This is a genomic window from Xenorhabdus sp. KK7.4, from assembly GCF_963876465.1.
GTDB lineage: Bacteria > Pseudomonadota > Gammaproteobacteria > Enterobacterales > Enterobacteriaceae > Xenorhabdus > Xenorhabdus stockiae.
This window is the reverse complement of the sequence record NZ_CAWNQF010000069.1, coordinates 1-82,757: the sequence shown is the minus strand read 5'-3', so window position 1 is coordinate 82,757 and position 82,757 is coordinate 1. Positions and strand designations below refer to the sequence as shown.

The 82,757-nt window shown below is 44.8% G+C and carries 100 protein-coding genes; 62 read left to right on the top strand and 38 right to left on the bottom strand.

Annotated features, from left to right (window positions below; genetic code table 11):
* Positions 1–335: 335 nt before the first annotated feature.
* Positions 336–1,310: an HTH-type transcriptional regulator CysB gene (gene cysB, locus AACS90_RS10450; RefSeq protein ID WP_099122609.1), complete on the top strand. Its 975-nt coding sequence runs from the start codon at positions 336–338 to the stop codon at positions 1,308–1,310.
* A 255-nt stretch (positions 1,311–1,565) separates the two neighbouring features.
* Here the strand turns inward: cysB and AACS90_RS10445 are convergent, their stop codons facing one another.
* Together AACS90_RS10445 and AACS90_RS10440 are read right to left on the bottom strand one after the other, a co-directional pair.
* Complete coding sequence (locus tag AACS90_RS10445; RefSeq protein ID WP_099122608.1) at positions 1,566–2,183, bottom strand: FMN-binding negative transcriptional regulator; 618 nt, start codon at positions 2,181–2,183, stop codon at positions 1,566–1,568.
* Positions 2,184–2,296: 113 nt separating this feature from the next.
* Positions 2,297–2,692: a hypothetical protein gene (locus AACS90_RS10440; protein ID WP_228863122.1), complete on the bottom strand. Its 396-nt coding sequence runs from the start codon at positions 2,690–2,692 to the stop codon at positions 2,297–2,299.
* A 166-nt stretch (positions 2,693–2,858) separates the two neighbouring features.
* Between AACS90_RS10440 and AACS90_RS10435 the strand changes: the two genes are divergently transcribed.
* The gene (locus AACS90_RS10435; RefSeq protein ID WP_099122607.1) at positions 2,859–4,043 is read left to right on the top strand and encodes a tyrosine-type recombinase/integrase; all 1,185 of its coding nucleotides are present in this window, start codon (positions 2,859–2,861) and stop codon (positions 4,041–4,043) included.
* Here the strand turns inward: AACS90_RS10435 and AACS90_RS23320 are convergent.
* From AACS90_RS23320 to AACS90_RS10370, 14 genes are all read right to left on the bottom strand, one after another.
* Positions 4,033–4,212, bottom strand: coding sequence for a helix-turn-helix transcriptional regulator (locus AACS90_RS23320; protein WP_193757236.1), 180 nt, complete (start codon positions 4,210–4,212; stop codon positions 4,033–4,035). The genes AACS90_RS10435 and AACS90_RS23320 overlap by 11 nt on opposite strands.
* Before the next feature lie 143 nt (positions 4,213–4,355).
* Positions 4,356–4,535 carry a hypothetical protein gene (locus AACS90_RS10430; RefSeq protein ID WP_099122605.1) on the bottom strand — a complete coding sequence of 60 codons (180 nt, stop codon included), beginning with the start codon at positions 4,533–4,535 and terminating at the stop codon, positions 4,356–4,358.
* On the bottom strand, positions 4,517–5,065 hold the full coding sequence (locus AACS90_RS10425) for a phage N-6-adenine-methyltransferase (protein ID WP_099122604.1): 549 nt from the start codon (positions 5,063–5,065) through the stop codon (positions 4,517–4,519). The genes AACS90_RS10430 and AACS90_RS10425 overlap by 19 nt, the downstream gene beginning before the upstream one ends.
* Positions 5,066–5,076: 11 nt before the next feature.
* Positions 5,077–5,646: a hypothetical protein gene (locus AACS90_RS10420; protein ID WP_099122603.1), complete on the bottom strand. Its 570-nt coding sequence runs from the start codon at positions 5,644–5,646 to the stop codon at positions 5,077–5,079.
* A complete protein-coding gene (locus AACS90_RS10415; protein WP_099122602.1) occupies positions 5,636–5,818 on the bottom strand; it encodes a hypothetical protein in 183 nt (60 codons plus the stop codon). The genes AACS90_RS10420 and AACS90_RS10415 overlap by 11 nt, the downstream gene beginning before the upstream one ends.
* 94 nt (positions 5,819–5,912) lie before the next feature.
* A complete protein-coding gene (locus tag AACS90_RS10410; RefSeq protein WP_099122601.1) occupies positions 5,913–6,221 on the bottom strand; it encodes a hypothetical protein in 309 nt (102 codons plus the stop codon).
* Positions 6,222–6,263: 42 nt separating this feature from the next.
* Complete coding sequence (locus AACS90_RS10405) at positions 6,264–7,106, bottom strand: phosphoadenosine phosphosulfate reductase domain-containing protein (RefSeq protein ID WP_099122600.1); 843 nt, start codon at positions 7,104–7,106, stop codon at positions 6,264–6,266.
* Positions 7,107–7,141: 35 nt separating this feature from the next.
* Entirely contained in the window at positions 7,142–7,657 is a 516-nt protein-coding gene (locus AACS90_RS10400) for a single-stranded DNA-binding protein (RefSeq protein WP_099122599.1), read from the bottom strand.
* The gene (locus tag AACS90_RS10395) at positions 7,650–8,714 is read right to left on the bottom strand and encodes an AAA family ATPase (RefSeq protein ID WP_099122598.1); all 1,065 of its coding nucleotides are present in this window, start codon (positions 8,712–8,714) and stop codon (positions 7,650–7,652) included. Before AACS90_RS10395 ends, AACS90_RS10400 begins: the two co-directional genes overlap by 8 nt.
* A complete protein-coding gene (locus AACS90_RS10390) occupies positions 8,711–8,989 on the bottom strand; it encodes a hypothetical protein (protein ID WP_099122597.1) in 279 nt (92 codons plus the stop codon). Before AACS90_RS10390 ends, AACS90_RS10395 begins: the two co-directional genes overlap by 4 nt.
* Positions 8,986–9,165 carry a hypothetical protein gene (locus AACS90_RS10385; protein WP_099122596.1) on the bottom strand — a complete coding sequence of 60 codons (180 nt, stop codon included), beginning with the start codon at positions 9,163–9,165 and terminating at the stop codon, positions 8,986–8,988. The genes AACS90_RS10390 and AACS90_RS10385 overlap by 4 nt, the downstream gene beginning before the upstream one ends.
* A 610-nt stretch (positions 9,166–9,775) precedes the next feature.
* Positions 9,776–9,940: a hypothetical protein gene (locus tag AACS90_RS10380; protein WP_193757235.1), complete on the bottom strand. Its 165-nt coding sequence runs from the start codon at positions 9,938–9,940 to the stop codon at positions 9,776–9,778.
* 2 nt (positions 9,941–9,942) lie between these two features.
* Positions 9,943–10,197 carry a hypothetical protein gene (locus tag AACS90_RS10375; RefSeq protein WP_099122594.1) on the bottom strand — a complete coding sequence of 85 codons (255 nt, stop codon included), beginning with the start codon at positions 10,195–10,197 and terminating at the stop codon, positions 9,943–9,945.
* Positions 10,198–10,958: 761 nt separating this feature from the next.
* Positions 10,959–11,699, bottom strand: coding sequence for a S24 family peptidase (locus tag AACS90_RS10370; RefSeq protein WP_099122593.1), 741 nt, complete (start codon positions 11,697–11,699; stop codon positions 10,959–10,961).
* Positions 11,700–11,788: 89 nt separating this feature from the next.
* On the opposite strand from AACS90_RS10370, the gene AACS90_RS10365 reads away from it, so the two are divergent.
* From AACS90_RS10365 to AACS90_RS10305, 13 genes are all read left to right on the top strand, one after another.
* The gene (locus tag AACS90_RS10365; protein ID WP_099122592.1) at positions 11,789–12,019 is read left to right on the top strand and encodes a hypothetical protein; all 231 of its coding nucleotides are present in this window, start codon (positions 11,789–11,791) and stop codon (positions 12,017–12,019) included.
* Positions 12,020–12,251: 232 nt separating this feature from the next.
* Positions 12,252–12,623 (top strand): hypothetical protein, encoded by a 372-nt coding sequence (locus AACS90_RS10360; protein ID WP_099122591.1) that lies wholly within the window; start codon positions 12,252–12,254, stop codon positions 12,621–12,623.
* Positions 12,624–12,842: 219 nt separating this feature from the next.
* Positions 12,843–13,760: a DNA replication protein gene (locus AACS90_RS10355; protein WP_099122615.1), complete on the top strand. Its 918-nt coding sequence runs from the start codon at positions 12,843–12,845 to the stop codon at positions 13,758–13,760.
* Positions 13,741–15,147: a replicative DNA helicase gene (locus tag AACS90_RS10350; protein WP_241538275.1), complete on the top strand. Its 1,407-nt coding sequence runs from the start codon at positions 13,741–13,743 to the stop codon at positions 15,145–15,147. Before AACS90_RS10355 ends, AACS90_RS10350 begins: the two co-directional genes overlap by 20 nt.
* Before the next feature lie 31 nt (positions 15,148–15,178).
* Positions 15,179–15,376, top strand: a complete 198-nt coding sequence (locus AACS90_RS10345) for a hypothetical protein (RefSeq protein WP_099122590.1) — start codon at positions 15,179–15,181, stop codon at positions 15,374–15,376.
* Between the two features lie 207 nt (positions 15,377–15,583).
* Positions 15,584–16,030 (top strand): DUF1367 family protein, encoded by a 447-nt coding sequence (locus AACS90_RS10340; protein ID WP_099122589.1) that lies wholly within the window; start codon positions 15,584–15,586, stop codon positions 16,028–16,030.
* 20 nt (positions 16,031–16,050) lie between these two features.
* A complete protein-coding gene (locus AACS90_RS10335; RefSeq protein WP_099122588.1) occupies positions 16,051–16,338 on the top strand; it encodes a hypothetical protein in 288 nt (95 codons plus the stop codon).
* Complete coding sequence (locus AACS90_RS10330) at positions 16,325–16,681, top strand: RusA family crossover junction endodeoxyribonuclease (RefSeq protein ID WP_099122587.1); 357 nt, start codon at positions 16,325–16,327, stop codon at positions 16,679–16,681. Before AACS90_RS10335 ends, AACS90_RS10330 begins: the two co-directional genes overlap by 14 nt.
* The gene (locus AACS90_RS10325) at positions 16,681–16,875 is read left to right on the top strand and encodes a hypothetical protein (RefSeq protein ID WP_099122586.1); all 195 of its coding nucleotides are present in this window, start codon (positions 16,681–16,683) and stop codon (positions 16,873–16,875) included. The genes AACS90_RS10330 and AACS90_RS10325 overlap by 1 nt, the downstream gene beginning before the upstream one ends.
* A gap of 1 nt (position 16,876) precedes the next feature.
* Positions 16,877–17,368, top strand: coding sequence for an antiterminator Q family protein (locus tag AACS90_RS10320; protein WP_099122585.1), 492 nt, complete (start codon positions 16,877–16,879; stop codon positions 17,366–17,368).
* A gap of 200 nt (positions 17,369–17,568) precedes the next feature.
* Entirely contained in the window at positions 17,569–17,769 is a 201-nt protein-coding gene (locus AACS90_RS10315; RefSeq protein WP_099122584.1) for a hypothetical protein, read from the top strand.
* 107 nt (positions 17,770–17,876) lie between these two features.
* On the top strand, positions 17,877–18,926 hold the full coding sequence (locus tag AACS90_RS10310; protein WP_099122583.1) for a DNA-methyltransferase: 1,050 nt from the start codon (positions 17,877–17,879) through the stop codon (positions 18,924–18,926).
* Positions 18,927–19,112: 186 nt separating this feature from the next.
* Entirely contained in the window at positions 19,113–19,871 is a 759-nt protein-coding gene (locus tag AACS90_RS10305) for a Thoeris anti-defense Tad2 family protein (protein WP_099122582.1), read from the top strand.
* A 92-nt stretch (positions 19,872–19,963) separates the two neighbouring features.
* On the opposite strand, the gene AACS90_RS10300 is transcribed toward AACS90_RS10305, so the two are convergent.
* Positions 19,964–20,323 (bottom strand): helix-turn-helix domain-containing protein, encoded by a 360-nt coding sequence (locus AACS90_RS10300; RefSeq protein WP_099122581.1) that lies wholly within the window; start codon positions 20,321–20,323, stop codon positions 19,964–19,966.
* A 65-nt stretch (positions 20,324–20,388) separates the two neighbouring features.
* Positions 20,389–20,649: a type II toxin-antitoxin system RelE family toxin gene (locus AACS90_RS10295; RefSeq protein ID WP_099122580.1), complete on the bottom strand. Its 261-nt coding sequence runs from the start codon at positions 20,647–20,649 to the stop codon at positions 20,389–20,391.
* A gap of 218 nt (positions 20,650–20,867) precedes the next feature.
* On the opposite strand from AACS90_RS10295, the gene AACS90_RS10290 reads away from it, so the two are divergent.
* Positions 20,868–21,167 (top strand): hypothetical protein, encoded by a 300-nt coding sequence (locus AACS90_RS10290; RefSeq protein WP_099122579.1) that lies wholly within the window; start codon positions 20,868–20,870, stop codon positions 21,165–21,167.
* 13 nt (positions 21,168–21,180) lie between these two features.
* Here AACS90_RS10290 and AACS90_RS10285 read toward each other — a convergent pair whose 3' ends face one another.
* A complete protein-coding gene (locus AACS90_RS10285; protein WP_099122578.1) occupies positions 21,181–21,423 on the bottom strand; it encodes a hypothetical protein in 243 nt (80 codons plus the stop codon).
* 169 nt (positions 21,424–21,592) lie between these two features.
* On the opposite strand from AACS90_RS10285, the gene AACS90_RS10280 reads away from it, so the two are divergent.
* From AACS90_RS10280 to AACS90_RS10180, 21 genes are all read left to right on the top strand, one after another.
* Complete coding sequence (locus AACS90_RS10280; protein WP_193757239.1) at positions 21,593–21,925, top strand: phage holin, lambda family; 333 nt, start codon at positions 21,593–21,595, stop codon at positions 21,923–21,925.
* Positions 21,906–22,307, top strand: a complete 402-nt coding sequence (locus tag AACS90_RS10275; protein WP_099122576.1) for a structural protein — start codon at positions 21,906–21,908, stop codon at positions 22,305–22,307. Before AACS90_RS10280 ends, AACS90_RS10275 begins: the two co-directional genes overlap by 20 nt.
* Positions 22,304–22,777 (top strand): lysis protein, encoded by a 474-nt coding sequence (locus AACS90_RS10270; RefSeq protein WP_099122575.1) that lies wholly within the window; start codon positions 22,304–22,306, stop codon positions 22,775–22,777. Before AACS90_RS10275 ends, AACS90_RS10270 begins: the two co-directional genes overlap by 4 nt.
* Positions 22,758–22,985, top strand: a complete 228-nt coding sequence (locus tag AACS90_RS10265) for an Acb2/Tad1 domain-containing protein (protein ID WP_099112017.1) — start codon at positions 22,758–22,760, stop codon at positions 22,983–22,985. Before AACS90_RS10270 ends, AACS90_RS10265 begins: the two co-directional genes overlap by 20 nt.
* Positions 22,986–23,577: 592 nt before the next feature.
* The gene (locus tag AACS90_RS10260) at positions 23,578–24,123 is read left to right on the top strand and encodes a KilA-N domain-containing protein (protein WP_099122574.1); all 546 of its coding nucleotides are present in this window, start codon (positions 23,578–23,580) and stop codon (positions 24,121–24,123) included.
* 179 nt (positions 24,124–24,302) lie between these two features.
* Positions 24,303–24,821, top strand: a complete 519-nt coding sequence (locus AACS90_RS10255; protein ID WP_099122573.1) for a hypothetical protein — start codon at positions 24,303–24,305, stop codon at positions 24,819–24,821.
* A 48-nt stretch (positions 24,822–24,869) separates the two neighbouring features.
* On the top strand, positions 24,870–25,382 hold the full coding sequence (locus tag AACS90_RS10250; RefSeq protein WP_099122572.1) for a terminase small subunit: 513 nt from the start codon (positions 24,870–24,872) through the stop codon (positions 25,380–25,382).
* A gap of 1 nt (position 25,383) precedes the next feature.
* Positions 25,384–26,856 carry a terminase gene (locus AACS90_RS10245; RefSeq protein WP_099122571.1) on the top strand — a complete coding sequence of 491 codons (1,473 nt, stop codon included), beginning with the start codon at positions 25,384–25,386 and terminating at the stop codon, positions 26,854–26,856.
* A 12-nt stretch (positions 26,857–26,868) separates the two neighbouring features.
* Complete coding sequence (locus AACS90_RS10240; RefSeq protein ID WP_099122570.1) at positions 26,869–28,296, top strand: anti-CBASS protein Acb1 family protein; 1,428 nt, start codon at positions 26,869–26,871, stop codon at positions 28,294–28,296.
* Positions 28,253–29,221: a phage minor head protein gene (locus AACS90_RS10235; RefSeq protein WP_241538274.1), complete on the top strand. Its 969-nt coding sequence runs from the start codon at positions 28,253–28,255 to the stop codon at positions 29,219–29,221. The genes AACS90_RS10240 and AACS90_RS10235 overlap by 44 nt, the downstream gene beginning before the upstream one ends.
* Before the next feature lie 20 nt (positions 29,222–29,241).
* A complete protein-coding gene (locus tag AACS90_RS10230) occupies positions 29,242–30,615 on the top strand; it encodes a DUF2213 domain-containing protein (protein WP_099122569.1) in 1,374 nt (457 codons plus the stop codon).
* 5 nt (positions 30,616–30,620) lie between these two features.
* The gene (locus AACS90_RS10225; RefSeq protein ID WP_099122568.1) at positions 30,621–31,049 is read left to right on the top strand and encodes a hypothetical protein; all 429 of its coding nucleotides are present in this window, start codon (positions 30,621–30,623) and stop codon (positions 31,047–31,049) included.
* Positions 31,050–31,060: 11 nt separating this feature from the next.
* The gene (locus tag AACS90_RS10220; protein WP_099122567.1) at positions 31,061–32,152 is read left to right on the top strand and encodes a major capsid protein; all 1,092 of its coding nucleotides are present in this window, start codon (positions 31,061–31,063) and stop codon (positions 32,150–32,152) included.
* A gap of 9 nt (positions 32,153–32,161) precedes the next feature.
* Complete coding sequence (locus tag AACS90_RS10215) at positions 32,162–32,413, top strand: hypothetical protein (protein WP_099122566.1); 252 nt, start codon at positions 32,162–32,164, stop codon at positions 32,411–32,413.
* Positions 32,391–32,759, top strand: coding sequence for a DUF7370 family protein (locus AACS90_RS10210; RefSeq protein WP_099122565.1), 369 nt, complete (start codon positions 32,391–32,393; stop codon positions 32,757–32,759). The genes AACS90_RS10215 and AACS90_RS10210 overlap by 23 nt, the downstream gene beginning before the upstream one ends.
* 2 nt (positions 32,760–32,761) lie before the next feature.
* The gene (locus AACS90_RS10205) at positions 32,762–33,109 is read left to right on the top strand and encodes a hypothetical protein (protein WP_099122564.1); all 348 of its coding nucleotides are present in this window, start codon (positions 32,762–32,764) and stop codon (positions 33,107–33,109) included.
* Between the two features lies 1 nt (position 33,110).
* Positions 33,111–33,479 carry a hypothetical protein gene (locus AACS90_RS10200; protein WP_099122563.1) on the top strand — a complete coding sequence of 123 codons (369 nt, stop codon included), beginning with the start codon at positions 33,111–33,113 and terminating at the stop codon, positions 33,477–33,479.
* Positions 33,479–33,850, top strand: a complete 372-nt coding sequence (locus AACS90_RS10195; protein ID WP_193757234.1) for a phage tail termination protein — start codon at positions 33,479–33,481, stop codon at positions 33,848–33,850. The genes AACS90_RS10200 and AACS90_RS10195 overlap by 1 nt, the downstream gene beginning before the upstream one ends.
* A gap of 51 nt (positions 33,851–33,901) precedes the next feature.
* The gene (locus tag AACS90_RS10190) at positions 33,902–34,420 is read left to right on the top strand and encodes a hypothetical protein (protein ID WP_228863080.1); all 519 of its coding nucleotides are present in this window, start codon (positions 33,902–33,904) and stop codon (positions 34,418–34,420) included.
* Positions 34,421–34,484: 64 nt separating this feature from the next.
* A complete protein-coding gene (locus AACS90_RS10185; protein ID WP_099122561.1) occupies positions 34,485–35,171 on the top strand; it encodes a DUF6246 family protein in 687 nt (228 codons plus the stop codon).
* Between the two features lie 297 nt (positions 35,172–35,468).
* The gene (locus AACS90_RS10180; RefSeq protein WP_241538273.1) at positions 35,469–36,035 is read left to right on the top strand and encodes a phage antirepressor N-terminal domain-containing protein; all 567 of its coding nucleotides are present in this window, start codon (positions 35,469–35,471) and stop codon (positions 36,033–36,035) included.
* 52 nt (positions 36,036–36,087) lie between these two features.
* Here the strand turns inward: AACS90_RS10180 and AACS90_RS10175 are convergent, their stop codons facing one another.
* Complete coding sequence (locus tag AACS90_RS10175) at positions 36,088–36,270, bottom strand: helix-turn-helix domain-containing protein (RefSeq protein ID WP_099122611.1); 183 nt, start codon at positions 36,268–36,270, stop codon at positions 36,088–36,090.
* A gap of 161 nt (positions 36,271–36,431) precedes the next feature.
* Between AACS90_RS10175 and AACS90_RS10170 the strand changes: the two genes are divergently transcribed.
* Genes AACS90_RS10170 through AACS90_RS10160 form a run of 3 tightly spaced genes read left to right on the top strand, consistent with a single transcriptional unit; the run spans position 36,432 to position 37,547 of the window.
* The gene (locus AACS90_RS10170; RefSeq protein ID WP_099122560.1) at positions 36,432–37,064 is read left to right on the top strand and encodes a hypothetical protein; all 633 of its coding nucleotides are present in this window, start codon (positions 36,432–36,434) and stop codon (positions 37,062–37,064) included.
* Between the two features lie 43 nt (positions 37,065–37,107).
* The gene (locus AACS90_RS10165; protein WP_206601849.1) at positions 37,108–37,281 is read left to right on the top strand and encodes a hypothetical protein; all 174 of its coding nucleotides are present in this window, start codon (positions 37,108–37,110) and stop codon (positions 37,279–37,281) included.
* A gap of 47 nt (positions 37,282–37,328) precedes the next feature.
* Positions 37,329–37,547 carry a hypothetical protein gene (locus tag AACS90_RS10160; protein WP_099122559.1) on the top strand — a complete coding sequence of 73 codons (219 nt, stop codon included), beginning with the start codon at positions 37,329–37,331 and terminating at the stop codon, positions 37,545–37,547.
* 36 nt (positions 37,548–37,583) lie between these two features.
* Here the strand turns inward: AACS90_RS10160 and AACS90_RS10155 are convergent, their stop codons facing one another.
* Positions 37,584–38,054: a hypothetical protein gene (locus AACS90_RS10155; protein WP_099122558.1), complete on the bottom strand. Its 471-nt coding sequence runs from the start codon at positions 38,052–38,054 to the stop codon at positions 37,584–37,586.
* A gap of 148 nt (positions 38,055–38,202) precedes the next feature.
* Here AACS90_RS10155 and AACS90_RS10150 point away from each other — a divergent pair, with 148 nt between their 5' ends.
* From AACS90_RS10150 to AACS90_RS10095, 12 genes are all read left to right on the top strand, one after another.
* Positions 38,203–38,619, top strand: a complete 417-nt coding sequence (locus AACS90_RS10150) for a hypothetical protein (protein ID WP_193757233.1) — start codon at positions 38,203–38,205, stop codon at positions 38,617–38,619.
* 205 nt (positions 38,620–38,824) lie between these two features.
* Complete coding sequence (locus tag AACS90_RS10145; RefSeq protein WP_099122556.1) at positions 38,825–42,253, top strand: tape measure protein; 3,429 nt, start codon at positions 38,825–38,827, stop codon at positions 42,251–42,253.
* Positions 42,254–42,309: 56 nt separating this feature from the next.
* On the top strand, positions 42,310–42,684 hold the full coding sequence (locus AACS90_RS10140; protein ID WP_099122555.1) for a helix-turn-helix domain-containing protein: 375 nt from the start codon (positions 42,310–42,312) through the stop codon (positions 42,682–42,684).
* Between the two features lie 162 nt (positions 42,685–42,846).
* Positions 42,847–43,110: a type II toxin-antitoxin system RelB/DinJ family antitoxin gene (locus tag AACS90_RS10135; protein WP_099122554.1), complete on the top strand. Its 264-nt coding sequence runs from the start codon at positions 42,847–42,849 to the stop codon at positions 43,108–43,110.
* Positions 43,097–43,378 carry a type II toxin-antitoxin system YafQ family toxin gene (locus tag AACS90_RS10130; RefSeq protein ID WP_099122553.1) on the top strand — a complete coding sequence of 94 codons (282 nt, stop codon included), beginning with the start codon at positions 43,097–43,099 and terminating at the stop codon, positions 43,376–43,378. Before AACS90_RS10135 ends, AACS90_RS10130 begins: the two co-directional genes overlap by 14 nt.
* Positions 43,379–43,435: 57 nt before the next feature.
* Complete coding sequence (locus AACS90_RS10125) at positions 43,436–43,771, top strand: phage tail protein (RefSeq protein ID WP_099122552.1); 336 nt, start codon at positions 43,436–43,438, stop codon at positions 43,769–43,771.
* Positions 43,768–44,472, top strand: coding sequence for a phage minor tail protein L (locus AACS90_RS10120; protein ID WP_099122551.1), 705 nt, complete (start codon positions 43,768–43,770; stop codon positions 44,470–44,472). Before AACS90_RS10125 ends, AACS90_RS10120 begins: the two co-directional genes overlap by 4 nt.
* Before the next feature lie 2 nt (positions 44,473–44,474).
* The gene (locus AACS90_RS10115) at positions 44,475–45,188 is read left to right on the top strand and encodes a C40 family peptidase (RefSeq protein WP_099122550.1); all 714 of its coding nucleotides are present in this window, start codon (positions 44,475–44,477) and stop codon (positions 45,186–45,188) included.
* The gene (locus tag AACS90_RS10110; protein ID WP_099122549.1) at positions 45,131–45,709 is read left to right on the top strand and encodes a tail assembly protein; all 579 of its coding nucleotides are present in this window, start codon (positions 45,131–45,133) and stop codon (positions 45,707–45,709) included. The genes AACS90_RS10115 and AACS90_RS10110 overlap by 58 nt, the downstream gene beginning before the upstream one ends.
* Entirely contained in the window at positions 45,709–49,821 is a 4,113-nt protein-coding gene (gene gpJ / locus AACS90_RS10105; RefSeq protein ID WP_099122548.1) for a TipJ family phage tail tip protein, read from the top strand. The genes AACS90_RS10110 and gpJ overlap by 1 nt, the downstream gene beginning before the upstream one ends.
* Positions 49,821–50,855, top strand: a complete 1,035-nt coding sequence (locus AACS90_RS10100; RefSeq protein ID WP_099122547.1) for a DUF6453 family protein — start codon at positions 49,821–49,823, stop codon at positions 50,853–50,855. The genes gpJ and AACS90_RS10100 overlap by 1 nt, the downstream gene beginning before the upstream one ends.
* 23 nt (positions 50,856–50,878) lie before the next feature.
* A complete protein-coding gene (locus AACS90_RS10095; RefSeq protein ID WP_241538272.1) occupies positions 50,879–52,099 on the top strand; it encodes a phage tail fiber protein in 1,221 nt (406 codons plus the stop codon).
* A 52-nt stretch (positions 52,100–52,151) separates the two neighbouring features.
* Here AACS90_RS10095 and AACS90_RS10090 read toward each other — a convergent pair whose 3' ends face one another.
* Positions 52,152–52,517 (bottom strand): LecA/PA-IL family lectin, encoded by a 366-nt coding sequence (locus tag AACS90_RS10090; protein ID WP_099122546.1) that lies wholly within the window; start codon positions 52,515–52,517, stop codon positions 52,152–52,154.
* Between the two features lie 52 nt (positions 52,518–52,569).
* Complete coding sequence (locus AACS90_RS10085; RefSeq protein WP_193757232.1) at positions 52,570–53,577, bottom strand: phage tail fiber protein; 1,008 nt, start codon at positions 53,575–53,577, stop codon at positions 52,570–52,572.
* A gap of 435 nt (positions 53,578–54,012) precedes the next feature.
* Between AACS90_RS10085 and AACS90_RS10080 the strand changes: the two genes are divergently transcribed.
* A complete protein-coding gene (locus AACS90_RS10080; protein ID WP_099122544.1) occupies positions 54,013–56,142 on the top strand; it encodes a phage tailspike protein in 2,130 nt (709 codons plus the stop codon).
* A 284-nt stretch (positions 56,143–56,426) separates the two neighbouring features.
* Here AACS90_RS10080 and AACS90_RS10075 read toward each other — a convergent pair whose 3' ends face one another.
* Positions 56,427–56,987: a hypothetical protein gene (locus tag AACS90_RS10075; protein ID WP_193757231.1), complete on the bottom strand. Its 561-nt coding sequence runs from the start codon at positions 56,985–56,987 to the stop codon at positions 56,427–56,429.
* Between the two features lie 275 nt (positions 56,988–57,262).
* Here AACS90_RS10075 and acnA point away from each other — a divergent pair, with 275 nt between their 5' ends.
* Positions 57,263–59,953: an aconitate hydratase AcnA gene (gene acnA, locus AACS90_RS10070; protein WP_099122543.1), complete on the top strand. Its 2,691-nt coding sequence runs from the start codon at positions 57,263–57,265 to the stop codon at positions 59,951–59,953.
* Positions 59,954–60,026: 73 nt separating this feature from the next.
* On the opposite strand, the gene ribA is transcribed toward acnA, so the two are convergent.
* The gene (ribA, locus tag AACS90_RS10065; protein ID WP_193757237.1) at positions 60,027–60,623 is read right to left on the bottom strand and encodes a GTP cyclohydrolase II; all 597 of its coding nucleotides are present in this window, start codon (positions 60,621–60,623) and stop codon (positions 60,027–60,029) included.
* Positions 60,624–61,136: 513 nt separating this feature from the next.
* Between ribA and AACS90_RS10060 the strand changes: the two genes are divergently transcribed.
* The 4 genes from AACS90_RS10060 to yciH all read left to right on the top strand — a co-directional run bounded on the left by AACS90_RS10060 (position 61,137) and on the right by yciH (position 63,774).
* Positions 61,137–61,457, top strand: coding sequence for a LapA family protein (locus tag AACS90_RS10060; protein ID WP_099122541.1), 321 nt, complete (start codon positions 61,137–61,139; stop codon positions 61,455–61,457).
* Positions 61,458–61,463: 6 nt separating this feature from the next.
* Positions 61,464–62,633 carry a lipopolysaccharide assembly protein LapB gene (gene lapB / locus AACS90_RS10055; RefSeq protein WP_099122540.1) on the top strand — a complete coding sequence of 390 codons (1,170 nt, stop codon included), beginning with the start codon at positions 61,464–61,466 and terminating at the stop codon, positions 62,631–62,633.
* 84 nt (positions 62,634–62,717) lie between these two features.
* Positions 62,718–63,458, top strand: a complete 741-nt coding sequence (gene pyrF / locus AACS90_RS10050) for an orotidine-5'-phosphate decarboxylase (RefSeq protein ID WP_099122539.1) — start codon at positions 62,718–62,720, stop codon at positions 63,456–63,458.
* Positions 63,451–63,774 carry a stress response translation initiation inhibitor YciH gene (yciH, locus tag AACS90_RS10045; protein ID WP_099122538.1) on the top strand — a complete coding sequence of 108 codons (324 nt, stop codon included), beginning with the start codon at positions 63,451–63,453 and terminating at the stop codon, positions 63,772–63,774. Before pyrF ends, yciH begins: the two co-directional genes overlap by 8 nt.
* Before the next feature lie 102 nt (positions 63,775–63,876).
* Here the strand turns inward: yciH and bla are convergent, their stop codons facing one another.
* Entirely contained in the window at positions 63,877–64,779 is a 903-nt protein-coding gene (bla, locus tag AACS90_RS10040; protein WP_371635535.1) for a class A beta-lactamase, read from the bottom strand.
* Positions 64,780–64,918: 139 nt separating this feature from the next.
* Complete coding sequence (locus AACS90_RS10035; RefSeq protein WP_099122536.1) at positions 64,919–66,859, bottom strand: exoribonuclease II; 1,941 nt, start codon at positions 66,857–66,859, stop codon at positions 64,919–64,921.
* Between the two features lie 645 nt (positions 66,860–67,504).
* Between AACS90_RS10035 and AACS90_RS10030 the strand changes: the two genes are divergently transcribed.
* Positions 67,505–67,729 (top strand): type VI secretion system baseplate subunit TssF, encoded by a 225-nt coding sequence (locus AACS90_RS10030; RefSeq protein WP_099122535.1) that lies wholly within the window; start codon positions 67,505–67,507, stop codon positions 67,727–67,729.
* A gap of 33 nt (positions 67,730–67,762) precedes the next feature.
* Here AACS90_RS10030 and nth read toward each other — a convergent pair whose 3' ends face one another.
* The 8 genes from nth to AACS90_RS09990 form a co-directional block, all read right to left on the bottom strand.
* Positions 67,763–68,398, bottom strand: coding sequence for an endonuclease III (nth, locus tag AACS90_RS10025; RefSeq protein ID WP_099122534.1), 636 nt, complete (start codon positions 68,396–68,398; stop codon positions 67,763–67,765).
* 14 nt (positions 68,399–68,412) lie between these two features.
* Positions 68,413–69,117: an electron transport complex subunit E gene (locus tag AACS90_RS10020; protein ID WP_099122533.1), complete on the bottom strand. Its 705-nt coding sequence runs from the start codon at positions 69,115–69,117 to the stop codon at positions 68,413–68,415.
* Positions 69,118–69,744 carry an electron transport complex subunit RsxG gene (gene rsxG / locus AACS90_RS10015; protein WP_099111463.1) on the bottom strand — a complete coding sequence of 209 codons (627 nt, stop codon included), beginning with the start codon at positions 69,742–69,744 and terminating at the stop codon, positions 69,118–69,120. It abuts the gene before it with no gap.
* 10 nt (positions 69,745–69,754) lie between these two features.
* Positions 69,755–70,834: an electron transport complex subunit RsxD gene (rsxD, locus tag AACS90_RS10010; RefSeq protein ID WP_099122532.1), complete on the bottom strand. Its 1,080-nt coding sequence runs from the start codon at positions 70,832–70,834 to the stop codon at positions 69,755–69,757.
* A 12-nt stretch (positions 70,835–70,846) separates the two neighbouring features.
* The gene (rsxC, locus tag AACS90_RS10005; protein ID WP_099122531.1) at positions 70,847–72,976 is read right to left on the bottom strand and encodes an electron transport complex subunit RsxC; all 2,130 of its coding nucleotides are present in this window, start codon (positions 72,974–72,976) and stop codon (positions 70,847–70,849) included.
* Complete coding sequence (gene rsxB / locus AACS90_RS10000; RefSeq protein WP_099122530.1) at positions 72,969–73,592, bottom strand: electron transport complex subunit RsxB; 624 nt, start codon at positions 73,590–73,592, stop codon at positions 72,969–72,971. The genes rsxC and rsxB overlap by 8 nt, the downstream gene beginning before the upstream one ends.
* The gene (rsxA, locus tag AACS90_RS09995) at positions 73,592–74,173 is read right to left on the bottom strand and encodes an electron transport complex subunit RsxA (RefSeq protein WP_099111459.1); all 582 of its coding nucleotides are present in this window, start codon (positions 74,171–74,173) and stop codon (positions 73,592–73,594) included. Before rsxA ends, rsxB begins: the two co-directional genes overlap by 1 nt.
* Positions 74,174–74,291: 118 nt before the next feature.
* Positions 74,292–74,732, bottom strand: coding sequence for a DUF2569 domain-containing protein (locus AACS90_RS09990; protein ID WP_099122529.1), 441 nt, complete (start codon positions 74,730–74,732; stop codon positions 74,292–74,294).
* A 129-nt stretch (positions 74,733–74,861) separates the two neighbouring features.
* On the opposite strand from AACS90_RS09990, the gene AACS90_RS09985 reads away from it, so the two are divergent.
* Entirely contained in the window at positions 74,862–75,902 is a 1,041-nt protein-coding gene (locus AACS90_RS09985; protein ID WP_099122528.1) for an oxidoreductase, read from the top strand.
* A gap of 45 nt (positions 75,903–75,947) precedes the next feature.
* Positions 75,948–76,931, top strand: a complete 984-nt coding sequence (locus AACS90_RS09980) for a bile acid:sodium symporter family protein (RefSeq protein WP_099122527.1) — start codon at positions 75,948–75,950, stop codon at positions 76,929–76,931.
* A 53-nt stretch (positions 76,932–76,984) separates the two neighbouring features.
* On the opposite strand, the gene add is transcribed toward AACS90_RS09980, so the two are convergent.
* The 3 genes from add to manA form a co-directional block, all read right to left on the bottom strand.
* On the bottom strand, positions 76,985–77,986 hold the full coding sequence (gene add, locus AACS90_RS09975) for an adenosine deaminase (protein WP_099122526.1): 1,002 nt from the start codon (positions 77,984–77,986) through the stop codon (positions 76,985–76,987).
* A gap of 176 nt (positions 77,987–78,162) precedes the next feature.
* Positions 78,163–79,665, bottom strand: coding sequence for a YdgA family protein (locus AACS90_RS09970; protein WP_193757230.1), 1,503 nt, complete (start codon positions 79,663–79,665; stop codon positions 78,163–78,165).
* Positions 79,666–79,834: 169 nt separating this feature from the next.
* Positions 79,835–81,010 (bottom strand): mannose-6-phosphate isomerase, encoded by a 1,176-nt coding sequence (gene manA, locus AACS90_RS09965; RefSeq protein ID WP_099122524.1) that lies wholly within the window; start codon positions 81,008–81,010, stop codon positions 79,835–79,837.
* A gap of 202 nt (positions 81,011–81,212) precedes the next feature.
* Between manA and fumC the strand changes: the two genes are divergently transcribed.
* Positions 81,213–82,607 (top strand): class II fumarate hydratase, encoded by a 1,395-nt coding sequence (gene fumC, locus AACS90_RS09960; RefSeq protein ID WP_099122523.1) that lies wholly within the window; start codon positions 81,213–81,215, stop codon positions 82,605–82,607.
* The last annotated feature ends 150 nt before the right edge of the window (positions 82,608–82,757 follow it).

Sequence of the window (82,757 nt, the reverse complement as noted above, 5' to 3'; positions counted from 1 at the left end):
TCACTAGAATGCAAATGTCAGATTGCGATGCGCCTGTTAGGGCGCGGCAGGTAAGAGAGCCTTATAGGCGCATATGAAAAACCCCCGGCTATGCCGGGGGATACTTATTTGTTTTTATGAAGAATTTAAACATAATATTTTTATAATACGTAATTAATAATCGTTATTGACCCTAATTATTTGTTATATATATATACAGCAAGTGTTATAGTAGTTATATGTCTACATAAATATATTCTATATGGTTATAAGCGAATAACTATTAGCAATATAGAGCTGATATAAACTACAAAAAAACATTCGTATATAAATTACAATTTAGGGACAGTGCTGATATGAAACTACAGCAATTACGTTATATCGTTGAAGTGGTTAATCACAACCTGAATGTCTCTTCTACGGCGGAAGGATTGTATACCTCTCAACCAGGGATCAGCAAACAAGTAAGGATGCTTGAAGATGAGCTGGGTATTCAAATATTTGCGCGCAGTGGAAAACATCTGACACACGTTACACCGGCTGGTGAGGAAATCGTCCGTATTTCACGTGAAGTTCTGTCAAAAATTGATTCGATTCGCTCAGTTGCCAGTGAACACACTTACCCTGATCGTGGGTCTTTATATATTGCGACGACACACACACAGGCAAGGTATGCATTACCGCCTGTTATTAAAGGTTTTATTGAGCGTTATCCTAATGTTTCCCTTCATATGCATCAGGGCTCACCAACTCAAATTGCAGAAGAGGTCTGTAAGGGGAACAGTGATTTTGCAATCGCCACTGAAGCGCTTCACCTTTATAGTGATCTTATCATGTTGCCTTGCTACCACTGGAATCGTTCGGTTGTTGTCACCAAAGATCACCCATTGGCGACAAAGCAAAATGTAACCATTGAAGAGCTGGCAGAATACCCGATTGTGACCTACACCTTTGGTTTTACAGGGCGTTCTGAGCTGGATGTTGCTTTTGACCGTGCGGGGCTTAAACCTAAAATTGTGTTCACTGCGACGGATGCCGATGTGATTAAGACATATGTCCGTCTGGGACTGGGAATAGGAGTTATTGCCAGTATGGCGGTAGAGCCGGTTCAGGACAGTGATCTGGTTCGAATCGACATGCGTGATAAGTTCAGTTACAGCACAACTAAGATTGGTTTCCGTCGTAGCAGCTTCCTGCGTAGTTACATGTACGATTTCATCTGGCGTTTTGCTCCACATTTAACCCGTAATGTTGTGGATCAGGCGGTTGCCTTGCGATCTAATGAAGAAATTGAAGAAATGTTCAAGGATATTGAATTACCGATTATATAAAATGGTATATACACTTCGTCTTTCAAGTTGCCTCTTTGTTGGCTGTGCCCGTTCACCCCAGTCACATAGTTATCTATGCTCCTGGGGATTCTCTCCCTTGCCGCCGCGACGCATCTTGAAATCCACATTGTGTATAAGCGCAGTACGGGTTCAGAGAAAAGCAGAGGAAAATAGCCACGGCTATTTTCCTCTGCTTTTCTGTATCTCATGAATAAAAACAAGCAATAAACAATCTTTATAGAGTTAAAAGACTGTTTAATTATTCTCCGGTTCCGACATTCGCACTTTCATATAATTAGCGAGTTCTTTATTATCTGGTATTTTACTTTCCTTCAAAGAGGAAAAAACGCCTCTTTGATCACCCTGATTTTTATGTTGTCCCAGTTTTTCTTTTGCATCTATTTTTGTGATGATGATTTTAAATCCGACAATTGCCTGACGTTGTTTATTGAGATATTCCTCTGGCATTAACTCCGTGTTGTTCATTAGCCCCGGCTCATATTTATTAACTAAATCTTCTAAAGCTGATTGAGTTTCATTGCCATTTAAAAATTTTGTGACACCGTAACAGTGAACAGCAGTGTAATTCCAGGTGGGTACAGCGTGTTCAGATTCATACCACGTAGGTGATATATAGGCATGAGGGCCGGTAAAAACTGCCAGAACAGGCTGATTTTCTAATTCTTTCCAGTGTGGGTTGGCCTTAGATATATGGCCGTATAGCGTACCATATTCTCCTTCATCGGGATTCAGGACTAAGGGAAGATGTGTTCCGGTCAAAGAGGGAGAAACCAGCAATCCAAAGCTATAAGTAGAAATAAACTTAGTAATATCTTCTCTGTCCTGCATTTGCATTTTGTGAGGCGTATACATGTCTATCACTCCGATAACAATAAATTTAACTGGTTTCAGAATAACGCTGACATAATAATATAACAATCATATATGAATATATTATTCAAACCAAAATTTATAACTTTCTGTTTTTAAAATTCACCACTAAAAAAGTTATCTGATTTTTCTATTGATGCTCGTTTGTTTTTAAGAAGAAAACTTTCAAAAGCCGATTTTATTTCTGGATCTTCCAATGCCTGATAATCAAATAATGACACGCAGGAAGAGTAATTAAATTCAACATTGATAGTTTCATTGGAAGCGCAATTTGATGTAACTTCTGAATTTGTTCTGTCAAAATCCAGCTTAAAAAGCTTTATTTTGGGAATATATATGACTTGATTATCATTACCGACTGCCTCAATGATGCTTGCCAGTGTGATTGTTGAATAACGATCATCATTTTTTTTCAGCCCGAGTCTGATAGCATCCCCCTGTTTTTGCAGAAACTGTGAAAAGCTCTTCATGCCCGGAGAGTTAGTATTCACAACGAAAATAAAAACTGAGATATCATGAAGTCCCAACTGGTATCACAATAGCTGAATAATCTAAGTCTTATCAAGTTCATCAGTATCATGCGATATCAATTGGTATATTGACATATCATCAAAAACCGGACAACTTACAGGACAACGAATTAACAGGAGTCCTGTCATGTCATTAACAGAAGTAAAGGTAAGGAACGCAAAACCAAAAGATAAGCCATATAACCTATCAGATGGGAGAGGGCTATATCTTGAGGTTAGGCCATCTGGTGCCAAATTTTGGCGGTATAGATTTTGGTTAACTCCAACTAAAGATGGAAGATACACTATTGGTGAGTATCCATATGTTACCCTAGCCAAAGCAAGGGAAGAAGCAGAGTGGGCTAGAGGTGTTGCCAAGGAAGGAATAAACCCAACAGATAAAAGAAAAAGGGAAATGGAGGATAAGGAAAAAGAAAAAGAGAACACATTCAAAGCAATATCAGAAGAATGGCTATTAAGAAAAGAAAAAACTATCGGTGAATGGACAATCTACAAGTACAGAAGAGCATTGATAAGAAATTGTTATCCTGCATTTGGTGACAAGCCTATAAAAGATGTAACATCATCTGACATATTAAAGGTGATGAAATCACTGGAAAGTGCGGGCTCTCCGTCAGTATCAATAAGAGTTAGGTTCTTGTGCGCGTCAGTATTCAAATACGCAATATCAAATCTAAAAACTGACTATGATCCATCACAACCACTATCTGGCGCAATAATAAAGCCAAAGACAAATCACTCAAGGTGCCTATCAAGGGAAGAGATAAAACTGTACTTCGATAGGCTGAACAGCTCAAATTCATCTTTTATAGTTAAATCATTCCTTAGAATATTGCCATTTGTTTTTGTTAGACAATCTGAGCTTAGATTTTCATCATGGGGTGAATTTGATTTTGATAATAAGATATGGGTAATAGGTGGAGAAAAGATGAAAATGGGCAGGAACCATTCAGTTCCGTTATCATGCCATGTAATTTCTTTGCTTAATGACATAAAGCTAAATTCAAAAGAAAACAGGGATAGCCTAATTTTTAGCGTAAACGGCACAAAAGAAATAAGCTCTGTAACCCCAAATAATGCAATAGAGAAGATGGGGTTTAAGCGCGGGGAGATCACGTGTCATGATTTTAGAGCCACTGCATCAACAATGCTATATGAGATGGGATTCAGAAGAGAGGTGATAGAGAAGCAGCTATCTCACTCAGAACGAAATAAAACGATAGCTGCATATAATCACGCTGAATACATGGCAGAGAGGAGGGAGATGATGAATATATGGGAAAAAACCTTGCTTGATATAATTAATAGCTAGCCCTTGATAGAGAGTTGATGTATTCCGATATATCACTCTCTTTCCATTTAGATGTCCTGCCATCCTTAAGAGGTTTAGGTATCTGCCCAGACCCAATCTTTCTGTATAGCGTTGGCTTACTTATAGAAATTGTTTCACATACTTGTTTTGTGCTTAGTAGTTTTTCCATTTTTACCCTCATTTATCTTTATTGTTTATTTGAATGAATTTAATATAATTTAGGCAATCCATTGCTGTCTTCCTTTTTGTGTTCTTTAATTAATTAGTCATTGACAATCCCTTGCAACCTTCCTCCTTGCGTTCTCGAATTCGTTAGTCATCGGTGATGGTGATGTTCACCTCTGACTCAGGAAAGCTAATCGACAGTAATCCTTCTACAACGAGATCTGTGACAAAATCTGCTAATATTTCATCTGGTACTTCTCTACCGGGATTAGTAATTTTCTCTGCTGTAGTTCTGGGGATAGATATTGCTATTTTTGGTGATTGCATTCTATTTTCCTTATTTCGTTATTACCTATATTGAATAGGTATTCTTTATCAATAGTGGTTATTGATTTTCGAGGGGTAATGAAAGGTCGCCAAATTAAAAACATGGAACCTTTTGTATTTGAATTTCTCTTTCTTTGTTCTACGGGTATAAATTGGACTCTTCCACCCGTTATTAACCTGACCTCATCAACCGTTTCCAATGCCAACTTAAACCAGCCCACAGAGGTATCGGACGGAACTAACATCACGACGGGCTGTAATTGTTTTTGGCATTCGATAGCGGCTTTCTCTACCCACGGCCTAATATGGGAGTAAGGCGGGTTACACCAGATAGCACCGTGACTCACCCAGTCAGACTCCAATGCATTATCTCGTTCCGTGAGATAATGTGCGCACAGTGAGTTTTGAGCAGATGCTGCTACATCAAGAGTAAATTTAAATTCGAGGTCGAGTGCTTTAAATAACGGGAGGGGAGTTTGCCATAAATCTTTAAATTCCTTCGGAGTACTACTACCTCCAAAATCTGCCATATTATTTCTCGTTATTTGTTTGGGTTACGTATCTTATAAACTGAGTTTTGGGTTTTAATATATCCGTCTGATTTGTAAGTTTCAGAATTTTGCACTAATGAAGTTCTTATCTGAGTTCCATCTTTAAATCGGTTGCAGTTATCGTTAAATATCTTTCCAACTGCCATCGTTTTATCATTGCCAATATGAACGAAATCAGTTAATTCTATTTCGGCGGTGAATTGAAGTATCTCTTTGGATTCCATTGGCGCATTTCTCACTGCTTCAATGTTAGGCATTTCTGAGCGAATGATTTCCAGTGCTTTGGTTGTGCTTATTTCATTTTCCATACGTTTATTAACCCAACAATCTAAATCATCTGAATTACTTTTTGCCTCAGATAATAAATCTTCCTCAGTCCAATCAAAAAGGCCTTCCATCCAAGCTATAGCCTGCTCTTTATCTCCTTTTTCTAACAAGCAGAGTGCGGCTGCATTTGCTAGTAAAAGTCTCTCTATTATCCAAGAATTAGATAGCTCCATTGCTGCTTTAACTTGCAAAGTTTCTATTTCCCGCGCCAATTCAATTACATCATTTTTCATTATTATTCTCTCCTGATTCTTCTATTATATAATAATTATCGGCTCCGCATTTTGGACAAGTTTGGATAAATGCAAAATCTGGAAATTCAGGATCTGAAATTGGAACTCTATCGTTTTCATAATGAACATGCTTGCATTTACGTTTAGCGCATACTATTTTGTCATTTCTCACCTAAACCTCCTACATATACTCTCTGCTTTCTTACATATATCAGTATCAAACCAGCCGAAGTGACAGGTGTAAAAACTGATGTCTAATTGAATTGCTATACATGCAATCTCCTCAATGCTTCTTTCACAGCATTTAAACGAGAATCCATCCTTTTGTATTTTGGACTATCAGTGTTTAGCGCGGGAGCAAGATATCCAATGAGATACCCGTTATCAGCCTTGAGAACAAAATCAGATAACGAGCAGCCCATCGCAGGCCAGAATGCAGACCATGAGTTACCATATTCAGAGATTGTTATCCGGCCCATCTTATTACCGTAATCTTCCAGATAAACATGAATAGGATCATGACGTGGTACATCCGTGATCTGTATTTTAGCGACATCCGATGTTTCGATATGCATAATAATCCTCCTGCGGTATAGCAGCGTAGTGATAGGGTTGGGTTAAAATAGAGCTAGCTGGCATTCACACATCACACTTTGCATTGCGGCGTGAATGTATTGTTTTTGCGATGGCATACGGGCTGCCAGCTCATCCCGGCTATCATCAGAAAACATTTGGATGATGCCGTCGAATGAGTTCTTACCCCGGTACATAACAAGGTCAGTTCCGTTACGATTTTCCATTTTTCGCACTTCATTTGAGGCCAAAATATCCAAAAACTGACGGGCTAATTCCGGTTCATCTTTGGCAGCCAGCGCAATTTTCTGAATGCTCTTCTTAATGCAAAAACAGCAGTTACCAAGATGCTCTGGTATCTGTAAATCGAAAGGCTGACGGCTCCACCAGTCAATAATGTCGAACTTATCAATATCAGAAATATCCGCCAGATAGCTGGTGCGTTCCTTGCGTTTTATCCGCTTGGGTTCATCTGCCCGAATACCAATCCATGTGTGATACGCTTTCTTTCCAATGTGCTCATCGCAGTATTTTTTGAATGGCCCTAACTTCATCCGGTCAGTGCAGAACTCGCCGCCAACATAGGGTGTGCCATACTTCTTCAGCATGGCTTTCCACGGTTTGAGGTCATTCGTGATTTCATACAGCCCCAGAATTTCATAGCTGTTGCCTTTGCCCAGTTCTGGATTAATCACAACCCGCAGGCAGACTAAATCAATTTTCCAATGCTGAACCAAGTCACGAATGAACTCGTATGTTTTGGGATGTTCAGCGCCTGTATCCATAAACACATAGCGAACATCCTCACCTTGCTTGCGGCGCTGTTCCATCAGATATACGAGATAAGCCGATGTCCTGCCGCCAGAGAAACTGACAACATTGATCATGGTGGTATCCTAAGTTGGGGGGAGAGTTGTTTTGGTTAAATCACGTAGATAGTATGGTTGGGGTATTGCTTGCCGATGGAGGCGAACGGCACGTCATCGTCAAAATCCATTGGTGGTGCTGATTGTGGCTGTTGTGGTTTCCCCCATCCCTGAGATTGTTGTTGCTGTCTTGGGTGCTGCTGTGGTGACTGCTGGCTTTCCTGTCTGGCTCCTAGCATCTGCATTGTTCCACCGATATTTACCACCACCTCAGTGGAATAGCGATCTTGCCCTTGTTGGTCTTGCCACTTCCGTGTTTGTAGTTGGCCTTCAATATAAATCTGACTGCCTTTTTTCAGATATTCACCGGCAATTTCGGCGAGTTTCCCGAATATCACAACCCTGTGCCATTCCGTTTTTTCTTTCATCTCTCCGGATTGTTTATCCCGCCATGTTTCAGAGGTGGCTAGTGTGATGTTAGCTACTGCGCCACCATTGGGTATATAGCGAACCTCTGGATCTTGACCTAAGTTGCCTATCAAAATAACCTTGTTAACGCCTTTACTAGCCATTGGCTGCTGCCTTATCGATGATCATCGACTTAATCTTTCCGTATCCCTGTTTTAAAATATCGCTATTCATGCCTTCAATGGCTGTCCAACTCCTTGTGGCAAAGATATCTTCCATTAAATTAAGTCGTTGAGCTTTTGCTTCTGAACCGTTGCCATCCAATCCCAGTTTTACAAATATTCCTTTTATCTCTTCGCACATGATTTCTCTTTGGCGTTTTTCATACTGAAAACCATCATCTGTGATTTCGTTGGCAAACAGTATTGCGCTATCGTGCTGCTCCATCGAATCAAAGTGCTTGCCGCCAATGTTAAGAAAGTCAAAGTGTGGCGCGAATGTCTGGAACGTCGGAAAATCAAACTCCTGTCCATTAAGCCTGTCAGTGCGATCCTTTTCGACTAATGCCCGGTTGATAATGCGGCCATTTTCCCGGTGCTTTATCATTTCAATTAGTAACGAAGGCTCGTAGCCCATTTCTTTCTCTGTTGCCATCTTTGTACCGTTGGTGATGAGTTCCATCTTTCCTGTCTCGTCATTTTTCTGGTACTCGTAAATAGAACCTGCGCGACCACACACTATGGCGTGAATCTTTGATGAGAGAAACAAGTCGGTGAATTCAGCCCACTTAGCTTTGATGGGTTTCCAGTGATGGAACTCAAGCTGATAAACAGGCTTAGCTCGTGAGTTTCTTTCCTGACGTTGCTTATTAAGTTGCTTTAAATAGCTATCCTGACAGTCTTTCCATACATGGGTGATTGAATCCGCAATAATAATCGAACATTCCTGCTCAGCTTCACGCCAAAATCCCATTAAGTCCTTGATTGCCCGGCTCTCGTCATAAACCAGAAATTCAATCCCAGCAGCCTCAAAGAATGGGATGATGTAAGTTGCTGCTGGCTCTGTATCAAACATTGCAACGGGTTTCTTTAGGTTGTACGTCTTCCATAATCCGACCGCAATTTCTGTTGCTGTTCTGGTCTTTCCTGATCCTGCGTCACCGTATATTCCAATTTTTGCAAAAGCCTGTTTGCGTTCAGCCTTTCTCAAGTAGCGTTTCATGCTGCCTCCCGTCTCTTAATTTCCAATAAACTTAAGTCGTACAAAAAGTTATTGAGGTGCTCAACAGCATCGCTATTCTTTTCGAGCAGCGAACCAAAAATCTCTATCATTTTTGGAGATAAAACAGACTCAACCTCTTCTGGCAGACTGCTATACAAGTCATAAGTCTTTTCTCCTTGTTCTTCCTCTATCATTTCCTGATAGGCAGCATCCTCTTCTGCTTTGTTCCATGCCTGATCCCAATTAGCATAAGTGTTGTAACCGAAATTTCTCATAGTGGGAGCCTTTCAAATTTGGCTGTTCGTTGTTTGCTCCGTGCCATCAACAATCTGAACTTAATTTCATTAACCAGATCATCAAGTTCTGATTCAGTTAATTCGTTCTCTTGAGCAATTCGCGCTATTTGTTCCATGCCGTGGCGTTTTTTAACTGCAAATCTTGTGAGACGCATGTGTTATTTCTCCATTGTGATTAAACGGGAATAAATACAGTTAATGAGATGAGAAAGAGAGTAATTCGGCGCTTCCATGTGCACCTGTTCCTGATAGCTTGTGGTTTTGCGGGAACGACCGCGCTTCCATCGTGCATGTTATTACGCATGTAAAAACCCCTCGTTAGTAAAAACGATTAATAAGATCCCTGGTGTTGGATTTATTTTTGAGGCTAGCGAATTAATTCAGGCAATAAAAAGCCTCACGAATGCGAGGCTGGTGTTTGTAATTAGGTTATTTAACTGATTATGATGATAAAGATATTCCAACTCCCATAACTATAAAATAAATAGCTATCATGGCTGGTAATAATATTATCGGCCATAAGAAAAATATCGCACATATTGAGTATGCGATTCTGGCTCTCTTGCTAGTTTTTTTTCTATATACCATAAAAGCAAAAAATATTCCTATTGGAACGGTGATATACCAGTACTTCCAACCAAATGCAGCGTAAACAAATATACCAATGAGCAATGTTCCCATAGTTCCCTCATGAATCTCATTGTCGAATCCATGAATATATCAGAGTCACTCACCACAGCCCACTCGGAAATGAGCTGGAGTTAGTTAACAAGCACTTTTATATATTTCCCGCAATGCGCTAACAAAACCGTCTTTACTGCGTGCTTTTATTGCGATGCCTAATCTCTTTTTAGCTTCAAATTTGGCGCTCTTTAAACTCCACCCATAAACATCAACCAATTCGACTATTTCCAGTATAGCTTCACACATATTCACGCCCTCGCAGTAATCCCGCCTGACTCCAACCAACGGCGGGATTTGGTTTTGGTTGAAACTGGTTTTTTATTTACTACGGTGATTAGGCTGCTGGGCATGTTAGCAGTGCCAGGCTCTTGTTTGGTAGCACTAGGTTTCGACTCATTATTTTTCCAAAAGTATTTTTTTCGGTATTTCCGAGCCTGATTAAGAGCATCATCAATGGCACTTTCCAGTTTATCGAAATTCCCGTACTTGTAATTTTCGTACATAAAACCTCTCCCGTTAATTGGCTTTGATGCTATGGCGATTCATACCTCAAAGCCAACTGCACTTTGAACCACACTCTCGCAGTGGTCGCGCTCATGCCCTTGAGACCGTAGTCAGGGGTATCTCCGCGAATCCCTCACCTCTAACCGGTAGCTGATTGGCAGTCAGCTTGGAGTACCGGCACGCCTTCTTCCTCATTAACCCTCACCAGCGCGTGTTGCAGTGCGTACCTGCATCTGGCTCTCTTCATCGAGAGATTCGGGGCTGCTTCATAACAGCAGCTTCAAGTTAAACTTCGCGGTCTATCCGCTTTGCTAAACCATGATTGGTTCTCCTATTGGTTTATTTTGCGCTTGCAAACTTCCTACTGCCAGTGTTGCCCGTTCGCGCCCGTAATCACTCTCGTGCGGTGCTAACCATCCCACCGACCGGATCGCGTTCGGTGGTACATCGCATTTTTGCGTAGGGGTCTAAACAGTAGGTAGTGTGCTGTTCCGACTTTCCAAATTGTTAAAGAGCATACTGAGTTATCTTTCGGCTGTGTGCCTTGGATGGAATAAATTATTAACTAATGGTTAATTATAGTCAATAACTTATGGTTAATTAAATTAAGATTTAATCTTAACTAATTGAATTTTTAGTTAATAAATTTATTAACTGGTGAGGGAAGTGTGATTTACATCAAATAAATTAGAGGAGGGTGATAGAAAAAGCCGCATGGTTAGCGGCTATATATATGAGAAACGAAAGTGATTCTGAAGGGCTACCAAGCCATTACTGACCAGTGAATGACTCTACCTATGATTTTAACGTTTTGTATTTCTGTTATTTCGTCAGCAAACTCAGCAGAGTTGAAACTACGAACTATTAATTTTCCCGGCTGCCTATATAACAATTTGATGCGGAATAATTCATCTTGCTTGATGACATATATGCCTCCGTCAACAATGTTTTGATGACCTCTATCAACAGTTACAGTTGAGCCATTTGGAATTACTGGCGACATACTGTCTCCATAAACAGAAAGTGCCATTACATTAGCCGGATCAGCTCCGTATCGACGAAGCACAGAAAGTGAGAATCTTACCTTAAATCCATTGTGTTCTTCGTTAGTGTGATATCCGTTTTCTGCCGCCTGCTCTATGCTTGTAAAGAATGGTATTGCAACCTCATCATCTGGAGCAGGGGATATGGAATCCCAAGACTGAATCTCTTCAGCTTCAACTTTTGATAAAGGTATTCCGTCTTGTTCTTTAGAACCTCTACCATATTCCAACCACTCAGGCCGGACTTCAAGCCATCTACTTAATGCCAAAATATTACTGGAGTCTGGAATTGATTCTGAATTTAACCACTTCCAGACCGCAGGGCCGCTGACTTTTATTTTTTGTTCGGCGAGGGCGTCAGTAATTTTCCTGCCTAGCCCACGTCCGGCAAATCCAGCATCTAAACATGCCTCTTTTAGCCGTTTGGTGAACTCAACTTTATCAGTATTTTTAACCATGAGTTAATTATCATCCAGACTTGACTAAACTGTCAGTTAGAATTTAGAATTAACTAACAGTTAATTTACTTAATAAGGATATTAACCAAATGAACCCAGTTGAATTCGCAGTTAGTGCAGTCGGTGGGCAAACCGCTGCAGCAAAGATCTGCGGGAAAAGCACCGTTGCAGTTTGGAAGTGGGTACAAAACGGCTGCTTACCCCGAACCGAGTACACAGGAAAAACCAGTTATTCAAAATTGCTTGCAGAACATTCTAACGGAAAGTTCACCGAAAAATGGTTACTACAGGCAGCAAACCCCGATAAGGGATTGATGTAACGGTCATTGCTCTTTAACAATCTATCTTCACGACAAGCTATTGATGAACCCTAGCAAATTGAAATAGCGCCGAGTAAGAACTCAGGCAATCGGGGCGTAGATCCCGTAAAGGCTTATTCATCAAGAGGCTAAGTCGTGTTAACCATTATTCATCTCAGAATAGTTGATATCGCTTTTCGTCATATAAAAAACATAACTTGTTAACTGAATTTCACTTTAGGAAATATAACAAATGGAAATAGCAAAAACTGTCAAAAATACTCGTGATACGCGTAAAGCTCAGATGCTTGAGAGCTATTTTCACAAGAAAGTATTTGAATTTGGGAATAATGAACTGGCAAGCGAAATGGGTATTCATCCATCCAAGTTAAGCAAGGATAAGAACCGGATCGCCAGATTAGCGAGTTTAATGATCGTGAATTTGGGATTACCTGAATGGGCGTTTGAGATATTTGATGCAGATAGTAAATCTGTAGTGGTAATCGAAGGGATATATGCCGAGCGATTAATTCAGGCTTTGGAAAGCGAAGGTAAGGTCAAAAGAAAAACCTCGAAGGCGGCAACCAACGAGGCTTCAGAAATGCAAATTGAGATGTCGATTTAACGACAAGGGGAAGTATGCAGTGTTCCCCTCAGAACAACATTTCACGAGAGTAATTATACATGAAAACCAAATTTAATCACATAGCCGTGCATAAAAATAACATGCGCGATCGGGAGGCTCGTTCCGTTACCAAGGAAGGAGTTAAACATCTTCGTGCTCTTTTAGATGACGCGAAATTACGGAAAGAACTTCGGAAGGAGCTGGTTGGAGATGATCGCCATGAGTAATGTTATTGCACTAAAAAGGGAAACAGAAACACCGAGAAAATCGGGCAAGGGGTTTGCCTTGATGTACAGACAAATAATGGACTGTGACTTTTATAAAAAGGATTCCGAAGCTGTTCATTTATGGCTGCATCTGATCCTGAAGGCAAACAGTAAGCCAGGCACTGTTGAATCTGATATAGGCCAAGTGATGCTGAGTCGTGGTCAGCTTATGACAAGCAGACCAGAACTATGTGCTCAGACGGGTATTGAGGATAACAAAATGAGGGCATTACTGCGCAGTTTTAAATCCAAAGGCATGATCTCATCCGAGTCAAAAAACAACAAATTCAGCATAATTACTGTACTGAAATATGACGAATTTCAAGGTGAAAATTGTCCAACGGTTGTCCGGCAGTTGTCCAACGCAAATCCAGATGTAGCAAGGGGTGAAGAGGTGGAGTGTCCAACGTTTGTCCAAGACATGTCCATAAACAACAATATATATAATATAACTACATCTAAAGATGTAGTTGGTAAGTTTTCTGGCGAAAACAACTCACCGCAACCAGTCAAAAAATCTTCGTCTAAGAAATCAACTCCCGTTCCCTACCAAGCCATGATCGATGCCTACCACGAAATCCTGCCAGAAATGGCAAGGGTTACTGTCTTGCGTGATGGCAGAAAATCCAAGATGCGGACGTTCTGGCAACGTGCCAACAGGGAGTATCAATCTCTGCACCATAGGTCATTCACACTGGAAAACTGGAAAGGTTATCTGGGTTACATTGCCGAGCACTGTCGCTGGATGATGGAAGACCGTCCGAACGGCAAAGGCGGTTACTGGCGAGCCAAGAATCTGGATTACCTCATCACCGACCAATGTTATGTATCCGTCAAAGAGGACAGAGCTAATGACCGCAACCGCAATTAATCAAGTACCTTACAGCTTCGAAGCAGAACAAAGTGTTATCGGCGCGTTATTGCTAGATCCCCAGAGCGATAACGCACAGTACGTCTTCTCAATGCTAACCTCGGATGATTTTTATAGCCGCCACCACGGTCTGATTTATACCGAGATGCGGACGATGAATGGTCAGCGTCAGCCAATTGATATTCTCACGGTTGATGATCGCCTGAAGAATACAGGAAAGTCTGATGGTACAGGGGGATTTGCGTATCTGGCAGAGTTATCCAAGAACACCCCCAGCACAGCTAACATTGTGTTTTATGCTAAGAAACTCAAGGAAACCGCTGCTGAACGTTATGCCATTGAGAAAACCAATGAAATTCAACGTTTGTTGATGACACCTAGCACACTCACGTTTACCGAAAAAATGGATATAGCTCAACGAATAATGGGAGAAGCAGCAGAAAACGGTGTTATCGGCAATAAAACCGGGCTTAAGCCACTGAGTGAGATTGCCGATCGGTGGTTCACAGAACTTGAAGAGCGTTTCAACAACCCAGAGTTACACGTGGGACTTAAGACGGGATTACGGGATTTAGACGAAATGCTAGCGCCTAAGTACATCGCTAATGGATCGCTATTTGTTATCGGTGCGCGTCCTAAAATGGGTAAGACCACAGTGTTAACTGAGATGGCGAAGAACGTCGCGGGTGATGGGCTTCCAGTATTGATGTTCAGCATGGAGATGACGGATAAACAACTTTTTGAGCGCATGGTTAGCCAGAAATCTGGAATAAATTCAGATGCGTTCTATGGTGGTATTGAGGACGACTACGAGTGGGCATTACTCAGTCAGGCTATCGGTGAACTGAAAAATACACCGAATGTTTGGATCGACGATACGCCGGGAATGACATTCGGACACATTCAGGCGCAGTGTCGAAAAATCAAACGTCAGGTCGGCAAGATTGGATTTATCGGTGTTGATTATCTGACCCTGATGAAGACCGAAAAGGCAGATCGGAATGATATTGCTTACGGGAATATTACTAAGGGCCTCAAGATACTGGCGAAAGAACTGGATACCACTGTTGTCCTGCTGACACAGTTGAACCGCAACCTCGAAGAACGAGCCAACAAGCGGCCGATGCCAAGTGACAGCCGTGATACGGGGCAGATTGAGCAGGATTGTGATTACTGGATGGGGGTTTATCGAGATTCAGTCTACCACGAGAAATCCGACCAAACACTGACTGAGTTGATATTGCGACTCAACAGACATGGAAAATCAGGCACTACCTACATTGAGCAAAAAGGTTTAAGCCTACTCCCCATCGATCAGGTGGAAGGTGAGCTCAGGGCAAAACGCAATGAAGACCGGTCTAATAAGCAACACAAGAAAGATTTTTAGAGCATAGATAGGAATACCGCAGGGACTTTAAATGACACAGCAAGAAAAACCAGACACCAAACAGCTAATCGAACGTACCAACCACACATTCCTGAAAATTATCTCGCAAATTTGTCTGATCATGACATTGGATGAATCGGACGAATCTGACCGACTGGAGGCATTGCGTCTGGCGAAACATCAGAATGCTGAAATCGAAAAATGGTTATTGGAAGAAAATGCGGGATGAAAATCAAAATAATCTAATTGAATTGATTAATGCCGTTATTTCGCTGTGAGATTAATACAGGGAGGATTAAATACGATAAGTCATAACATTAGGTTAGTTGAAGTTAAAATTCATTAGAGTTAATTACAGGCTGTTTTATGGGTATGGTTGAACAATGGTCAGATTAATGTATTCAGGCATAAAATCAGAGGACAAAATGGAGACCAAATGGAAATACAGATGGTCAAATCGCCGGGAGGGGTATTTGTTCCCGCATTCGAACACGACTTACCCCGGTTAACCAAATTCAAAAACGGCGAGATGTACACCGCCGATATCAAACTCACCAGAAACCCCGCGTTTCACCGCAAAATGTTCGCCTTTTTCAAGTTTTGCTTTGAGCACTGGGCTGCTGATAAGGCGGGATTGGATTGTATGGATGAACATAGTCAGTTTACCCGATTCAGAAAGGATTTAACCATTCTGGCAGGGTTCTACGAACAGACTGTCAGGCTCAATGGCGAGATACGGACAGAGGCCAAGAGTCTGTCTTACGCCAACATGGAGCCGGATGAATTTGAGCGGTGTTACAGCGCCATGATAAACGCTGCACTCAGACATATTTTCAGGGGCTGCAATCAGATAACTGAGAATCGATTGCTGTCATTTTTTTAATTTAAGCAGGAGCAAAACAGGTGAAGCAACAAATTTACCGCAGCAGAAAATGGCTGGCCGCCGTTGGGCAGATTGAAGACTGTGTCCGATGTGGACAATATGGCATTCAGGTCGCGCACAGAAACGAGGGGAAAGGCATGGGGTTAAAAGTTGACGATAGCCTTACAGCGGCTCTGTGTCCTGAATGTCATTATGCGATCGATAATGGCCCAGAGATGAGTAAAGCAGAGCGCCGACACGAGATGGACAGGTCTATTGTTCTGACCGTTAAGGAGCTGACCAGGAGGGGATTGGTTGGGGTACTATGAATTAAAGCTACTGTGGCCACCGACTGTTAACCATTACTGGAAACACTCAAAATGGGGTCACTACATAACCGATAAGGGTAAAACGTACCGACAACAAATCATAAACCTCATCGAGCAGCAGCATTTAGACCTCCGCACAGCATCCCGCATCAAAATAAAAATAATCGCCCATCCCCCAGATAGACGCCGAAGAGACATCGATAACCTGCCGAAAGCAGTCTTCGATTCGCTGACTCATGCCAATTTCTGGGTCGATGATAATCAGATTGATGATATGCAGATCATGCGGGGTGATCTGGTTAAGGGCGGCTGTCTTGATGTCCAGATATGGGAACTGGATTAATGGAATTCACAGACTTACACATAGCAATTGAAGAAGCACGGTATCTCCATTCAACAACAAGAAAAAATCATGTGGTTCTGCAGTGTGATCACGCCCGATTGAAAGTGATTCAGGCGCGTAAAACGAGAACAGCAGGCCGTTTAATCATGTTCTCAACCAAGTACGATAAACACCATTCAGTATTGCGGGGATAAGATGGGTTATAGAGGAGAAAAACAGCTCATCAAAGAGCAGCAGGACTGGATTGATGGCTGGTTAAATCTATGGGGCGCATGGGTTTACAGTGGCCGGATTGATAAGCGCCAGTTCAACATGATTTATAAGTTCATGATGAGTGTAGAGCCGGGTAAGCATCAAGAGAGGCCGATATGCAATGATGATGATGGTATGTTGATTTCTCAGGTTGTCGATTCCGTCATGTGTATTGACCGGAAAGCCTACGGTATTTTACTCAGTTACTACGCCCACAATGCCTCTAAACTGGCAATTTCAACTTACTATCATAAAGTTGCATCTCCCCGCAAAATGATGACACGCTCAGGAGGGCGATTGAAAAAGCCATCAATGGGGACATGTCGGAATGAGGTGAATGAAATTCTTAATGCAAGTCTCTATCTTTTATACCAACCTTTGAAAAATGCGTTTAATTCGCGCAAACGTGTAGAGAAAATTAAAAAAATTGCATAGAACGTGTTGACTTTAATTATCAAATTAGCAATAATTTTTGGTAAGGTTGCCGTCAGTGTTTCTTAGGTGCCTTACCAGAACAATACTCCCGCACTCGCGGGTTTTTTTATACCTGAAATAAACATAAGACTTGCTGTTGTGATTGGTCAGAGTTACATGTGTGTTCACGCCGAATAACTGACCAAAGGTTTGAAATTATCATGCTAAAACATGAAGATATGACAACAACAGCTTCCTGCGTTTTAGAAACAGTGCCTCTGTATAACTGGGCGTCTGTTTCAGACATTTCTACCTTAACGGGGCTAACAAGGCCACGTTGCCAATTGCTTTTAACTCAATTTTGTCTGGCTGGTCTGATGGAAAGCCGGGACAATGAGACGTTTTTCAAACGTTGCCTTTGATGGGGCAATGTCTTAAGCGGTGAAATGTTGGCTGGTGATGCAATAACGCCAGCCTTCACCCAGTGGCTTTCCTGAGAACCCGTCAGCGTCGATGTATGGAATAGCCAGTGAATTTAAGTAGTACCACATTAATTAACGACGACTCTCTGAAATTTATCAAAACCCTGCCGGATAACTGTATTGACCTGATTGCGACTGACCCGCCTTACTTTCGGGTAAAAGACTGCAGTTGGGATAATCAGTGGAACGATGTGACGGCTTACCTTGCGTGGCTGGATGAGCTACTGGCTGAGTTCTGGCGGGTGCTGAAACCCAATGGCAGCCTGTATATGTTCTGTGGTTCACGTTTGGCCTCCGATACTGAGCTGCTCGTGCGTGAACGCTTTAATGTGTTGAACCATATTATTTGGGCGAAACCATCTGGCCCGTGGCGCAGGCAGAATAAAGAAAGCCTGCGGATGTATTTTCCCGCCACTGAACGTATTATTTTTGCCGAACATTACCAAGGCCCTTATCACCCGAAAGGGGATGGCTATTCCCGTCACTGTCGGGAACTGAAACAGTCGGTGTTTAAGCCGCTAATCGATTATTTTCGTGATGCCCGGAAAGCGTTAGGCGTCACGGCAAAAGAAATTCACGCTGCTACAGGAAAGCAGATGGCGAGTCACTGGTTCAGCGACAGCCAGTGGCAGTTACCCAATAAAGAGGATTATCAAAAACTGCAGGTGTTATTTGACTGTATCGCTAAAGAAAAGCATCAGCGTGGCGAGCTGAACAAGCCTTATTCTAATTTGGTGGAATCACACCAGATATTATCGCGCCAGTATGAAGAACTGCGGCAGGAGTACGGCTTAATGCGCCGTTCGTTCTCAGTCACAGCAGAAGTGCCTTATACCGATGTCTGGCAGTTTGCGCCTGTGCAGTATTATCCGGGCAAGCACCCTTGCGAAAAGCCTGCTGATTTAATGGCGCATATTATTCAGTCCAGTAGCCGGGAAGGGGATCTGGTGGCTGATTTTTTTATGGGTTCCGGGGCGACACTGAAAGCCGCGTTGAAACTGAATCGCCGCGTGTTGGGTGTGGAATTGGAAGAGGAACGGTTTAAGCAAACCGAGCAAGAGATTAACGAAATACTTTCTGTCAGTAGTAAACTTTGAGTTTACAACTCACTGAATCACGCACTCGACTAACAGACAGATTTTATAATGCGCAGCCCTATTTTAAGGCGTATTGATTTTGTTACAGGTTATTCAATTGAGATAAAAATCTGGCCTCAGTAATATTAACTGGCTAGTTAGCAGTAGGATGAAATGACCTTTAACGAATAATAAAGTGAGGGATTTATGTCTGACGTTAATAAGCTGGATAATAAACAATGTCCGTTTGATCCTGACCAGTATAAGTATAATGAGAAGATTGATGTCGAAGTAGATAATGTAGCGCCTGTTGGTTCTTTGCCGTGGGCGTTGATTCAAGTGTATGTGGGGAAGCTAGTTCGCCGCAATGGTTGGGATGCGCAAGTTGAATATATAAAGTTACTTCAGGGTTCAACGGATAACAATGTCTTACCTCAAATTGGAATAGTGGATAAAGAGGGAACAACATCTTGGCAGCCAACACAGGAAGATATGATGGCTTGTGACTGGATTTTGCTGGATTATACGTTGTCCTTTAATCTTATATCAGGGAGTGGAACATATAATAATCCTAGCTTGCCAAATGAGCCAGTAGCCTGGGGATATATAATGAATCCTGACTGGGGGCATCATTTTGGAACTCTAAACATAAAGAAAAATAATGCTGATATTGCGAAAATATGGGCTTTTCTTTGGAATCAAGGAATTCTTTATTTTGATATAACGACTAAACCAGATAAAGAAAATTGTCAGAAAGTAGAAAATTTATTCCAAAATAAAAGCCTTGTGATCACGGTGGATGGTCTAGCCTATAATCTTGGTAAGCCATTACCAAGAAGAAACAATAGCGTACTTTATTCCTTTGAGTTTAGGTATCAAAACTCTGAAGCGCAAAAACTAGGTACTTTATTACAGCAAATGCAACAAGTGGGTCAAATCAAAACTTTTAACTGTGATTGGGAATAACTCCAATCTATATCCTGAATTCAAGGCTTCGCTCCGGCGTAGCCTTTTTGTATTTCAGCCAAAGTAAACAGCCCCTGAGTGGGGCCGTTGGGTTATGGAATGAGTTGTTCTGGCGTGCAGTCGTATAGTGCAGCCAGTTTTTCCCGTGTACGCTTCTGCGGTCGATCTGATGCCTCCCACTGAGACACTGTGGATTGAGCTGTGTTGAGCTTTTCAGCGACTTCGTACTGAGACAGCCCACGATAGATGCGCCAAGCTGCCAGAATAGAAACATCCTGGTCAACCATGATAGACACAACGCCATTAGGCACGGTTACATCATCGTATTTTGACGGAGTGTAGGGCACATCCTCCCAATCTCCTTTTGCGCTGATAAGCTTTTCGTATTCAGCTACTGGTAGGACAACATACAGTGGTTTTCCTGCTTCATCGTTTATGTATTGCATTGTCATATATTCATCCGGTTGGCTAAGAATCGCGGTGAATTTAATAATGAGGAAATGGCGGGTTACCCCGCCTAGTACGTTGTCGATGTTCTCCGTTTGACTGCCATTATCGAGCAGATAACCGGTTCGCCGTCAGTGATTTCGAAGATTATCCTGTAGTCGCCGACCCTCAGTCTGTACTGGTTATCAAGGTCATGAAGCTTCTTGATGTCCAATGTTACTGCAGGAAAGGTTTCAAGTTGGTTAACCTTCTCATTGATAGCTTTCCGGTATCTGGTATCGATTGAAAGCAACTGTTTTCGTGCTTTCCTCGTCCATTGAACCGTAACCATCGTTTCCTCATTTGTTAAAGAACATATCCGCTTGGGATGATTAGATAATAAGATTTAAATCGTATTTAGTCAACTGGAAATGCGATTAAAATACGATATTGTTTTCAGGGCTACGCTATTTGCGTGGTCTTTTTAATTTATGCCACCGCAATCACTCACAGAACCTCAGTATTTCTTATTGCGGCTGGCATCCTATTAACTTACTAGTGAGGTTTATCATGACATTATTTTTTGAAGTTGGGATGCCAACAACAACAACGACTAGCCTCATGTCTGCTGGTTGTCATCGTGATGTCGGAATTGGCTCTTTCACTGTCAATATGCTAACGGGAAAGCAATTAGCTGTTGATGTCAAAGTATCAGGATTTTGCGGGCATGAAGATTATGAAAATAAACTTATCGTAAAGTATAAAGAAACTTTTGATCCTGAAAGCACCTTTGCTGCGTTTTTTGAACGTGCTGAAAATTATGCAAAACAATACTGCGACCAAATTGGGCTGGCAGAAAAAGCGGCCTAGAGGCCGCAGTGTATCATCTATGTTTTGTTGGATCTTTTGTTAAGGCAATAGCGGCATCAATAGCGTCTTTTCCTGACCAGACTTGCTGTTTTAATGCCTCTAAAGACGCGACAACTTCATTAGTGAAATTCTCACAACCGGGCTTGCTTTCTAAGTTTTTAAGAATATGGTGAATAAGTAGCTGGACTACAGTTTGTTGTCCTTTCATCTCTTCTTTAATTTGGTTGAGATAGAATTCTGTTTCTTGGTCTAGCATTTGCGTCCTTTTTACTGAGGTAGTCAGCCATCCCTCTATTCGTTTAGTAAATATTTGGCTGATCTAACAGTATACCTTAACTATCAATTTATTACTTTTAACCTACTCACAGGGGCGAGCTTATTTCACCCCACGGACGCCCATTGTTCTAATGGGGTGGAATATGAAAATGAAAGAAAATCCTGATATCTGGGTACATCTCGGTGACTGGCTCATCTCGATAAGAGAGCAAGGCATCGGGGCAACCCTCGCCGGGACAATGGCATTTCTTCGCGGCCGTTATCAAGGCGGCGGCTGGTTAAAGGTGTCAATTGATGCCTTTATGTGTGCCATGTTCGCTTGGTTCATTCGTGATGTATTAAATCTGTTTGGCCTGAATCCTGACTTGGCCTACATCGGCAGTGTGGTGATTGGCTATCTGGGGACAGACTTTATTGGTCAATGGCTGCGTAAGGCGGCGGAGAAGAAAGCGGGAGGCAACAATGACGAGAGGCATTCGTAACAATAATCCCGGCAATATTGATTACAACCCCGTGAACAAGTGGCAAGGTCTATTATCTCATAACCCGAATATTGAGAAGCGGTTCTGTCGGTTCGAGTCGCCAGAGTATGGCATTCGGGCACTGATGAAACTGCTGTGTAATTATCACAAGGGCGGACATAACAGCGTATCTAAGATGATTAATCGCTGGGCACCTTCCAATGAGAATAACACGACAGCTTATATTAATGGAGTTGCTAAGGCGCTCAATGTTGACCAGTTCGAGAGGATTGACGTTAATAAGCCCACGTTAATTGCGCTGGCTAAGTCGATTATCCGGCATGAGAACGGCAGGCAACCTTATCCGATGGAGACGTTCGAACGAGCGTTTGAGTTGTTATGAAATTCAACATCCAGCTTTTCATGATTGGTGCGCTGGCTCTTCTATCTACTCTGCTCAGTTTAACTTACTGGCAGTATCAGAAAAAAAGTAAGGACTACACAGAGCTGAATGAGAGGTATCAAGCGCAACTCACTGCGATAAATAAGCAGCAAGAGCAAATTAAACACCTCGCAGAGCTGGACAAGACCCACACTCAGGAACTCGCCAATGCCAAGACTGAAATCAACACTCTTCGGGCTGATGTTGCCGCTGGTCGTCGCAAGCTGCGCATCAAAGCCAGCTGTCCTGTGTCTGAAACCGCTTCCTCCGGCAGCGTGGGCGATGCAGGAACCCCACAACTTACAGAATCAGCTAAACAAGATTATTACGATCTCCTCAGAATGATGGCGGAAAACAGGCAGCAGACTGAGTATTTACAAGACTATATCAACACTGAATGCAGAGGAAATAATGGAAAATCAACACCGTAAAATCACTGGTTACCGTGAATTATCCCAAGATGAAATTGATTGCATGAACAAGATTAAGGCACTAGGTGAGGAAATAGGTCAACTTTATGATCATCTCGTAAAACCCAACACAAATGTTGATATGCGTTGGTTGCTTGAAGGTCGGACTGATCTGCAAAAGGGAATCATGTGCTGGGTTCGTGCTGTGGCTCAACCAACTACATTCTGAGTAGCTACCTCAGAACAAATAATTCGGGGTTGCAGGAGTATGTGAGGACGCAGTGTAAGTGAGAGGACGGTGGGAGTGCCGTCCTACTTCGTTTTATTATAAGCACAATATGTAATTCCATACTCCCGGGTGTACCGTTGTACATTGAACTAAACAGCTACTCCATGCTGAGCTGCCTGGGGTAAACATCGAGCAAGTCGCAGAATAGGTTGGCGTTGAAGTTAAAAGCGTTGAGCCAGCTATTAGGTAAAGAAGATATTTTCTCATAGTTATTACCCGCATCGTTTACAGCATTACTACCACACAACCTGATAAACCCATCACACTGCAACATCAAGCGAATAATGCTTAACAATTAGTTATCAACTGAAACTAAACCCAATATTTCTTTACCTATTCCCTGAGTGGTTAAAGGAATACCCCGAGCCATCACATATCGTGGTGGCTTTTGTATCTGAATTTCGCGCATTAGCACGCGCCTATCTAATCCAAGAACCTACAGAAAGTGAATCTGAGAAAACCGTTAATTATGTGGTGTTCTTGGGGCGGATTTTCTGTGCTAACAGGTTCACTTTCTATAGGAAACCACATAATGAAATACCCAACAGTCGCTATTAATGGCATCTCAGTTCGTGTCGATAATGAAGGACGTTATAACCTCAATGACTTACATGCTGCTGCAGTTGCTAACGGAGAAGCAACCGAATCTCAAAAGCCGAGCAAATTTATTCGAAGTGCTCAGGTCAGGAGATTTATAGAGGTACTGACCAAAGGACAAAAAAGTCCTCTGGAACAAAATCAACCAGTTAGGATTAACAATGGCGGTGTTAATCCGGGAATATGGGGTGTTGAGTTATTAGTCATCAGATATGCGGCTTGGCTTAAACCTGAATTTGAAATTCGGGTTTATAACACCTTCCGTGATGCTGTCCGGAACGAGTTTGATGTCATGGCCCGTCTGAATCGCTTAGATCTGACCATTGAAGCAGAGACAAGGGATATCAGTGCTTGTGCTCGCAAAATGAGTCACTGGGGCGCGGGAGGGAGAAAGCAGTTACTGCTTGCTGCCCGCGAACGCATGATTGAGCAGGTTCAGCCATTCTTACCGGGGGTTCAGTCAATGCCTCCTCAAAATTGAGTTGACTGATTTTATGAGTAAAAATGGCGATGATTAAGGTTGTCACTTTGACTTAGCACTCAGCGAAATATTTCGTTTATTTCAATGCCACAAAATTTTATAAAATACCCATAAATGGGGGTGATAGAGGTCTGTAGAGCATTTAATTGTTATCATTACCTAAAATAAAAGGAGATAACATGAAAAAATTGATAGTTATGCTTGTACTAGGAATGGTTAGCTTTGGTGCTATGGCAGTTGACGGGTATAAAGATGCAAAATTTGGTATAGCAGAAAAAGAATTTCTTTCGAAAAAATTGTGTAACTTTGAAAAAGTAGGAAATTTTCCTCAAATGAAGGAAGTTACATTTTATTTATGTACTGATTTTTTATTTGCTGACAAGAAGCATGGCGCAACGGCACTTTTTTTAAATGGAAAATTTAAAAGATTAGATATCATTATGGATAGTCGAGTATTACCACTAAAGGGATCCTTAGAGAGAAAATATGGAACGCCATCATCAATGCCATCGCAGGAAGAGATTGATAACGTGAAAAGAAATGGTGGCAATGTATTTATGGGTTTTGATGGAGACACAGTAAGAATCGAGTTAAATGTAGAACGAGGGAAAGAATACACAGCTTTAGTTTATACAGATCCAGATTTTGGTAAAGTAGTGCAGGAGCTAACTCGTAGAAAGTTGGAAAAAGATATCTAATATGACAATAACCACCTTCGGGTGGTTTTTTGCTTTATAGGAAAAAAAATGGCACTCACCGACAAACAAGAAATGTTTTGTCGCGAGTACCTCGTTGATTTGAACGCGACACAAGCGGCTATTCGTGCGGGGTACAGCGAGAAGACTGCAAACCGTACTGCATCTGAGAACTTGTCAAAACCTGATATCCAGGCACGTATTGCCGAACTCAAAGCAGACCGTAATGAAGAAGTCGGGATCAACGCGACTTATGTATTAAAACGGCTGGTTGAAATCGACCAGATGGATGTGCTCGATATTCTCACAGATGGCGGTGAACTCAAGCCCGTCAAAGACTGGCCCAAAGTGTGGCGCACCACTTTATCTGGTCTGGAAGTCCTTGAAGTGGGCTCACAGGATACGGCTGCGTTACTCAAGAAAATCAAGTGGCCGGATAAGGTGAAGAACCTTGAGTTGCTTGGCAAGCATATCAGTGTTCAGGCTTTCCGTGAGCAGGTGAAAAAAGAACACGATGTTGTTGGTACACTGTCTGATCTGATGGACGAACTGTCTAAGGGATAGCATGAAGCCGGCACATTTAGCGTTACTGCGCGATAAGCTCTGGCGACTCAACAATCTCTACTGGATAACCAACAAAGAGGGCCGTCCGGTCAGATTCAACATGACCCCAGAGCAGTTGGAGTATTTCGAAGGCATTCACACCCGTAACATCATTCTCAAAGCCCGTCAATTGGGGTTTACCACCGAAGTCTGCATTATCCAGCTCGATGCGGCGTTATTCGAATCCGCCCGATGTGCCCTGATTGCGCATACCTTAAATGATGCCAAGCGCCTGTTTCGGGAAAAGGTCAAATATGCTTACGACCGATTGCCTGACGAGATTAAGGCGGCGAATCCGGCCAGTAACGATGCGGCAGGAGAGCTGGTCTTTCAAAAAGGCGGATCGCTATATGTCTCCACGTCGTTTCGTGGGGGGACATTGCGTTATCTGCATGTGTCCGAGTTCGGCAAGATTTGCGCCAAGTTCCCCGACAAAGCGCGTGAAATTGTCACCGGAGCATTTGAGGCGGTATCAACGGATTGTTTCACCACGATTGAGAGCACGGCAGAAGGGCGGGCAGGTTATTTCTTTGACTACTGTCAGATGGCGGAGAAAGCCCTGATACAAGGCAAACGACTCTCTAACCTTGACTGGAAATTCTTTTTCTTCTCATGGTGGAAAAACCCGCTGTATGCCATTGATCCGGTCGAGCCCACACCGCAGCGATTGGCTGATTACTTCGCTGAACTGAAAGCAAAACACAGCATCACCCTGACCGAACGCCAGCAGGCGTGGTATCTCGCCAAAGAGAAGACGCTGGGTGATGACATGAAGCGGGAATATCCCTCGCTCCCCGCTGAAGCTTTCCAGCAATCGGTTGAAGGTGCTTATTACGCCAAGCAGTTCCGCTGGCTGTATGAAAACAAACGCATTGGCAAATTACCGGATAATTCCCATCTGCCTGTCCATACGTTCTGGGATATCGGTGTCGGGGATTCCACGGCTATCTGGTTTGTGCGTGAAGTCGGGGGAGAATTCCACGTTATCGACTACTACGAGAATTCAGGTGAAGGGCTACGGCACTATATGAAGGTGCTGAAAGGCAAGGGTTACACCTACGGCGAACACTGGGGACCCCATGATATCGATAACCGGGAATTTGGTTCGGATGCGAAATCACGCCGGGAACTGGCGCGGGAAGGGTATGAAATCGATGGTCAGCGTTATTCGCTTATCTTCAGGGTTGTGCCGAAAGTGGCGGTAGATACCGGTATCGAGTCTGTGCGTGAAATACTGCCCAAGTGCGTCTTTGACGAGGAGAAATGCAGTGAAGGCATCTCCCATCTGGAAAGCTACCGTAAAGAGTGGGATGACAAACGCGGTTGCTGGAAAGATAAACCCTTGCATGACTTCACGTCACACGGTGCTGATAGCTTCCGTTATTTTGCAGTGGCTAAGAATAACCGCAAGGCAGTCGGTGCCTTTTTCTTTTAAGGAGCGTCTTTCGTGAATGAAAGCAAAACAGAATTTCTGGTCAACAGTCTGGCGGATACGCTGGCTAAACGGAGGCTGTATGTGTCAGGCGGTGTCAGTGGCAATACCAAGCGCACCAATATTTACGCGGAGTTTGGCTACCCTGAACGGCTCACCTTTCGTGAGTACTACAACGCCTATGAACGTCATGCCGTGGCACATGCGGCGGTGCATCGTCTACTGGATGGCTGCTGGCAGGATAACCCGACTCTGATTGAGGGCGAGGAGAAGAAAGAATCCAGCGTCACCAGTGCATGGGAAAGGGAGGTCACCAAGCTGCTCAAACCGTTCTGGGCGAAAATCAAAGAGGCTGACCGCCGTAATATGATTGGGCATTACTCCGCATTGCTGATTCAGGTGAAGGATAATCAGGCATGGCATGAGCCGATTGATACCGCAGTGGTGTCCCGGTTAAAAACGGAGGCACTGGTTAACCTGATCCCGGTCTGGGAATCTCAGCTTACCGTGGCGGAATGGGATTCGGATATCAACTCAGAGAATTACGGACAGCCGACGATGTTTAACTTTGATGAACGTCCGGTCGGTCAGGTTGATGTTCAGGGGCCCGCCAAGCAACTGGCGATCCATCCCTCCCGCGTCATTATCTTGTGTGAAGGGGCGGAGGATGGCGATATCTTTTCCGGTACGCCGTTACTTCGGGCAGGCTATAACAAACTGCTGGATATTGAAAAAGTGTCCGGAGGCAGCTCAGAAGGCTTCCTGAAGAATGCCTCCCGTCAGATTGGTGTGGAGTTTGATAAAGAAACGAATTTACACGATATCACTACGGCAGCGATTCAGGCGGGTTATCCCGATCTGGGTGCCGCACTGGAAGATAAAATCAGTAAGCTCAATCGGGGAACGGACTCAGCCGCTGTGATGCAGGCAGGCAAGCTGAATGTCTTATCAGTCACGCCGGGCGACCCCACACCCACATGGGAAGTGACGACCCGTGAGTTTTGTGCGTCTGTGCAAGTGCCGTTTACCGTGCTGTTTGGCACACAAACCGGAAAGTTAGCCGGTGACAAAGACGATACCACATGGAAAGTCCGCCTGAATGGTCGCCGTTGGGGATTTCTGACCCAGTATATTACCCGGTTGCTACGACGATTGTGGGAGATTGGCGTGATCACACCGCCCGGTTCTGGCGAGGTCACTATTGCATGGTCTGACATGCTCGCCGCCAGTGAGCAGGAGAAGATCGACAATATGATTAAGATGGCAGAAGCGGCCCTGAAAACCCAGCAGGCATTTGGCACTCCGATATTTACCGCCAATGAAATTCGTACCGTGGGTGAGCTGGAGCCACTAGAAGACGAGCCTGAACCCCAGGGCGCAGCAGGAGATCCGCTGACTGATGAGCAGAAACCGAATCGGAACCCCGATCATACCGAGAAATAAACGCGACCCTACCCAGTCATACCGCCCCGTCAACAAGATGTTCCGGGATATCGAACAGCGATACTACGACATCAAAAAGGCCCTCAGACAGCTCTTTAATCTGCACTTAACCGGTAGAGCACAGGCAGACAATGCCGGGTTATCGCATACCCTGCATGGCAATACACTCTATCAGGTCAATGCGGGCAGTTTTATCTATGACCTGTCAGCCGCTGAGCTGGCCTTATTGCTTGAGCAGATACAACTCATTCTGGACGACTATCTGCTGGCAGGCGGTCAAGACCAGCTCTGGGTTTTCGAGTATGTGGCGCAGGCGTACCAGCGCGGCACTGTAAACGCTTATACCAATCTGTCGGCGCAGTCCGCTGTCTATGCCCAGCACACCACGCTTTCAGCGCTGTTATCCATGCCTGCTTATCAGAATCAGGTGGCGGTGGCGCTCGTCTCCACCTACAGCGACTGGAAAGGGCTATCTGATGCGGCAAGGGCAGATTTATCCCATGTGATTGCGGAGGCGATTGCGCGAGGGATTAACCCCAAAGAGACGGCAACCATTATCAGCAAACGTCTTGATGTGTCGATGAGTCGGGCGAAAAACATTGCCCAGACAGAGCAGCTTGGCGCATTGCGGCAGGCCAACTGGAACGAAATGGCATGGGCCAAAGCGCGGTTAGGGTTAAATACCCGGCTGCTGTGGTTATCAGCCCTGAAACCGACGACCCGACAATGGCATGCAGTCCGGCACGGAAAACTCTACACCCAACAGGAAGTCGAGGAATTCTATGCCAAAAACGGTAATCGCTACCGCTGCTACTGTGCGCAACAGCCCGTCGTGCTGGACGAGGACGATAAATTGTATAACACCGGCCTGACCGCACGACTGGACGAAGAACGCCAAAGCTGGCAAGGCAATTCAACTCAGTAACCATTCAACAAGGTGACAGCATGGGATCCTTTGGAATTCATATTAAGTCACTGGCCTTAAACTCCGCCAATATCGCAACAGAGACCCTTGATGGTGATGCACATATCGTCATTCGTGGCGTGGTGCCTGTCGTGGATGATGTTGTGATGAACGGAGGATTATATCCCGCCAGTGAGATTAACAAAAGCTATCAGTCAATGGAGGGGAAACAGGTGCCTTACGGACACCCCAACATTGATGGTCAGTATATTTCGGCTGATATGCCCCGTGCGGTAAATCAGTTTCATATCGGCGCCTGGGCGGAGAATGTCCGCAAAGACGGTGACCGGGTGATGATGGATGTGAAGGTTAACCGGCGATTTGCCGGATCCTCAGATAAGGGAAAGGAGTTCTTATCCCGTGTGGATGACATTATCGCGGGGAACAGTACCGATCCTATCCATGTGTCCACCGGATTATTGCTCCAGCGGGAACAGAATAAGGGCAAGTCAAAAGGCAAGGCGTATAGCTGGATTGCCCGGAATATGCACTTTGACCACATCGCCGTGCTCCCTGTCAGTGAGCCGGGGGCCGCGACACCGGAAGAAGGCGTGGGGATGTTTGTGAACGCTGACGGTGAGTGTCTTGAAGTCGAACAGGTCAATCTGTCTGATGCCGCCAATTGCACTCAGGAGAGGCTGATTGATAAGACGAAGTTCTTCTTTAGCAACGCCGCCAATTTCTCCTTTGACGACATTTATGCTGCCCTGAGAGCGAAGTTAAAAACGACTTACACCGAGGATGACTGGCCTTACCCGGAAACGGTGTGGCCGGACAAATTCATCTATTACCACACCGGTAAAACCTACCAGCAAAAATACCTCATGAACGATGACGGCACCGCCGAATTCGTGGGGGAATCTGTGGAAGTGGTACGCAAACCCACGGAATACGAAGCAGTCAACACCAATAAGGAACACAACCCGATGAAAGAGATGATCATTAATGCCCTGAAAGCGGCGAATCAAGCCACAGACGGCAAATCCGACGAGGAACTGCTGTCTGCTTATAACTCGCTTAAAGAGAAAGAAAAGCAGGCGCAGGACAGCCAAAAGAAAGAAGACGATGAGAAAGCGAGGCAAGCCGCCAATAACGCGGCTCAGCCCCCGGAATGGTTTAAACCTTTTGTGGAGAAACTCACGGCGATTGAGTCTGGTCTGACCGCCAATGCGGACAAAGAAAAAGCTGACAAACGTGCGGCAGTCAAAGCCAAATTCGGTCTGGATGATCTGGCGGTTAACGCATTAGATGGCGCAGCCCTCGATGGTCTGTATGCCCAGTGTCAGTTCTCAATGGGACTGAACTCCGCCTTTACCCACACCCCTACTGAATCTTTCACCTCAATGCCGGAGTAATCAACATGGCAAAAAATGGAAAACGCGTTATTCATGCGGGCGGTTTATTCCCTAACCCGATGCTGAACAGAGAAGGGGCGGCAGCCGTCGATACGCTGCCCGGCACGATTGGTTATTTTGAGAAAGGCAAATTCCACGCCTCAGCGGACGGCAAAGAAGCGGCCCTGCTGTATGTCGCCAATATCGATTACCTGCGCTGCCAGACGGTGGATGATCCCATTAAGGCCGGTGAGGTAGTTGTGGGTATGCAGCCGATGGCAGGCATGTTCCTGAATCTTCGGGCCACTACCGGAACGTACAAAAAGGGGCGGGCCGTGGCCGTCGCAGAAGGCCAAATCACAACGGCAGGTGAAGGTCTTACCGTCTTTGCCTATATCGAAGAAGACACCATCACAGCAAAAGCGGGCGATCTGGTTCGCGTGGTTTTTAAATAAGGAGAGAGTCAATGCTGGTATTTTCAACTAAAAAGGCCACCGAAACCGGAAACCTTGACGTCAACCAAATGCAGTTCCGTGAACTCGAAGCGGCCCGTAATGCTTCGGCGCAGGCCGTGGCTGATTTTGTTGCCCGTACCCGCTGGCGAGGGGATGCGGCTAACACACCAACACTGGATGCAGTCAATGCTATCGACGATATCCGCCGTCTGTATCGCACCTATGACCAGACGGTACTGGCCGAATTTGAGCCGAACACCGAATTCACCCTGTTAAATGACCTGATGCCACTGTCCCGTTCGGTGCGTCTGGAAGAGTCGGTATATGAGTACGCCCGCACCGGTGGTAAAGGCTGGGCACATACCTCTATGAGCGGTCAGATTGGTGCGGCACTGGATGCGCGGACGTATTCTTTTGATGGCACGATGGTGCCTATCCATGATTCCGGCTTCAAATTCCAGTGGCGTGACCCGATTTTCAACAAAGGTTCAGCACTGGCATCACTGGCCGATGCGCAACGCGGTTCGGTTGAGAATGTGCGTCGTCAGTACATGGATTACGTCTTTAACGGCTTCCGTGATGAAGAGGGCAACTACATTCAGTTTGACGGCAAGACGTGGAAGGGCCTGAAAGCCGATGAACGTGTGGGCATGGTGGATTTGGGAGCCGGTGGTCTGAACATTGATTTCACCCAAGCCGAGGCAAAATCTATCCGCGAAGGGGCCATTGCCCTGCGTGACACTTTGCGCCTGAAAAACAACATGTACGCCGAGCAGACGTGGTATGTCTCCGGAGACATCCTGTCTCACTGGGAGAAGATTTACTTTGATGTGAATGCGACCCGTACCGTACTGGAAGAAGTACAGAAGCTGACCGGTATCAAAGCCATCAAAGAAGATTTTGAACTGAAAGGCAATGAAATCATGGTCGTGCCACTGGGTGCGGGTGTGATTGCCCCTATCGTGGGGCAGGCGTTCGGTACGGTCGCGGATCCGCGTCCACACTACAACTCTGACTATGTGTGGCGCACATGGGGTGCGGCTGGCCTGATGGTCAAGACCGATATCAACAACCAGCACGGCATCTTGTTCGCGAAAGGCTAAGGAGCAGTTATGGCACGGGTGAAAGTGATTGCGGGTAATCTGTTTTCGGGGGCCAGCCTCCAGAATCTGGCGGTGGGTGATGTGGTGGAAGTGGATCCGATGACAGCGAAACGCTGGGCACAGATTGGGCTGGTCGAATTCATTGAGGACAGAGTGTTTGCAGTGGCTACACCCCACCATCCTCCTGAGTCTGACCCAGAAAAACCACCCAAAGGCAAAGGGAAGAAGGATAAACCCGATGGTGACGATAACGCTGAATGACATCAGGCCGATGATCGCCGAGCTGGGGTTTACTCTGCCTGATGCTGTGCTCGAACTGCTGCTGAATCAGGTCAATGAAACCGCCGGATGCATGGTGGCGCAGGGCTATGCTGAACAACTACAAAAGTTACTGCTTATCTATGCCACTGTGCGTCTGGCTTCTTTATCCGGGGCCAGAAAAATTGCCTCACAAAGTGCGCCTTCTGGGGCTTCACGTTCATTTGCTTATGACTCGTCTGGTACGGATTATCTGCTTAAACAGATGAGAACGTGGGATACGTCCGGTTGTTTGTCTGGCTTGCCGCTGGAGAGTCAATCGGTCGGCTTCTTTGATGTGGTGGGGTGAGGATGAGCAGTATTGCTAACTGGGCGTATACCGCCCCTTGTACCTTCTGGAAGCTGTTGGGCAATGATGAATACGGAAGCCCGCTCGGTTATGACGCGCCGAAAATCATCTGGTGTGATTATCAGGGCGGACTCGCCAGCAAGCTATCCGGTGTCGGGACTGAACTGATTGCCAAAAACACCTTCTGGACGGAGTTTGCGGAGGCCAGCATCGGGGATTATATCCTGATAGGTGAATCCTCCCACCCAGACCCGATTGCAGCAGGGGCTAACGCCATTCAATATGTCACGTTTGATGCTGATACCTTCGAGCGCCTTGCCGATGATTATATCTTAGTGACAGGAGTTTGATATGGGCGTCAAAGTCACGGGGATCCGTGAAGCCCAGTCCCGGCTTAATTCGCTGATTGGCGATATCCGGGGGCGCAAAGTGGTGCGTGCTGTGTATAAGGCGCTGTATATCGGCAGTACACAGGCCGCACTGTATACCCCGATTGATACTGCCACGCTGATTAACTCCCAGTTCCGTGATGTGCGCTTTGATGGTGTACGACTCACAGGACGCGTGGGTTATTCGGCAAACTATGCCGTCTATGTCCATGACCCCAATGTGAAGCAGGATTTTCGCCGGGCTACGGCGAAGAAAGCCTTTCTGAAATCCGGCTTTGATGAGATGCGGCGGGAAATCGATAACGCGGTTGCGCAGGAGCTGAAACTCTGATGGTCTTTGAACACTTCCGCCATTATCTGGCAAAGGCTGAACTCACTGATGGTTTTAAAATCCAGATGCTCAATTGGATTGAGCAGAAAGGGGATGGTGGTCAGGCCCAATATATGGTGTTCCAACCCGCGGGCGGCACAGGTCGGTTGGATGATTTAGGCGCTGATGACCATGTGCAGGTCATTCTGGTCAGTGGGCAGAACAATCCCCAGCCGGTTATCCAGCGCGCACAGGACATTCTGAATTATGTCGCGGCCCATCCTGATGATGAGTGCCTGAATGGTGTCTTTAATCTCGGCGGCCTGACCACCCCCATTCCTACTCAGGAGAACCGGTATGTCATCCGGCTACTCTTTCGCTGTACATCCTAATCAGGTCGCCTTGCGCGGCCTTTTTTATTTTTATGATAAGAGGTTATTCACATGGCAAATTGCCCGGTAGAGACCAATAAACTGATTGGTCGTCATGCCATTATTCGTATTGCTAAAGGGTGCCCTGACACCGCGCCGAAACAATCTGATTTTTTACGACTTGGGGCGCTGACCACCAAATCCTTCGACCTGTCACCCAACACCCTGACTTCTGAAGCCGATGATTCAAAAGGGCTGGTCGAAAGTGTCGTCACCAGTATGGACTTAACCATCAGCTTTGACGGGGAATACCGCAAACAGGATAAGAAAGACGACTTCGGCCCGTTGCGTTTGTTGAAGGAAATTCCGCAAGAAGTGCAGGCCGGTCGCCAGCCGGCCTATTGGGTGCAGATGGATTTCACAGGCGATCATGCCTTCGTGCTGCAGGGCTATATGGTGTTCACCTCCTGGTCATCTCAGTTTGGCGCGAATGAGATTGCCACCTATTCGGGTGAGTTAAAGGTCAGTGATGCCGACTCGGTGGACTGGTTGATTGAAGAAGTGCCGGTAAAACTCCCCAAAGCGGGATAACCGTCGTTCCTTGATATTACAAAGGGTGCTGATGCAGTGCCCTTGATCATATTCAGGAGGCTTTATGACACTCATGCTTGAAATCGGGGAGATGGTGATCTCCACGGAAAAAAAAGATTTTTCACTCAGTCCCTCATTCGCTGCCATGACCCGTCTGGGCACACCCCGGCAGATCGTGGAAGCCTATACGGTGCTGAACGGCGCAAAGGCACAGGCACTCATTCAGCGGGCAATGTTGGCTTACGGCACACTCCCTGACTGGTTAATCACACTGATGGGAAAACCCGTGTTTGGTCGCCCGGTGTTGTCCACGGCGATGTCCGTGATACAGGCATGTTGTGCAGAGGATATCGACGCGCTCATCGGTGAATGGCGACCCGGGCAAAAAGGCATGGTGTATCGTTCGGGCAGTATGCCGGTTAAGGATATTATTCCCATAGCCAAAGAGCTGATCACCCACGGTGTGATGGGTAAAGTGAAGCTCCGAAAACTCCAGCGCCATGAAGGAACAGAAGCCTATTCTGACCAATTTAACGCGATGGAATATATCAATGCGGCGCGGACGCATTTTGGTATGTCGCGTGAGGAAGCGGAACGGTTAACCATGACCGAGTTCCAGATGATGCTGAAAGCCAAATTCCCGGATGAAAAAGGCTTTACCCGTGAAGAATACGATGCGGTGATTGCGGCGGATGATAAACGTACCCGTGATCTGCTCAGTGGTAAACGCAGACTGGTGAGTATGAAATAATCAAAAAGAGCTTCAGCCTATAACGCCTTGAAAAATAATTGTTATTGAAAGGCTAATGATGGGGTTTTGATAGAATTCGCTAACCTATTAATGATTTTCAGTGATAAAAAGAAGTAAATACCCCTTATTTGTGTACAAATAGTTGATTATTCGAGGTGTATCGCAATTTAAAGTTAACTTTCTTTACAAAATGTGACAATCACGCAATTAATAGCGTCCTATCGAAATGACGAAGCCCCTAACTATAGCCGTAGTCAGGGGCTTCTGAATTGTCCAGTATTAATTAGGAACCCAGATGTGAGCATTGTAACAGTTAAGGAAAGCAGTCCAATAATCAACGTTCCATTTTATGGCGCAGATCTCTTTATCGTGAATTATAACGGTGTGCCATATGTACCGCTGAAACCAATTACCGAAGGAATGGGGCTGAGTTGGGCCTCGCAGTGCACAAAGCTGAAAACACGCATTCAGGCCAGTGTAGAGAAAATCCCAATACTGACTAAGCAGGGCCTGAGAATAATGAGCTGCCTTGCGCTTGATGAACTTGCTGGCTGGTTGGCTATGATCAACTCCAATAAAGTGAAAGCGGCTATCAGGGATAACGTTATCTGGTATCAGGAAGAGTGTGATGATGTGCTTCAGGTTTACTGGGTTGTGAATGAAGCAAAAAGGAAAGAGCAGGCAAAGCCTCAGCCGACTAGCTGTAGATACCTCGTTAAGCTGGAAGTTTATGATCATCATCTCAAGAAAACGAACATCTTTACAGGCGGAGTGGATACCCCAGAAGGCATTGTGAGCGGAGTTGCTAGGAAATATGGATATAGCATCGAAAAAATGATTTCACTGCCCGAGCACATACTTTGATTTCAAGCCAAGAACGGCAGACAGTTATTTGAACGCTATTACAGGGTTTTATTCAGGGAGTATCTGGTGGAGTAATGGGATAATGCTCTGCTTCATAGGCTTCAATCAGTAACACCATGACTTCCATATAATCGAATTCAGGTGTACCCATTTCAGGTGGATTATCAAACAATGGTGCTATTGCCTTCAATGCTTCCTGATAATCCAGCTCTGTTTTGATGGGCTTAATATTCACTGTTTGCTCCATATATACGGCATCACATTGATACATTTTAACCATAAATGGAACAAATAAAACACAGTCTAGGTTGTTGAACCCTCGGTTCAAAGAGTCTAATATTACCTCAGTTATATTTATCTATGGGCTGAGTTTGAATCTTTGGGTTGGGAGGCTAAATGCCATTGCATCTTAAAAATATAGATAAAATTGCTGCTGACTTCAGTCACCTGAATGAGTCTAAGCGCAATAGCGATCTGTATGATGCTCTTGCTCCACTGGCTCATGAGATCGTAAAAGACGTTGATGAATTAATTCTACCTCCAGGCTATCGGCTTATTAGGGTCGATAAGCGATTGAACATAAATAAGCCTCATTTTGAGTTAGCTTTATTGTGTGATGTTACACATGAAGTTGTTTATTACAACAAAGTCATAATAACTGATGATGTAGAGTTGAAGTGCAGGCCAGTATCTCAAGTGTTACTTTGGCGAACAAAGAAACCTAAGCATAATGGAGCGCTTAATGGTTTCGCTTCAAAAGTATTTTTCCATTATCTGATTAAAAGTTATGACGTGATAATTTCTGATGTTAATCAGACGCATGAAGGAATGTCATTCTGGCAAGGCAGGATGTATGAAGCGTTGGAATATAACCTATATGTCTACGGTTATGATGTAATGAGTGGTGAAGTTAGACAAATATCTAATCAGGATGAAGTTGGTGACTATCAATCTTGGTTATGGGGAAGTGAAGAGCATCACCCACACCGATTAGCCATCATATCGAAAATAGTACTACCGAATAATTAACCCGTCACCGAACGGGTTTTTCGTGCTTAAAATAGGTGTAACAATGGATAAAAATTTATTTTCCAGACTCACTGAAAGCATGATCCAGATGAATGAAATCATTGAAGATAAACGGGTTCCCTCGCGTGAGGCGACTGTTGAAGCAGTGAGAGTAAAAAGCATTAGCCACCAAGCAACCTATTATGAGAAAAACAACTCATTCAGAACTCCCGATTAAGCGGCTGCATAACCATGCGGTCGCGCAACAATTACGAGGGTTCATTTATGGAAGTAAGAAATCGTTCTGTCAGACGACATCATATGTATCGCTTAAAAGCAAAGCGTCAGCAATATCATAATGCTGACGGAGATTCAGATAAGGTATCGGCGGGTATTTGCTATGTAACGCCTTGCTTATGCTCCTGCTGGATGTGTGGGAATAGCCGTGATGTATTCGGTATGGGCATCAAGGAAATTCGTGATAGAGCCAAATATACAGATTAGTATACCAACCCGCCTAGTGCGGGTTTTCCGTCTCTACTATCTAGCCGTATCTTTTGATTGGGTTAAATCTTTGATTATTTCTGAGGAGTAGAAGGCAATATCTTTATTTTTGTGCTTGGATAGTCGCTCAAAACGTGGAATTTTTGAGATAAGGATTTTTTGTATCTCGAAGACATAATCAGGGGTAGGGTCTGTGTAATCAGGAATGTGTTTAATGCAGTCAGATAATCCAGATATCAGATCTAATATCTCAATGGAAATGTTTTCTTTTGTATGACCAATCATTTCTAACAAGAAAGGTAAAGCAGGAAGTGCCGTAGAAGAGATTGAGATATGCTGGTGACATAATCCCCAGTCCAATTGAAAAATAGCTTTTTTTGCTTCATCAATATCATCAGATAGCAATTGCATTAAATGTTCGGGTACAGATTTGGCTGCTCCTCCGGCAATATTGAAGGAACTCCAATCTATAGCTTTAATTCTGCCTTTAATAGTTTTGTGATCCATTTCTAATTACGTCTTGTGAATTCATTAGGTTACGTTATCACATTAAAATTGGATGTGTGTAGTTCCGTTTCCCTGTTTACTCATATCATTTTGCGTTATTTTGCTCTAATTGATTGGTATCATGAGTAAAATTTAATGATGAGGGATTATGATGTCAGAAGTATCAATATCGGGAGAACCTACCGATTACTATAAGAGCATCGTCACTAATAATGGAGATGTAATTTATAAAGCGAGCCGGGACAAAATACGAGAGCTATTGTTATTTCGAAAAGAATTCATAGACAAAGCTGTTGCTAATGGCGCTGATGAAATGCAGGCATCTATGGATTACTTAGATGTTCTGGATATTTTTTTATTAAATGAACCTATAGAAGCAAGAACAGATATCTATGAAGTTCTAACCCAAGAGCTAAATATAATGGCTCAGCAATTAAGTAGCAAAGCAAATGAAATTAATCAAAAAATAGATAAGGATATGGCTACTGTCGAAAACATAGGTAAATGGATAGGTGCTGGCATATTATTTTTATTTATTTTGTTTGTGTTTGTTTCAACTAGATAGGTGTCTTAATAAAACGGATACATTTACTGGTAGAACGGAGATGCCAAGAGAAATTGTCACTGGAATAGCCAGACAATATGGATACCACATTGAAAGCATGATCGCGTTGCCAATCGGCATATTATAAGAATTGCCTATAACCATATCATCACTAACTAATCATAACCTCGCTTCGGCGGGGTTTTCTTTTTTCAGGAGCTAGAAAATGGCAGAAGTTCGCGTAGGTAATATCGTTTATCAGGTGCAAATGGACGTAGCCCAACTGTTGACAGCGCAGCATCAGGTAAATAGCAGAATGAATGATCTGGAGCGAAGCATGGGGAGAGCGGATATAGCAACGAGAAGGCTTAACTCTTCCATGTCATCATTATCTGCAGTAGCGGCAAGCTTAATTTCGGCGCTTTATGTGCGTCAAATTGCAGGTTATGCGGATGCCTGGACTAGCGTTAATAACAAATTAGTTAACTCCAAGAAAGCACACGAAGAACTTAATGAAGTGACTACGCGTGTCTTCGATATTGCCCAAAGAACCAGAACGAGTCTGGAAGCAACTGCCACATTATACGGACGTCTGGAAAAAGCGACCCGATCATTAAATATGAGTGCTAAAGAACTGGGTGATATGACCGAGACGATAAATAAAGCTCTTATTGTCTCCGGTGCTACTGCGGCAGAATCATCAAGTGTACTGATTCAGTTATCACAGGCTTTGGCGGCGGGTGCGCTACGTGGTGAGGAATTCAACTCCGTCAGTGAAAACGGTATCAGGATAATGCAAGCTATTGCGGATCATCTGGGTAAAGATATTGGTCAGTTAAAGGAAATGGCAGCGCAAGGTAAACTGACCTCTAAAATAATCATTGCCGCAATGAAGGCGAGTGCAGATAAAATTTCCAAGGAATTCGCTAAAACCACTTCGACAATAGAACAAGCATTCGTTGTTGCTAACAATAACGTCACTAAGTTCGTGGGGGAGTCCAGTAAGGTCAGTACGGCAGCGAATATATTCAATAAATCATTGGTAACACTGAGCGGCAATCTGGATACCTTTTCTACCGCTATCGGTATGGTTGCATTGGCGGCTGTCGCTAAATTCAATGGCGCACTGGCAAATAAAGTCAAAGCGGTACAGGCATCAGTACAGGCAACTAACGCTGAAACTGTTGCTGCTCATACCAATGCCTTAGCAACAGAGCGTGCAGCCATTGCATCCAATCGTAAAGCTCTCGCTGACATGGATCAGGCAACGCTTGCGTTTCGGCTTGCAGAAGCTGAATTTGTTCACGCAAGAGGAACCAATGCCGCAACGGTGGCAACAAATGCGCTTATAGCGAGCAAGGAGGCTCTTGTAGCGGCAGAACTTAAAGCTATTACTACAGGTAGAGCTGCAGCCGCTGCTACTGCCGCTGTTGGCGCTACTGCTGCAAAAGCATCAGTAGGATTACGGCTACTGAGTAATGCATTCGCTTTTGTGGGGGGATGGTTTGGTCTTATCACCATCGCCGCAGGGGTCTTTTACTACATGTATGAGAAAACCAAACAAGCATCAGACGGTGCGAGGGAATACGCGAAAAACTTGGGCGATGTTAAAGAAAAACTCAAAGATTTGAGCGCAGAAGAGGTTGCTGCTGAAGTTGATAAAATGAATAAATCCATCAAGCAGATGGAAACTGACGCCAAAAATGCAGCGCAAAAAGTGGATGAGTTACAGAAGGAACTCGATAGGCTCAAAGACCCTAAACAAAGAACCATCAGAATTGCTACTCACATGTATAACGGGCTTGATATGGATCAAGCTGAGAAAGCCGTTGCGGAAGAAGAGAAACAAGCACAAGAGGCGCTAACGCAAGCTAAGGCTGAAAATGTACGCACAACAAGAGAACTGAATAAAGCCAAAGCAGATTCGGCAATCATGTCCGACATCAGCAACAAAAAGATAGAGGAAACCAATAAGCTCATTTATGAGCAGGGTAAAAAAGAAATCCCCAATAATGTTAAAGAATGGGAGAACGCCGGGAAAACTTACGGGGAAGTTGTTGAGTTAATAAAAACTAAACTTGGCAGCCTTGGTATTGCGATTAAATCTGTTGGTGGCGATACAGAAGAGGTCAATAAGAAAATGGAGGCCATGATTAAAAAGGCCGAGCGTCAAGTGAAAATTGCCTCAATACCGGATGAAAAAGGCAAACTGAAGCAACAAGCTGAATTTGATGCTGAAGATGCTGGCGCAAGTCCTGAAGATACCGAACAGCTTGTCAATTTGGTGGTTAAAAAATACGAAATTGAGGAAGAGGATAGCAAACGGAAAAAGGCTGAACAGGAGGCAGAATCTGCGGCTAAAAAGGCGGCGGAAGAGGCAAGAAATCGCTCTCAACAGATTGAAGGCTCACTTAAACGCCAGCGCGAAGAACTCGAACGCCTCAATACGGGCTATGAAGAAAACAGCCTTGAAATGGCTAAATATGATGCTCGTCAGGCGATGCCAGAGGGCTCTAGTGAAGCTCAGATAAAAGCAGCGGAAGATCTTGCTGCAAAAATTTGGCTGGCTAATCAGGAAAAAAACGACAAGATTAAAGCCTCTGAACTTGATGTTGCAACGCATTCTGCAGCGCTTCGTAAGAAAGAAGAAGATGATCTCACGAGGATGTACGATAAGCACCTTATCGACGAAAAAACGTTCCAAGAACAGATGAAAGCGATTAAGGATAAAGCCGCAGAAGAGGAACGACAACGCAAAGTCAATGAGGCCGTATCACCTGCCATGAAAGAGCTTGGGGAATTCGACCCAGTACAAAACCTCATTAATGAGCATGACAGGAAGATAGAGGCTATCAAGCAGTTTGAGCAACAGCATACTGAGCTTAAGGAACAAGCCGAGGCCGCCAGAGCCGCTATTGAAAAGAAATACCAAGAAGACCTGACCAACGCCCGATGGGAACAATGGAAAGGCCAGAATGAAATGTATCAATTTCTGGGGGATTCGATGGAAGCATTAGGGCAACGTTCCGCCAATGCCATCACCGGGCTGTTAACCGGTACTCAGACCGCCGATGAAGCCATGCGCAATCTGGCCTTAACCATCACCAATGAAGCGGTCTCCGCACTGGTTCAGATGGGCATGCAGCAAATCAAGAATATGATGATGGGGGTAGCTGCTAACAAAGTTGCGGCGGCATCGTCTGTTGCTACAGGTGCGACCATCACCACAGCAATGGCACCGGCTGCGGCAGCAACCAGTGTGGCGACAATGGGGACGGCGGCGACTGTCGGGATGGCAGCTATGACAGCCGCAGTGCCTGCCATGATTGCTTTATTGGGCGCGCGTAAAAATGGTGGGCCAGTCAGTCCGAACGGCGCATACCGGATTGGGGAAAACAATAAGCCGGAGATATTCAAAGCCAATAATGGTCACCAGTACATGATACCGGGTGACAGGGGCAAGGTGGTCAGTAACCGGGAGATGGGCAAGGGCGGCGGTGGCACTTCTGTGGGCAGTATCCATATTGCCTTTCATGTCCAGACACAGGGTAACTTCTCTGAGCAGGATGCGCGGATGATGTCAGGCATGGTCAGAAAGACCATCTATGATGTATTGACCGATGAGAGTAGGCCGGGCGGTATGCTGAATCAGTAGCGCCATCTCAATCACCTGTTGTTTAATGTCAGGGTTAACACAATATTGGAGATAATATGGCTGGTATCCAGTTTATTACAGATGAGAACGGCAACAAGCTAGCGGTAGTATTGCCTATTGCGGAGTATGAACGCTTACTGGCTGCGGCAGATCGTGATGAAGATTATGTCAGCATCCCTTACACCAAAGGCCCTCATGACGATGAAACCATCCCTCATGAAATCATCAGTATCATGGTGGATGAGGAAATTACCCTTCATGCGGCATGGCGTATCTATCGTGGTTTGTCACAAACCGAATTGGCGGAAAAATTGGGCGTAAAGCAAGCTGCCGTTTCCCAGTTTGAAAAAGCAGAACGCCCCCGTCAGGTGACATTGGAAAAACTGGCGGCATTGTATGAATGTAGGCCAACACAATTAACACCGGATTAACTGCAATCCCTTTCTATGAATACGTAATGACACAAACCCGTTTCGGCGGGTTTTTTGTGTCAACAAGATAACAATTTGTCTGATTTTTGTTCATTAAAGTTGAGGGTAAGCCTTTATTGAAATACAATTGAATTACATTGTAATTCAATAAGGGGGTTTATTATGGCGACAAATCGATTAGTGCAAGCCCGTATTGACGGTGAGATTAAAGAAGAGGCGGCGGCTGTTTTGGCGGCAATGGGATTGACGGTATCAGATGCGGTTCGCATGATGTTAACGCGAGTGGCGCGGGAAAAGACATTGCCATTCGAACCTTTAGTGCCAAACGAAACGACGATTGCAGCCATGCGGGATGCGCGTGCGGGCAATGTCACAAAGGCGGCTGATCTCGATACCCTGTTCCGTGATCTCAATGCGGACGCCTGAATACACGAGTCAGTTCAGACGCGACTATAAGCGCGAGAAGAAAGGTCGGCACAGTGCAACACTGGATGCTGACCTTCAGGCTGTCTTATCTCTACTTCTGGCTGATATACCTTTGGAACCACGACACCGGGATCATCCGTTATCGGGTGATTTGAAAGGCTTTCGGGATTGTCATGTAAAACCCGATTTGGTGTTGATTTACGAAAAGCCGAATGAAGAAACGTTAACGCTCGTCCGTCTTGGTTCTCATTCAGAGCTTAGTTTGTAATCTTTTTGATAGAACATAGCAGAAGCCCCCTCGTGGGGCTTTTTTTATAGGTGAAATATGACAAAACCAGAATTTATCTGGCGACCGCAGGATAACTATGAGGTCAGCCATGAACCGCGTGTCAAAGTGATTAAGTTTGGTGACGGTTACGAGCAGCGCATCAAAGACGGTATCAATAACCAGTTAAAACGCTATCAGCTCAACTTTGCCGGGAGTGCTGAAACCGGACGTTCAATTGATGCGTTCTTACGGGCACGGGGCGCGGTGGAATCGTTTGTCTGGCGAACCAGCGACGATAATCAATTGCGCACGTTTGTGTGCCGCGCGTGGACAGTTAACCGCCATCGGGTGCGCTGGTCGGTCAGTTGTGTGTTTGAGGAGGTCGTGGCATGAGGGACATTCCGAAAGCAATGCGGGTTGCCGTCACTGAACTGGGCCAGAACGCGATCCTGAATTTGTATGAAATCGATTTAACGATGTTTGGTGGCGATGTCTACCGTTTCCATGATGGTATGAACGGCAAGTTACAGCCGGTGATTTGGCAGGGGCTGCGCTATGAGCCGTATCCGGTGGAAGTGACCGGGTTTGAGATGAGCGGCAAAGGCCCCAGTTCCCGTCCGAAAATGGTGTTTGCCAATATCAATGGCTTGCTGACTGCTATCAATCAGGATTTCAATGATGCGCTGGGCGCGGTGGTCACCCGCCGTCAGGTGCCGGAGTTGTATCTGGATGCGGTCAACTTTCCGAACGGCAATCCACAGGCCGATCCGACTCGTGAGGCGGTCAGCAAATACCTGATAGAACAGAAGCAGGATGCCAACGCGGACTTTGTGACCTACATCCTGGCTTTACCCAGTGAAACGGACGGGGCGCTCATTCCGGCGCGGGTGATTCAGGCGGATATCTGTTGCTGGCAGTACCGTTCCGCCGATTGTGGCTATGACGGCCCACCAGTCGCCGATGAAAAAGACCAGCCCACCACTCATCCACTGAAAGACCGCTGCTCAAAGAAATACAGCGGTTGCACGCTGCGCTATCCCCGTCCTTTGTCTATTCCCTTTGGCGGTTTTTTGGGTTCTAACAAGTTAGGTTAATCATGATTGAACACCACATTATCGCCCACGCGAAAGCGGAAGGGGTGAGGGAGTCATGCGGCCTGATTGCCGGTGGTCGCTATTTCCCGTGCCGCAATATTTCACCGGATCCTGAGCACTATTTTGACATTAACCCCGATGACTGGATAACGGCAGAGTGCTTTGCCGATATCGAGGCCATTGTGCACAGTCATCCCAATGGCAAGCCCCGATTAAGTACCGCCGACCGCACGCAGCAACTCAAGACGGGCCTGCCGTGGTGGCTGGCTTGTGGTGATCGGGTGCACCAATTCCGCCCGGTGCCGCGTTTATTAGGCCGGGCATTTATCCACGGGACACAGGATTGCTATTCGCTGATCCGGGATGCCTATCATCTGGTAGGCATCGAATTAGATGATATCGCGCGTGATGATGCGTGGTGGAACGCAGGGCAGAACCTTTATCTCGATAACAGCTTAAGTCAGGGCTTTGAACAGGTGGATGAAATCCAGCCCGGAGACATCATTCTCATTTGTCTGGGGAGTCAGACGCCTTGCCACGGGGCGATTTACCTCGGCAATCAGCAAATCCTGCATCACAGGCCAGATCGCATCAGCAAGCGCGATGTTTACGGTGGTTACTGGCTCAAATACACACATTCAGTCTGGAGACATCCACAATGGTCAAGTTACAGCTTGGAGGCCATCTTAGAAGATTTGGCCGTCGTTATGAGTTAGAGGTGCGTGACGCGGCAGAAGCGGTCAGGTGCCTGTGTTATCAGTTAACAGGGTTCCAGCAGGCGCTGGCGGACGGGCAGTTCCGTATTCGTATTGCCGGGCGGGATATGACAGATCAATCCATTCCGGCAGGCATGAATCACCCGCTGAATGACGGTGATACGGTCACTATTGTGCCGGTGGTCAGCGGGGCAGGCGGAAATAGTGCGGGGATAGGGATGGCAGTGTTGGGCGTGGTGGCGATTGCTGCTGCATTCTGGACGGGCGGTGCGTCGATTGCCATGTGGAGTGCTTACACGGCGGGGCTGGCGATGGCGGGGGTGGCCCTGCTGGCGGCTGGGATGGCGACCATGCTGACCAAAATGCCGGAGAGTCCGTCGATGGGTTCCAGCAAAACCGAGGGCAACCGCTATTTCAGTTCACTGGAAAACCGTATCGGGCAGGGTTATCCGGTGCCCATTGCTTACGGTGAGCTGGTGGTGGGGTCGAACGTGATTTCTCAGGGTCTGGAGACAGAATAATGGCTAAAGGTGGCGGCAAGGGCAGTACCCCGAAACTGCTGGATGATAATCTGAAGAATAAGCAGTTTCTGAACATTGTTGATCTGATTAGTGAGGGACAGATTGAAGGGCCGGTCGGTGGCCTGCAGGGGTTCAGGATTAACGGCACGCCTGTTGTTGATAAGAGCGGTAATCCCAATATCCACGGCGTCACTGTCCAGTGGCGGGCGGGGACGCAATCGCAGGAGCCGTTAAGCGAGTATCCGTTTGTCGAAAGTGAAATCCCGGTCAGTGTTGAAGTCAAGAAAGACATGCCGATACTCCGATCGGTATCGAACCGCGATGTGGACAGGATCAGGTTTACCGTGGGCGTCAGCCAGCTTGTTAAGACCGATGATAAGGGCAATCAGGAAAACAGTTCGGTGCAACTGTCTATCGATGTGAATGACGGTTCTGGCTGGTATAACGCCAAGTTTGTGCATATCGGCCCGGCAAAAATCAGCGGGCAATATCTGGAATCCCACACTATTGATGCGCCGAAGAAAAAGCCGTTTCAGATCCGGGTGTCCCGCTTAACGGAGGACAGTAAAAGCGACCGGCTGCGTAATGGCACGGTCTGGGCCAGTTATACCGAAATTACCGATACCCTGATGAGCTACCCCAACAGTGCGGTGGTGGGAATGCGCATTGACCGCTCACTGTTTGCTGATACGCCTAAGCGGACCTATCACATCAAAGGCATGATTGTGCAGGTACCGGATAATTACTTCCCTGAGACGCGGGAGTATAAAGGCGTCTGGACAGGGCGCTTTAAGCCTGCTTACACCAATAACCCGGCATGGATATTCTACGATTTGGTGACCAATACCCGTTATGGCATCGGGAAGCTGATGGGATCGTTTGGCTGTGACAAATTCGCCCTGTATGCCATCGCGCAATATTGTGATCAGCTTGTGCCGGATGGCTTTGGGGGGATGGAACCCCGATTTACCTGTAATGCCTATATTGCAAACCAGCGTAAGGCACGGGATGTGCTGGATGATCTGGCTTCGGTCTTTCGGGGCATGCAGGTCTGGAACGGACTGCAACTGACCTGTTTTCAGGACAGACCCACCGATCCGGTCTGGACATTCACGAATGCCAACGTGGTCGAGGGCAAATTTAACTACAGTGCAGCGGCAAAGAAAGCCCGGCATACGATTATTGAAGTCACCTGGGTGAACCCGGATAACGGCTGGAAAGAAGAACGGGAGCTGATTCAGGATGATGCGCTGGTTGACCGTCTGGGCCTGAATGTTAAAAAGGTAACCGCTTTTGGGTGTACCAGCCGGGGGCAGGCGCACCGGGTCGGCAGATGGATCATCGAAACCGAAAAGCTCGAAACGGATTCCGTGACATTCAGTACCGGTCGTGAAGGGATTAACTGCATACCGGGCGACATTGTGGAAATTGCCGATAACACCTTCGCCGCCGCGCGTATTGGCGGGCGGGGGCTGGATTTCTCCGGTAAAGAAGTGCGTCTTGATGCGCCCGCCGAGTTTGCCTCCGGTGAGTCCGGCTATTTCTCCTATATGGGCAATGAAGGGCAGTTTGTCCGGGTGGAGATTGAATCCGTTAGTGGCGATGTAGTCACGCTGAAAGACGCGCCTGTGGGATTGCGACAATGGGGCGTATTCTCCATTGCCAAGCGATCACTGGTCACCCGCTTGTTCCGGGTTATGAGTATTGCCGAAGACACCAAAACGGGCCATTACAATTTTACTTGTATTCAGCATGAACCCCAGAAAGAAGCGGTTGTTGAGAACGGGGTTGATTTTCAGGGTGCGCCTGCCACGCAGAATGTGATCCGTATTCCCAATATTGAACGCCTGAGCATGGCTTACATTCAGGACAGTACGCAGGTGCAGGCCCGTGCGATGTGGGCGACGACGACGTTCAACCGCGCTGTCACCTTTGATGTCATGATCTATCGTGACAATAAAGTGGTTTCACACGGTAATACTCAAGAGCTGGAATACTATTTCAGTGGGTTAGAAGCGGGTGTCTATACGGTCGGTGTCCGTGCCCGTGACGACAGCGGTATGCTGGGTGATGAAGCTAAAGTGCCGATGGTGATTGGTGCCCCGGCTGCCCCTTCGGTTATCACGATTGAGCCCGGCTTTTTTGAGCTGAAAGCTATCCCGTATATCAGCGCCCCCAAAACACTGGATACGCAATTTGAGTTCTGGTTCTCAGACAGATCCATCCCCGATATCAATGAGATTGAAACCAAAGCGGACTTTTTAGGGATAGCGAAATTCTGGACAAAGGGACAGCTCAAAGCCGGAACTGCCTACTGGTTTTACGTCCGCAGTGTGAATGAATTCGGTAAATCGTATTTTGTCGAAGCGCAAGGCAAACCGGATGACCGGGCCAAAGAGATATTAGACATTACCGGTAAGCAGTTTTTGTCTTCTGAAAGTGGGAAACGTCTGGCGGAAAAAATTGATCTCAATGGTGAGAAAACAGCGGAGTTGGAACAGCGGGCGCGGGCGCTGGGCAATAAGGCCCTGAACCTTGAGCAACAGATTGGCGAGGTGGCGGAAGGGGTGATGACCAATACCCATTTCAGCACCCAGATCAGCCACAATCTGCAAGAAGAAGTCGGTAAACGTAAAGCCGATATCACCCGTCTTGAACAGGTGCAGGCGGATGAACAGGCGGCCCATGCTAAGTTTCAGGAACAAGTCCGTGCTGACGTGGCGGATAACCGGGCTGCAGTGTTGGATGTTAAGGAATCACAAACCACACAAGAAAAAGCCGTGGCGAAAGCCATCAATCAGGTGAAGACCAGCCTGCAAACCACCGACGATAATCTGACAGAGGTGAGCGGGCGCGTCACCCAGAACACGGATGCTATCGCTACAGCAAATGAAACTCAGGCTAAGTTTGAACAAACCACCCAAGCCCAGTTTGCCGCCCAGCGCAGTGATATCAGCAAAATCGAAAAGACGGTGACCGATGCCGAAAGCGCGGTGTCCGAAGCGTTAATGCAAACCTCGGCACAGTTTAACTCACTCAATGAACAGCAACTCGAATCGACGGCTCGGATTGTGCAGGTTGAAAAAGCCGTGGCCACGGAAACAACGGCCCGTGCCGAACTGGGGCAGCAAATCCAGACCCGGCTTGGGGAGGCGGAATCTGCCATTGTGGAGGTCAGACAGAGCCAGACCGAGACGGATAAGGCACTGGCAGACAGTCAGACACAGCTACGGGCGGAAATCCAGACGGGCGATAAACAGTTGCAGGACGGGATCGACCAGCAGGCGCAGCAGTTGTCTGCGATTCACAGCACGTTCAATGAGCAGAAAACGGCGATTGCCGAGCTTGAGCACACGTCAGCGAAATTACAGCAAACCCAGCAAAGTCAGTACGACACGCAACAATCCCAAATTACCCGTCTGAACGAGACGCTCAGTCATCAGGAGCTATCACAGGCGGAATCTGCCCTGCAACTGGCGGCACAGGCTAGTCATTCAGCAGGTGAACAGCGGCAAATCAGGGCCGAAATCAGCCGGGTCGATAAAGCGCGGGCGGATGATCGGCAGGCGTTTGCCCAGTCGATTGAGACTCTAACAGCCAAAGTGGGCGACAACGCGGCGGTGCTGGAAGAAAAAGCCACGGCGGTGTTTGATATCGACGGTAACGGGCATGCCATCAAAGATATCGGGGCGGGGGTGAAATACAACGGTCAGTTTTATCAGGCCGGGATGGTTATCGGGGCTGAGGTCAAAAACGGCAAGGTGGAAACGCACTTCGGGGTACGGGCCAATCAGTTCACGGTAGTCAATCCCACTAACGGTAAGCTGGAATCTGTTTTTATGATTAAAGACGGGCAGGTGTTTATCAAGGAAGCCTTTCTGGGCACGGCGGTGATTGACGGGGCCAAAATCAACGATGCGTCTATCACGATGGCAAAAATTGCCGATGGGCTGCGCTCCGATAACTGGCCGCACAGTGGCTGGAATCTGCCGAAGAACGGGGCGTTTGAGATGAAAGGCACATCAGGCGGGGTGCGGATCGCGCTCGATAATACCGGACTGGCTGTGTTTGATGGCAATGGCGTGTTACGGGTCAAGGTAGGAGAAATTTAATGAGTGACATCGGATTATTAGTGCATCCCGGTGACGGGGGGAAACCTTATCGACTGGATTCAGAACGCGCGCAGACCCTGAGCCTGATACGCACAATAGCGGTCGATTTGCACGGTGATTACCGTAAGCAGGGCTGGCAACAATCCCGTCATATTCCCGAAGCCAAAGATTTTAATATTGTCCTGATACCGACCAAAACGGTCATGGTGGGGCAAGATGGCAACGTCTCTGCCATTGTCGATATCCGAATCCATAACATCCGCATGGAAGGGGAGTATCTGCGTTTTGAATACAGTGACAGCCCCAATGGTAAACCCGACTGGTATGGCAATGTCACCGGCTGGTTTGATCCCTTTTTTGAACACGACCAGAATTTCTCTATTCAGGTGTGTGGCTATCCCAAGCACAGAGAATCCTTTGGTATTCAACTGGCGGGCATGAATGGGATTGCCACCCTGTCCAATCAGAACCGGATGGGCTATTGCGTTTACCGGGGAAAAATTAATTTAGGCCGTTTTGGACAATGGCGGGTGCCGGATGCCATCCCGAACCGCGAACAGTGTCTGGTGTTTGCCCGGACGGACACACCGGGGGCGGCGATTGGCATGAATCACGATAAAGTCATCATGAACAATGATGTACCCTGCGAGGTCTATGTCGTGATTTTCTCCAGCGGGTTCTCCCTCAGGAAACCCGATGTGGGTGTGGCGGTATATAACGCCTCCGGGGAGATGACTTACTCATCTTATTATTCGCCGTTTTTTTTAGGCGAAATGATCCCCGTCCGAAACGGGAGCGGTTCAGCTCAAAACATTGCTCGCCCGATGATACATCTTAACCGGCTGGCAAAGCTGGCTAAAAATATCCGGGGAAACAGTTGGCGCTTTGCCGATTCCGGTTTCAGCTTCTCAGGCCGCACTATTTCGGTGAATGAAGCCGGAAAAATGGATTTTGAATATTTTCAGGCGAACAGCTTCAGCTACAAGCCCATCAACTACGACATCTACGCGATTAACTTCGACGACTATTTCTAATTTTATTTTTTCAGGAATTTCTCATGATTTACACACAAGGCACACTTTCCACCGTGTCCGGCTCCGCTATTGTCCGGGGTGCGGGCACTAAATTTAAAGATAACCTGAGCGGCGTTGCGCCGGGGCAGGTGATGATTATCCAGTCCGGCAGCAGTAATTTGCTGCATATGATACAGGCAGTGAATTCCGATACAGAGCTGGTGCTGGCAGATAAAGCTAAAACCACGCTGAATAATGTCACTTACCAGATCCAGACGACGGTGCCCAATTCCATCTCCGATGGTGTCCGGCATATGTGCGCCATTAACAGCAATATCATCCAGTTTCTCCAGAATATGGATCAGTGGATGACGCAGAACGGGGCGGTGGAGGTAACTCTGCCGAATGGACAGACGGTGCCACTGCAATCTATACGAACATTGCAGGCGGCGATGGATGACAAACTGAATAAATCCCAGAATGGGACGGATATTCCGAATAAAGCGGCGTTTGTGAGGAATATTGGGTTAGAGGGTGCAGTCATTCAGAATGCTTCTGGGGTTCAATTCGCTGGTCAAGTGATAGCGGTTGGCGATGGGTATACTAATTTTTTGGCAAAACACGCGGGAACCGGACTAGCAGTTAATTTTGGGACGCAAGGTGAGTATGGATACGTCATTATCCAAAAGGGAAGAGAAACGTTGAGTAATTATCTTTTCCCTGAAGGCGTTCATGGAAATGTTTTAGCAATGGGGTGGGGAGGGAATGTTTATGCAGGTCAGGATGGTATTATCAGAAAATCCTCCCCTATCATTCAAATCCATCCCGATGGTAAATTCGAAACTAATGACGAATCCGAAGGCGCAATCGTCTCTAAACTCGGCCTCGGTCATTATCAGGTGACAGGTGTGCTAGGCTATAACGCCGATGGCGCATGGGGTGTGCATGGCGGCATTTCCTCACCGAAGAACAACAACGGGCTGGAACTCATCTACATTGATGACAAGGTGAATAAGGACGGCAGTATCACGATTGAGACCTTCCACCGTCAGCATTCTCATTTACCGGAACGCTTTCAGAATAAGCGGATAAAAGCCCTTGTGAACGGGGAGAAAGTGTACTATCAGGACGGTGAACCGTGTGATATTCCCGAAGGCTGCCGCTTGGATGTCCGTGTCCAGATGCCGGCGAATTCGGTGTGGAATGTGAAGCAGAAGGCGGCAGAGGTTACGACTGATATTGATCAGGCTGAACCGGTGGAGTGAAGTCAGCGAAATGATGAACCCGCAAAAAATTGCGGGTTAGCATTTTGGTTATTTATTTTATTTCTTGGAGAGGCGAATAACGTGACTCTATTTTAACGTTGACGTCAAAGGCACCTGAATTATCTTCATAATAGGTATCTAAAAATATAAGGGTTAATTCACCCTCTGTGGGAACTGTCCTGTGAAGTACTCCATTGCCAATTTCATAGGTGTTATCGCCAATCTTTGCGATTAATCCCCCTCCGGGAGGATGAGGAGGTACGCCTTGAGGGGCAGACCAAGGATTGGGTATATTATCAAGAGAATACTGAACCCATCCCGAAGCAGTCACAGAGATTACATCCCCTTTGTGGAGTATTAGTCCAGTGGGTTGACCCTGTTGAAGTTTTCCAGAAACAGTTCCAGACCAATCATACATAGTATTACCTCCAAATTATATTTTGAAAGCGATAGAAGAATTAAGATTGTGACTATTTAGTGTCAGGCATTTGCACCCGAACAGAAATAAATCTGCCATCAGGAATATCGATTAAATCACCGTCAGCGTAACCTTCACGTATATTTCTGGCGAAAACAGGGGCATCTGAGTGTTCACGGTGGTAGGTCATTAATTTGATGGAACCATCAGGTAGAACTTCATGGTTGACCCAAACCATTGGCAGATCGTTCTGACAGCGTGGGATATCGATGTTATTTACAGTTCCATCATGACTGAATCCTTTAACACCTTTAATTAGATATGTACCTTTTGATAAATATTCAACAGTAGTCCCTTCGGATTCATCGTTGGTGGTGAATGCGCCAGAAGAGAAAATTTCGATGATAGGGGAGGCTATCCGTATGTAGCCATTGGGGTCATTTATACAGTTTCCTCTCAATACCAACACCTGACCATACGTAACTCTGGGCATCTCTATGACAGCAATATTTCGATTATTTTCAGCGTCTCCTGCCCGATCAATGAATCTAAACATCACCGGATCAGAGTCTAATGCCCTTTCTATTCTGCGCCGTCTTCCAGAACCATCCGGTGAATAAAATTGGACACCCGATACATTGCCGGTCAGGTTGAGGATTGAACTATGCAAAACGTTGGCGTAAACATCATTAAATCGGACATTTGCTGTTTCACCTAACCCAATATTTTTTAAAAAATTAGTCTTGTCAGGAATATCAGCCCCGTTCCGATCTTTAGACAAGCGAGTATTGGCATTATCATTTGCACTGCTGGCATTTTGATTGGCGCTATTGGCTAAATCATATGCTTTTTTAACAGATTTAGATGTTGCAGCGGTTATCTCACTATCACTGTTTGCATCATTATTTAGTGTAACAAATCCCGGCTCTGTCTGGGTTGCATATGGATGATTACGGCTTGCAGCATGTTCTGCAATAGCTTCTTTGACATATTCCGGTGTTGCAACGATCACGAGATTACTCTCGCCTGAGACAGGTACATCAGGTTTTTTATCTTGCATATTTATTCCCTCATCTAATCAACAATACACATTGCTAAATAACATGAAGGCGGTGGGAGACTTCTCCGCCGGTGAACATCAATAAAAGGGTTCATCAATACGGGAAAGTACGGCTTGACTAATATTTGATAGGGAGCATGTTTTTTTGGCAGAATGACATAAAATGACAGGCGGGGAATTAATAAAATTTATATGGCCATTGATAAAAATGAATGTATAGAAAATTACACAACTACAATTAATTAAAAAATAATTTTATTCGATTAGTTTTATTATGGGTTAAGGATTGTGATTTAGGTTAGTTAAGATATCAATTATATTTTTCACATGGGTTTTTAGTAATTAATGATTTCTATTTATCAATAATATTATATTTCCTGCAAAAACCAAGAGTCAATATGTAGGAGTGTCGCTATTTTATTTGGAGTGATATATATGCCAGAATTAAAAAATACTATTTTAGATTTATCTAAATTACTCACTATAGGCCATTCATTCAATGCGTATCCTAATGGCAATATTTACATAGGCAAAATAGATACCGATCCGTCTATATCTGGGAACCAGATTCAGGTTTATCTTGAGCTTGAGGATGGAACGTATATTTCTGTACCGCAACCACTGAGTATCAATCCGGCCGGATACCTTGTTTATAACGGGCAGATTGCTAAATTCGTTACCGAGCAAGGACACTCAATAGCGGTGTATGATTCTTATGGGGTGCAGCAGTTCTATTATCCTAACGTACTGAAGTACGATCCTGAGCAGTTCAATGAAAAATTGAAAGATAACGGTATAGATAAGTTAGTCGGATCATCGTTCAGCGGTTCAGTTTACAGTGGTTACAGTTTAGGAATTTTTAAACGAGCAGGTAATTTTAGGAAAGGTTCGGTAGTAAAATCCAAATTTGACGTGCTTTTATTGGATGGTAAATATTATGCCTACCATCTGGATGTCGAACACGTTGTTACTGAAAAGGAAAATGTTCAGACTAACTGGGTGTGTGTTGGTATGCTCAACGGGTATCCAGTGAATGATATTCGTAATTTTGGGGCAAAAGCAGATTTAGTTGAGAAAGGAATTAATGCTACAGATTGTAGTGAAGCATGGGAGCTATGCTATCTGTTTTGCAAGCACTACGGTTACGCAATGGTATTGCCAGATGCTCCTATCTATGTAACTAAATCGTGTAAAGTTGGCAATTTAAATATCATATCAGAATCAGGAAAGGCAGGATTTGCTGATCCATATTACGGGCGCAGAGAAGATAAAATAAACTTCATTGATGGAAGTAAATCAGCCAATTGGACGTACTTTTATAACTATGACGAAGGATTAAATAAAACATGGTTTGATATGTCTTCAATTGCTACAGGATGTTTAGTATGCTCAGATAAAGATATTTCTATCCTTGTAAAAAAATACGATGAAGAGTTTAAGCTCAGCGGTATCGGTGTTCTTGGAAATCATCGGGCAAAGAATCAAATAGGCATTGATTCAGGAGTTCCTGAAGGATACGAAGGAGTTAGATCTGAGCTTAATAACATTTCTGTAGTTGGATGCGGGAGTCATGGCATATTATTTAGGGCTGGTTTTGAAATATCGTCACCTAGCGGTCTCAATCTTTATGCAAACAATGGGTATGGTTTATACGTTGACGCTCATGATGAAATAGATTCACCAGTAGAATACCTAACATTCAATAGGATAAAAGCTGATAATAATAGGTTAGGAGGGTTGGGCTTCAAACATGTTAGGGTAATGGTGGTATTTGATGATGTGATAGGAAATAATTCAGGTCAGTACGATTGCCCATACGTGATAGATCCGCTATTGGGGTACTGGAGAAAGATAACGCCATCTATTTATGATGATAGAGCAGCGCTAATAAAAATAGAGAATGGTACATTGGACCACGTTGGTGATTACGGTTCTATACACAATCTCACTTTTAGAAATATAAAAGGTGAGCAGGTTGTTAACTTAATATCCATTAATAATAAAGTTGGGGGTTTCGGTTCAATAACAAAATTAACTTTAGATAATATCCACGCCGTAGAATCAAGCAAGCTTAATAGGGATTTAAAGGGGTGTGTATCTTTAATAGATTGTTTATATCTTGAGGATGTGCAAGCCAATAATATCTATGTAACAGACAACATAATTAAATTAGAGATTGATAATATAAATGATATCAAAAACGATAGTGGTTCTACAAATATAGATATTAAAACAGTAAAACAGAAAGCTCTATTTAAAAAGTCAGGAACAGTAATCGACAGTGGTTCAACAACAAATCAGAAATTAGTTAATTTCACGGTTCAGAATATAAATAACACATCCGAAAACAGCAAAAGACCTACAAACACTTATAGAATTACAGCAATTAACTTTAATACAGTAGCGTATGTTGATGTGTTTCTGTTTAAATTTAACGGTTCATATAAGTGTAGGATAGTGGACGATAATGCAGGAGGAATAATTATTTCTACAGCAGCAGATAGCAACGGTAATATATCAGCAACCATAGAAGAAAATTGTTCTTATTATCTAACATGGTTATAAGTTCTTAGTTGGTATTTGGTAATGGAAGTGTAGCAGGGCGTGATAGAGCATATTTTTGACAGGCATTGAAAGGAAATCACAGATAGCATGCTTGGAAGTTTGGCTGCTATCTGTGTCGTTTTTTTGTCTCTGATAACGACACACGAACGATAACGCCGCATAAAGCAATTAATTAATGGAAATGCTACTCTTGTCGATAAAGTCATCTGTTCAAGGCACGGTAAAAAATAGGTTGAATTTCCTTCTATATATATGATGCAAAGAACTCCATAAAACACATGACATCATGCTAAGATCGAACTGCTGAAATATTGCTCTAAAGTTAGGTGTTTTTGATAAACAGGACAATATACAGGACAATTGGATTTATTTTTACTATATTTTACCAATAAAAACAATGAGATGAATTTAATGTTATTATTAACAACGATATCCATGATCAGCTGTAATAAATTGGTTGCGATAGAAAAACCTTTCATAACATGTTGATATGTTTGCTTTTCAATATTTCTGACGCTCATTAATGGCAACTTTCCCATAATATCACCCCAGAACTGGACATCTGTTCTGTACTGTCGGCCACGGGTATCGGAGTATCGGATAATATAATCAGTCGCAATAGAAGAAAGGGCTATCTGAGTTTTTTTTATATCGTCCATCTTCTTCATAACATTCGATTTATCATTGAGTTGTGATGCAATAACAAATTGAACTAAGCCATCAGCATCGCTGAATCGATGGTCAGAGAGAGTGAAATGATCTTCAATATTATGACAAAAAAATTGTTCAGCCTGTTTTATCTGGTTTAGATAATTTTCACGCTTAATAATAATTTCGTTATCCATAATTCGCCTTCCAATAGTTAATAAACAATAATAGGGTTGATGATGATATTCGGGGCGCTGAATATCAGTTCCGGCCATCAATAGAACATATCTATTTTGTGGGTGTCATCACTAAATTTTGTCAATAAGTGAGGAATTACAGCGGGTTGGCAAAATATGTGAAAGCTGAATAACAATTATCTACTAGTATGTTATGTTTAATCATATATATCCGTCGTTTTTCAAATTGAAATTCATAGGGTGTAGCTGGTCATAAATATAAAAATGGAGGAGTTATGTCGTCTAAATTGAAAACGGACTGTGCCTCAACACTTTCCATTAGCAGTGAAACTTCTGGCAGTAAGGCCTACCATTATTACAGTTTACCTCTGTTATCTGAGCAACTGGGTGAAATATCCCGCCTCCCTAAATCACTGAAAGTTCTGCTTGAAAACCTTTTGCGTAATATTGATGGTGATTCTGTTGTTGAAGATGACCTGAAAGCGCTGGTGGCATGGCAACAAAGCGGCCATGCTGAGCGGGAAATTGCCTATCGTCCCGCCCGTGTATTAATGCAGGATTTTACCGGTGTACCTGCCGTAGTCGATCTTGCGGCAATGAGAGAGGCTGTTTTAAGGCTTGGTGGCAATGTAGATCAGGTGAATCCTTTATCACCGGTTGATCTGGTGATTGACCACTCCGTCATGGTGGATAAATTCGGCACTGAGCAGGCGTTTGAAGAGAACGTTCAGATTGAGATGGAGCGTAACTATGAACGCTATTTATTTTTACGCTGGGGGCAAAAAGCCTTCAATCGCTTCCGGGTTGTTCCTCCCGGAACAGGTATTTGCCATCAGGTTAACCTTGAATATTTAGGCAAGGCGGTTTGGTATGAAAACCGTGACGGAAAGGATTTTGCCTACCCAGATACACTGGTTGGTACCGATTCTCATACCACAATGATTAACGGTCTCGGTGTGCTTGGGTGGGGAGTTGGCGGAATTGAAGCCGAAGCCGCAATGTTAGGGCAGCCAATTTCCATGCTGATCCCGGATGTGGTTGGTTTCAAGCTGACAGGAAAATTACGCGAAGGGATCACCGCGACTGATCTGGTGCTGACTGTCACACAGATGCTGCGTAAACATGGCGTGGTCGGCAAATTTGTTGAATTTTACGGCGATGGTTTGGCTGATTTGCCACTGGCAGATCGGGCGACGATTGCCAATATGTCGCCGGAATATGGTGCAACTTGTGGTTTCTTCCCTGTTGATGATATTACCCTGAGTTATATGCGATTAACCGGACGCAGTGAAGATGAAATTACGCTGGTTGAGGCTTATAGCAAACAGCAGGGATTATGGCGCCATGCCGGGGATGAGCCAATTTTCACCAGCAGTCTTGAGCTGGATATGTCTACGGTAGAGGCCAGTCTGGCAGGGCCAAAACGTCCTCAGGACAGAGTCGCGCTGGGTGGGGTTCCACATGCCTTCCAGTCCTCGATGGATCTGGATATTAATAGAAAGCAGGGGCTGCAATCATCTATTCCTGTGACAGTAGATAATCAGACATTTTCTTTGCAGGAAGGGGCGGTAGTGATTGCAGCTATTACCTCTTGTACTAATACTTCCAATCCCAGTGTATTGATGACAGCCGGCTTACTTGCTAAAAAAGCGGTTGAGAAGGGGTTACAACGGCAGCCATGGGTTAAAACGTCACTGGCTCCGGGTTCTAAAGTGGTAACAGAATATCTGAATCTGGCCGGATTCATGCCTTATCTTGAAAAGTTAGGCTTTAATTTAGTGGGATACGGCTGTACTACCTGTATTGGTAATTCAGGACCGTTGCAGGATGAGATTGAGGCTGCGATTAAACAGTCTGACTTGACAGTCGGAGCCGTACTTTCCGGTAACCGAAACTTTGAAGGGCGTATTCATCCATTGGTCAAAACTAACTGGCTGGCTTCTCCGCCGCTGGTCGTGGCCTATGCTCTTTCCGGTAGTATGAAGCGCGATCTGACCAGTGAACCAATTGGGCAGGATCAGCAGGGGCGTGATATCTATCTTAAAGATATCTGGCCGAGCAGTAAGGAAGTTGCTGAAGCAGTGGAAAAAGTCAGAACCGAGATGTTCCACAAGGAATATAGTGCGGTGTTTGACGGCGATGAAAACTGGCAAGCACTGGAAGTTGAAAGTTCAGCTACTTATTCCTGGCAGCCGGATTCAACCTATATACGTCTTCCGCCTTTCTTTAGCCACATGACACAGGAGCCTGAGCCGGTAACGGATATCCATCAGGCTAATATTCTGGCTATTTTGGGTGATTCAGTAACAACAGACCATATTTCTCCCGCCGGGAATATCAAGGCAGACAGTCCGGCTGGGCGATATTTACAGGATCATGGAGTAGCGCCGAAAGATTTTAACTCGTATGGTTCAAGGCGCGGAAATCACGAAGTTATGATGCGTGGAACATTTGCTAATATTCGTATTCGTAATGAAATGGTGCCCGGTATTGAAGGGGGATATACGCGCCACATCCCATCACAAAGCCAACTGGCTATTTATGATGCGGCTATGCGTTATCAGGAAGAGAAAAAACCGCTTGCCATTATTGCTGGTAAAGAATATGGCTCCGGTTCCAGTCGTGACTGGGCGGCTAAAGGAACCAGCTTATTGGGTGTAAGAGTGGTTATTGCGGAATCTTTTGAACGAATTCACCGTTCCAACCTGATTGGCATGGGGGTATTGCCGCTGGAGTTTCCACAGGGCATCACTCGTAAAACTCTTAACCTGACTGGAGATGAATTCATTGATATCGGCGGATTGAATGATATCAGGCCTGGGCAGGTTATTGTTGTGAAAATTACTTACCCTAGTGGGGAGGAAACTCAGGTTAATGCCCATTGCCGAATTGATACCAATACAGAGCTCGCCTATTTCTATAATGGCGGTATATTGCATTATGTTATCCGCAATATGCTGAAGTGAAAATAAGCATTGCTGAAATGAAAAACTGCGCCCACACCGACGCAGTTTTTATTTTCTTTTCTGTAGAAAGAAATTAGCTGGATTTGGACAGCAGATGCCCCATCAGGCGCGCTTTTGTATCAAGGTAGTAAGCGTTATTAGGGTTACGCCCTACAATAAGCGGCACACGCTCGACAATGTTAATGCCGGCTCCGACCATAATCTCCATTTTTTGCGGATTATTCGTCAGAAGACGGATAGCACGTACACCCAGTAATTTATACATGTCTGAACACAGAGTGAAATCTCGCTCATCGGCAGCGAAACCTAACTGATGGTTCGCTTCGACAGTATCAACACCTTTATCCTGCAATGCATAGGCCCGAATTTTATTCAGCAGACCAATATTGCGGCCTTCCTGGCGGTGATACAGCAGAACACCCCGGCCTTCCTGGCTGATTTGTGACAGAGCAGCTTCAAGTTGAAAACCACAATCGCACCTTAAGCTAAATAAAGCATCTCCGGTCAGGCACTCTGAATGGATGCGGGATAAAACCGGCTCATCACCAGAAATGTCACCATACACAAGGGCAACATGATCACGGCCTGTTTCTATCTCTTCAAATCCAATCATCAGAAATTCGCCCCAGGGAGTGGGCAGTTTGGCTTCAGCTACTCGTGTTAGCTGTATGTTTGTATTCATATGTTGATTTAGCTCGTTACAATGACAATATTGCGATACTCAGAACAATACCAGTTTGGAAATCAGCTAAAACTACGCAAAAATTTTCTCTGATTACAGTGCATGTACGCATCGCGAGTATAACAGAAATTATGCTTATGTTCGTAGATAAAGATATGTCGGATTTTTGGATAAAGCACAGGAGAGACAATTGCAGCTTGCAGTAATATTAACATGCTAAACTGTAAACATATTTTTGTAGACATATCCGGTGCCTTTATGCCGGTGAAAATTCACATACAGCGATACATCTAGTTATTTGTTTTACTTGGATATGCTTGTTCGACGGAAAACAGTGACGGAATTACAGGCAGCAAAGTAGAATATTGTCACAAAAAGGGTGAAATATTGGTTTAGTGCAATAAAATACTTCCTTTGCGTAGATGAGAAATGCTAATTTAGCAAGCCACTATGTCTGTTATTTGGCATATCAATCAGCAACAATCGATAACAGGAAACAATGTGAAATATTTTCTGATCTTATTACTGGCACTGGTTGTTTTTGTTATCTCAGTGACACTGGGAGCAAATAATAATCAAGTGGTAACCTTCAATTATTTGATTGCCAAAGGTGATTATTCGATATCCACTTTGCTGTCGTTTTTATTTGCCATCGGTTTTGCTCTTGGATGGGGAATTTGTGGCGGGTTTTATCTGCGCACCAGCATGTCGTTAAGACGCGCGAAACGTAAAATTAAGCGCTTGGAGACCCAGTTGGAGCAGCCAGTTGAATTATCGACAAAAACTGTCTCTCAAGCTCCAGTGGTTCTGGACAAGGAATAATACTCCATGTTAGAGCTGTTGTTTCTGTTGCTTCCTATTGCTGCCGCGTATGGCTGGTATATGGGACGCAGAAGTGCTCAACAAGATAAGCAACAATCGGCAGACCGCCTGTCACGTGAATATGTTGATGGGGTTAATTTTTTACTTTCGAACCAACAGGACAAGGCAGTCGATCTGTTTCTTGATATGTTAAAAGAGGACAGTTCCGCGTTTGAAGCACATTTAACGCTGGGCAACCTGTTCCGCTCCCGTGGTGAAGTTGAAAGAGCCATCCGTATTCACCAATCCCTTATGGAAAGTGCCTCCCTGACATTTGAACAGCGTTTACTGGCAACTCAGCAGCTCGGTAGAGATTACATGGCCGCGGGGTTATATGATCGGGCAGAAAATATGTTTGTTCAGTTAATCGATGAAAAGGATTTTCGGGAGAGCGCACTTAATTCTTTGCTGACTATCTATCAGTCAACCAGTGACTGGAGCAAAGCCATCGAGGTGGCAGAGAAACTGGTCAGGCTGGGTAAACAGCAATTCCGCGAAGAAATCGCCCATTTTTACTGTGAATTAGCTCTACAGGGAATGAGGGAAGACGGTTTCAGTGATGCTATCGGGTATTTGAATAAAGCTGCTCAGGCGAATAAAAATTGTGCCCGTGTATCGATCATGTTTGGCCGTATTTATATGGCACAGAAAGAATATACCAAAGCAACTGAGGTGCTGAAACGAGTTCTCGAGCAGGATAAGCAACTGGTTAGCGAAGTTTTACCGATGTTGCAGGAGTGCTATAGGGATCTTGTTCAGCCGGAAGGGTGGGAAGCTTTCATCCTGCGTTGCGTGGAAGAAAATTGCGGAGCAATTGCAGAGATCCATCTGGCCGACATTATTGAGCAAAAAGAGGGGCGTGATACAGCCCAGATTTATATTAATCGGCAGTTGGAACGTCATCCGACGATGCGTCTCTTTTATCGCCTGATGGATTACCATCTGGCTGATGCAGAAGAAGGACGGGCCAAAGAAAGCTTGCTTCTTCTGCGGAACATGGTGGGTGAACAGATCCGAACTAAACCAGATTATCGATGCCATAAGTGTGGCTTTACTTCTCGTTCACTTTATTGGCATTGTCCTTCATGTCGTTCGTGGGACACAATTAAACCCATTCGTGGTTTAGACGGGCAGTGACAATGTCACTTTATTGGTGGCGTTTTTTATTTATAAAATTTTTATGCGCGAAATAAAATTCATTTTAAAATTAAAGGCTAAAAAATGACATCCCATACAGGTCAAGCTTTAGGTAAGCAAGTTGAATCACCGGTTGTTGTTGCGTTGGATTATGACAATCAGGATGCAGCACTGGCATTTGTCGATAAGATTGATCCTCAATCTTGTCGTCTGAAAGTGGGCAAGGAGATGTTTACATTAAATGGCCCGCAGTTTGTCCGTATGTTGCACCAGCGTGGTTTTGACGTGTTCTTGGATCTCAAATTTCATGATATTCCTAACACCACAGCAAGAGCTGTAGCTGCAGCGGCAGAATTGGGCGTTTGGATGGTCAATATTCATGCCGGTGGCGGGGAAAGAATGATGACCGCTGCTAAAGAAATTTTATTACCTTATGGTAAAGATTCTCCATTATTAATCGCCGTTACTGTCCTGACCAGCATGGATCAGTCTGATTTGTTAGGCACCGGGATTGATGTGACACCCGCTCAGCACGCAGAACGTCTGGCGAAACTGACTAAACAGTGTGGTCTGGATGGTGTGGTTTGTTCAGCTCATGAAGCACAACAACTGAAAGCAGCATGTGGTCAGGAATTCAAACTGGTTACACCGGGTATTCGTCCTGAAGGTTCAGATGCCGGGGATCAACGCCGTATTATGACACCACCACAGGCAATTCAGGCCGGTGTGGATTATATGGTGATCGGGCGTCCGATTACACGAGCTGAAAATCCGGCATTGGCATTGCAGCAAATTAATGAATCAATCGGGATTGTTCATGGATAATAACTCACGTCTGGTTTATTCAACAGATAGCGGCCGCATTCAGGAAGAAAAAGCCCCACCGGCTCGCCCTAAAGGTGATGGGATTGTGCGTATCCAACGCCAGACCAGCGGGCGTAAAGGCAAAGGCGTTTGTGTTATCACAGGAATTGATGCTGATGATCAAACCATTTCTAAGCTAGCCGCGGAATTGAAGAAAAAATGTGGTTGCGGTGGCTCAGTTAAAGATGGTGAGATTGAAATTCAGGGCGATAAACGCGATTTATTAAAACAGTTATTGGAAGCAAAAGGGATGAAAGTCAAACTGGCTGGTGGTTGATTTAGCTTTTCATCTCACTATCTCACTTTATCAATCTTCACAAGCTATGCAATGTAACAGACTTATGGCATAGCTTGTGTTCATAATTCCCGTTATAGAATCTTATTTAGCCTGAATTATTATACGCGCTGCTTCTGCCAGTACATCAGGGCGAGCTTTGGCGTTTTTATCGCCGGGTTGAGTGAAATAAGTCACCAATACCAGTGGTGCTCGGTTTCCTGACGGCCAGATTACGGCAATATCGTTGGTTGAGCCATAATCACAGCGACCGGTTTTATCCCCGACAACCCAATCTTTTGGTAATCCAGCACGAATACTGGCATTTCCAGTGGTGTTTCCTTTCAGCCATTCCACCAGTTGCGTACGTTGTTTTGGTGCGAGGGAATCACCTAAAGTCAGTTTATATAGACTTTCTGCCATAGCCTGAGGTGTTGAAGTGTCACGCTTATCACCCGGCTGAACCAGATTTAATTCTGGTTCTTTACGATCCAGCCGAAACATCGTGTCACCGAGAGTTCGGGCAAATGTTGTCACACTTTCAGGGCTACCTAACTGGTTAATGATCAGGTTCATGGCAGTATTATCACTATATTGCAAAGTTGCTGCACTTAGCTCCGCCAGTGTCATACCAGTTTCAATATATTTTTCAGTAATCGGACTGTATTCAACTAAATCAGATTGTTTGTAATTAACTCTTTGCTTTAACAAATTTTCATCTGTTTCGCTTTTTTTCAACAGCGCAGAAACTGCCATAAATTTACTGGTGCTACATAATGGAAAACGCTCATTTGTGCGATAGCCGATAGTTGAATTGTCTGCGCTATTGATTAAGACCACTCCAAGATGCCCATTGGCACTTTGTTCCAACGTAGTAAGCTGCTTAATTATTTGCTCTTGCTGAACGTTATCGGAAGATGCCTGAGAAGGGAAAATTATCAGGGTACTCAGCAAAGGTAAGAGGGTTACAGCACCATGTATAAATTTGGGTATGAATTTAGGGGTGATTTGTTGTGTAGGGAATTTCATATGAAATTAAATGATGATTTAAGTTTTGTTATGAAACTGCCGCTTATAATAGCGGCAGTGTGTTTATGTTCTGGAAATCCCCGTTTTATTGGGTATAGCCTATTATGTTGATCCTGTGTTAACTAACAGGACGCGCCACGATATTGCGGGTTTCCATTCTGACTTCTTCAAGGCGCACATCGATAATATCGTTCAGGCGATAAACTGCTTCGCCTTTAATCAGGACAGAGCCGGTTTCCTGACTGCATTGAAGTTCATCACGGACGGAATGCAGGAATGGCCCCGGAACGAAAGCAATTGCACCATTGTCGACCAAACGAACACGCAGACCACCACGAGTGATATCAATAATCTCAGCAGCAAAGATTTTATCTGTGCCAGCATAAGGTTTGAGATAACGGGCATAGAGCCAGTCCCCAACATCGCGCTCGGCCATACGGTTTGCACGTCGGCGTTCGGACAGCTGCAAACAGATCTCTTCAGCCGGTTTTTCTGCTTCAGTGTTTTGAATAACGGCTTTCAGCAAACGGTGATTGATAATATCGCTGTACTTACGGATAGGGGACGTCCATGTGGCGTATGCGTCAAAACCTAACCCAAAGTGTGGACCCGGTTCAGTTTTAATTTCCGCAAAGGTCTGGAAGCGACGGATACGGCTATCAAGGAACTGAGTCGGTTGCTTATCCAGCTCACGGCGTAATTCACAAAACCCTTCCAGCCCAATAAGTGCTTCCGGACAAGTTTCAATACTGTGTTCTTTGAGTACGTCAACAACCTGTTCAATCTGTGTTGGTTCAAAGCCGGTGTGAACGTTATAAATACCAAAGCCTAACTTATCGCGCAGGACTTTCGCAGCACAAAGGTTAGCTGCAATCATTGCTTCTTCAACAATGCGGTTTGCAGAGCGACGCTGTTCAGTGACAATATCAGTGACATTCCCGCCTTCATCCAGAATAAACCGGTAATCAGGGCGATCTTTAAATACCAGAGCGTGCTGTTGGCGCCAGTTATTACGGCGTTCACACATCTCTTTTAACAGTGTGATTTGTTCAGTGACAGCATCTGAACCCGGTTTCCAGCCTTCCTTGCCTTCCAGCCAATCAGAAATTTCGTCATAAACCAGCTTGAATTTCGATTCGACCCAAGCGGCAAAGAATTGAATGTCATCACCTAATTGCCCGTCTTCCAAAATGGAAACCTGACAAACCAGAGCAGGGCGGCGGGCATTCGGACGAAGAGAACACAAATCATCAGAGAGTTCGCGGGGCAGCATTGGAATATTGAAGCCCGGCAGATAGTTGGTAAAGCTGCGTTGATAAGCGATTGTGTCCAGATCGCTGCCAGCCTTGATATAGGCAGTCGGGTCGGCAATAGCAATGGATAGTTTCAGGCTGCCATCATCATTTTTGATAATATGCAATGCGTCATCCATATCTTCAGTCGTTGCACTGTCGATTGTGACGAAATTAAGGGAGGTCAGGTCGATACGCTCAAGAGAACCATCATCCAACTGGCAATCTGCCATTGATGGGGCTTCACGTTCCAGACTGTGGCGAGTAAGAGTAACCCACCACGGAGCGAAGTGATCATCACCACGGGTAATATAGCCGGTTATTTCAGCATGGAAACCGCGATCACCTTTCAGTGGATGACGGCGCATTTCAGCAACTGCCCAGTCACCTTGTTCAAAATTATGAGTTACCTGACTGGATGGTCGGCATGGAATAGAGTCTTTTAACAATGGATGGTCAGGAATAATCCATAGTCGGTTGTCGTTTTCTTTTCTCTGCACCCGACCAACAAAACGGGTCAGGAAAGGTTCAATCAGTTCTTCTGGTTCAGCGACTTCTTTTTCTTTATCGGTATGAATAGCAGCACTGACTCGATCGCCGTGCATCACTTTCTTCATATAAGGAGGAGGAATAAAGTAACTTTTTTGACCATCGACTTCCAGAAAGCCGAAGCCCTTTTCTGTTCCTTTGACTAAACCTTCTACACGCAAGGTTTGAGAATGTAGTTGCTGTTTTAGCTGAGCAAGCAGCGGATTGTTTTGAAACATAATAATCAGGAGAGTTGTGGAGTTATTATCGATAATTTAGGTAATAGTTTTACGCGAATCGAGGGTATCGGGCAAGTAACATCTTATCAAAACACGAAAAAGTACCTAGTGAGAGTAATATTTATACAGCTTACAGATGATCATGCAGTAACAATAATAATATAAGATAATGTGCTGAATATTCACTCAAAGGTTAGCTCTGAATTTAATATCTGATGAATATAGTTGTTTATTTAAATATTTTATTGGATTTAATTAAATATTGTTAATTAAACATTTATAAACGTTATTTGACTAGAATATGTTGTTGTGTAAATTCATGGCTGATAATAAACGAAGGTGTTTTTTCTTCTTCATCAGAACTGAAGTCCTTTTTATCATTCCTGATTTAATTATCTTTTTGATTTTTATGTTTGTTTTTCTATTTTCTCTGGTTTTAACTAACTTGTTTTTCTTTAGGTATATATGCTCGATAAACTTCAAGTTACAACGGGCAATATGAGGTGAGTCCTTATATCTCCCCGCGGCGCGGGGGGATATAACACGCATCTTGAAGTTGAATAGGTATAAGAGGGTAATGGCGATATTTACGCTATTAAAATAAATATAGTATTTAAATTGCTGACTATTAAAAAAGAGACAGGCATGGATAATTTTCAATTTTATTATCAGTGGGAATTGGATTACCTACAGCAAATTGAAAAATTAGCCAGTAAAGAAAAAACACATTTAGCAGAAAATTTTAATGGATGTGATCCTGATATTGAGCGGCTGAATCAGGGTTTTTCTGTGTTAATGGCTCGTTTACATCAAAAAGTAGATGATGCTTTTCCTGAAATTACTTTACCGTCTGCACGGATAGGCACATAACATCTCCCGCCTAATCAGGCGGGAGAGAAGGATTTATAACTCCGTCTTATCCTCAAACTCACACAGATCTTCAATAATGCAAGATCCACAGCGTGGTTTACGGGCAATGCAAGTATAGCGTCCGTGTAAGATTAGCCAGTGATGACAGTCAACCTTGAACTCATCAGGGACGACTTTTAGTAGTTTCTTTTCCACTTCATCAACATTTTTCCCCGGAGCAAACTGCGTCCGGTTGCTGACGCGGAAAATATGGGTATCAACCGCAATGGTAGGCCAGCCAAACGCGGTGTTCAGCACAACGTTGGCCGTTTTACGGCCCACGCCCGGTAATGCCTCCAGCGCTGCGCGATCTTCCGGCACTTCGCCTTGATGCTTTTCCAGCAAAATCCGGCAGGTTTTAATCACGTTCTCGGCTTTGGTGTTATATAACCCGATGGTTTTTATAAACTCTTTTAAGCCATCAACGCCTAAATCAAGAATAGTTTGTGGCGTATTGGCAACCGGATACAATTTTGCTGTCGCCTTATTCACGCTGACATCAGTCGCCTGAGCAGACAACAATACCGAAATCAATAATTCAAACGGTGAATTGAAAACCAGTTCAGTGGTTGGTGTTGGGTTGTTATCCCGTAAGCGGGTCAGAATTTCGACCCGTTTTTGTTTATTCATGCCTGATTACACCCTTAGCCTTTTGTGATATTGCTGCCACAGCCTTTATCCACTTCGTAGTGACGTGTTTTGCTCTCTGAACGGTTTCTGAGGCGTTCATCAATAATGTATTTCCCCGCCAGCATTAATCCTAATCCGATAAAGGCTCCCGGTGGCAGGATAGCGAGCAGGAACGGGGAATCCATATGAATAATTTCAATCCGCAGGACTTTAGCCCAGCTTCCTAATAACAGATCTGCACCATCAAACAGTGTGCCATTGCCCAGAATTTCACGCATTGCACCCAGAACGAACAGGGCAAACGTTGCCCCGAGTCCCATAGCAATACCATCAATCGCTGAGTGATAGATAGAGTTTTTTGATGCGTAGGCTTCTGCACGGCCGATAACGATACAGTTAGTTACAATCAACGGAATAAAAATGCCCAGTGATTCATATAACCCGAATGCAAAGGCATTGATTAACATCTGAACGGCACTGACGACAGAGGCAATGATCATCACATAAATCGGAATGCGGATTTCATGGGGAACCCAGCGGCGCAGGGCGGATACGGCAATATTGGTACTCAGCAGCACCAGCGTTGTTGCCAGCCCCAATCCCAATGCATTGGTGGCAGTAGAAGAGACGGCTAAAAGGGGGCAAAGCCCCAGAAGCTGTACTAATGCAGAGTTGTTCTTCCATAATCCCTGAAGAAACAGGTTTTTGGTTTCACTCATTTATTTAGCTCCACATGTCGGTAATGAAGAAAGTTGTGCCGGAATGGTTTCCATATAGATTGCTGTGCGTTTAACGGCGTTGACCACAGCACGTGGGGTAATGGTTGCTCCGGTAAACTGATCAAATTCTCCGCCATCTTTTTTCACCGCCCAGTGTGGATCGCTTGGTGAGGTAATTTTTTTGCCGGAAAACGCATAAATCCAATTGGAGATACGGGTATCAATTTTATCCCCTAATCCCGGTGTTTCATGGTGTTCAGTCACACGAACACCAAACACCTTGCCGGAAAAGTCAGCCCCGACCAACAATTGGATTGCACCGGAATAACCATCTGGAGCAGTGCTTTCTAGTGCTGCCGCAACAGGAATTCCATTTTTACGGGCGAGATAGAGGCGATGAGGTTGTTGGCTGCCCAGAGCATCCGCTGTTACCAGATAGCATTCATTTGGCATATCGTTATCATAGAGAGCGGGTGGAACAACCTGATCCAGTAATATTTTATGCTGTAATGCAGCTTGCTCAGCAATCCTGTCTTTTGTTAAGGAATAGACAACCGCAGTTAACCCTGTCGTGCAGGCGGCAAAAATAGCGAGAGTGATACCGTGACGTCGCATAGTTTCTAACATAGTCACTCCCTTATTTATGACCGTAAGCGCGAGGCTGAGTGTAATTGTCGATCAGAGGTACACAGATGTTTGCCAGTAAAACAGCGAAAGCGACTGCATCCGGGTAACCACCATAAACTCGAATTATCCAAATCAGTAAACCAATAATGGCGCCGTAAATCAGGCGGCCTTTTGGTGTTGTTGAGGCGCTGACCGGATCGGTGGCGATAAAAAATGCACCTAACATAGTTGCTCCGGAAAAGAGCTGTAATAAAGGTGGTGAGTAACGACCGGGATCAATCAGCCAGCTAATCAGGGCACAGCTTCCCAGTACCAGAATAAATGCTGTTGGAATATGCCAGCTAATGATTTTGCGGTTCAGCATGATTAATCCGCCAAACAGGTAAGCCACATTGATCCACTGCCAGCCAATGCCTGCCAGAGTCCCTTGCAAGATGGGCTGTTGTAATACTTCAGTTATATCATGTGTCAGCCTTCCGGTTTTGAAGCTGTCCAGCGGTGTGGCCTGACTTAATCCATCAATACCCTGTAAAAGTTGTAATAGAGTCGAGCCGTCAGGTGTATGACCTGTGAAAATGACCATCAGACACTCCAAGGGAGTCAAAGTAACGGCCTGTAAGGAAGCGGGGGGCATCCAGCTGGTCATTTGTACCGGAAATGAGATAAGCAGAACCACATAACCAACCATCGCCGGATTAAATGGGTTTTGTCCCAGACCGCCATAAAGATGCTTGGCAATGATAATGGCGGAGAAAGTACCCAGAACGATGAGCCACCACGGTGCCAGTGGTGGCAGGCTGATCCCCAGCAGCAATCCGGTGACTAAGGCAGAGTTATCTTCCAGGCAGGGAATAACCAGCTGTTTTTTTAATGTGATAGCAGCGGATTCTGCCAACAGAGCGGTAATAACTGCCAATAAGATCTGGATTAGTGTTCCATAACCAAAGAAGTAAGTTTGTAGTGCGATACCGGGTATAGCAGCAAAAACCACCCATAACATAATTTGGCTGGTATTTTTTTTACTGTGTGTAAAAGGCGAACTGGCGACTTTTAACAGGTTATTGTCAGTGTTGACTGGCCTAAATTTCATCGATAAATGTCACTATTCTGTTAGAGTTTCTTGTTTTTCCTGAGCAGCTTTCTTCGCTTTAACACGAGCAATGGCTGCTGCGACAGCGGCTTTACGTGGGTCCGCCTCTTCTGAAACCGCCGGCTGAACTTCTGGCGCCGGTGTTGGTTCAGGCTGAGCCTGAGCGGCTTTTTTCGCTTTAGCACGAGCAATGGCTGCTGCGACAGCGGCTTTACGCGGATCCGCTTCTTCTGAAACCGCCGGCTGAACTTTTGGCGCGGGTGTCGGTTCAGGTTGAGCCTGAGCCGCTTTTTTCGCTTTAGCGCGGGCAATCGCGGCTGCAAGAGCCGCTTTACGCGGATCCGTTTCTTCCGAAACCTCCGGCTGAACTTCTGATGCAGGTGTCGGTTCAGGCTGAACCTGAGCAGTTTTCTTCGCTTTGGCGCGGGCAATTGCGGCTGCAAGAGCCGCTTTACGAGGATCTTCTTCGTTTGCTACAGAGTCTGCGGTTGTTGTAGTTGCATTCGCTGTCTGTTTTTCAGCCTGGCGAGCGCGTAATTGTTCTTTTCTTGCCTTACGTGCTGCAATTGCTGCCGAATTATCAGGTAACTGACCGGCTTGTACGGTGATTTCCTCTCCCGCAGAGGATTGTTTTTCCTTCGCGCGAGCCAATGCGGCCTGTACAGCGTTTGTATCCTGATTGCCTACCTGAACGGCTGCTTTTTTATGACGTTCTTCACGAGCCAGTTTTTCGCGCTCCATACGTGCCTGCTTGGCTTCAAACCTTAGTTTAGCTTCGGTAGCCCGGCGGGTTTCAGCATCAATGGCGCGTATTTCAGCTTTTTCCTGTCGGTAGTATTGAACAAGCGGGATATTACTAGGACAGACATAAGCACAGGCCCCACACTCAATACAGTCAAATAAGTTATGGTTTTTGGCTTTTTCGTGTTCCTGGCCCCGGCTGAACCAGTAAAGTTGTTGAGGTAATAATCCGGCAGGACAGGCTTCAACACATAAACCACAACGAATACAGGCTTCTTCTGTAGTTTTTGGCTCCATTTCCTGTATAGAAGGAGCAAGTATACAGTTGCTGATTTTGACGATGGGGACATTCAAGTCAGGCAGAGTAAAACCCATTAACGGGCCACCCATAACGACCATCTGCTCTGACTGAGGAATAAACCCGGCCTGCTGCAACAGAAACTGAACCGGTGTTCCTAAACGTGCCCAGAAATTACCGGGTGAAGCAACAGCTTCTCCTGTCAGGGTAACCACGCGCTCAATCAATGGTTCCCCATCAATAATAGCCCGTTTAATAGCCACCACAGTACCGACATTCTGCATCAGGGTACCAATATCAGAAGAGCGGCCACCAGACGGGACTTCTTTGCCTGTCAGTATCTTGGTTAGCTGCTTTGCACCGCCGGAAGGGTATTTTGTCGGAATGACACGCACGGCAATCGATTTATCACCTTGCAGGGCAAGATTCAGAGCGCTGATCGCTTCTGGTTTGTTATCTTCGATACCAATCAGAACCTGCTTCGGATTAAGCAGATGCATCAGAATACGGATGCCTTCAATGATTTCGCTGGCATGTTCCTGCATCAGGCGATCATCTGCTGTGATATAAGGTTCACATTCGGCTGCATTGATGATCAATGTGTTGATGTAGTTCCCGCCACCTTTCAATTTTGCCGCTGTCGGAAACCCTGCTCCGCCAAGGCCAGCAATACCGGATGCATGAATACGTTGTAGTAAAGTATCAGCATCAAGAGATGTGTAATCTAAGGTTTTAACTTGTTCGCACCATTGATCTTGACCATCCGGCAGCAAACGGACGCATAATTCTTTCAGACCCGATGGGTGAGCTGTAACACAGGGTTCAATGGCTGTGATCGTACCGGAAGTTGAAGCATGAACAGGGACGGTTCTACCAGAACCCTGTGTCAGTGGCTGGCCTTTCAATACGTTATCTCCGGCTTTTACCAGTAACTCTCCCTCAGGGCCAATATGCTGCTGGAGGGGAATAATTAATTCCTCTGGTAACGGAGCATAGCGTAACGGTGTCCGGCTGGATTGCAGCTTCATTTCCGGCGGATGGATACCACCATCGAAATCCCATATTTTGTTTTTGTTGGTAAGCAAATTGAATAGGTTAAACATTGACTTTAACCTCAACAGGCTTAACAGATGACATAAACAAAGAATTTGGTTCAGCAGGAATATTTTTGACCGGAATGGAATTCAAATCCCATTTCCAGTTGGATGTGGTAGTGGCTACAGGGATCATCGTGATGCAATCGGTCGGGCATGGGGCGACACATAAATCGCAGCCAGTGCAGAGATCTTCAACTACGGTATGCATTGCGCGGTTTGCACCGATAATTGCATCAACAGGGCAGGCCTGAATACACTTTGTGCAGCCTATGCAGTTTTCTTCATCAATAAAAGCAACTTTTCTGGCCGGGTTTTGTATGCTTTCATCGCCATCCAGCGGTTGTGGGTCAACGCCGAGCAATTCAGACATTTTGAGCATCACTTGCTCTCCGCCCGGAGCACATTTGTTGATCATCTCTCCATTGTTGATAACCGCCTCGGCATAAGGGCGGCAGCCCGGATAACCACATTGCCCACACTGGCTTTGTGGCAACAGATTATCAACTTTTTCAACGATTGGATCTTCTTCCACCTTAAAACGGCGAGCAGCAAAACCCAGAATTAATCCAAAAATTAACCCGAGTACACTGAGTACGCCGACAGCAATCCATAAAGATATCATCAGAATTTCACCAAACCACTAAAGCCCATAAATGCAAGGGACATTAACCCTGCAGTGACAAGCCCTATCGATGAACCACGAAAAGGGGCAGGTATATTGGCAACAGCCAGACGTTCACGAATGGCGGCAAACAGCACCATGACAAGTGAAAACCCGGCCGCAGCACCGAAACCATATACAGCAGACTGTAAAAAGTTATGCGATTGATTAACATTCAGTAGAGCTACGCCGAGTACAGCACAGTTTGTTGTTATCAGAGGCAGGAAAATGCCTAATAAACGGTAGAGTGAGGGGCTGGTTTTACGGACAGCTAACTCAGTGAACTGAACGACAACAGCAATTACAAGAATGAAACTTAGTGTGCGTAAATAAACCAAATCCAATGGAATAAGAATATAAGTATTTACCAGCCATGAACTGATGGAGGCAAGTGTCAGAACAAATGTGGTCGCCATTCCCATCCCAATAGCGGTTTCAAGTTTTTTTGAAACACCCATAAACGGACATAGGCCCAAAAACTTCACTAAAACGAAGTTATTGACCAGAACCGTGCCAATAAATAACAGAAGGTATTCAGTCATTGCTATACCTGAAAATAAGATTATTTGATGAAAATAATATAGTCGTGAAAGTGACAGAAACTCCCCACGTTGCGGTGAGGCAAGTGGGGGCAATGATAACAACCAATTGTGGGGGATGTTATCGATCTTGTGTGAAAGTCATTTTTACCCGATAAGAGCGCTTAATATAAGGAACAAAAACAGCAGCCGCTAATAGTGACCAAAGTAATGAGCTGACTGCAAGTTCGTCAGAAATGGGGGAGAATGCAAAAGCTTTGACAGCAATAAGTACTGAAAGTGTCAGCCAGATGATAAAAATACGCGGGAACCGTTTTGAACGAATAAAAAGCAATTTTAATACCCAAAGCGTAAAACACCACATAATAGCCGTGGTTAATACGGATATATACCATTGGAGTGCGAAATCGCCACCTATTCGATGAATTAACGTACTTTGATAGGAATAGGTTATTCCATATAACACTAACATTGTACTGGCAGCAATAAATGTCATGACTAAATAAGCAGCAGGGGCTAATAGCCAACCATTAATACGGTAATAATCATTGGATTGATACATACAAAACATTCTCTCCATGATGGGTATTCAAATATAAAAAAGATAGTAACACAGGAAGTAGGATTATTTGCTAATGAGTCACCGCAGGTGATATTTTCTTATCCTTTTTGTAAATGTTGAGAGGTCATTATGAGTCATCTTCTGAAGGTTGGTCTGGTTGGATATGGTTATGCCAGTAAAACGTTTCATGCACCATTGATTGCGGGAACGCCGAATGTAGAATTAGTTGCTATTTCCAGCAGTGATGCCGAGAAAGTCAAAAAAGACTGGCCGGACATGAATGTTGCTTCTTCTCCAGAAGCATTATTTAACGATCCTGACATTGATCTTATTGTGATCCCAACGCCTAACGATACACATTTCCCATTAGCACAAAAAGCGTTGGCTGCCGGAAAGCATGTTGTGGTCGATAAACCTTTCACGATTACGGTGGCAGAAGCCGAAGCTCTCAAAAAACAGGCAGAAGAGGCTAATTTATTATTATCGGTATTTCATAATCGTCGCTGGGATTCAGGTTTTCTGACAGTTCAATCACTACTGAAAGACAATGTGTTGGGCGAATTAAAGTATTATGAATCTCATTTTGACCGTTATCGCCCGGCTGTACGTCAACGCTGGAGAGAGGCGGCAGGCGCAGGCAGCGGGATTTGGTATGATTTAGGCCCTCATTTGTTGGATCAGGCGGTGCAGCTTTTTGGCAAACCTCAGGCTATTACAACTGATTTGGGTATAATACGTCCAAATGCTGAAACTGCTGATTACTTCCATGCTCAGCTAAAATACCCTACGCTGAAAGTTGTATTACATGCATCAATGCTTGTTGCCGCAGAATCTCCTATTTATACCTTACATGGTATGTCTGGCAGTTACGTAAAATATGGTTTAGATACACAGGAAGATTGTCTGAAGGCAGGAGAAAGCCTGACACAAGAAGATTGGGGATATGATGCGCGTGAGGGTCATGTGACAGTGTCACAAAATGATAATCTGATTACGCAGACTGTTCCTAATTTACTGGGTAATTATGGCGCGTATTATGCTGCTGTCCGTGATGCTATTTTGGCGGGAAAACCGAATCCTGTGACGGCGGAGGAAGCTATCCTGATTATGAAACTGATTGAAGCAGGTGAAAAATCAGCGAAAGAGCAACGCACAGTAGTTATCGATTGACTGATTTAGTGATGGAGTAATCCTAAGGTAAGAGGAAGGGTACTGATGAATTGGTTGCAAAAATTAAAAATAGATCCTTTTCTGTTAACACTGCTTACTGTGGTCATGATTGCATCGTTTTTTCCCTGTGAAGGGGAAGTGAAAACGTGGTTCCAGTACCTGACTACGGTAGCCATTGCACTGTTATTTTTTATGCATGGAGCCAAACTTTCGCGTGATGCCATTCTGGCGGGAATAGGGCACTGGCGTTTACATCTGGTTATCTTTCTGAGCACGTTTGTTTTGTTTCCTGTACTGGGTATGGGGTTACATTTCATTGTGCCGGAATGGATGTCACCGTCTGTGTACATGGGGTTTCTGTATCTTTGTGCATTACCAGCCACGGTGCAGTCAGCCATCGCTTTTACCTCCGTTGCTAAAGGCAATGTTGCCGCAGCGATATGCAGTGCTTCTGCTTCCAGTTTACTGGGAATATTTCTCTCACCTCTACTTGTCGGTTATCTTATCCAGACGCATGATGGTGGAAGCCATCCTGATACATGGCAGGCGATAAAAGATATTATCCTGCAATTGATGGTACCTTTTATTGTTGGCCATTTGTCACGTCCATTGATTGCTAATTGGGTCGAAAAGCATAAAAAACTGGTTAATATCACCGATCGCTCATCTATTTTGCTGGTGGTTTATGTCGCATTCAGCGAAGCCGTTGTCGAAGGTATCTGGCATAAAATTGATGCTTACTCACTGATAATGATCGGTATTGTCTGTTGTGTTCTGCTTGCTGTGGTATTAACCATCAATGTATACAGTTCACGCTTACTGGGGTTCAGTAAAGAAGATGAAATAACAATCGTTTTTTGTGGTTCGAAGAAAAGCCTTGCCAATGGTGTGCCGATGGCAAATGTGCTATTTCCAGCCGCAATGGTGGGCATTATGCTGTTGCCACTGATGATATTCCATCAAATCCAGCTGATGGTTTGTGCTGTACTCGCCAATCGATATGCCAGACGTTCAAAAAAGGCAGAGTAACTTCTGCCTTTATACCTTCATATCATCAGCCTGATATAAGCTTAAACCGTCTGTTAACGGTTTGCGACTTTCATTCTTAATGCCTGTTTTTCCGCTTCGCTGAGGAATGCGGTTTCCAGACCATTTATCTGTGCCAGTCGGATCTGCTCTGGTGACAAGCCTGCGGCAGGGGCGGCAACATGGTATTCATGGCGAATTTCAATTCCTTCAACAGCCGGATCATCAGTATTGATGGATGCCAGAATGCCATGTTCAAGGAATTTTTTCAGTGGGTGAGCGGATAAAGCGCTGACAGTGCTGGTTTGCAGGTTTGATGTCAGGCAGGATTCAATACCAATACGGTGCTCTGCCAAATAATCCATCAGTGCCGGATCGGTAATGGCTTTAACACCGTGGCCAATTCGGGTTGCTCCCAGTTCACGAATCGCGTGCCAGATACTTTCCGCACCTGCTGCTTCTCCGGCGTGCACGCTGATATTCCAGCCTGCATCACGGGCCTGAATAAAGTGTTGTTCAAATAAATGCCCGGGGAAACCCAGTTCATCACCCGCTAAATCCATTGCAGTAATATGTTGCTTATGAGCGAGCAGACCGGCTAATTCCTCAGAGCAGGCTTTTTCTCCGAATGTTCTGCTCAGAATACCAATCAGACGGATTTGGATATCGTGCTGCTTGCTGGCGGAATGAATGCCATCGATGACCGCTTCCACGACTCCCTCAACAGGAAGCTGGTGTTTCATCGCCATATAATAAGGAGAGAAACGCAGCTCAGCATAATCCAGACCGGCATTAACCGCATCTTCTACGTTTTCTACAGCAACGCGGCGGCAGGCATCCAAATCAGCCAGTACAGTAACGCCCCAGTCAAGTTTTTGCAGGAAACTGACGAGATCTGGCTCACTTTCAATGATCTGAACATGAGGACGCAGAGCTTCCAGCTCATAGGCAGGAAGAATGATATTGTGTTGACGACCAAGATCCAGAATCGTTTCGGGACGAATGTTACCGTCAAGGTGGCGGTGTAAATCGGTCAGCGGAAGCTGTGTATCAATCATTTTTTATCCTTTTTGTTTTACTAAAGTTATCATAAAAAGTATACAAAAAAGCCAGTCAACGCATTGACTGGCAATGAAAGTACTATCTATCGGTTTTTTTTACGATGTTTTCGCTGTTTAGGCTTCTTCAGCCTCAGCATGTACTTTCTTATAGAGAACCTTGATAGGGTTTTGTGTTATTCAGCCGCAGGAAGACTAGTTTCACCATCATGCTGATTTTGCTCATCGGCATCATCATAGGAGTCGATGAGGTTATGATCAAGCAGGAATTGATGCAGGTTGAACTCTTCACCGTTAAATTTGACTTTGTCATCGGCATAATTGAGATTCATGTCAATGGAGTCATCAGTATGGGTAAACAAATTAAGTGCCGTAGTCTGTGCTTCAATCATTTGCACAACACTTTTTCCTGTAGCATCGGCTGCTTCCCTGTTTTCACCCTTGACCATCGCAGACAGAGCGATAGATTCTGTCAGCATTGGTTTTGATAGCTTAATGTCAAGTGAGAAGTTTTTGATCAGACTACGAATGATTTCTTCTTGATTACTATTCTGTAGCTTACTGAAATCGTCAGGAAGGTTATTCAGAGTCGTTGTGAAGTTAGCTGTACTTTCGCCTTTGCTATTTTTGAAGCTAAGAGTTTCGAGGGTGAATGTTGGATTATGTTGCAATAATGCTGGCAGGTTTTCCATCAGCGCAGCATCTGTAGCCTGAGAATACTTTTCTATGTCAAAAGAATGCATTAAGTTGAAGAGAGCGTCATCAGTAGCTCGGTCTATATTACGATAAGCTTGGTTATCAATATGGTACATGGCTAACACAAATTTGGCTGAACCAAAATCCAGGTTTTTAACTTTGATGCCATCAATGGTAAGAGAAGATTTTCCATCCAGATTGTTCTTTTCACCTTCAGTAAAGGTAGAAAAAGATTTGATACCGTTAATGGACATCATATCTTCACCGAATCCACTTAGGCTCACTTCGTCTATGTTTGATAAAGTATCACCGAGATAGGTACCGAATTGGTTTTTTTTTCCATTAAATGAAAAGCTTAAGTCTTTCATTTTAAATGAGGTGTCTTGCTGGGTAGGATCAACTAATTTGAATTCATCACTTTTCCCTGTGGATGTAATTTCACTGAAATCCTTATTAGTATCTATAGTTATGTTTGCGCCTGAAATGACCCATTGAAGGCCTTTTTCAGTGGTGTAATCAACAGGAATGACATTGATATCGAAAGATAAATTACCATCATACGCAACATTTGTATCCACATTAAGTAAGGATTTATTTTTGGTGATTTCAAATAGTTCTTTCAGTAATTCACCGTCTTTTAGCTCGGAATGGATTAATGCTAATTTAGGGCTAAATTTAAATTTAGCAATATCGGAAAGAGGGAAAGGCCCATGCTCAATATTGGATGCGATAACAATGCCTTCTTTCTTATCAAGTTTGCTAGTAAGAGCAAGTTGGACATCCGTGCTAAAGATGCCGCGTTTCACATCTTTTTTCTGCAACTCCAATCCAAGGTCTGGCATTTTTTCGGCCAGTTTTGTATTTGCTTTTTGGAGTGCTGCATCCATACGCGCTTCAACCTGCTTCCCTGTGTACCAGGACGCGCCTGTCCACGCTGCCCCTAAAGCAACAATAACACCTACAGCTACTAGCGATTTTTTCATGTGGGAATTCCATCCTTTTTTGCGCATACGGCATTATTGCCATATGCGATATGTCTTTGTTTAAAAAATAGTTGTTAATTGTATAGATTAACTAGAGAAATTTTAATCACTTTTCAATAAAAGTGTGATTAACTACTGATGGGTAAATTTTTAACCATATGAATTACAATTACTTATTAGATACTAAGGCCAATTTCCCATTACCATAAATAGTTACATTTTTCTCTGCCGCGGCTAAGAAGATGGATTCACCAGCATATAATTTCAGTTCCTGCTCAGCAGACTTGACTGTAATCTGACCGCCAGAACAAAATAGAACCGATGCGGAATCATTTTCCAGTGTTATCGGCTGCCCTGAAACAGCATAAATAGAAAAATGAAAATCGTTGACTGGAACAGAATAATTCAGAGCTTCTTTTTCTTGTGTTGGGATAGTTAACAAGGTGGCAGCAGGTTTAGAGGAAAACTCCAGATTTGCCATTAATTCAGGAACATCGATATGTTTGCTGGTTAAGCCGGCGCGAAGGACATTATCTGAATTTGCCATAACTTCTAATGCAACACCCTCAAGATAAGCATGAGGAGTGCGGGCATAGAGAAACATGGCCTGACCCGGTTGTAATTCCACAATATTGAGCAGGAGAGGAGTAAACAGACCATTATCGTCGGGATAAAATTCTGTCATTTTTTTAATCGTTTCCCATGGCTCTCCCTGACGGCTATTCAATGCAGATTTCAATACCGCAAGCGCTAAACTTTTCTGTTTACCCTGCATATTGAGCAATTGAGCAAAAAGGAATGATAAACCCTGCTCGGTAGGGTGTTGAATAAATGGCTGGATATCGGGATGTGCGTTCGAGACATAACTCAGTAACTCAGTTATTTCTGATAAAGGCCGGAAAGCATTCATCGCTCTGAATGGAGTCAGCGCATACACTAATTCAGGCTTATGGTTATCATCTTTATAATTACGCTGGGGTGAATTCAGAGGAATACCCGCAGCATTTTCTCTGGTAAAACCTTTTTCTGCCGATGATTTATCCGGATGCACCTGAATAGAAAGTGGCTGAGCTGCGCACAAGACTTTAAATAAAAAGGGTAGCCGCCCGAACTGCGTGGCGACTTTTTTACCCAGATATTTTTCCGGGTCCTGAGCGATAAGCTGATTTAGGGCAATAGGCTGGCCCGTTTCAGGATCAGCTACCTGAGAACTGCATTTGGGATGTGCGCCCATCCATAGCTCTGCCATAGGCTGATTATCCGGATTCGCGATACCATAAATATCGGTCAGTGCGGTTGTACTTCCCCAATCATAATGTTGGATTTGGTTGGTCATTTTCAGCATGGCGGATTTCCTTGTAATAAAAAAACTTATTTATACAACAACTTTATATGACAACAATACAATAAACACGATTAGGTCGCATTATCGATAATAAATTTATGGCATTATAAAGAGATGCCGATTAATTTATCTGCACTGTTGGGTGAGTTAAAAACAGTTGGATCCGGCGTATTCAATTATTCTGTGTGCTAAGGAGATAGTAATGGCAGCCACTCGCATTGAAAAAGACTCAATGGGACCTATCGAAGTACCTGCTGACCAATTATGGGGAGCGCAAACTCAGCGCTCACTGGAGCATTTCCGCATTTCTCAGGAAAAAATGCCTGTTGCATTGATTCATGCTCTTGCGTTAACCAAGCAGGCCGCGGCCAGTGTTAATATGGATCTGGGCCTTTTACCTAAGGAACGCGGTGATGCAATTATCGCTGCGGCGAAAGAGGTGTTGGAAGATAAACACTCGACAGAATTCCCTCTCGCTATCTGGCAGACGGGTTCTGGCACTCAAAGTAACATGAACATGAATGAAGTGCTGGCAAACCGTGGTAGTGAGATCCTTGGTGGTCAAAGAGGTAATGAACGCCTGATCCACCCTAATGATGATGTTAACAAGAGCCAAAGCTCTAATGACGTCTTCCCGACAGCAATGCACGTTGCAGCAGTTATCGCATTACGTGAGCACCTGTTGCCTGAGCTGAACGTTCTGCAAAAAACGCTGGCAGATAAAGCCGAAGCATTTAAAGATATCGTAAAAATTGGCCGTACTCACCTACAGGATGCGACCCCACTGACTTTAGGTCAGGAAATTTCAGGCTGGGCAGCAATGCTGGCTCATAACCTGAAACACATCGAAAACAGCATCCCTCATGTTTGTGAACTGGCGCTGGGTGGAACAGCGGTTGGTACAGGTCTGAATACTCATCCTGAATATGCCGTTCGTGTTGCGAAAAAAATCGCTGAATTATCCGGTCAGCCTTTTATCACTTCACCAAACAAATTTGAAGCATTAGGCACTTGTGATGCACTGGTTCATTCTCATGGTGCACTGAAAGGTCTGGCTTCATCATTGATGAAAATTGCCAACGATGTTCGCTGGTTGGCTTCCGGACCTCGCTGTGGTATCGGTGAAATTTCTATCCCTGAAAATGAGCCGGGTAGCTCCATTATGCCGGGTAAAGTAAACCCGACTCAGTGTGAAGCTATGACTATGCTGTGTGCACAGGTCATGGGTAACGATGTGGCTGTCAATATTGGTGGTGCGTCCGGTAACTTTGAACTGAACGTATTCCGTCCAATGGTAATTCATAACTTCTTGCAGTCCGTTCGTCTGTTGGCTGACGGCATGCGTAGCTTCAATGAGCATTGTGCAATTGGAATTGAGCCTAATCGTGAGCGCATTACTCAATTGCTGAATGAATCGCTGATGCTGGTAACTGCTCTGAATACCCACATTGGCTATGACAAAGCAGCAGAAATCGCTAAGAAAGCACATAAAGAAGGTCTGACTCTGAAGCAATCCGCAATGCAGTTAGGTTACCTGACTGAAGCTGAATTTGACGCTTGGGTTCGTCCGGAAGATATGGTTGGTAGTATGAAGTAACTCTTGCCTATTAATGGCTGATGTGGAACCGGAGGTTTTTCCTCCGGTTTTTTGTATATAGAAAACCCCCTGCTAGGCAGGGGGTTCCGTAGAGCTTTCAGCGATGAGGCAGCTATAAAAACCCCTTTTGATTTGTTAAAACACCTTGCG

What these genes read in the sequence shown, in the direction of transcription:
- AACS90_RS10255 (WP_099122573.1), top strand. Translation starts at nt 24,303, where the DNA reads ATGAAAAAATTGATAGTTATGCTTGTACTAGGAATGGTTAGCTTTGGT.
- AACS90_RS10155 (WP_099122558.1), bottom strand. Translation starts at nt 38,054, where the DNA reads ATGGATCACAAAACTATTAAAGGCAGAATTAAAGCTATAGATTGGAGT.
- AACS90_RS10035 (WP_099122536.1), bottom strand. Translation starts at nt 66,859, where the DNA reads ATGTTTCAAAACAATCCGCTGCTTGCTCAGCTAAAACAGCAACTACAT.
- AACS90_RS10265 (WP_099112017.1), top strand. Translation starts at nt 22,758, where the DNA reads ATGGAAAATCAACACCGTAAAATCACTGGTTACCGTGAATTATCCCAA.
- AACS90_RS10420 (WP_099122603.1), bottom strand. Translation starts at nt 5,646, where the DNA reads ATGAAAAATGATGTAATTGAATTGGCGCGGGAAATAGAAACTTTGCAA.
- AACS90_RS10270 (WP_099122575.1), top strand. Translation starts at nt 22,304, where the DNA reads ATGAAATTCAACATCCAGCTTTTCATGATTGGTGCGCTGGCTCTTCTA.
- AACS90_RS10185 (WP_099122561.1), top strand. Translation starts at nt 34,485, where the DNA reads ATGACACTCATGCTTGAAATCGGGGAGATGGTGATCTCCACGGAAAAA.
- AACS90_RS10225 (WP_099122568.1), top strand. Translation starts at nt 30,621, where the DNA reads ATGGCAAAAAATGGAAAACGCGTTATTCATGCGGGCGGTTTATTCCCT.
- AACS90_RS10115 (WP_099122550.1), top strand. Translation starts at nt 44,475, where the DNA reads ATGATTGAACACCACATTATCGCCCACGCGAAAGCGGAAGGGGTGAGG.
- pyrF (WP_099122539.1), top strand. Translation starts at nt 62,718, where the DNA reads ATGACATCCCATACAGGTCAAGCTTTAGGTAAGCAAGTTGAATCACCG.
- AACS90_RS10190 (WP_228863080.1), top strand. Translation starts at nt 33,902, where the DNA reads ATGGCAAATTGCCCGGTAGAGACCAATAAACTGATTGGTCGTCATGCC.
- AACS90_RS10400 (WP_099122599.1), bottom strand. Translation starts at nt 7,657, where the DNA reads ATGGCTAGTAAAGGCGTTAACAAGGTTATTTTGATAGGCAACTTAGGT.
- AACS90_RS10410 (WP_099122601.1), bottom strand. Translation starts at nt 6,221, where the DNA reads ATGCATATCGAAACATCGGATGTCGCTAAAATACAGATCACGGATGTA.
- AACS90_RS10390 (WP_099122597.1), bottom strand. Translation starts at nt 8,989, where the DNA reads ATGAGAAATTTCGGTTACAACACTTATGCTAATTGGGATCAGGCATGG.
- AACS90_RS09980 (WP_099122527.1), top strand. Translation starts at nt 75,948, where the DNA reads ATGAATTGGTTGCAAAAATTAAAAATAGATCCTTTTCTGTTAACACTG.
- AACS90_RS10365 (WP_099122592.1), top strand. Translation starts at nt 11,789, where the DNA reads ATGAACCCAGTTGAATTCGCAGTTAGTGCAGTCGGTGGGCAAACCGCT.
- AACS90_RS10100 (WP_099122547.1), top strand. Translation starts at nt 49,821, where the DNA reads ATGAGTGACATCGGATTATTAGTGCATCCCGGTGACGGGGGGAAACCT.
- AACS90_RS10075 (WP_193757231.1), bottom strand. Translation starts at nt 56,987, where the DNA reads ATGGATAACGAAATTATTATTAAGCGTGAAAATTATCTAAACCAGATA.
- AACS90_RS10125 (WP_099122552.1), top strand. Translation starts at nt 43,436, where the DNA reads ATGACAAAACCAGAATTTATCTGGCGACCGCAGGATAACTATGAGGTC.
- rsxG (WP_099111463.1), bottom strand. Translation starts at nt 69,744, where the DNA reads ATGTTAGAAACTATGCGACGTCACGGTATCACTCTCGCTATTTTTGCC.
- AACS90_RS09970 (WP_193757230.1), bottom strand. Translation starts at nt 79,665, where the DNA reads ATGAAAAAATCGCTAGTAGCTGTAGGTGTTATTGTTGCTTTAGGGGCA.
- AACS90_RS10210 (WP_099122565.1), top strand. Translation starts at nt 32,391, where the DNA reads ATGGTGACGATAACGCTGAATGACATCAGGCCGATGATCGCCGAGCTG.
- AACS90_RS10215 (WP_099122566.1), top strand. Translation starts at nt 32,162, where the DNA reads ATGGCACGGGTGAAAGTGATTGCGGGTAATCTGTTTTCGGGGGCCAGC.
- gpJ (WP_099122548.1), top strand. Translation starts at nt 45,709, where the DNA reads ATGGCTAAAGGTGGCGGCAAGGGCAGTACCCCGAAACTGCTGGATGAT.
- AACS90_RS10080 (WP_099122544.1), top strand. Translation starts at nt 54,013, where the DNA reads ATGCCAGAATTAAAAAATACTATTTTAGATTTATCTAAATTACTCACT.
- AACS90_RS10085 (WP_193757232.1), bottom strand. Translation starts at nt 53,577, where the DNA reads ATGCAAGATAAAAAACCTGATGTACCTGTCTCAGGCGAGAGTAATCTC.
- AACS90_RS10020 (WP_099122533.1), bottom strand. Translation starts at nt 69,117, where the DNA reads ATGAGTGAAACCAAAAACCTGTTTCTTCAGGGATTATGGAAGAACAAC.
- rsxB (WP_099122530.1), bottom strand. Translation starts at nt 73,592, where the DNA reads ATGATATCTTTATGGATTGCTGTCGGCGTACTCAGTGTACTCGGGTTA.
- AACS90_RS10305 (WP_099122582.1), top strand. Translation starts at nt 19,113, where the DNA reads ATGTCTGACGTTAATAAGCTGGATAATAAACAATGTCCGTTTGATCCT.
- AACS90_RS10145 (WP_099122556.1), top strand. Translation starts at nt 38,825, where the DNA reads ATGGCAGAAGTTCGCGTAGGTAATATCGTTTATCAGGTGCAAATGGAC.
- AACS90_RS10445 (WP_099122608.1), bottom strand. Translation starts at nt 2,183, where the DNA reads ATGTATACGCCTCACAAAATGCAAATGCAGGACAGAGAAGATATTACT.
- AACS90_RS10220 (WP_099122567.1), top strand. Translation starts at nt 31,061, where the DNA reads ATGCTGGTATTTTCAACTAAAAAGGCCACCGAAACCGGAAACCTTGAC.
- AACS90_RS10200 (WP_099122563.1), top strand. Translation starts at nt 33,111, where the DNA reads ATGGGCGTCAAAGTCACGGGGATCCGTGAAGCCCAGTCCCGGCTTAAT.
- AACS90_RS10340 (WP_099122589.1), top strand. Translation starts at nt 15,584, where the DNA reads ATGGAAATACAGATGGTCAAATCGCCGGGAGGGGTATTTGTTCCCGCA.
- AACS90_RS10285 (WP_099122578.1), bottom strand. Translation starts at nt 21,423, where the DNA reads ATGCTAGACCAAGAAACAGAATTCTATCTCAACCAAATTAAAGAAGAG.
- AACS90_RS10370 (WP_099122593.1), bottom strand. Translation starts at nt 11,699, where the DNA reads ATGGTTAAAAATACTGATAAAGTTGAGTTCACCAAACGGCTAAAAGAG.
- AACS90_RS10300 (WP_099122581.1), bottom strand. Translation starts at nt 20,323, where the DNA reads ATGACAATGCAATACATAAACGATGAAGCAGGAAAACCACTGTATGTT.
- manA (WP_099122524.1), bottom strand. Translation starts at nt 81,010, where the DNA reads ATGCTGAAAATGACCAACCAAATCCAACATTATGATTGGGGAAGTACA.
- AACS90_RS10315 (WP_099122584.1), top strand. Translation starts at nt 17,569, where the DNA reads ATGCTAAAACATGAAGATATGACAACAACAGCTTCCTGCGTTTTAGAA.
- AACS90_RS10195 (WP_193757234.1), top strand. Translation starts at nt 33,479, where the DNA reads ATGGTCTTTGAACACTTCCGCCATTATCTGGCAAAGGCTGAACTCACT.
- add (WP_099122526.1), bottom strand. Translation starts at nt 77,986, where the DNA reads ATGATTGATACACAGCTTCCGCTGACCGATTTACACCGCCACCTTGAC.
- AACS90_RS10375 (WP_099122594.1), bottom strand. Translation starts at nt 10,197, where the DNA reads ATGTACGAAAATTACAAGTACGGGAATTTCGATAAACTGGAAAGTGCC.
- AACS90_RS10385 (WP_099122596.1), bottom strand. Translation starts at nt 9,165, where the DNA reads ATGCGTCTCACAAGATTTGCAGTTAAAAAACGCCACGGCATGGAACAA.
- fumC (WP_099122523.1), top strand. Translation starts at nt 81,213, where the DNA reads ATGGCAGCCACTCGCATTGAAAAAGACTCAATGGGACCTATCGAAGTA.
- AACS90_RS10325 (WP_099122586.1), top strand. Translation starts at nt 16,681, where the DNA reads ATGGAATTCACAGACTTACACATAGCAATTGAAGAAGCACGGTATCTC.
- AACS90_RS10435 (WP_099122607.1), top strand. Translation starts at nt 2,859, where the DNA reads ATGTCATTAACAGAAGTAAAGGTAAGGAACGCAAAACCAAAAGATAAG.
- AACS90_RS10430 (WP_099122605.1), bottom strand. Translation starts at nt 4,535, where the DNA reads ATGCAATCACCAAAAATAGCAATATCTATCCCCAGAACTACAGCAGAG.
- AACS90_RS10135 (WP_099122554.1), top strand. Translation starts at nt 42,847, where the DNA reads ATGGCGACAAATCGATTAGTGCAAGCCCGTATTGACGGTGAGATTAAA.
- AACS90_RS10150 (WP_193757233.1), top strand. Translation starts at nt 38,203, where the DNA reads ATGATGTCAGAAGTATCAATATCGGGAGAACCTACCGATTACTATAAG.
- AACS90_RS10110 (WP_099122549.1), top strand. Translation starts at nt 45,131, where the DNA reads ATGGTCAAGTTACAGCTTGGAGGCCATCTTAGAAGATTTGGCCGTCGT.
- AACS90_RS10345 (WP_099122590.1), top strand. Translation starts at nt 15,179, where the DNA reads ATGACACAGCAAGAAAAACCAGACACCAAACAGCTAATCGAACGTACC.
- yciH (WP_099122538.1), top strand. Translation starts at nt 63,451, where the DNA reads ATGGATAATAACTCACGTCTGGTTTATTCAACAGATAGCGGCCGCATT.
- AACS90_RS10170 (WP_099122560.1), top strand. Translation starts at nt 36,432, where the DNA reads ATGCCATTGCATCTTAAAAATATAGATAAAATTGCTGCTGACTTCAGT.
- AACS90_RS10290 (WP_099122579.1), top strand. Translation starts at nt 20,868, where the DNA reads ATGACATTATTTTTTGAAGTTGGGATGCCAACAACAACAACGACTAGC.
- AACS90_RS10250 (WP_099122572.1), top strand. Translation starts at nt 24,870, where the DNA reads ATGGCACTCACCGACAAACAAGAAATGTTTTGTCGCGAGTACCTCGTT.
- lapB (WP_099122540.1), top strand. Translation starts at nt 61,464, where the DNA reads ATGTTAGAGCTGTTGTTTCTGTTGCTTCCTATTGCTGCCGCGTATGGC.
- AACS90_RS10130 (WP_099122553.1), top strand. Translation starts at nt 43,097, where the DNA reads ATGCGGACGCCTGAATACACGAGTCAGTTCAGACGCGACTATAAGCGC.
- AACS90_RS10030 (WP_099122535.1), top strand. Translation starts at nt 67,505, where the DNA reads ATGGATAATTTTCAATTTTATTATCAGTGGGAATTGGATTACCTACAG.
- AACS90_RS10380 (WP_193757235.1), bottom strand. Translation starts at nt 9,940, where the DNA reads ATGTGTGAAGCTATACTGGAAATAGTCGAATTGGTTGATGTTTATGGG.
- rsxD (WP_099122532.1), bottom strand. Translation starts at nt 70,834, where the DNA reads ATGAAATTTAGGCCAGTCAACACTGACAATAACCTGTTAAAAGTCGCC.
- AACS90_RS10160 (WP_099122559.1), top strand. Translation starts at nt 37,329, where the DNA reads ATGGAAGTAAGAAATCGTTCTGTCAGACGACATCATATGTATCGCTTA.
- AACS90_RS10165 (WP_206601849.1), top strand. Translation starts at nt 37,108, where the DNA reads ATGGATAAAAATTTATTTTCCAGACTCACTGAAAGCATGATCCAGATG.
- AACS90_RS10275 (WP_099122576.1), top strand. Translation starts at nt 21,906, where the DNA reads ATGACGAGAGGCATTCGTAACAATAATCCCGGCAATATTGATTACAAC.
- AACS90_RS10235 (WP_241538274.1), top strand. Translation starts at nt 28,253, where the DNA reads ATGAGCAGAAACCGAATCGGAACCCCGATCATACCGAGAAATAAACGC.
- acnA (WP_099122543.1), top strand. Translation starts at nt 57,263, where the DNA reads ATGTCGTCTAAATTGAAAACGGACTGTGCCTCAACACTTTCCATTAGC.
- AACS90_RS10350 (WP_241538275.1), top strand. Translation starts at nt 13,741, where the DNA reads ATGACCGCAACCGCAATTAATCAAGTACCTTACAGCTTCGAAGCAGAA.
- AACS90_RS10295 (WP_099122580.1), bottom strand. Translation starts at nt 20,649, where the DNA reads ATGGTTACGGTTCAATGGACGAGGAAAGCACGAAAACAGTTGCTTTCA.
- AACS90_RS10395 (WP_099122598.1), bottom strand. Translation starts at nt 8,714, where the DNA reads ATGAAACGCTACTTGAGAAAGGCTGAACGCAAACAGGCTTTTGCAAAA.
- AACS90_RS10090 (WP_099122546.1), bottom strand. Translation starts at nt 52,517, where the DNA reads ATGTATGATTGGTCTGGAACTGTTTCTGGAAAACTTCAACAGGGTCAA.
- AACS90_RS10320 (WP_099122585.1), top strand. Translation starts at nt 16,877, where the DNA reads ATGGGTTATAGAGGAGAAAAACAGCTCATCAAAGAGCAGCAGGACTGG.
- AACS90_RS09985 (WP_099122528.1), top strand. Translation starts at nt 74,862, where the DNA reads ATGAGTCATCTTCTGAAGGTTGGTCTGGTTGGATATGGTTATGCCAGT.
- AACS90_RS10425 (WP_099122604.1), bottom strand. Translation starts at nt 5,065, where the DNA reads ATGGCAGATTTTGGAGGTAGTAGTACTCCGAAGGAATTTAAAGATTTA.
- AACS90_RS10120 (WP_099122551.1), top strand. Translation starts at nt 43,768, where the DNA reads ATGAGGGACATTCCGAAAGCAATGCGGGTTGCCGTCACTGAACTGGGC.
- rsxC (WP_099122531.1), bottom strand. Translation starts at nt 72,976, where the DNA reads ATGTTTAACCTATTCAATTTGCTTACCAACAAAAACAAAATATGGGAT.
- nth (WP_099122534.1), bottom strand. Translation starts at nt 68,398, where the DNA reads ATGAATAAACAAAAACGGGTCGAAATTCTGACCCGCTTACGGGATAAC.
- AACS90_RS09990 (WP_099122529.1), bottom strand. Translation starts at nt 74,732, where the DNA reads ATGTATCAATCCAATGATTATTACCGTATTAATGGTTGGCTATTAGCC.
- AACS90_RS10230 (WP_099122569.1), top strand. Translation starts at nt 29,242, where the DNA reads ATGGGATCCTTTGGAATTCATATTAAGTCACTGGCCTTAAACTCCGCC.
- AACS90_RS10245 (WP_099122571.1), top strand. Translation starts at nt 25,384, where the DNA reads ATGAAGCCGGCACATTTAGCGTTACTGCGCGATAAGCTCTGGCGACTC.
- AACS90_RS10140 (WP_099122555.1), top strand. Translation starts at nt 42,310, where the DNA reads ATGGCTGGTATCCAGTTTATTACAGATGAGAACGGCAACAAGCTAGCG.
- rsxA (WP_099111459.1), bottom strand. Translation starts at nt 74,173, where the DNA reads ATGACTGAATACCTTCTGTTATTTATTGGCACGGTTCTGGTCAATAAC.
- AACS90_RS10095 (WP_241538272.1), top strand. Translation starts at nt 50,879, where the DNA reads ATGATTTACACACAAGGCACACTTTCCACCGTGTCCGGCTCCGCTATT.
- AACS90_RS23320 (WP_193757236.1), bottom strand. Translation starts at nt 4,212, where the DNA reads ATGGAAAAACTACTAAGCACAAAACAAGTATGTGAAACAATTTCTATA.
- AACS90_RS10205 (WP_099122564.1), top strand. Translation starts at nt 32,762, where the DNA reads ATGAGCAGTATTGCTAACTGGGCGTATACCGCCCCTTGTACCTTCTGG.
- AACS90_RS10260 (WP_099122574.1), top strand. Translation starts at nt 23,578, where the DNA reads ATGAAATACCCAACAGTCGCTATTAATGGCATCTCAGTTCGTGTCGAT.
- cysB (WP_099122609.1), top strand. Translation starts at nt 336, where the DNA reads ATGAAACTACAGCAATTACGTTATATCGTTGAAGTGGTTAATCACAAC.
- AACS90_RS10280 (WP_193757239.1), top strand. Translation starts at nt 21,593, where the DNA reads ATGAAAGAAAATCCTGATATCTGGGTACATCTCGGTGACTGGCTCATC.
- AACS90_RS10355 (WP_099122615.1), top strand. Translation starts at nt 12,843, where the DNA reads ATGAGTAATGTTATTGCACTAAAAAGGGAAACAGAAACACCGAGAAAA.
- AACS90_RS10360 (WP_099122591.1), top strand. Translation starts at nt 12,252, where the DNA reads ATGGAAATAGCAAAAACTGTCAAAAATACTCGTGATACGCGTAAAGCT.
- AACS90_RS10405 (WP_099122600.1), bottom strand. Translation starts at nt 7,106, where the DNA reads ATGATCAATGTTGTCAGTTTCTCTGGCGGCAGGACATCGGCTTATCTC.